The sequence below is a fragment of the Marilutibacter chinensis genome, assembly GCF_021725675.1.
Taxonomy (GTDB): domain Bacteria; phylum Pseudomonadota; class Gammaproteobacteria; order Xanthomonadales; family Xanthomonadaceae; genus Marilutibacter; species Marilutibacter chinensis.
Genome location: NZ_JAKJPO010000003.1, coordinates 510171 through 611630 on the forward strand (window position 1 = coordinate 510171; position 101460 = coordinate 611630).

84 protein-coding genes and 1 tRNA gene (1 of these 85 cut by a window edge) are annotated in these 101460 nt (G+C 70.2%); 44 read left to right on the top strand and 41 right to left on the bottom strand.

Annotation, left to right across the window (positions count from 1 at the left end; translation table 11 throughout):
• From zapE to L3V18_RS07960, 4 genes are all read right to left on the bottom strand, one after another.
• Positions 1-898 carry the 5' portion of a cell division protein ZapE gene (gene zapE, locus L3V18_RS07945; RefSeq protein ID WP_237054132.1) on the bottom strand. Its footprint begins 224 nt before the window's first position, so only the first 898 of its 1122 coding nucleotides appear in the window; its start codon is at positions 896-898; the stop codon falls past the left edge of the window.
• Complete coding sequence (locus L3V18_RS07950) at positions 891-1592, bottom strand: alpha/beta hydrolase (protein WP_237054133.1); 702 nt, start codon at positions 1590-1592, stop codon at positions 891-893. The genes zapE and L3V18_RS07950 overlap by 8 nt, the downstream gene beginning before the upstream one ends.
• 193 nt (positions 1593-1785) lie before the next feature.
• A complete protein-coding gene (locus L3V18_RS07955) occupies positions 1786-2268 on the bottom strand; it encodes a SoxR reducing system RseC family protein (RefSeq protein WP_237054134.1) in 483 nt (160 codons plus the stop codon).
• Positions 2265-2852, bottom strand: coding sequence for an RNA polymerase sigma factor (locus L3V18_RS07960; RefSeq protein ID WP_237054135.1), 588 nt, complete (start codon positions 2850-2852; stop codon positions 2265-2267). The genes L3V18_RS07955 and L3V18_RS07960 overlap by 4 nt, the downstream gene beginning before the upstream one ends.
• 138 nt (positions 2853-2990) lie before the next feature.
• On the opposite strand from L3V18_RS07960, the gene L3V18_RS07965 reads away from it, so the two are divergent.
• Complete coding sequence (locus L3V18_RS07965) at positions 2991-3323, top strand: DUF6249 domain-containing protein (RefSeq protein ID WP_237054136.1); 333 nt, start codon at positions 2991-2993, stop codon at positions 3321-3323.
• A 112-nt stretch (positions 3324-3435) separates the two neighbouring features.
• Entirely contained in the window at positions 3436-4854 is a 1419-nt protein-coding gene (locus L3V18_RS07970; RefSeq protein ID WP_237054137.1) for a serine hydrolase domain-containing protein, read from the top strand.
• 35 nt (positions 4855-4889) lie between these two features.
• Here L3V18_RS07970 and L3V18_RS07975 read toward each other — a convergent pair whose 3' ends face one another.
• From L3V18_RS07975 to L3V18_RS07985, 3 genes are all read right to left on the bottom strand, one after another.
• On the bottom strand, positions 4890-6809 hold the full coding sequence (locus L3V18_RS07975) for an ExeM/NucH family extracellular endonuclease (RefSeq protein WP_237054138.1): 1920 nt from the start codon (positions 6807-6809) through the stop codon (positions 4890-4892).
• A gap of 158 nt (positions 6810-6967) precedes the next feature.
• Complete coding sequence (locus L3V18_RS07980; RefSeq protein ID WP_237054139.1) at positions 6968-7483, bottom strand: c-type cytochrome; 516 nt, start codon at positions 7481-7483, stop codon at positions 6968-6970.
• 122 nt (positions 7484-7605) lie between these two features.
• Positions 7606-7682 (bottom strand) — tRNA-Arg (locus L3V18_RS07985).
• Between the two features lie 355 nt (positions 7683-8037).
• On the opposite strand from L3V18_RS07985, the gene ubiA reads away from it, so the two are divergent.
• A complete protein-coding gene (gene ubiA / locus L3V18_RS07990; RefSeq protein ID WP_237054239.1) occupies positions 8038-8949 on the top strand; it encodes a 4-hydroxybenzoate octaprenyltransferase in 912 nt (303 codons plus the stop codon).
• Positions 8950-9012: 63 nt separating this feature from the next.
• Positions 9013-9549, top strand: a complete 537-nt coding sequence (locus L3V18_RS07995; protein WP_237054140.1) for a Rid family hydrolase — start codon at positions 9013-9015, stop codon at positions 9547-9549.
• Positions 9550-9559: 10 nt separating this feature from the next.
• Here the strand turns inward: L3V18_RS07995 and L3V18_RS08000 are convergent, their stop codons facing one another.
• Positions 9560-10372, bottom strand: coding sequence for a ComFC family protein (locus tag L3V18_RS08000; RefSeq protein ID WP_425493493.1), 813 nt, complete (start codon positions 10370-10372; stop codon positions 9560-9562).
• A 49-nt stretch (positions 10373-10421) separates the two neighbouring features.
• Here L3V18_RS08000 and bioB point away from each other — a divergent pair, with 49 nt between their 5' ends.
• The 6 genes from bioB to L3V18_RS08030 all read left to right on the top strand — a co-directional run bounded on the left by bioB (position 10422) and on the right by L3V18_RS08030 (position 16645).
• Positions 10422-11468, top strand: a complete 1047-nt coding sequence (gene bioB, locus L3V18_RS08005) for a biotin synthase BioB (RefSeq protein ID WP_237054142.1) — start codon at positions 10422-10424, stop codon at positions 11466-11468.
• Between the two features lie 134 nt (positions 11469-11602).
• Positions 11603-12817: an 8-amino-7-oxononanoate synthase gene (bioF, locus tag L3V18_RS08010; RefSeq protein ID WP_237054143.1), complete on the top strand. Its 1215-nt coding sequence runs from the start codon at positions 11603-11605 to the stop codon at positions 12815-12817.
• Between the two features lie 198 nt (positions 12818-13015).
• On the top strand, positions 13016-13780 hold the full coding sequence (gene bioH / locus L3V18_RS08015; RefSeq protein WP_237054240.1) for a pimeloyl-ACP methyl ester esterase BioH: 765 nt from the start codon (positions 13016-13018) through the stop codon (positions 13778-13780).
• Between the two features lie 137 nt (positions 13781-13917).
• Positions 13918-14859, top strand: a complete 942-nt coding sequence (bioC, locus tag L3V18_RS08020; RefSeq protein ID WP_237054144.1) for a malonyl-ACP O-methyltransferase BioC — start codon at positions 13918-13920, stop codon at positions 14857-14859.
• A 49-nt stretch (positions 14860-14908) separates the two neighbouring features.
• On the top strand, positions 14909-15913 hold the full coding sequence (locus L3V18_RS08025) for a multidrug resistance efflux transporter family protein (RefSeq protein WP_237054145.1): 1005 nt from the start codon (positions 14909-14911) through the stop codon (positions 15911-15913).
• Between the two features lie 87 nt (positions 15914-16000).
• Positions 16001-16645, top strand: a complete 645-nt coding sequence (locus L3V18_RS08030; protein ID WP_237054146.1) for a hypothetical protein — start codon at positions 16001-16003, stop codon at positions 16643-16645.
• Positions 16646-16742: 97 nt separating this feature from the next.
• Here the strand turns inward: L3V18_RS08030 and L3V18_RS08035 are convergent, their stop codons facing one another.
• From L3V18_RS08035 to L3V18_RS08055, 5 genes are all read right to left on the bottom strand, one after another.
• A complete protein-coding gene (locus tag L3V18_RS08035) occupies positions 16743-17168 on the bottom strand; it encodes a ketosteroid isomerase-related protein (protein WP_237054147.1) in 426 nt (141 codons plus the stop codon).
• A gap of 100 nt (positions 17169-17268) precedes the next feature.
• Positions 17269-18021, bottom strand: coding sequence for an MHYT domain-containing protein (locus tag L3V18_RS08040; RefSeq protein ID WP_237054148.1), 753 nt, complete (start codon positions 18019-18021; stop codon positions 17269-17271).
• 113 nt (positions 18022-18134) lie between these two features.
• Positions 18135-18899: a 4-vinyl reductase gene (locus L3V18_RS08045; RefSeq protein ID WP_237054149.1), complete on the bottom strand. Its 765-nt coding sequence runs from the start codon at positions 18897-18899 to the stop codon at positions 18135-18137.
• A 488-nt stretch (positions 18900-19387) separates the two neighbouring features.
• Positions 19388-20386, bottom strand: a complete 999-nt coding sequence (locus tag L3V18_RS08050; protein ID WP_237054150.1) for a pyridoxal-phosphate dependent enzyme — start codon at positions 20384-20386, stop codon at positions 19388-19390.
• 58 nt (positions 20387-20444) lie between these two features.
• Positions 20445-21449, bottom strand: coding sequence for a DMT family transporter (locus L3V18_RS08055; RefSeq protein ID WP_237054151.1), 1005 nt, complete (start codon positions 21447-21449; stop codon positions 20445-20447).
• A gap of 225 nt (positions 21450-21674) precedes the next feature.
• On the opposite strand from L3V18_RS08055, the gene L3V18_RS08060 reads away from it, so the two are divergent.
• Positions 21675-22289: a hypothetical protein gene (locus L3V18_RS08060; RefSeq protein ID WP_237054152.1), complete on the top strand. Its 615-nt coding sequence runs from the start codon at positions 21675-21677 to the stop codon at positions 22287-22289.
• Positions 22290-23150: 861 nt separating this feature from the next.
• The gene (gene mnmG, locus L3V18_RS08065) at positions 23151-25040 is read left to right on the top strand and encodes a tRNA uridine-5-carboxymethylaminomethyl(34) synthesis enzyme MnmG (RefSeq protein ID WP_237054153.1); all 1890 of its coding nucleotides are present in this window, start codon (positions 23151-23153) and stop codon (positions 25038-25040) included.
• A 233-nt stretch (positions 25041-25273) separates the two neighbouring features.
• Here mnmG and L3V18_RS08070 read toward each other — a convergent pair whose 3' ends face one another.
• From L3V18_RS08070 to glyQ, 6 genes are all read right to left on the bottom strand, one after another.
• Positions 25274-26338 (bottom strand): winged helix DNA-binding domain-containing protein, encoded by a 1065-nt coding sequence (locus L3V18_RS08070; RefSeq protein ID WP_237054154.1) that lies wholly within the window; start codon positions 26336-26338, stop codon positions 25274-25276.
• A complete protein-coding gene (locus tag L3V18_RS08075; RefSeq protein ID WP_237054155.1) occupies positions 26335-27048 on the bottom strand; it encodes an SIMPL domain-containing protein in 714 nt (237 codons plus the stop codon). The genes L3V18_RS08070 and L3V18_RS08075 overlap by 4 nt, the downstream gene beginning before the upstream one ends.
• A 56-nt stretch (positions 27049-27104) precedes the next feature.
• Positions 27105-30992 (bottom strand): translocation/assembly module TamB domain-containing protein, encoded by a 3888-nt coding sequence (locus L3V18_RS08080; RefSeq protein WP_237054156.1) that lies wholly within the window; start codon positions 30990-30992, stop codon positions 27105-27107.
• 2 nt (positions 30993-30994) lie between these two features.
• Positions 30995-32812, bottom strand: a complete 1818-nt coding sequence (locus tag L3V18_RS08085) for an autotransporter assembly complex protein TamA (protein ID WP_255783883.1) — start codon at positions 32810-32812, stop codon at positions 30995-30997.
• A 371-nt stretch (positions 32813-33183) separates the two neighbouring features.
• On the bottom strand, positions 33184-35412 hold the full coding sequence (gene glyS, locus L3V18_RS08090) for a glycine--tRNA ligase subunit beta (RefSeq protein WP_237054157.1): 2229 nt from the start codon (positions 35410-35412) through the stop codon (positions 33184-33186).
• Complete coding sequence (gene glyQ, locus L3V18_RS08095) at positions 35409-36329, bottom strand: glycine--tRNA ligase subunit alpha (RefSeq protein ID WP_237054158.1); 921 nt, start codon at positions 36327-36329, stop codon at positions 35409-35411. Before glyQ ends, glyS begins: the two co-directional genes overlap by 4 nt.
• Positions 36330-36441: 112 nt before the next feature.
• Here glyQ and L3V18_RS08100 point away from each other — a divergent pair, with 112 nt between their 5' ends.
• The 3 genes from L3V18_RS08100 (at position 36442) to L3V18_RS08110 (ending at position 39971) form a co-directional block, all read left to right on the top strand.
• Complete coding sequence (locus L3V18_RS08100) at positions 36442-38256, top strand: GspE/PulE family protein (RefSeq protein ID WP_425493485.1); 1815 nt, start codon at positions 36442-36444, stop codon at positions 38254-38256.
• The gene (locus L3V18_RS08105) at positions 38253-38987 is read left to right on the top strand and encodes a glutamine amidotransferase (protein WP_237054159.1); all 735 of its coding nucleotides are present in this window, start codon (positions 38253-38255) and stop codon (positions 38985-38987) included. The genes L3V18_RS08100 and L3V18_RS08105 overlap by 4 nt, the downstream gene beginning before the upstream one ends.
• A gap of 81 nt (positions 38988-39068) precedes the next feature.
• Positions 39069-39971, top strand: coding sequence for a hypothetical protein (locus L3V18_RS08110; protein ID WP_237054160.1), 903 nt, complete (start codon positions 39069-39071; stop codon positions 39969-39971).
• A gap of 17 nt (positions 39972-39988) precedes the next feature.
• On the opposite strand, the gene L3V18_RS08115 is transcribed toward L3V18_RS08110, so the two are convergent.
• From L3V18_RS08115 to L3V18_RS08135, 5 genes are all read right to left on the bottom strand, one after another.
• Positions 39989-40678 carry an RDD family protein gene (locus L3V18_RS08115; protein WP_237054161.1) on the bottom strand — a complete coding sequence of 230 codons (690 nt, stop codon included), beginning with the start codon at positions 40676-40678 and terminating at the stop codon, positions 39989-39991.
• Positions 40675-41502, bottom strand: a complete 828-nt coding sequence (gene tatC, locus L3V18_RS08120) for a twin-arginine translocase subunit TatC (RefSeq protein ID WP_255783831.1) — start codon at positions 41500-41502, stop codon at positions 40675-40677. Before tatC ends, L3V18_RS08115 begins: the two co-directional genes overlap by 4 nt.
• A complete protein-coding gene (tatB, locus tag L3V18_RS08125; protein WP_237054162.1) occupies positions 41486-41998 on the bottom strand; it encodes a Sec-independent protein translocase protein TatB in 513 nt (170 codons plus the stop codon). The genes tatC and tatB overlap by 17 nt, the downstream gene beginning before the upstream one ends.
• Positions 41999-42027: 29 nt before the next feature.
• Positions 42028-42261 carry a Sec-independent protein translocase subunit TatA gene (gene tatA, locus L3V18_RS08130; protein WP_237054163.1) on the bottom strand — a complete coding sequence of 78 codons (234 nt, stop codon included), beginning with the start codon at positions 42259-42261 and terminating at the stop codon, positions 42028-42030.
• Between the two features lie 145 nt (positions 42262-42406).
• Positions 42407-43279, bottom strand: a complete 873-nt coding sequence (locus L3V18_RS08135; RefSeq protein WP_425493494.1) for a lipid-binding SYLF domain-containing protein — start codon at positions 43277-43279, stop codon at positions 42407-42409.
• Between the two features lie 250 nt (positions 43280-43529).
• Between L3V18_RS08135 and hemH the strand changes: the two genes are divergently transcribed.
• Together hemH and L3V18_RS08145 are read left to right on the top strand one after the other, a co-directional pair.
• Entirely contained in the window at positions 43530-44555 is a 1026-nt protein-coding gene (gene hemH, locus L3V18_RS08140; protein WP_237054165.1) for a ferrochelatase, read from the top strand.
• Positions 44556-44566: 11 nt separating this feature from the next.
• Positions 44567-45433 carry an alpha/beta fold hydrolase gene (locus tag L3V18_RS08145; RefSeq protein ID WP_237054166.1) on the top strand — a complete coding sequence of 289 codons (867 nt, stop codon included), beginning with the start codon at positions 44567-44569 and terminating at the stop codon, positions 45431-45433.
• A gap of 49 nt (positions 45434-45482) precedes the next feature.
• On the opposite strand, the gene L3V18_RS08150 is transcribed toward L3V18_RS08145, so the two are convergent.
• The 4 genes from L3V18_RS08150 to ttcA all read right to left on the bottom strand — a co-directional run bounded on the left by L3V18_RS08150 (position 45483) and on the right by ttcA (position 49021).
• Positions 45483-46052 (bottom strand): hypothetical protein, encoded by a 570-nt coding sequence (locus tag L3V18_RS08150; RefSeq protein ID WP_237054167.1) that lies wholly within the window; start codon positions 46050-46052, stop codon positions 45483-45485.
• Positions 46053-46183: 131 nt separating this feature from the next.
• Positions 46184-46975, bottom strand: coding sequence for a YgjP family zinc-dependent metalloprotease (locus tag L3V18_RS08155; RefSeq protein WP_237054168.1), 792 nt, complete (start codon positions 46973-46975; stop codon positions 46184-46186).
• A 165-nt stretch (positions 46976-47140) separates the two neighbouring features.
• Entirely contained in the window at positions 47141-48046 is a 906-nt protein-coding gene (locus L3V18_RS08160) for a recombination-associated protein RdgC (protein WP_237054169.1), read from the bottom strand.
• 72 nt (positions 48047-48118) lie between these two features.
• Positions 48119-49021 (bottom strand): tRNA 2-thiocytidine(32) synthetase TtcA, encoded by a 903-nt coding sequence (gene ttcA / locus L3V18_RS08165; protein WP_237054170.1) that lies wholly within the window; start codon positions 49019-49021, stop codon positions 48119-48121.
• Positions 49022-49143: 122 nt separating this feature from the next.
• Between ttcA and L3V18_RS08170 the strand changes: the two genes are divergently transcribed.
• Positions 49144-49362 (top strand): YdcH family protein, encoded by a 219-nt coding sequence (locus L3V18_RS08170; protein WP_237054171.1) that lies wholly within the window; start codon positions 49144-49146, stop codon positions 49360-49362.
• A 59-nt stretch (positions 49363-49421) separates the two neighbouring features.
• Here the strand turns inward: L3V18_RS08170 and L3V18_RS08175 are convergent, their stop codons facing one another.
• The 3 genes from L3V18_RS08175 to L3V18_RS08185 form a co-directional block, all read right to left on the bottom strand.
• A complete protein-coding gene (locus L3V18_RS08175) occupies positions 49422-50303 on the bottom strand; it encodes an acetolactate decarboxylase (protein WP_237054172.1) in 882 nt (293 codons plus the stop codon).
• 94 nt (positions 50304-50397) lie between these two features.
• Positions 50398-53244: a glycerol-3-phosphate 1-O-acyltransferase PlsB gene (plsB, locus tag L3V18_RS08180; protein ID WP_425493486.1), complete on the bottom strand. Its 2847-nt coding sequence runs from the start codon at positions 53242-53244 to the stop codon at positions 50398-50400.
• Between the two features lie 43 nt (positions 53245-53287).
• Entirely contained in the window at positions 53288-54277 is a 990-nt protein-coding gene (locus tag L3V18_RS08185; RefSeq protein ID WP_237054173.1) for a hypothetical protein, read from the bottom strand.
• Between the two features lie 377 nt (positions 54278-54654).
• Between L3V18_RS08185 and L3V18_RS08190 the strand changes: the two genes are divergently transcribed.
• The 5 genes from L3V18_RS08190 to L3V18_RS08210 all read left to right on the top strand — a co-directional run bounded on the left by L3V18_RS08190 (position 54655) and on the right by L3V18_RS08210 (position 59365).
• A complete protein-coding gene (locus tag L3V18_RS08190) occupies positions 54655-55251 on the top strand; it encodes a hypothetical protein (protein ID WP_237054174.1) in 597 nt (198 codons plus the stop codon).
• A 94-nt stretch (positions 55252-55345) separates the two neighbouring features.
• Positions 55346-55975, top strand: a complete 630-nt coding sequence (locus L3V18_RS08195) for a hypothetical protein (protein WP_237054175.1) — start codon at positions 55346-55348, stop codon at positions 55973-55975.
• Positions 55975-56481: a hypothetical protein gene (locus L3V18_RS08200; protein ID WP_237054176.1), complete on the top strand. Its 507-nt coding sequence runs from the start codon at positions 55975-55977 to the stop codon at positions 56479-56481. Before L3V18_RS08195 ends, L3V18_RS08200 begins: the two co-directional genes overlap by 1 nt.
• Complete coding sequence (locus L3V18_RS08205; RefSeq protein WP_237054177.1) at positions 56481-57278, top strand: COG1470 family protein; 798 nt, start codon at positions 56481-56483, stop codon at positions 57276-57278. Before L3V18_RS08200 ends, L3V18_RS08205 begins: the two co-directional genes overlap by 1 nt.
• Entirely contained in the window at positions 57275-59365 is a 2091-nt protein-coding gene (locus L3V18_RS08210; protein ID WP_237054178.1) for a carboxypeptidase-like regulatory domain-containing protein, read from the top strand. Before L3V18_RS08205 ends, L3V18_RS08210 begins: the two co-directional genes overlap by 4 nt.
• Before the next feature lie 193 nt (positions 59366-59558).
• On the opposite strand, the gene L3V18_RS08215 is transcribed toward L3V18_RS08210, so the two are convergent.
• Positions 59559-60476, bottom strand: a complete 918-nt coding sequence (locus tag L3V18_RS08215) for a 5'-nucleotidase, lipoprotein e(P4) family (RefSeq protein ID WP_237054179.1) — start codon at positions 60474-60476, stop codon at positions 59559-59561.
• A 167-nt stretch (positions 60477-60643) separates the two neighbouring features.
• Between L3V18_RS08215 and L3V18_RS08220 the strand changes: the two genes are divergently transcribed.
• Positions 60644-61117: a hypothetical protein gene (locus tag L3V18_RS08220; protein ID WP_237054180.1), complete on the top strand. Its 474-nt coding sequence runs from the start codon at positions 60644-60646 to the stop codon at positions 61115-61117.
• A gap of 116 nt (positions 61118-61233) precedes the next feature.
• On the opposite strand, the gene L3V18_RS08225 is transcribed toward L3V18_RS08220, so the two are convergent.
• Positions 61234-63216 carry a UvrD-helicase domain-containing protein gene (locus L3V18_RS08225; protein ID WP_237054181.1) on the bottom strand — a complete coding sequence of 661 codons (1983 nt, stop codon included), beginning with the start codon at positions 63214-63216 and terminating at the stop codon, positions 61234-61236.
• 182 nt (positions 63217-63398) lie between these two features.
• Here L3V18_RS08225 and L3V18_RS08230 point away from each other — a divergent pair, with 182 nt between their 5' ends.
• From L3V18_RS08230 to L3V18_RS08245, 4 genes are all read left to right on the top strand, one after another.
• Positions 63399-64169 (top strand): SEL1-like repeat protein, encoded by a 771-nt coding sequence (locus L3V18_RS08230; protein WP_237054182.1) that lies wholly within the window; start codon positions 63399-63401, stop codon positions 64167-64169.
• A gap of 99 nt (positions 64170-64268) precedes the next feature.
• Positions 64269-65162, top strand: a complete 894-nt coding sequence (locus L3V18_RS08235; RefSeq protein WP_237054183.1) for a methylglyoxal synthase — start codon at positions 64269-64271, stop codon at positions 65160-65162.
• Between the two features lie 228 nt (positions 65163-65390).
• Complete coding sequence (locus tag L3V18_RS08240) at positions 65391-66014, top strand: thymidine kinase (protein ID WP_237054184.1); 624 nt, start codon at positions 65391-65393, stop codon at positions 66012-66014.
• Positions 66015-66169: 155 nt separating this feature from the next.
• Positions 66170-66976 carry an SEL1-like repeat protein gene (locus L3V18_RS08245; protein ID WP_237054185.1) on the top strand — a complete coding sequence of 269 codons (807 nt, stop codon included), beginning with the start codon at positions 66170-66172 and terminating at the stop codon, positions 66974-66976.
• A gap of 48 nt (positions 66977-67024) precedes the next feature.
• Here L3V18_RS08245 and L3V18_RS08250 read toward each other — a convergent pair whose 3' ends face one another.
• From L3V18_RS08250 to L3V18_RS08265, 4 genes are all read right to left on the bottom strand, one after another.
• Positions 67025-69829 (bottom strand): serine/threonine-protein kinase, encoded by a 2805-nt coding sequence (locus L3V18_RS08250; RefSeq protein ID WP_237054186.1) that lies wholly within the window; start codon positions 69827-69829, stop codon positions 67025-67027.
• A 103-nt stretch (positions 69830-69932) separates the two neighbouring features.
• The gene (locus L3V18_RS08255; RefSeq protein ID WP_237054187.1) at positions 69933-70514 is read right to left on the bottom strand and encodes an ECF-type sigma factor; all 582 of its coding nucleotides are present in this window, start codon (positions 70512-70514) and stop codon (positions 69933-69935) included.
• A 176-nt stretch (positions 70515-70690) separates the two neighbouring features.
• Positions 70691-71518, bottom strand: coding sequence for a bifunctional DNA-formamidopyrimidine glycosylase/DNA-(apurinic or apyrimidinic site) lyase (gene mutM, locus L3V18_RS08260; protein WP_237054188.1), 828 nt, complete (start codon positions 71516-71518; stop codon positions 70691-70693).
• Positions 71519-71603: 85 nt separating this feature from the next.
• Positions 71604-72242 carry an NAD(P)-dependent oxidoreductase gene (locus tag L3V18_RS08265; protein WP_237054189.1) on the bottom strand — a complete coding sequence of 213 codons (639 nt, stop codon included), beginning with the start codon at positions 72240-72242 and terminating at the stop codon, positions 71604-71606.
• A gap of 83 nt (positions 72243-72325) precedes the next feature.
• Between L3V18_RS08265 and L3V18_RS08270 the strand changes: the two genes are divergently transcribed.
• The 4 genes from L3V18_RS08270 (at position 72326) to L3V18_RS08285 (ending at position 76143) form a co-directional block, all read left to right on the top strand.
• Positions 72326-73240, top strand: a complete 915-nt coding sequence (locus L3V18_RS08270) for a LysR family transcriptional regulator (RefSeq protein WP_237054190.1) — start codon at positions 72326-72328, stop codon at positions 73238-73240.
• A 101-nt stretch (positions 73241-73341) separates the two neighbouring features.
• Positions 73342-74217, top strand: a complete 876-nt coding sequence (locus L3V18_RS08275; protein ID WP_237054191.1) for a CHAD domain-containing protein — start codon at positions 73342-73344, stop codon at positions 74215-74217.
• Between the two features lie 223 nt (positions 74218-74440).
• Entirely contained in the window at positions 74441-75649 is a 1209-nt protein-coding gene (locus L3V18_RS08280) for a DesA family fatty acid desaturase (RefSeq protein ID WP_237054192.1), read from the top strand.
• Positions 75650-75765: 116 nt separating this feature from the next.
• On the top strand, positions 75766-76143 hold the full coding sequence (locus L3V18_RS08285; RefSeq protein WP_237054193.1) for a CREC-EF hand family protein: 378 nt from the start codon (positions 75766-75768) through the stop codon (positions 76141-76143).
• 478 nt (positions 76144-76621) lie between these two features.
• On the opposite strand, the gene L3V18_RS08290 is transcribed toward L3V18_RS08285, so the two are convergent.
• The 3 genes from L3V18_RS08290 to L3V18_RS08300 are packed head-to-tail and all read right to left on the bottom strand — an operon-like array spanning position 76622 to position 79992.
• Positions 76622-78337, bottom strand: a complete 1716-nt coding sequence (locus L3V18_RS08290) for a sodium:solute symporter family protein (RefSeq protein ID WP_237054194.1) — start codon at positions 78335-78337, stop codon at positions 76622-76624.
• 12 nt (positions 78338-78349) lie between these two features.
• Positions 78350-78616 (bottom strand): DUF4212 domain-containing protein, encoded by a 267-nt coding sequence (locus L3V18_RS08295; protein ID WP_237054195.1) that lies wholly within the window; start codon positions 78614-78616, stop codon positions 78350-78352.
• Positions 78617-78633: 17 nt separating this feature from the next.
• Positions 78634-79992, bottom strand: a complete 1359-nt coding sequence (locus L3V18_RS08300) for a DcaP family trimeric outer membrane transporter (RefSeq protein WP_237054196.1) — start codon at positions 79990-79992, stop codon at positions 78634-78636.
• A gap of 321 nt (positions 79993-80313) precedes the next feature.
• On the opposite strand from L3V18_RS08300, the gene acs reads away from it, so the two are divergent.
• The 7 genes from acs to L3V18_RS08335 all read left to right on the top strand — a co-directional run bounded on the left by acs (position 80314) and on the right by L3V18_RS08335 (position 88061).
• A complete protein-coding gene (gene acs, locus L3V18_RS08305) occupies positions 80314-82266 on the top strand; it encodes an acetate--CoA ligase (protein ID WP_237054197.1) in 1953 nt (650 codons plus the stop codon).
• A 160-nt stretch (positions 82267-82426) separates the two neighbouring features.
• Positions 82427-83110, top strand: a complete 684-nt coding sequence (locus L3V18_RS08310; RefSeq protein WP_237054198.1) for a response regulator transcription factor — start codon at positions 82427-82429, stop codon at positions 83108-83110.
• A gap of 54 nt (positions 83111-83164) precedes the next feature.
• Positions 83165-84451, top strand: coding sequence for a pepsin-like aspartic protease (locus L3V18_RS08315; RefSeq protein ID WP_237054199.1), 1287 nt, complete (start codon positions 83165-83167; stop codon positions 84449-84451).
• Between the two features lie 7 nt (positions 84452-84458).
• A complete protein-coding gene (locus tag L3V18_RS08320; protein ID WP_237054200.1) occupies positions 84459-85004 on the top strand; it encodes a GNAT family N-acetyltransferase in 546 nt (181 codons plus the stop codon).
• 76 nt (positions 85005-85080) lie between these two features.
• The gene (locus L3V18_RS08325) at positions 85081-85935 is read left to right on the top strand and encodes an SAM-dependent methyltransferase (protein ID WP_255783845.1); all 855 of its coding nucleotides are present in this window, start codon (positions 85081-85083) and stop codon (positions 85933-85935) included.
• Complete coding sequence (locus L3V18_RS08330) at positions 85935-86207, top strand: hypothetical protein (protein ID WP_237054202.1); 273 nt, start codon at positions 85935-85937, stop codon at positions 86205-86207. The genes L3V18_RS08325 and L3V18_RS08330 overlap by 1 nt, the downstream gene beginning before the upstream one ends.
• A 57-nt stretch (positions 86208-86264) precedes the next feature.
• Positions 86265-88061 (top strand): GGDEF domain-containing protein, encoded by a 1797-nt coding sequence (locus L3V18_RS08335; RefSeq protein WP_237054203.1) that lies wholly within the window; start codon positions 86265-86267, stop codon positions 88059-88061.
• Between the two features lie 27 nt (positions 88062-88088).
• Here the strand turns inward: L3V18_RS08335 and L3V18_RS08340 are convergent, their stop codons facing one another.
• A complete protein-coding gene (locus L3V18_RS08340) occupies positions 88089-91592 on the bottom strand; it encodes a PAS domain-containing hybrid sensor histidine kinase/response regulator (RefSeq protein ID WP_237054204.1) in 3504 nt (1167 codons plus the stop codon).
• Between the two features lie 376 nt (positions 91593-91968).
• On the opposite strand from L3V18_RS08340, the gene L3V18_RS08345 reads away from it, so the two are divergent.
• The 5 genes from L3V18_RS08345 to L3V18_RS08370 form a co-directional block, all read left to right on the top strand.
• Entirely contained in the window at positions 91969-93834 is a 1866-nt protein-coding gene (locus L3V18_RS08345) for a DUF294 nucleotidyltransferase-like domain-containing protein (protein WP_237054205.1), read from the top strand.
• A 2-nt stretch (positions 93835-93836) separates the two neighbouring features.
• Positions 93837-94472 (top strand): exonuclease domain-containing protein, encoded by a 636-nt coding sequence (locus L3V18_RS08350; protein WP_237054206.1) that lies wholly within the window; start codon positions 93837-93839, stop codon positions 94470-94472.
• 428 nt (positions 94473-94900) lie between these two features.
• On the top strand, positions 94901-96838 hold the full coding sequence (locus L3V18_RS08355) for a proprotein convertase P-domain-containing protein (RefSeq protein ID WP_237054207.1): 1938 nt from the start codon (positions 94901-94903) through the stop codon (positions 96836-96838).
• A gap of 298 nt (positions 96839-97136) precedes the next feature.
• On the top strand, positions 97137-99380 hold the full coding sequence (locus tag L3V18_RS08360; RefSeq protein WP_305068983.1) for a M4 family metallopeptidase: 2244 nt from the start codon (positions 97137-97139) through the stop codon (positions 99378-99380).
• Positions 99381-99580: 200 nt separating this feature from the next.
• Positions 99581-101460, top strand: a 1880-nt coding sequence (locus tag L3V18_RS08370) for a M20/M25/M40 family metallo-hydrolase (RefSeq protein ID WP_237054208.1), incomplete at its 3' end; no start/stop codon positions are given.

The following is a 101460-nucleotide window of genomic DNA, read 5'->3' on the forward strand; positions in this document are numbered from 1 at the left end:
CGACCAGCACGGTGTGGTGCTCGGTCGCGATCTCGATGTAGTCGCTGGCCGCGCGCGGCCCCTCGCACAGCGCGGCGAAATCGAACCAGGCGTGACCTTCGGCCAGTCCGCGTACCGGGATCTCGCGTCCGTCGATGACGAGATGGCGCTCATCGTGCGGACAGGCATCGGTGAGCGTATGCCAGCGCTCGTCCAGCCAGGCGTCGGAACCGGCGTCCAGCGGCGCGCGATAGACCGGCGACCGGGTCAGCGCGCGCAGCCGGTAGTCGGTCGTGCTGTCCATGTACAGCACGTGGCAATGCGTTTCCAGCAACGCGATCGCCGGCAGGAAGCGCTCCCGCTGCAGGCCGTCCCTGAACAGCCCGGACGGCTCGATGTTGGAGGTCGTCACCAGCGCGACGCCCTCGGCGAACAGGCGCTCGAGCAGGCGCCCCAGCAGCATCGCGTCGCCGATGTCGTTGACGAAGAACTCGTCCAGCACCAGCACCCGCAGATCGTGGCGCCATTCGCGTGCGATCGCCTTCAGCGGATCGGACTCGCCGGCATGCGCGCGCAGCCGTGCATGGATCTCGCGCATGAACCGGTGGAAATGGGTGCGGCGCTTCTCGCGGATCGGAAGTCCGTCGTAGAACAGGTCGATCAGGAAGGTCTTGCCGCGGCCGACACCGCCCCACAGGTAGAGGCCCTGCGGCGCCTGGAGCGGACGGCCGCGCAGGGCGTCGAACAGGCTGCGGCGGGGCGGATCGAGCAGGGCCGCATGCAGGCGGTCGAGCTCGGCCAGCACCGCACGCTGGGCCGGGTCGTCGTTCCATTCGCCGCGCGCGACGCCATCGGCATAGCGCCGCGACGGCAGCAGCGATGCGGAATCCTGCCGGCCCTGCCCGTCCTGCTCAGCCATGCGGCGGGGCGATCTCCGCGGGCAGATAGGGACGGATGCCGTTCTTGATCGCGCCGCGCAGGTCCATCAAGCGGCGATGGAAGAAATGGCCGGTGTCGGGCATGCGCACGAGCTCGGGCGGCGCGCGGCGGCCGTTCAGGCCGTCGAGCCAGGCATAGACCGCCTCCGGGTCGACGATCTCGTCGGCATCGCCCTGGATCACCAGCCACGGGCAGTCCGGCGGCTGGATGGCATCGAAGTCCCAGCCACGCCCGGCCGGCGGCGCGATCGAGATCAGCATCCCCGGCTTCAGTTCGGCGGCCAGCGCCAGCGACACGTAGGCCCCGAAGCTGAAGCCGGCCAGCCACAGCGCATGGCCCGGGCGCTGCTGGCGCACCCACGCGGCGACGGCGCGCAGGTCGTCGCGTTCGCCGCGGCCATCGTCGAACTCGCCCTCGGAGGCGCCGGTGCCGCGGAAATTGAAACGGACCGTGGCGATGCCGGACTCGCGCAGCGCGCGGGCGGCCATCGTCACCACCTTGTTGTGCAGCGTGCCGCCCTCGGTCGGCAGCGGGTGGCAGACGATCGCGACCGCGCGGCGCGACCGGCCCTCGGCCGGCTCGGCGACCGCTTCGAGCGCGCCGGCAGGCCCCGGCAGGACCAGGGAGGTGGTCTCGTCGGTCGGAAACACCGGCATCTCGGGGGACGTGTTCATCCGTGCATGATACGGCTCGCCGTCGCCGGGCGTCGAAACCGTGCGGGCGACCCGCCCCGGAATGCGCGGACGGACGGCTCGCCAGTATCGCGACCGGGACTGCCACAAACCCGCGTCGGCAGCCTGTTCAGGCGCGCGGACGACGGCGCCGAGGCACGGATATCGCGAGATATCGCACGAGCGAGGCGGCCGCCTACCCGCCGAACCGGTGGCCTCCCGTCGGAATCCTCCACCGCTGGCGCAGCATGCGGTCGAGCAGCCACGCCACGCCGATGCCGATGCCGGCCGCGGCCAGCATTGGCCAGGGCGCGCCGCGCCAGTGCGCCAGGCCGGCCTCCAGCCCTTCGATCACCGCGCCGCCGCCCCAGACGGCGATCGCGACGAAGGCCAGCACCGGCAGCAGGTATCCCAGCCAGGCCTCGGTGCCCGCCCGCTCGCGGTGATCGCGGGTCAGCCGCTCCATCTGCAGGGCGAAGGTGGGCAGCGGATCCGGCAGGGGGGCGGTACGGACGGCGTGGTAGACCGCACGGTAGCGATCCTCCACGGGATCGCCCGGGCCCGGCCGCTCGGCCGCGGCCTGACGGCCGGCCTCCGCGGCGAGCGCGTCGCGGGCGGACCCTCCGGGATCCGGAGCGGCATCGGGAACGACATCGGGAATGTTCTGGCGTCGGGTCATGACGGACAGGCCTCCAGGGCTTCCAGGTGCCGGCGCAGGCGCAGGCGGGCGCGGAACAGGTAGTTCTTGACCGTGCCTTCGGGCAGGTCGGTGATACGCGCCACCTCGGCGATGCCCAGCTCCTCCATGTGGTACAGCGTGATCAGGGTGCGCTGCAAGGGCGGCAGCGCGTCGATGGCCTCGTGCATGCGGCGCATCAGGTCGGCGTCGGCCACTGCCTCGGCGAGGTCGAAGCCGTCGTCGACGTGCTCCAGCGGCGACGGGCCCTCGTCGTCCGGCTCCGCCATCGGCAACCGCCGGCGCTGCATGTAGCGGCTGGCGATGCTGAAGGCGATCCGGCCGATCCAGGTCGACAGCGCGCTCTCGAAACGGAACTGCGCCAGCCGGCGATGCACCTGCAAGAACACTTCCTGGGCCAGCTCGCGGGTGTCCTCGGGCTGCTGCACGACCCGGTACACCAGGTGCCACACCAGCTTCTGGTTGCGGCTGACCAGGGTCTCGAACGCGCCGGGGCGACGCGCGAGCACCGCCTCGACCAGGGCACGGTCGCCTGCGCGCGCATCGATGTCGCCACCTTCGCTCATTGGGGATTGGAGACCTCCAGCGTGCGATCGGTTGCAGGAGACCGGATGTTTTTTTATTCGCCGCACGGTGCAACCGATCCGCGGCCACCCGTCTCCATCTGCGATGACCGGGGCATGGTGCCCCGAGGAGTTGCCCCGATGGCCGACATTATTGCCCTCTTCATCCCGATGGTGCTCGCCGCCTGCGTCGTGGTCGCCATCCGCGTGGTGGTGGACGCACGCCTGCGCCGGCGCCTTGCCGAAACCCATGCCAGCGAGGAGCTGGTCCGCTCGATGTTCCTGGCCGACCAGGAAAACAGCCGCCAGGCCTCGCTCAAGTGGGGCATGGTTCTGGTCCTGACCGGCATCGCGTTCGGCATCATCGACATCGCCAACCTGACCTACGAGGACGCCGCCAGCTACGGCGTGATCTTCGCGGCGGTCGGCCTCGGCATGATCGGCTATCACCTGCTGCAGCGTCCCCGCAGCTGACCCCACGGCGGCCGTGGCGCCAGCCCGGCCGCCGTCTTCGCGACGCGGCCCTGCCCGCGCTTGGCGCGGCGACGCCCGGGCCCGCCACACGACCCACCTTGAAGGAACCTCCATGAGACTCAGCCTCGCCCTGACGGGCCTGCTGGTGGTCGGCGATGCCCTGTCGGGCAACGCCCTCGCCACCGACACCTCCACTCACGCGCCCGCCGGCGCTCCGCCCGCAGTCAATGCGACGGTCACCGACTGGATGGCGCGGACCCGCGTACCCGGCGTCGCCATCGCGCGCATCGACGATGGCCGGGTCGCCTGGACCGGCACCTGGGGAAAGCGTTCGCCCGATGCGCCGGTCGATGCCGACACCGTGTTCAACGTCGCCTCGCTGACCAAGCCGGTGTTCGCGATGATGGTGCTGCGACAGGCCGCCGCCGGGGAACTCGACCTGGACGCTCCGCTGTCCACGCACTGGGTGGACCCCGACGTGGCGGACGACCTCCGCCATGAAACCCTGACGGCGCGGATCGCGCTGAGCCACCAGACCGGCCTGCCGAACTGGCGCGGCGACAAGCCGCTGGCGTTCGGCTTCGCGCCGGGCGAGCGGCACGAGTATTCGGGCGAGGGTTTCGAATACCTGCGCCGGGCGATCGAGCGCCAGTCGGGACAGCCGATGCGCGCGCTGATGCAGGCCGCGGTGCTGGATCCGGCCGGCATGGAAGCCACGCATTTCGGCTGGGATGACGGGATCCAGGCGCATCTGGCGACCGGCTTCGGGGCGACGGGCGAACCGTACGCGATGGACTACCTGCGCGAGCGCGGCCCCAACGCCGCGGCCAACATGTTCACGACGATCGGCGACTACGGCCGTTTCGCCGCATGGGTCGTGCGTGGCGCCGGCCTGCCGGCGGAGCTGTTCGCCGACATGCAGCGCCCGCAGGCCCTGCACCCCGACCCGGCGGAGCAGTTCGGCCTCGGCTGGCGGGTGACGTCGATGGGTGCGGAAACGGTGCTGTCGCACGATGGACGCGAGCGGGGCGTGCGGACCCAGGTATTCGTGTTTCCCGCGACCGGCGATGGGCTGGTGATCCTGAGCAACGGCGACAACGGCGAGCTGTTGACCCGCCCACTGGTCGAAGCGGCCCTGCCCCAGGCACCGGCGCTGCTGGAAGCGATCGACCGGGAAATCTGGCGCTACCTGCAGCGGATGCCGAGCAGGCAGGTGGGACAGCTGGCGCAGATGCTGCCGCGTTCGCCGCCGTTCATGGCCCGGCTGCTGTATGCCGCCGACACCGCCCTGGTCGCGGACTCGCCGATGGATGCAGCGGATCGTGCACACGCACACGATGCGATTGCGCCGTTCCTGCAGGCCCTGCAGGACGGCAAGACCGACCCGGCCCGCGCCAGCGCGCTGGTCGAGATGCTGCTGATGCCGGCTCCTGAGCAGACCGGCGACGGCCCGATGCCTTCCCGCTGGCGGGAGCGCTTCAGCCGGGCCGAGGCCGAGGCCTGGCTGCGGTTGCTGACGGACGAGGGCTGATCGTCAACGCGCAACCGTCGATGCCGCCGCGACGGTCAGTCCGCGGCGGCTTCCGCGACCGCTCCGGGATGCTCGACCGGCTCCCAGTCGAAGCCCAGCAACAGCGGATCATGATCGGAACTGCGCCAGGGCCCATCCGTGCGGCCGCGGCTCCAGTAGCTGGCGCTGCGCGGCTCGTCGGCGTTGCTGTGCCATTCGACCGCGCCGCGCAGCCGGCCGGCCAGCGCCGGACTGAGCAGGGCGTGGTCGAGCCGGCCGGCCTCGCCTTCGTAGACATAGCTGTACGGCGCCTCGTTGCCGGCGCCGGAGCTGCCGGCCAGGGCGAACGCATCGCGCCAGCCCGCCCGGGCCAGCACCCGCAGCGGCTCTTCCTGCGCATACGCATTCAGGTCGCCGACGATCATCGCCAGATCACTGCCTGACCGGGTCGGATCCGTGGCCAGCCATTCGCTCAGGCGACGCGCGGACTCGGCCCGCAGCGCGTTCCAGCAGCCCGCGCCGTTGTCGCGATCGTCGCCCTCGGCCTCGTTGCAGCCCTTGGACTTGAAGTGGTTCGCGACCACCACCAGCGGCGGCCCGCCGGCCTGCGGCGCAAACGCCTGCGCCAGCGGCACCCGGCTGCGCGGCCCGAACGGGCCGCCCTCGAGCATCGCCGGCCGGCCCTGCGGCCGCACGCGCCCGGCCCGGTAGATCAGCCCGACCCGGATCGCATCGTCGCCGGGACCACGGCCCTCGCGGCGGCAGTTGCGGTCGCAGCCCTCGACGAAGCGCCAGTCACCGGTGCCGCCGTCGTTGAGGGCGTCGACCAGGGTCGCCACGCTGGAGTCGGGACCGTAGCCGTCGTTCTCCAGCTCCATCAGCGCGGCGATGTCCGGATCCAGCGCGCGGATCGTCGCGACCAGCTTGTCGAGCTGGGCCTGCAGCTGGGCCGGGCTGCGCGCGCCGCGGGGGGTCGGGAAACCGCCGCCGCGGCCATCGCCGTTGAACAGGTTCTCCAGATTGAACGCCGCCACCCGCAGGTCGCCGGGCACGGTCGGCGCGGGCGGGCGCGGTTGCGCGACCAGTGTCGGCGGCACGTCGAGCTGCAGGCGGTAGCGGCCGTGGCGGTGGTCGAGGATGCCCTCGGCGGCTTCGATCGTGCTGCCGCTGCGCAGCTGCGCGGCGCCGTCCGGCCAGATGCTGCCGGCCAGGGGCCGGTTGTCCCCGGCGCGGCCGTCGTCGAGCACGAGCCGGCGGCGCGCATTGTCGGCGGCGATCGCACGGGCGGCATCGCTGTCCGGCGCGGCCCGCTCCGCCGGCTGCCACAGCCGGCCATCGAAGCTGACCAGCATCTCGCCGTAACGCTCCAGGTCGCCGAGGCTGCCGACGGTCAGCGGTGCGACGATCCGGACCCGCATCCCTTCGAAGCGCTCCCAGTCGACCGGCGGCGTGCGCAACTCGGTCACCGCGACCTCGCCGAGCCCCAGTTGCTCGACGGTATCGGCCAGCAATGCGGTCAGACGGACCTGGCCGCCGCCGTCGAGCTCGGCCACGCGCCCCTGCACGCCGACCCGGGCACCGCGACGCAGCAGGTCGCGGAAGGGCGCGTCATGCGCGACCGGAACGAAGATCGCGTCGGAGGTCGCCGGGTTGCCGTCGCCGGCGTCCTGCAGATAGACCCCGCCGAGCCCGTCGTCGGCGGTGAAGTCGGCGGTCACGACACCTTCGACGCGGACCTGTTCGCCCACGTATGGGCTGCGCCCGCGGTCGCCCTGGACCGCGCCGATCGCCAGGGTCGCCGATGCCCGCGCGGCGCTGTTCGTGCCGGTGCCGGGCGCGAGCGAGACTGCACCGTCGCAACCGGCAGCCAGCGCCAGCGCGAGCCCCGCCGCCACCGCAGCCAGACGCCGCGACCGCGCCGGAAACGGGCGTCGGGCGGCGGCAGGCAAGGTCACGCGGCGGTGTCTGGGATACATGCAGAACCTCGGAATCGGGCGGAGCCGGTCGACGGCCGATTATCGGCGGGGACGGCGCCCATAACGACACCGCCGCCCGAAGGCGGCGGCGTGGTGTTCAGGCTGGCGGGGACGGGGCGCCTCTGCCGGCGGCATCGACGAACGCCCGCGCGGGCGCGTCACTGGATGTTCTCGAGCATCCAGTCGACGGTCGCGATGACCTGCTCATCGGTAAGCGCCGGGTTGCCGCCCTTGGGCGGCATGACGCCGGCGGCACCGGTATAGCCCTCGATCGCATGCCGGTGCAGGGTTTCGGTGCCCTGGGCGATGCGCGCGCCCCAGTGGGCGCGGTCGAGGGTCGGGGCGCCACCGACGCCGGAGTTGTGGCAACCCGCGCACAGGTTGTTGTAGATCACCGAGCCGTCGAGGGTGCCGCCATAGGCGACCTGCGAGGCGGCCTTGGCCGCGGCAGCGGCCGCGGCGGCGGCCTGGGCGGCGGCACCGGTACTGCCGGCATAGACCGCGCCGACCGGGGCGATGCGGCGCTCGGTGCGCTGGGCGACGGCCGGGTCGACTTCGGGCGGCAGCCGGTTGTGGATGACGACGGCACCGATGATCAGGCCGAGAGTCACCAGCACCAGGAAGCCGATCACCATCGAGAAATGCTTGAGGAATTCGAGGTCGTAGTTGCGCACGATCCACCTGTGAGACGCACCGCCGGGCGGCGCGCAAAGCCATCGCCAAGGGCCGCCGGTGCGGCCCCAATGCCAGATACGGACGCCAGTATAGGACCGCCCCCACTGCCCGACAGCGGGGATGGCGCGCCCGGAGGGATTCGAACCCCCGACCAATGGCTTCGGAAGCCACTACTCTATCCGGCTGAGCTACGGGCGCCTGGCTGAGATCCCGGCCGCCGGTGCACGAGGCATCCGGCGGCGCGGGGCTGGCATTCTAGCGGTAAATGCGCCGTTACGCGCCTCCCCCCTGCATCGACCTGCGCCGCCGACCGGTCGGGCGCGCATCCGTGCGTGGACAAGGCGGCGCGGATCTACCGGTGTTGACTCCGCACCACGGAGGACGCGGCCGCCGATCAAGCGCGCAAGTGCTTGATTGAGCGTGGACTCGTCCGGACATGTGCCGGACGAGTGATCGCTGAAAAGTCCAGGACGGACTTTTTCAGCGTTGCCATAATCACGAGCCGACCGGCGCCACGATGCGGTCGTCCACCCACCTGCCACTCTCCACCACCATGCCTTACGAACGCTACGAGCCCGCGTACATACCGCCATGGAAGCGCAGGCTGCAGCTGTACTGGCGCCTGGTGCGCGGCGACCGGCCGATCGGCTGGCTGCTGCTGCTGTGGCCGACCTGGTGGGGCCTGTGGCTGGCCGCCGACGGGATCCCGCCGCTGTGGCCGCTGTTCGTGTTCAGTGCCGGCGTGTGGCTGACCCGCTCGGCCGGCTGCGTGATCAACGACTACGCCGACCGCTGGCTCGACCCGCACGTGGAACGCACCCGCGGCCGGCCGCTGGCGACCGGCGCGGTGTCCGGACGCGAGGCGCTGGCGGTGTTCGCGGCGCTGATGCTGGCGGCGTTCGCGCTGGTGCTTACGCTGAACCGGCTGACCGTCTACATGAGCTTCGTCGGCGTGGTGCTGGCCGCCAGCTATCCCTACCTGAAGCGCCATACCCACCTGCCGCAGGTGTACCTGGGGATGGCGTTCGGCTGGGGCATCCCGATGGGCTTCGCCGCGGTCCAGGGCGAGGTACCGGCGCTGGCATGGTTGCTGTACGTGGCCAACATCCTGTGGTCGACCGCTTACGACACCTGGTACGCGATGGTCGACCGCGAGGACGACCTGCGGATGGGCAGCAAGTCGACCGCGATCCTGTTCGGCGAGATGGATCTGGTCGCACAGGGCGTGCTGTACGCGCTGTTCCTGGCGGCGATGGCCCTGGTCGGCCAGCGCGCCGGGCTGGGCCCGATCTACTGGGGCGCGCTGGCCTTGGCTGCGCTGCTGATCGCATGGGAATTCATGATCGCGCGACGACGCGAGCGCGATGCCTGCTTCCGCGCGTTCCTGCACAACCACTGGGTCGGCGCGGTGCTGTTCGCCGGCATAGCGCTGAGCCTGTGGCTGCAGCCGGCCCCGGCGATCTGATCGGAACCGGCACGCGACGGCGGCGACCGCCCCTGGTGCAATCCAGTTCCATCGACCGGAGCCATGACCATGTCTCGCCCGCATCCGTATCTGAGCCTGCTGTGGCTGCTGTGCATCCCTCCCGCGCTCGCCGGCGACGGCACGCATCCCGTCCGCGAACATCTCGCGCCGCCCGGCTGGGAAGGCTCCTATCACGAACTGCACTACACGCCAGTGGTGCGGATCGGCGATCGCGTGATCGTGTCGGGCATCCCGGCGATCGAAGGCGACGACGACGAGTCGCGCGTGCGCTGGGCGTTCCAGCAGTTACAGGCGCACCTGGAAACGGCCGGCGCCAGCCTCGCCGACGTGGTCGAGCTGCAGAGCTTCCACGTCGCCCGCGACCATGCCGAGTTCCGCGCCCGCATCGAACCGGTGCTGAAGGTTCACCGCGAGTTCTTCAGGGATCGCTATCCGGCCTGGACCGCGGTGGCGACCCCGGCGCTGTACTCCGCGGATGCGCCGATGGAGATCCGTGCCGAGGCGATCATCGGCTCCGGAGCGCGGGCGACGTCGTCGGTCGCACCCCCTCGTCCGCCGCCCCCGCCCTCCGAAGAGTAGGCCGCCCCCACTACGGCACCCGCGCACAGACCCAGGCATCGACGCGCGCGACCCCGGCGCGGCGCAACGCCAGCGCGGCCGCATGCAGGGTCGCGCCGGTGGTCATCACATCGTCGACCAGGGCGACGTGCGCCGGGAGGATGGCGGCAGCCTCGACCGCGAACGCCGCGCGCAGGTTGCGGCGGCGGCCGGCGGCGTCCAGCCGGGACTGCGGCCGCGTCGCCCGGACCCGGCGCAGCAGGCCATCGTGCAGCGGCAGGCCGAGCCGGCCGGCGAGCGGCCGCGCCAGCTCCAGCGCCTGGTCGTAGCCGCGACGGCGCAACCGGTCCCGATGCAGCGGCACCGGCACGACCGCGTCGGGCCGCCCGCCGGTCACCAGCGCCGGCGCCAGCGCGGCCGCCATCCAGCCGCCCAGACGATGGCCCGCTGCCAGATCGTCGTGGAACTTCGCACGCGGCAGCAGGCGATCGAGCGGAAACCCGTACACGAACGCGGCATGGCAGGCATCCAGTGGCGGCGGTCGGCGCAGGCAGCGGCCACAGTTGCTCCCGGTCTCGCCGTCCGGCAATGGCAGTGCGCAACGTTCGCACGCCCGCCGGTTCCACGGCAGCGCCCGGGCGCAGGGCGCGCACAGTCCGTCCAGTACCGGCTCCGGCCCACTGCCGCCCGGACCGCGCCGGGGCTGCTCGCAGGCCCCGCCGCAGACCAGGCAGGACGAGGGCCAGACCCGCCCGAACGCCCGCTGCACGTCCGGCCGCTGCCGAAGCCCGGCCAGCCAGTTGTAAACCTTCGACAGACCCGATTGGTTGACAGTCCCCGGCATGCTTTCCAGACTGACGCCCTTGTCCGGCCGCGTCTCTCGGAAAACCTCCATGCCTGATTCCCGCCAAGCGCCCGAGCTGCGCGTCGCCCCGCTCCGCCACGACTGGGCCCGGGCCGAAGTCCGTGCCCTGTTCGAACTGCCGTTCCCGGAGCTGCTGCACCGTGCCGCGACCGTCCACCGCGGGAATTTCGACCCGGCCGAGGTCCAGGTCAGCACCCTGCTGTCGGTCAAGACCGGCGGCTGCCCCGAGGACTGCGGCTACTGCCCGCAGGCGGCGCGCTATCACACCGGGGTCGACGCGACCAAGCTGATGAGCACCGAGGCGGTGGTCGAGAAGGCCCGCCAGGCCAAGGCCGCCGGCGCGTCGCGCTTCTGCATGGGCGCGGCCTGGCGCTCGCCGAAGGACCGCGACATCCCCAAGGTCGCGGCGATGATCCGCGAGGTGAAGGCGCTCGGCCTGGAGACCTGCGCGACGCTGGGCATGCTCAGCGGCGAGCAGGCCACCGCGCTGCGAGAGGCCGGGCTGGACTACTACAACCACAACCTCGACACCGCGCCGGAGTTCTACAACGAGATCATCCACACCCGCGAGTTCCAGGACCGCCTGGACACCCTCGCGCACGTGCGCGACGCCGGCATGAAGACCTGTTGCGGCGGCATCGTCGGCATGGGCGAATCGCGCGCCCAGCGTGCCGGCCTGCTGCAGACCCTGGCCAACCTGCCCGCGCATCCGGACTCGGTGCCGATCAACCGGCTGGTCCAGGTCGAGGGCACACCGCTGGCCGGCACCGCCGAGCTGGACCCGTTCGAATTCGTACGCACGATCGCCGTGGCCCGCATCCTGATGCCGCGTTCGATGGTCCGGCTGTCGGCCGGCCGCGAGGCGATGAGCGACGAATTGCAGGCGCTGTGCTTCCTCGCCGGGGCCAATTCCATCTTCTACGGCGAGAAACTGCTGACGACCGGTAACCCCGACACCGAGCGGGATATGGCATTGTTCCAGCGCCTGGGCCTGCGGCCGATGCAGATCCTGGAGCAGGGGGAGACCGTACATGCCGACATCGTCGAAGCGCCGGCGCGCAGCTGCGCCGCATAGGGCATTTTTCTGCCATGGATCACGCGGATGAACACGGATAGAACCTTTCCGGGACGTGCATCCGCTTCAGCCGCGTTCGTCCGTCCGGATCCACGGCTCCACACAAAGAGGGTGCCTGCGTGGAGGATGTCCGCATGAGCCGGCCGTCCTGGCACGAGCGCATCCGCGCCGCGCGCGCCGAACGCGCCGCCGCCTCGCGGACGCGCGTACGCCGCAGCATCAGCCAGCGCGACGGTGCCCGCTGCGTGGTCGACGGCCGCAACCTGCTGAACTTCTGCGGCAACGACTATCTCGGCCTCTCGCAGCATTTCGCAGTGGTCAACGCGCTGCAGGATGCGGCTGCGCGGGATGGCGCCGGCGGCGTCGCCTCGCACCTGGTCTGTGGTCATCACGCGCTGCACGACGCGCTGGAGAAGGAACTGGCCGACTGGCTCGGTGCGCCGGCCGCATTGCTGTTTGGCAGCGGTTTTCTCGCCAATCTGGCGGTGGTGCAGGCGCTGCTCGACGACGAATCCGTCTGCGTGCAGGACCGCCTCAATCACGCCAGCCTGATCGACGCCGCGCGCCTGGCCGGCTGCCGCCTGCGACGATATCCGCATGCCGACCCGGAGGGTGCGATCCGCCAGTTGCGCAACGTGCCCGACGGTCTGGCGATGCTGGCCACCGACGGCGTGTTCAGCATGGACGGCGACGTCGCCCCGCTGCGCCAGCTGGCCCTGGTCGCGCGATTGCAGAAGGCGTTGCTGTACGTCGACGACGCGCACGGCATCGGTGTGCTCGGTCCGGACGGCCGCGGCAGCGTCGCCGCGGCCAAGCTCGGTACCGCCGAGGTGCCACTGCAGTTGGCCACGCTCGGCAAGGCCCTCGGCGGCTACGGCGCCGCGGTGGTCGGCGACGCCGACCTGATCGGCCATCTGATCGAAACCGCACGCCCCTACATCTACACCACCGCGCTGCCGCCGGCCCAGGCCGCGGCGAGCCTGGCCGCGGTCCGGCTCGCGCGCCAGGAGCACTGGCGCCGCGACAAGCTCGCCGACCTGGTCGCCCGCTTCCGCGAACGCGCCAGCGGCGCAGGCCTGGAGCTGATGGAGTCGCAGACGCCCATCCAGCCGATCGTCGCCGGCACCGACCATCGTGCGCTGGCGATGGCGCAGTCGCTGGAACAGGACGGCTACTGGGTCGCGCCGATCCGCCCGCCGACCGTGCCGGAGGGCCGCGCCCGGCTGCGGGTGACCCTGTCCGCCCTGCATGGCGTCGGCGACATCGACACCCTGGTGGTCGCGCTGCAGCGCGCCCGCGACCGCAGCGAACGCATGCCCGACGGCGCGCGCCCGCTGACCACTTCGTGAGCGCCGGCGGCACCACGCGCGCGCGGGCAGGCAATGACGGCCCCGGCCGCGCCCTGATCCGCGCGCTCCTGTCCCGGCATACGCGACGGCGCATCCACGGCCCCGCCCAACCGCGTACCCACATCCATCGTCCGCGCGACATGGTTTGAGTTCCCCCTCCGTTTCCCGGCCCCTCCCCCCTGCTCCATGGCTGTTCCCCTGCATATCGAAACCCGCGGCCGCGGCCCCGCGCTCGCCCTGATCCACGGCTGGGCGATGCACGGCGGCCTGTTCGCGCCGCTGGCCGACCGCCTCGCCGACCGCTATACGCTGCACCTGGTCGACCTGCCCGGCCATGGCCATGCGCGCGGTTCCGACGCACCGCTCGACCCGGGAGCGCTCGCCGCGGGCCTGGTCGAACGCGTCCCCGACGCGGTCTGGCTGGGCTGGTCGCTCGGCGGCCAGTTCGCGCTGCGCGCGGCGCTCGATCACCCGGATGCGGTCCGCGGCCTGGTGATGCTGGCCGCTTCGCCGCGCTTCGTCGCAGGCGAGGACTGGCCCCACGGGGTCGGCCCGAACCTGTTCCACGACTTCGGCGACGCGCTTCGGCGAGACTTCCGCGGCACGCTGGAAGGCTTCCTCGCACTCGAGGCGCTCGGCTCTACCAGCGCGCAGGAGGAGCTGCGCAGGCTGAAGTCGCACGCGTTCGAGCGCGGCGAGCCGGCCGAGCGCGCGTTGCTGGAAGGGCTGGCCCTGCTCGACCGGCTCGACCTGCGCGAGGAACTCGCGTCGCTGGCCGTGCCCAGCCTGTGGATCAGCGGCCGCCGCGACCGCCTGGTGCCGGCCGGCGCAATGCCTGCCGCCGCTGCGCTGGCGCCGGATGCGCGCAGCGTGGTGCTCGCCGGCGCCGGCCACGCGCCGTTCCTGGGCGCGACCGCCGCGGTCGCCGACGAGATCGACGCCTTCATGCAAGACCTGATTTAAGGCCCTCTTCCTCGGAGAGAGGGTTGGGTGGGCTGGAGCGCCATCCGTCCCAATCGAACTCGCCCGGAACCTCGCCCCAAGCCGATGGAAACCCACTCCACCCCAGCCCTCCCCTTGACGGGGAGGGGGATCACGAAATGACAGAACTGTTCGACCACCGTCAGGTCCGCCGTGCGTTCTCGCGCTCGGCCGACCACTACGACGATGCCGCGGCGCTGCAGCGTGAAGTCGCGGCACGGCTGATGGAATCGCTCGATTACCTGGCCGATCCCGCGGTCGGCCTGGATCCGCAGCGCGTGGTCGACCTCGGTTGCGGCCCCGGCCATGCCGCGGTCGCGATGCAGCGGCGCTGGCCGAAGGCGGAGGTGATCGCACTCGACATCGCCCTGCCGATGCTGTGTGCCGCACGCGCCAACGCCGCGGCGATTCCCGGCGCCGGCCGTCCGCGCTGGCTCGGCGGAGCGCGCACGCCGATGCCGCTGTGCGCCGACGCCCGCGCGCTGCCGCTGGCCGACGCGAGCGTCGACGTGCTGTTCTCCAACCTGTGCCTGCAATGGGTGGAGGACCTCCCGGCGGTGTTCGCCGGCTTCCGCCGTGTGCTCCGGCCCGGCGGCCTGCTGCTGGTGTCGACCTTCGGCCCGGACACGCTGTTCGAACTGCGCGGCGCATTCGCCGAGGCCGACGACACCCCGCACGTGAGCCTGTTCCCGTCGATCGCGCAGTTCGGCGACGCGCTGGTCGCGGCCGGTTTCAAGGATCCGGTGCTGGACCGCGACGAGTTCATCCGCAGCCATCCGGATCTGGCCGGCCTGATGCGCGAACTGCGCACGCTGGGCGCCACCAACGCGATGAGCGCACGCCGCCGCAGCCTGACCGGGCGGGCGCGCTTCGCCCGCGCCGCGCAGGCCTATGAGGCGCTGCGTGGCGGCGCAGGCACGGCGCACGCGCACAAGCTGCCGGCGACCTGGGAGGTGATCTACGCCCACGCATGGGGCCCGCCGCCGGGGGCACCGATCCGCGTCGGAGGCGTCGACGAGGTGCGGCTGCCGGCGGCTGGAATCCCGGTCCGCAGGCGCTGAGAGTTCGTCCACCAGTCCGAAGAAGCGGCCGCAGGCCCAAACTGCCACCATGCCCACGCACGATCGCCGTACCGCCCTGCTCGCCGTCGCAATCGCGTTGGCCTCGGCGCTGTTCTTCACCTGCACCTACGTGCTCAACCGCGCCGCGGCGGTCGAGGGCGGCCACTGGGCCTGGACCGCCGCGCTGCGCTATCTGATCACCCTGCCGCTGCTGTGGCCGTTGATGCGTTGGCAGGGCGGCGCGACACCGGTGCTGCGCGCGATCGTCGCGCACCCGGGGCCGTGGCTGGCGTGGAGCGCGATCGGCTTCGTGCTGTTCTACGCCGGACTGAGCTTCGCCGCCGCGAGCGGGCCCTCGTGGCTGGTCGCAGGCACGTTCCAGCTGACCGTGATCGCCGGGATGCTGTGCGCGCCGTTGCTGTACCGCAGGCACGACCGGCGCGCGCGCATTCCGCTGCCGGCGCTGCTGGCGGGGCTGGTGGTGGTCGCGGGGGTGATGCTGATGCAGTTCGGCCATGGCGGCGGCCGTCTCGATCACGACGGCTGGATCGCCCTGGCCTGCGTCGCGGTCGCCGCGGTCGCCTATCCGCTCGGCAACCGCGGCCTGCTGCTGCACATGGAGCGCAGCGGCGAGACGCTCAACGCAACCCAGCGCGTGTTCGGGATGACCCTGGCCAGCCAGCCCTTCTGGTGGGCACTGGCGGCGTTCGCGTTCGCCCGGTCCGGCGCACCGGGCGGCGACCAGATCTGGCTGGCCGCAGGGGTCGCGATCGGCGCCGGCATCGTTGCCACCGTATTGTTCTTCCAGGCCACCGGCATGGTCCGCAACGAACCGACCGCGTTGGCTGCGGCCGAGGCGATGCAGGCCGCGGAGATCCTGTTCGCGACGCTGTTCGGCGTGCTCTGGCTCGGCGAAGCCTGGCCACAGGGCCGCGCGCTGTGGGGTGCGGTGCTGGTGGTGGCCGGTATCGTCGCCTTCAGCATCGTCGCCGCGCGGGCGGCCGCCGGCGACGTCCGCTCGACCCGGCGGCTGCGCAGCGATCGCGGCGCTTGAACCCCGCCGGGAAGTTCCCGGCGCTCCCACGGCTCCGTTCAGGCGCGTACGACTAGATTCGGCGCAACGCTTCCAATCGCCGCACGCATGCGCCCCCTGATCCGACCGTTCGCCGTCTCCACCCTCTGCACGCTTGGCCTGGCAATCGCCCTGTTCTCGGCCGCCACCCATCCGGCCGCGGCCACGCCGCCGCCCGGCCCCGATACGCGCGCGATGATGGAGGCGTGGGGCGTCGATCCGGCGGTGCTCGCGGGCAACGGCGCGGCGCTGCTGCGCAATGCGCCCGATCCCGCCGTCGACACGCTGTTCCAGGCGGTCCACCACAGCCTGCAGGACGAACGGGAGGCGCGGGCGCTGTGCGCGCTGTTCGACCCCGGTGGCGACCGCAGCCTGGAGGGACTGAACCGCGCCGCGGCCACGCTGGGCGACGACAGCCGCCAGCGGCTGGCCAATGCGGTGGTGCTGGTGCTGATGACGTCCGCCCAGGGCAGCCCGCAGCCCTTCGACATCGAGGTCGCGCGGCAGACACTGAAGGCCGCCGCGGTACGCGCTGCCTTCCTCAACGACGGCTTCACCACGGCGCTCAATAGCGACAGCGCGCGCGCACGTTGCCGTGCGGTCGGCCAGCTGACCGCGGCGCTGGAGGACCGGCCGCAGGCAGAACGCGCGGCGGTGACCCGCCTGCTGCTCAGCGAAGGACTGGCGATGCTGGCCGCCACACCTTCCCCTTAGCCGCACCCGATACTCAAGCGGAAGCAGCCCCCTGAGTCAGGGGCGATTCGCGCTGCAAGCGCGAATGGGGGCGGTTGAGCCCGGGCACGGCCCGGGCTCAACCCACCTGCGCGATCCAGTCCTGCAGGTTGTAGTAGTTGCTGACCCGCGCGATGCGGCCGTCGCGCAGCTCGAAGAACGCACCGCCCGACAGCACGTAGCGCTGGCCCCGGGCGGGCGGCAGGCCCTCGTCGTCGGCGACGTACTCGCCATGGACGACATACTCGGCACCGGCGCGCTGGCCATCCGGCGAGACCATCACCACGATGTCGCGCAACTGCTCGCGATAGCAGCGCGCCATCCGCTGCAGGAACGCCGCGAACGCGGCCTTGCCGGTCTCGCGCGGCCCCTGGTTGAGGTCATGGACCACGCCTTCGTCGAGCAGGGCCAGCATGTCGTCCCAGTCGCCGCGGTTGAATGCGGCGTAATAGCCGAGCACGAGCTCGGTGGCACGGTCGTGGCTGCGGGTTCCGTCGATCTTCATCGGCGTCCGGTCCTTGCGTGGAGGAGCGCTCCATTATGCGCCGGCAGGCCGCGAAAGCCCGCCTCCGCGCGGGCCTCCGCGGTGGTGAAGCGGGACGGACTCAGATCTCGACCAGCTGGCGCTGGCGCTGCCTCACCAGCCCGGTGACCAGCATGCCGGCGAGCACCGCGGTGGTGACCACGAAGATGCTCATGCCCAGGTAGTCGCCGCTCATGCCGCCGGCCAGCACCGTGTCACCGGCCCCATTGGGCACGAAGCTGGCCGCGGCCATCCCGGTGTAGTGCATGCCGCAGACCGCGACGCCCATCACCAGCGCGCTGCCGAACATCTGCATCGCCCCGCGCAGGTTGAACGCGAGCCACAGGGCGACGATCGATGCGACCACCGCGATCGCGCCGGACGCGGCGACCAGCGTCATGTCGTAATGGGTGTCGGCCGGCATCAACATCGCGGCCATGCCGGAGTAGTGCATGCCGGTCACGCCCAGGCCCATGAACACGCCGGCGAAGACCAGTTTGCCCCAGCCGAACACGCCGCTGCCGGCGATCGCCAGCCCGAACATGCACGACACCATCCCGATCACCGCCGACAGCGCGGTCAGGCCGATGTCGTAGGCGACCGGCACGTCCATGTTGCATGCGAGCATCGCGATGAAGTGCATCGCCCAGATCGCGCCACCGCCCATCGCCGCGCCGGCGGCGACGATGGCGCGCATGCGCTGGGCCACACTGGTGGCGGCCGGTATCGCGACCGCCAGCTGCAGGGCGGTGAACGAGCCCAGCACGGAGACCAGATAGGAAAGAACGACCAGATACGGCTCGTGGACACACTGGATGGCGTGATCGTGCGGCATGGCAACCCCCTGTCGGTTGAACGCTGGTGTGACGACGCGTCGACGTGACCGCCTGGCAGTGCAGGGGTGAACGCGGACGATGTACGCAGGCCGGAACGGCGGCCCGGAAGCCTTCAGTGTTCGAATTCGAAACGGCAGACGCCGGCACCTGCGCCGCGGCATTCACGCTCGATGGCGACCAGTCCGTCGGTGCCATGCGGCCCGCCGAGCAGCCCTTCGAGCATCCCGCGCAGGAAGTGGCAACTGGCGCCCTGACCCGCCTGGAAGAACGGGCTGTTGTCGACCACCAGCGCATCGCCCTCCAGTTCGGCATGCACCAGCTGCCGGACCGCGGGCACCGCGATCCGCCGCAGCGCGTCGTGCAGGCTCAAGCGTCCGCCCAGCGCGAAGTCACGTTTGTACACCCAGGTACCGACCCGCTGGCCGACATGGGTCAGGGTCGGCTCGCGCTGCGCGGGCGGCAGCTCCGTGCGCAGGGCCTGGACCAGGATGTTGATGTTCGGATAGCTGCGTGCGATCTGCGGCAGCAGGGTCTCCACGCGCCGGGTCGCGATCGAGGGCTCGGCAGGCGTCGCCGCGCCGGCAGCATCGGCCGGAACGGAAGCCGCCGGCTGCAGCGGCGGTGGCGCAGCGGCCTCGGCCTCGGCGGCCGGACCGGACTCGAAGCTCTTGACCAGGTGGTGGGTCCCCAGACGCTCTTCGAGCATCAGCAGGTTGGCTTCCGGGCCGCGCACCAGCAGGGTCAACAGCACCCCTTCCGCGCAACCGGCCATGCGCTGCCGCAACAACGTGAACCCGTTGGCGATGACCGTCTGGCCGAGCGCGAGCAACAATCCCTCGCGCCGGTCGGAGACCACGCGGAACTCCACATCCACCATCCGCCACCCCCTTGGCTTCCAGCAGTTGTCAGAAGAGCGCTATCGATTGATCACGGTCCATCGCCGCACACCGTGTCCGCCCGCACGGTTTTCCTGTGAAACCGGAGCCTGCCAGCCCCGCTCGGGAAAAAATCCGATCGATGTCACAAATAGATCGAACACCGCGACGCGCGACCGCATACGCTTCAACTCCGGTCGCAGGAGTCGCTCGCCCGGTCGCCGATCACCAAGCCTGGCAACCGTTTCCACGCCTCCGGCGCGCCATACGCGCAGGCTCCACGGAGACCATCAATGAGGTCCGGGAATGAGCGGGGCGGCCCGGTATCGATGGACAGCGTCGATGGTCCGGCCGGCTCGCGACGAGGGCCACGCGCTACTCGGACCCCAACCCCAGGCCGATGGTCCGGGAGACCCGGCGGCAGCAGCTGCCGACATCGCCGGACCGCTCGCCTGGAGCCTGCCGGAGACGAAGGGGCGCGACCGGGCGCTTATTCGGACCGGCCCGTGGCGAACAGCGCCGGCAGCCCATCCAGATCGATGTTGCCCCCCGACAGCACCAGCCCGACCCGGCGCCCGGCGAAACGCTCGCGATGCGCGAGCACCACCGCCAGTGCGATCGCCGCCGACGGCTCGACCACCAGTTTCATGCGTTCCCAGATCAGCCGCAGTGCGGCGACGACGGCGGCGTCGTCGACCAGCAGGATCTCGCGCAGATGCTCGCGCAGGATCGGATAGGTCAGGGTACCCAGCTCGGAGCGCAGTCCGTCGCATACGGTATCGGCGACGCGGCCGGTGATGCGCGTGCCGGAGTGCAGCGAGTCGTGGGCATCGCGCGCGCCTTCGGGTTCGGCACCGAACAGCTCGATCGCCGGGTCGATGCCGTGCGCGGCCAGGCAGGTGCCCGACAGCAGGCCGCCGCCGCTGACCGGCGTCACCAGTGCGTCCAGTCCCGGCGCCGAGGCCAGCAGCTCCAGCGCCGCCGTGCCCTGGCCGGCGATCACCCGCGGATCGTTGAACGGATGCACCAGCACGCCGCCGGTCTCGGCAAGCACCTGCGCGGTGACTTCGTCGCGCGAAGCCTGCCGGTGCTCGCACGGCACGATGCGGGCACCGTAACCGGCGATCGCGGCGAGCTTGACCTTCGGCGTGCTGCGCGGCGCGACGACCGTCGCGGTGGTGCCGCGCAGGCGCGCGGCGAGCGCGACCGCGGCACCGTGATTGCCGGAGCTCTGGGTCACGATGCCGCGCGCGACCTCGGCGTCCGACAACGAGAAGATCGCATTGCAGGCGCCGCGGAACTTGAACGCGCCGACCCGCTGCAGGTTCTCGCACTTGAAGTGCAGCTCGCAGCCGGCGATCGCATCCAGTGCGCGCGAACGCATCACCGGGGTGACGTGCGCATGCGGCGCGATCCGGGCCGCGGCGGCCAGGACGTCCGCATGGGATGGCGTCGCGTTCGCCGGAGCCTTCTCGAAATCTTCAGGCACGGATCGCCTCGGGACGCCGGCCTTCGCTTGGATACTGTCTGCGTTCATGCGGCGCAGCTTAGCGCGCCGACTCGCCGGCAACAGCACCCACGTTGGTCGACCCCTCCGGCGGCGGCCGCGACGGCGGAACCGTCAGCGTCGCCCGCGCGCGGCGGCCCATCAGGCTGACCGCGGCCGAGCCGGCCACCGCCAGCGCCGCCCCCAGCCAGCCCAGCCATGCGATCCGTTCCGGCGCCAGCCAGCCCGGCCACAGCGCCGCGACCGCCGCCGAGGCGGCGATGCACAGCAACGGCGTGGTCGCCAGTACCGCCGACACCCGCGAGGCCTCCCAGTGCGCGAGCGCCTCGGCGAACGCGCCGTATGCGCCGATCGTGTTCAACGCGCAGTAGCCCAATAGCAGCCAATGGGCCAGATCCAGGTCGAGCAGCATCGAAGGATGCGCGAAAGGCCATAGCACCAGCGTCGCCAGCGCGTAGATGCACAGCAGGATCTGCATCGAACCCAGCTTCAGCAGCAGCTGCTTCTGCAGCAGCGCATAGATCGCCCAGACCACCGCCGCGATCACCACCAGCAGCGACCCGAACAGGTAGCCCGCCCCCTGCGCCCCCTGCCACTGGTCCCAGGAGAACAGCAGCAGCCCGGCCACCAGCATCGCCAGCCCGAGCCATTGCGCGGCGCGGAAGTGCTCGCCGAAGACCCAGATGCCGCCCAGCGCCATCAACAGCGGCGCCAGCTGGATCAGCAACTGGGTGTTCGCAGGCGAGGTGTGCTGTACGCCAAGCAGGTAGAACACATAGTTGCCCAGCAGCATCAGGCCGGCGATCGTCAGCATCACCCAGCCGCTGCGGCCGAGTGCGCGATACCCGCCGAGCCGCCCGCGCAGCCCCAGCCAGGCGCCGGTGAACACGGTCGCGACCAGGAAACGGAACCAGGTCAGGGTGATCGCGTCGACCTCCTGCAGCACGATCTTCAGCGCGATCGGCAGGGTCGCCCAGCACAGCGCGGTGAACAGCGACAGGGACAAGCCCAGACGCCACTGGCCGGAGGCGCGGTGGAGGTTCATGGTGGGTAGCCGGCGTGGGAGGCCGGCATGCTCGCATTCGCCATGATGGCGGGCAAGCGATCGCGCGCGCCCCTCTCCGGCGCCCGGGGCGCCGTTACTCGGGGAGAACAACGATGCACACCGCCACGGCACCTGCATGGACATATGGATGACCGGGCACGGATTAAGCCCGAGTTCAAAGCCCCCGGCCCATGGTGGAGTCCTACTGGACCGGGGGGTTCCGACATGGCCCACACACTGCTGTCCCGCGTTCTCGCTCCGGCGCTCGCCGTCGCCCTGCTGGGCGGCTGCGTCAGCGATTATGCCTACCGCTCCGACGGCGGCGGCTACTACTACGGCCGTCCCTCGGTCGAATACCGCTACTACGGTGGCTACGGATACCCCTACGGCTACGGTGGCTACGGATACGGCTACCGCCCCTACGGTTATCCGTACGGCTATCACTACCGGCCGTACTACCCGGGGTATCCGTACTACCCGTACCGGCCGCCCTACCACCGGCCGCCGTACAAGCCACCGCACCGGCACGACGACGACCGAGGCAAGCCGCCGTGGAGGGATCTGGACCGGATCAGCCGCGAGCACCGCGACCGCAACGAGCCCAGGCCGCGGATCGTGCCGCGGGGGGATCTGACCCGCCCGGCGCCGCCCATGAGCCGTCCGCTGCCGCCCAACCGCAGCAGCGGCCCGCGGCCGGTGCCGCAGCGGGTCGCTCCGCCGTCGGTCAACCAGCCGCCACGGGTGCATGCGCCCCGACCTGCACCGCCGGTCAGCCGTCCGGCGCCCTCGCGCAGCAGCGGTCCACGGGTGCAGCGGATCGGGACCGAACGGGAACTTTGACCGGAAGGCGGAATACCGTGCGTCTGGCCGTGACGGGCGTCGCTTGACGTAGTCACAGGAGCGGGAGCAAGCTAGCCCCCACCTGACCCGGAGCGTCGCATTGCGACGCAACATTGGTCAGGTCCCGCCGGCAGAAGCCGGTGGAACGTGCAAGCGCCGATGTCGGCGTCCGGCGAGGAATCACGGATCCCCCCTGTTCCGTCCCCGTCGGACGTCGGCGCCTTGCGCCGGAGCGCAAAGGCGTCCCCCAAGATCCGTGTTGATGTGTCGTGCTGCCGCACGACACATCCCCAAGATTCGCTGCGCGAATACCTGGGCCCCGGCTAGCACCCTCCAATCCCCGCGCCTTCGGCGCGCCCCTTTACCAAGGGGGCTATGAGTCCCGTCACTTCCCATCGCCGCGCCCAGGCAGCGCCTTCGACCTGTCTGGAGGAAAGCCCCCCCTTGGCAAGGGGGGATTGGAGGTAAACGGCTTGGGGCCCAAGGTTTTGCTACGCAGAACGTTTGAGTTTTCTGTCTGGCGACGCCAGACAAAAAAAGGGCCGAACGTCCCCCGACATCCGGCCCTTTGCTTCCCCGGCGGGCACGTGGCCAGCCCCTGTTCCAATTCCGGCCGGCGCCTTGCGCCTGCCCCGTCGGGTGCAGGGAGGGTGATGCAGGATGCGTGCCAATCGCCGGCGGCACGACCCCGGTGGCGGGCAGGCGGGGCTCCGCTGCCCTAGAATCCGTCCCGGAGCGGAGCCCGCGGGTCCCCGGGTCATGCGGCACCGGGTGACCGGTACGAGGCCGTGACCGGCAAAGCTGGCGAGGCCCGACGATCGACCTTCGTGCGCCCGCTTCCGGAACAGCCCGAGAACCGACATGAGCAGCAGCTTCTACCAATATGACGTGATCGTGGTCGGTGGCGGCCACGCCGGCACCGAGGCCGCCCTGGCCGCGGCGCGGTCGGGTGCGCGCACGCTTCTGCTGACCCACAGCGTCGAGACGGTCGGCGCGATGAGCTGCAACCCCGCAATCGGCGGGATCGGCAAGGGCCACCTGGTCAAGGAGATCGATGCGCTGGGCGGAATCATGGCGCGCGCCGCCGACGCCGCCGGCATCCAGTGGCGACGGCTCAACGCCAGCAAGGGGCCCGCCGTGCGCGCGACCCGCTGCCAGGCCGACCGCAATCTCTATCGCGCCTTCATCCGCCGTGCGGTCGAGAACCAGCCGAACCTGACCCTGTTCCAGGCCGCCGTCGACGATATCGAGTTCGCCGGCGATGCGGTCCGCGCGGTGGTCACCCAGACCGGCCTGCGCTTCGAAGCCCCCGCCGTGGTCCTCACCGCCGGCACCTTCCTCGCCGGCAAGGTCCACGTCGGCCAGACCACCTATGCCGCCGGTCGCGCCGGCGATCCGCCCGCTGTCGCGCTGGCCGCGCGCCTGCGCGAGGGCCCGTTCGTCGTCGACCGCCTGAAGACCGGCACGCCGCCGCGGATCGATGGCCGCACGCTCGATTACGCGGTGATGGAAGAACAGCCCGGCGACGACCCGCGTCCGGTGATGTCGTTCGTCGGCTCGACCGCCGATCATCCGCGCCAGGTGTCGTGCTGGATCACCCACACCCGCGAGCGTACCCACGAGATCATCCGCGACGCGCTCGACCGCAGTCCGCTGTACACCGGCCAGATCGAAGGCGCCGGCCCGCGCTACTGCCCGTCGATCGAGGACAAGGTGGTGCGTTTCGCCGACAAGGCCAGCCACCAGATCTTCGTCGAGCCAGAAGGCCTCGACATCGCCGAGATCTACCCGAACGGCATCTCGACCTCGCTGCCGTTCGACGTGCAGCTGGAACTGGTGCGCAGCATCCGCGGCTTCGAACACGCGCACATCACCCGCCCCGGCTACGCGATCGAGTACGACTATTTCGATCCGCGCGGACTGAAGACCACGCTGGAAACCCGGGCAATCGCCGGGCTGTTCTTCGCCGGCCAGATCAACGGCACCACCGGCTACGAGGAGGCCGCCGCGCAGGGTCTGCTGGCGGGCATCAATGCGGCGCGCTTCGTCCGCGGCGAGGGCGGCTGGTCGCCGCGCCGCGACCAGGCCTATCTGGGCGTGCTGGTCGACGACCTGACCACCCACGGCACCAGCGAGCCCTACCGCATGTTCACCTCGCGCGCCGAGTACCGCCTGCAGCTGCGCGAGGACAACGCCGACCTGCGGCTGACTCCGCTCGGTCGCGAGCTCGGCCTGGTCGACGATGCGCGCTGGATCCGCTTCGAGGCCAAGCGCGAGGCGATCGCACGCGAGAACGAACGCCTGGGTGCGCTGTGGGCGGCGCCGAACAATCCGCTCGGACGTGCGCTGGCCGAGACGCTCGGCGTCGAAGTCAGCCGCGAGAGCTGCGCCCGCGACCTGCTCAAGCGGCCGGAGCTCGACTACGCGAGGCTGGCGACGGTGCCGGGCATCGGTCCGGGCATCGACGACGCCGCGGTGGCCGAGCAGGTCGAGATCGACGTGAAGTATTCGGGCTACCTCGAGCGCCAGCGCGAGGACATCGAACGCGCGCGCCGCCACGAGGACACCGCGATTCCGGAAGGTTTCGACTTTGCCGGGGTGCGCGGGCTGTCGGCGGAAGTGCGGCAGAAGCTCGAGCGGGTACGCCCGCAGACGGTCGGCCAGGCCCAGCGCATACCGGGGATGACTCCGGCGGCGATCTCGCTGCTGCTGGTCCACCTGACCCGCCAGCGCCGCAGCCAGGTGGCCTGAGCGGCGATCTCCGGGCTACGCCCTGGAATCCCCGAAGTTTGCTGCGCAAAACCTGGGCCCCGCCGTTGCGCTTCCACACACCTTTTCATGCCTGCGGAACGAATTGCCCCCTGACCCAGGGAGCCGGGGCTCCAGTCGTTGTGTCATAGCAGCAGCGTGAGCCGCGATGCGCTTTCATGGGAAGGCCCGATCGTGGCTTGCGCCCGCTCCTGCGGGTGCGTCTGCGACGCGACTCAGGACACGCTCCAGAAGCCGGCATGGCGCTTCGCCGCAGCCCGCAGGCCGCGCGTTTCCGCTTCGCCAAGCGGGCGGAACAGGGCCGGCTCGAAATCCCCTGCGACCGTGCGCGGCCAGGTGCCGGCGACGCGGCTGCCGGCGATGACGCAGGGCTGGATGATGCCGTTGATCGTGAACACCTTGCGGTGATGGTCGGCGTCCAGCACCGGCGTGCGGTCCTTGTAGCCGAGCAGATACTCGTCGAACGCGGGCAGCAGCAACACGTCGCGCCTCGTCGGCGAGCTTCCATCCGGCCCATCCTCCAGCCGCCAGTAGCGCGCGCCCCCGGCGTCGAATTCGACCGGTACGGCATCCGCCGCCTGCAATGCCGCCTGCGAGTCCTTCAGCGTCAACCCCGACCACCAGGCCAGGTCGTGGGCGGTCGCCGGGCCGTGGCCGAGCAAGTAACGGCGCCCGAGCTCGGCCAGCGCCGCGTCGCGCGGCATTGCGGACGCCGCCGCCAGCCAGGCCTCCTGCCAGACGAAGCCGGGCTGACGCCCGAGCCGCGGCCCCTGGCAGATCAGGCCTTCGGTCGCGAGCCGGTACAGGATGTGCAGGCCGCGACTGTTGCCGGTCGCGATACCCGCCGTTTCCAGCGCTTCGTAGAGCGCCGGCCTCGACACCGGTCCGCCATCGCGCAGTGCGCGCTCGAGCACGCGTCGGCAGGTCGCCAGGACCTTCGCATCCAGGCCGTACTCGCGTTCATGGCGTGCGCTGTCGCGGGCGAGCGCACGCGGCGCCAGCAGCGACTGCAACCAGCGCACGTCCTCGGCTGCGACGAAATGCAGGGTGCCGCGCATCGGCCAGGTGCGCACGATGCGGCCGGCCGCGATCGCCGATTCGACCGTGGCCGCGTCCGCCGCGCGCGTGCGCAGCCCGACGGCCCACAGCGCGGCGCCGTAGTCCTGCGCCTGCACCGCCAGCAGGCGCCGCACCGCCGCATGCGGATCGTCCGCCTGCGCGCCGACCAGGTGCTGGGCGCTGCGACGCGCGTGCAGCAGTTTCGCAAGCGCCGGACTCAACGCTGCAGCTCGAACACGGCGCTGACCGAGGCGCTGTACTCGACGCTCGGCTGGATGTAGCGCGCCCGCCGCATCCGCGACCCGGTGACCTCGATCCGGTCCAGCGCGTAGCCGCTGGCCTGCCGCGAACCGACGCTGTCGATGCTGTAGACCGGACCCAGACGGGTACCGAACGACCGTGCGACCTCGTCGGCCTCGCGGCGCGCGTCCTCGACCGCCCGCGCCTTGGCTTCGCGGCGCAGTGCATCGGCGCGCGAGGATTCGAACGCGACGTTGCCGATGCGGTCGGCACCGGCTTCCAGGCCGGCGTCGAGGAACTCGCCGAAGCGCCCGACGTCGCGCAGGGTCACGGTGACGCTGCGGTTCGCGTAATAGCCGTTGCTGACACGGAGGCCATCGTCGCCGAAGCTCACGTCCTCGCCGGCGTCGAGTCCGGACGCCTTCACGTCCTCGTCGGCGACATCGAAATCGCCGAGACGGTCGAGCAGCCGGTTCACCGCCGCGTCGACCGCCTGCTTGGCCGGCAACGGTTGCGCGGCGCGATCGGAAAACTCGAACTGCACCTCGACCCGGTCGGGCTTCGCGCTGACCTCGCCCTTGCCGGTGACGACGACATGCGGGGCATCCGGCAGCGGAGTACCGGCGACGGCGACGTTCAACGGGAACGGGGCGAGGACGGCGAGCAGAACGTACAGGCGGAACGGACGCATCGGCATGCTCCTTGTTGGACGATACGTCCGTGAACGGCCGCGAAGGCGGGTCGGGGTCATTTCTCCAGACGCCAGTTCAACGACGCCCGGTTCTCCTCGGAACTGCTTTCGATCTCGACGTCGAAGCCCAGGCCGAGCAGGTACTTGAGGGTCAGCACGGTACCGCTGCCGACCAGCGAGACGCCATAGCCGACGTACAGCCGCGGCGACAGCCGCTTTCCGAAGCCGAACACGCTGCCGAGCGTGCGGCTCTCCATCGCACCGGCATCGTCGAGGCCGATCTTGCTGCCCAGTTGCGAGGCCAGCACGCTGCCGCCGGCGGCGAGCGCGGCGTTGGCGGCGGTCAGCTGTTCGCTTTCGGCCGAACTGGTGCTCGACAGCGGCCGGCCGAGGGTCAGGTAGGCAAGTGCGTCGGACTGGGTGGTGGCCGGTTCCGACCAGACGTCCACGGTCGGCGCGCTGACCCGGCCGCCGATGTCGACGCCGGCAGTGACGTCGCCGATCTCGCGCACCGCGCGGATGTCGAGCAGCGGGTCCGAAACCGGACTGTTCGACCACCCCAGCGTGCCGCGCCTGATCGTCAGATCCTGGCCGTAGGCCTTGTAACGCCCGCTCACGTTGAGGGTGCCGGTGGCGAGCATCTCGCGACCGGGCCGCGCGCGCACCTGCATCCTGCCCCCGAGCTTGCCCTTGAGGCCGAAGCCGTTGAGGCGCACGTCGTCGCCGAGCACGATGCCGACGTCCAGATCGAGCGGCGATGCACCGCCGTCCTCGGGATCGGCCGGGTCCAGCACGACCACATCGTCGGAGGTCGATACGCCACCTTCCAGATGCTCGAGCTCGACCCGCGCGCTCGGCACGGTGACGGTGCCAGTGACCGTGATCGGCTCGCCGGCGGCGACCCGCACCCGCACGTCGGGGCTGGCGACCGCGTGGAGGTCGCGGGTGTCGGAGACCAGCACATCTTCCCCGTGCAGGTGCAGCTCCAGCGGGGGCCCGCCTTCGGTCCAGCCGAGCACGCCGTCGACGTGCAGCGGGCCGTTCTCGCCGTTGCCGCTGCTGACCTGGCCCTCGATACGTGCACTGCCGTCGCCCTGGGCGATCAATCGCACGTCGCCGTCGTGCAGCAGCAGACCGAGCGCGGGCAGCTCGGTACTGAACCCGCTCAACCGTGCCTGTCCGCCCATGCGCGGGTCGCCGCGCGTGCCGGTCAGCGAGATGCGGCCTTCGAGCAGCCCCTTGGGTTCGACGATGTCCGGCGAGAACAGCTCCAGCCAGACCAGTTCGTCGATGTTGAAGCTCAGTTCGCCGTCCAGTGGCGCGTAGTCGTCCCAGCCGGTGCTCAGGCGCGCGTCGAGGCGGCCGTCCTCGTTGATCACCGAAGCCAGTGTCGCTTCGATCCGGCGCGGATCGAAGCGGGCGTCCAGCCGCAAGTCCCGATAGTTCAGCGGTTCGTTCCCGCCGCGTCGGCGGAAGCGCGCGCCGCCGCTGGCCGAGGTGACCCGCAGCTCGCCCTGCCATGCATTGCCGGCCGGCCGCAGCTGCGCATCGATCGCGATCTCGCCGCGCAGGAACCACGGCCGGCCGTCGGCACGCTCGGGCAGATAGGTTTCGATCAGGCTCAGCGGCAGGCCGTCGCCGTCGACGCTGACACCGCGGCGCGGCCAGTCGGCCTGCATGCACAGCGCGCCGCCGGCGCTGGAAGCGAAGCAGCCGTGTTCGAGCTGCCCGTTGCGCCCGTCCCAGCCGAATGCGACCGGCTGCTGCAACTGCCACGAGGCGCCGCGTGTCGGCGCCAGCCGCAGGGAATCCAGGCGCCCCCGCCAGGCCGCACCGCGTTTGTCCATTTCGCCGGACAACGCCAGCGTGCCGATTTCGCCCTGCACATCGGCGTCCAGCGCCAGCGCCTCGACCGCGCCGCGCGCATCCACCCGCACGCTGTCGAGCACGACGCCCAGCTGCAGTCCGCCGGCACGCAACGCGAGTTCGCCGTTGCCGCCGCGCCAGGGCAGCCGGCCCCGCACGCTCAGGCTGTCGGCGCGGTAGTCGCCCCAGGAAAGGCCGCTGCCGTCGAGATCGGTGCTGATGTCCGGCGCATCGCGGGGCCCCTGCAGCGCCAGCGTACCCTGCAGAGTGCCGGCGGCGTCGGGCAGCAGATCGGACAGGCGCAGCGGTGCAAAACGTGCGTCGACGTCGAGATCGTCGGCAAGCCGCCCCTCCGCCTCGATCCGGCTGCCGCCGAGCGACAGCGCCAGCTCGCCTTCGTAGGCTTCGCCGTCGATCCGCAGCCGACCCCGCCCGTCCAGCGGGCGGTCGCGCAGGCGGCCGCCGAGGTCTTCGATGTCGATGGTCGCCTGCACGCCCCGGTCGCCGACCGAACCGGTGCTGGCGAGACGGCCGTCGACCGCGCCGCGCCAGTCGGTGAGGAAGTAGCCCGGGTCGAAGCCGGCCAGCGTCGCCTGCAGATCCCACCCCGGCTCGGGCACCCATGCCACTTCGCCGCCGACGTCGAGCCGGCCGGTCGGCATCGCGACCTCGAACGTTTCCAGGCGCATGCGTCCGGCGTCGCCACGGCCGTCCAGGCGCACCTGCGCCCGTTCCCCGTCGCGGGTGAACGTGGCCGTACCGATCGCGGCCCAGTCCTCCACGGTGCCGGCGATACCGAGGTCGGCGTCGGCGGCGATCGCCGGTGCATCCGGATCGCCGGTGGTCGCGCCGCCCCAGCTCAGGCCGCGTGCGTTCACCGCGAAGCGGATGCGGCCGCGCTCGCTGCCGGCCTGCGGATCGTTGAAGTCCGCCTTGCCGCGCGCGCTGATGCGGCCGCCGAAAGCCTCCAGCAGCAGCGGTTCGGCCTCGATGACCTGGTTCTCCACGCGCAGTTTCGACGACAGGATGCGCAGCGCCAGATCGCCGCGCTGGAAATCGCCCTCGACCGCCATCGCGCCGCCGACGCCGTCGACCTCCAGGGCCGCCGCCAGCGGCGTGTCCGACGGCGCATCGCCGGCCAGCAGTGCCGGGTCGAGCGCGCGCGCATCGGCCCGCAACCGCCACCGCGGCGTGTCGCGCCCCTGCAGCGTCAGCGTCGCCCGCAGCGGACCGGGCACCGCGCCGGCGACACCGACGTGCATCTTCGCCAGGTCGCCGCGGGCGACCAGGCCGATCCGCGCCGGCGTGCGCCCGGCCGGCGCCGGCAGCACCGCGGTGGCGACCAGGTCGGTGCGGTAGTAGTCGCGGGGCAGGTAGTCGCCGTGCACGCCGAAGCGGCCACGATCGCTGTCGACGTCGAGCCGCTCGATGTGGAGCCGTCCCTCGTCCGCGTCGAGGCCGCCACGCACGCTGTGCACGTCGATCAGCGGCTCGCCGTTGCGACTCACCTTCAAACCGTCGATGCGGATGTCGTCCGCACGCAGTGCGAGCGGCGGCGCGATCTGCGGCAGCAGGTCGGGCCAGCTCGGCAGTTCGAACGGCTCGTCCGAATCGGGCAGATCGAGGCTGGCGTCGCTCAGCTCCATCGCATCCAGCTGCACGCGCTTGCCCAGCAGCGGCTGCAGCGCAGGATCGATCACGATGCGGCCGGCGCTGAACGTGGTCGTGCGCGGGTGCTCGCAGTCCGGATAACGCACCGGCTGTCCGTCCTCGGAGGGACAGCCGCGGCTGACGAAGCGCACGTCGTGCAGCACCATCGGTCCGCGTACCGGTCCCTCGGCCCTCGACCACGTCAGTTCGGTGCCCTCGGGCAGTCGCGCCTGGATCTGTCCGAGCAACAGCTCGCGACCGCCGATCGTGGTCAGCAGCCAATACAACGCTGCCAGCAGCGCCACCGCCAGCCCGCCGATCACCAACGCGCCGCGGATGGCGAGCCAGCGCACCCGCGCGCGCCGCCGCGCACGCAGCTCGGCGATTCGGGCCTCGTGCGGATCGGTGCGGTCGGCGCTCTGGTTCATGCTCACAGGTCCGCGCCGATGTTGAGGTAGAACTCGTAGGACGAGTCCGGATCGTCCAGGCCGGTGGCGATGTCCAGCCGCAGCGGCCCGACCGGCGAGATCCAGCGCAGGCCGATGCCGACGCCCGTGCGCCAGTCGGGGGTGTCGTCGAACGCGCTGCCGCTGTCGACGAACACCGCGGCGCCCCAGCTGTCGTTGAAGTAGTGCTCGTACTCGACGCTGCCGGTGATCAGGTTCTTGCCACCGGTGTAGTAGCGACCGTGGTCGGTCTCGACGCTGGGTCCGACCTCGTTGGTCGCGTAGCCGCGGATGCTGCGGTCGCCGCCGGCGTAATAGCGCAGACTCGGCGGCATGTTGACCAGGTCGTCGGTGAAGGTGTGGCCGGCCTCGGCGCGGGCGATCAGCCGGTCCCGTTCGCCGATGCCGCGGTACCAGCGCAACGAGCCGTAGGCCTGGGCGAAGTTGGCGTCCGAGCCCAGCGCCTCGGCGCCGGCCTTCAACTCGACCACCGCGGACACCGCGTCGCGGGGAAACAGTGTGTTGTCGGCATCGACATAGGCCGCGCGCAGCGCCGGATAGGCGAAGGTCGCGTACTGGTACGCCGGCATCGTCAGCGCGCCGTCGCCATCATCGGCGGTGAAGTAGCGCCAGCGCTCGCGCAGCAGGTGCATCGACGCGGTCGCGGTCCAGTAGCGGTTGATCTGGCCGGTACGGCTGCCGATGAACTCGACCCGGCGCGAATCGATGTAGTCGCTCTGCTCGTCGGCCAGCCGGCCGCTGACGATGTACCAGCCGTCGCGCCAGGCGAACGCGGGGATCCGGTACTGCACGGTCACCGCCTTCTTGTACTGGGCCCAGTCGATCTGGGTGTTGAGCTTGTGGCCGCGGTCGTTGAGGTAGCGGCGCTCCAGGCCGAGCCGGATGCCGGCGCCATCGAGCGTGCTGTAGCTGACGCCGGCGGTGTAGACGCTGCGCTTGGCCGGGGTCAGGGTGACCTGGACCGGTACCCGTCCGTCGACCGCCTTGTCCGGCTGCGGCACGATGTCGATCCCGGAGAAGTAGTCCAACCGCGACAGCGATTGGCGGAAGCGGTCGAGCTTGCCCTGGTGGTAATAGCTGCCCTCTTCCCAGTAGACCATCTGCTCGAGCAGCGAGTCGCGGATGATCCGTTCCGGCTCCTGCGAGAAGGTGATCGGCCCCATGTCGTAGCGGCGCCCGCTCTCCCAGACCAGGTCGATGTCGGCGGCCTGCTCGGCACGGGTGACCTCGACCCGGCGCGACAGGAACTCGGCGTCGAAGTAGCCGCGCTCCGCGAGACGGCGGGTGATCCGGACCTTGCTCGCCTCGTAGGTCGGGTGCACGAAGGTCTCGCCGATCGCCGGCTTGAACGCGGCCAGGTCCTCCTTCAGGTAGCGGTCGCGCGCGCCCTCGCCGATGATCGCGATGTCCGAGCGGCGCACCTTGACCGTCTCGCCGGGATCGACCGTGATCGTCACCGACACGGTGCCGTTGTCGCGCCGGCGCTCGACGGTGATCTGCGGATCGTAGTAGCCGAACGGCTCCAGCGCCTTGCGGGTCTCGTCCTCGGCCTGGCGGACCATGTAGCCGAGTCGCCGTCCGCTCAGCTCCTCGCCCTTCGCGTCGACCAGCGACAGTCCCAGTTCGACGTTCTCGGTCATCGTCTCGTCGAGGCCGACGATGGTGACCGTACCGACCCTGGCCGCAAACGCGGCACCACAGAAGCCGGATGCGGCGAGCGCGATGGCAATGGCGAACGTCCGGCCCTGGCGTGGACGCGGGCTCGGCGCGGACCGGGCCATCGCGGCCGGAGAAAGTGAACGGGCAGGCATGCGGCGAGCATACCGGGCGGCCATCAAGCCTCCGTTAACGGATGCTGGCGGCAACGTTCCCGGACTCCGACAACCACGATCGCGGGCGCCCATTTCTTAGCAGCGGCGTCAGCCGCGATTCCCGGGCCGCGCCCGGGAATCCCCAAAGTTTGCTGCGCAAACCATGGGCCCCGCCGGTGCGCTTCCATACCCCCATTCGCGCTGCGCGCGAATCGCCCCCTGACCCGGGCGGGAGCGGCGTGAGCCGCGATGAGGCCTTCCCGCAAGAACCGATCGCGGCTTACGCCGCTCCTACGAAGTACGAAGAAGCGGGTCCGGGGCGGTGCGCCCGCCCCCGGGGTTCAGATCGACAGGTGCTCGATCGCGGCGACGCTGCCCAGGCGCTCGCCCAGCCGGCGCAGCAGGGCCAGGCGGTTGGCGCGCAGCCGCGCGTCCTCGACATTGACCATCACCGCGTCGAAGAACGCATCGACCTGCGGCCGCACCCGCGCCATGTGGGCGAGCACCGTCATGTAGTCGCCCTTGCGCAAGGCCTCGGCGGTCTCGCCGTACAGCGCTTCGACCGCTTCGGCCAGCGCGCGCTCGGCCGGCTCGGCCAGCAGCGCCGGATCCTCCATCCGCGGCACCTCGACATCGGCCTTCTTCAGGATGTTGCCGATGCGCTTGTTCGCCGCCGCCAGCGCCGCCGCCTCCGGCAGCGCGGCGAAGGTGCCGATCGCGTCGATGCGACGGTCGAAGTCGTACAGCGACTTCGGCTTCAGTTCCGCGACCGCATTGAAGTGCTGCACCGGCACGCCCTTGTCGGCGTAGTAGCCGCGCAGGCGGTCGAGGATGAAGTCGTAGAGGTCGCGAAGACTTTCCATCCCTGGCTTGGAAACAGTAATTGTATCGCTGCCTAGATCAACTGCTATCCGCTCTTCCTTCAGAGAAGCCAGTCGGGCATAGAAGTGCATTCGCAAGCTGAACTCAGCACGAGCCTTTTCTAGCTCAATGGCCGCGCGAGTTTGGAACAAAGCCTGCTGAAGGAACTTGAAGAGGTCCAAATCAAACCCGCTTTCAATGACCGTCCGCGCCAGCCCCAGCGCGTTGCGGCGCAGCGCGAACGGATCCTTGTTGCCGGTCGGCCTGAGCCCGGCGGCGAAACCGCCGGCCAGGGTGTCCAGGCGCTCGGCGATCGCCAGCACCTTGCCGGCCGGGGACAGCGCGATGTCGTCGCCGCCGAAGCGCGGACGGTAGGCCTCGTCGATCGCGTCGGCGACGGCGACCCGGTCGTCGTGCGGCAGGTCGTCCAGCGCGGCGTCCTGCATCGCGTAGTAGCGGCCGGCGATGCCCTGAAGTTCCGGGAACTCGTTGACCATCCGCGACTGCAGGTCGTTCTTCGACAGTTCGGCGGCACGACGCACCAGCGCCGCGTCGGCTCCGACCTGCGGCGCGATCGCCTCCGCCAGCGCGACCACGCGCGCGACCTTGTCGGCGACGCTGCCGAGCTTCGCCTGGTAGGTGACCTGCTTCAGGCCCTCGCCCATCGCGGCCAGGCCCTGCTTCATGTCCTCGACGAAGAAGAACTTGGCATCGGCGAAGCGCGGCCGGATCACCCGCTCGTAGCCCTTGCGGACCTCGGTCTCGTCCTTCGATTCGATGTTGGCGATGCCGACGAAGTGCTCGCTCAGCCGGCCGTCCGGATCCAGCAGCGGGAAGAACTTCTGGTTGGCCTCCATCGTCGCGACCAGCGCCTCGGCCGGCACCGCGAGAAACTCGGGCTCGAAACCGCAGCGCACCGCGACCGGCCATTCGACCAGGCCGTTGACCTCCTCCAGGTTGCCGGCGTCGATGCGGGCGCTGCCGCCGACCGCCTTGGCCGCAGCCTGGACCTCGGCGACGATGCGCGCGCGGCGCTCGTCCGGATCGGCCAGCACCTTCGCGCCGCGCAGGAACTCGACGTAGTCGTCGGGCGTGCTGAACCAGACCGGCTTGTCGTGCATGAACCGATGGCCGCGGCTCATGCGGTCGCTGCGCACGCCCAGCAGTTCGGCGTCGACCACGTCCTTGCCGTGCAGCACGACCAGCCAGTGCACCGGGCGGGCGAACCCGTAGTCGTGGCCGCCCCAGCGCATCGGCTTGGGGATCGGCATCGCGGCGACGGCCTCGCGCAGGATCTCCGGCAGCAGCGCGGCAGTGCGCAGGCCCGGCGTCACCGAGCGGTGGACGAAGCGCTCGCCCTTGTTGTCGGTGGTGCGCTCGAGCTGTTTCCAGTCGACCCCGGCCTTGGCCGCGAAACCCTGCAGCGCGCGGGTCGGCAGGCCGTCGGCATCCAGCGCGATGTTGAGGTAGGGACCGGGCACCTCGTTGTTCTGCTGCGGCTGCTCGCCGGCCACGCCGGGCAACAGCACCGCCAACCGGCGCGGGGTGTACAGCGGCTTCGCGCCATCGGCGTCGACCTCGATGCCGCGCTTGCGCAGGCCCTCGACGACACCATCGAAGAACGCCCGTGCCAGCCCCGGCAGCGCCTTGACCGGCAGTTCCTCGGTGCCGAGTTCGATCAGCAGCGGTTGCAGACCGGTCGCGCTCATGCCGCCACCTCCTGGCCCGACGGCTGTTTCAGCCCGGGAAAGCCGAGCTTCTCGCGCTGCGCGTGGTAGGCCTCGGCGACGCCCTGGGCGATCCTGCGCACCCGCAGGATGTAGCGCTGGCGCTCGGTCACGCTGATCGCACGGCGCGCGTCGAGCAGGTTGAAGCTGTGGCTGGCCTTGCAGACCTGGTCGTAGGCCGGCAGCGGCAGCTGCAGTTCGATCAGCCGCTGCGCCTCGGCCTCGCAGGCGTCGAAGCGGCGGAACAGTTCGGCGACGTCGGCGTGCTCGAAGTTGTAGGCGCTCTGCTCGACCTCGTTCTGGTGGTAGACGTCGCGGTAGGTCACCGGCGTGCCGTCGGGGCCGTGGGTCCAGACCAGGTCGAACACGTTGTCGACGTTCTGCAGGTACATGCACAGGCGCTCGAGGCCGTAGGTGATCTCGCCGAGCACCGGCCGGCATTCCAGGCCGCCGGCCTGCTGGAAGTAGGTGAACTGGGTCACCTCCATGCCGTTGAGCCAGACCTCCCAGCCCAGTCCCCAGGCGCCGAGCGTCGGCGACTCCCAGTTGTCCTCGACCAGGCGCAGGTCGTGCACCAGCGGATCGATGCCCAGCGCCTTGAGCGATTCGAAGTACAGCTCGACGATGTTGTCGGGCGACGGCTTCATCACCACCTGGTACTGGTAGTAACGCTGCAGGCGGTTCGGGTTCTCTCCGTAGCGGCCGTCGGTCGGACGGCGGCAGGGCTGCACGTAGGCGGCGTTCCACGGCTCCGGCCCGAGCGCGCGCAGGAAGGTCGCCGGATGGAAGGTGCCGGCGCCGACCTCGAGGTCGAGCGGCTGGATCAGCACGCAGCCCTGGCCGGCCCAGTACGCGTTGAGGCGCTGGATGAGTTCCTGGAAGGTCGGGGCGTCGGACATGCAGACAGGAGCCTGGCAGGAGGGCGCGCTAGTATAACGACCCCACCCGCGCGCAGCCGGCGTTCGCGAACCCGCGGCCGCGGCGCGCATGCGTTCGAGGAACGAACCGCGAATGACCCGCATGCAGCCCCCCACGTCAGGCACCCCGCACCCGCAGCACGGTTCGCGGTTGCCGCCCGGCCGCCTGACCCTGGAGCGGGTCGCCGCGGCGCTGGTCGAGGACGGCCTGGTCGGCGCCGGCGACGTCGAGCGCGTGCAGCTGCCTGCGGGCGCCCGCCATGCCAGCGAGGTGCATCCGCTGGTGCTGTTGGCCGGCATGAAGCTCGAATCCGGGCTCGCGCCAGGGACCGAGCTCAACCTCGAGCGGTTGACCCAGTGGCTGGCCGACATCACCGGGCACCGCTACCTGCGGATCGATCCGACCCGGGTCGACGTCGCCGCGGCGACCGCGGTGGTCTCGCACGCGTATGCGCGCCGCCACCGGATCCTGCCGCTGGCGGTGACGCCCGAACGCGTGCTGGTCGCGACCAGCGAGCCCAATGCGACCGCCTGGCTGGAGGACGTCCGCCACCTGACCCGGCGCGAGGTCGAGCTGGCGGTGGCCAACCCGCTCGACCTGCACCGCTACACGATGGAGTTCTTCGGCGTCAGCCGCTCGGTGCGCGGCGCCGACGACGGCCAACAGGCGTCGAAGGGCCTGCCCAGCTTCGAGCAGCTGGTCGAGCTCGGCCGGGTCGGCGAGGTCGGCGCCGACGACCAGCACATCGTCCATATCGTCGACTGGCTGCTGCAGTACGCGCACGAACAGCGCGCGTCCGACATCCACATGGAGCCGCGGCGCACGGTCGGCCGGGTGCGCTTCCGCATTGACGGGGTGATGCACAAGGTGTTCGAGATGCCGCCGCCGGTGATGACCGCCGCGATCAGCCGGATCAAGGTGCTCGGGCGGATGGACCTGGGAGAGCGCCGGCGTCCGCAGGACGGCCGCATCAAGACGCGCTCTCCCGGCGGCCGCGAGGTCGAGATGCGGCTGTCGACGATGCCGACCGCGTTCGGCGAGAAATGCGTGATGCGCCTGTTCGATCCGGACACCGCGCTCAAGAGCGTCGACCAGCTCGGCTTCAGCGCCGCCGAGGCTGCCGGCTGGAACGCGCTGGTGCAGCGGCCGCATGGCATCGTGCTGGTCACCGGCCCGACCGGTTCGGGCAAGACCACCACGCTGTACGCGACGCTCAAGCAACTGGCGACCGACGACGTCAACGTCTGCAGCGTCGAGGACCCGATCGAGATGATCGCGCCCGAGCTGAACCAGATGCAGGTGCAGCCGGCGATCGACCTGGACTTCGCCAGCGGCGTGCGCACCCTGCTGCGGCAGGACCCGGACATCATCATGATCGGCGAGATCCGCGACCTGGAGACCGCCCAGATGGCGGTGCAGGCGGCGCTGACCGGCCACCTGGTGCTGTCGACCCTGCACACCAACGATGCGCCATCGGCGGTGACCCGCCTGCTCGACCTCGGCGTGCCGCACTACCTGATCGCCTCGACCCTCAACGGCGTGCTCGCGCAGCGGCTGGTGCGCACCCTGTGTCCGCATTGCAGGCACGCTGGCGCACTGGCAGCGGACGACTGGACCCCGCTGCTCGGCGCCGATGCCGAGCCGCCGGCCGATGCCACCCCGCACGCCGCCGAAGGCTGCCTGGAATGCCGCAACACCGGCTATCTCGGCCGGGTCGGCCTGTACGAACTGCTGACCCTGACACCGGCGCTGCGCGCGATGGTGCGTCCGGGCATGGACCTGGATGCGTTCACCGCCGCCGCGGTCGCCGACGGCCTGCGTCCGCTGCGGGTCGCCGGCGCGGAGAAGGTCGCGCGCGGTCTGACTACAATTGCCGAAGTCGTCTCCGTCCTGCCTCCCACCGAATGACCACCCCGTTCCTGATCGTCGAGACCGGCCAGCCGGTCGCATCGCTGCGCCGCCACCGCGGCTTCCCGCACTGGATCCGCGTCGCCGCCGGCCTGCATCCGGACGACGCGATGGTGGTCAACGTCGAGGCCGGCGAGGTGTTGCCGCCGCACGATGCCGGTCCCGGCTTCAGCGGGGTGATCGTGACCGGCTCTGCGGCGATGGTCAGCGACCGCGCCGACTGGAGCGAGCGCACCGCGGCCTGGCTCGCCGATGCCGCGCAGGCGCGGGTGCCGGTGTTCGGTATCTGCTACGGCCATCAGCTGCTGGCGCACGCGCTCGGCGGCGAGGTCGGCGACCACCCCCGCGGACGCGAGATGGGCACGGTCGAGATCCACAAGGCCTCCGCTGCCGACGGCGACCCGCTGTTCGGGACGCTGCCGGATGCGTTCCCGGCCCAGGCCACGCATCTGCAGAGCGTGCTGCGGGCGCCCGACGGCGCCACCGTGCTGGCCCACAACGGTCACGAACCCTGCCACGCGTTCCGCTGGGGCGACCGCGCCTGGGGCGTGCAGTTCCATCCCGAGTTCAGCGTCACCCACATGCGCGGCTACATCCGCGCGCGCCACGTCACGCTCGCCCGCGAAGGCCGGGACCCCGCGGCGCTGCTCGGCGCGGTCGGCGCCACCCCGCACGCGCGCCGCGTGCTGCGCCGCTTCGTCCACCACGCGCGGGGTCTGCACCGGGCCTGATCCCCGCCAGCGGTCGAGGAACGCGGCGGCAAGATCGGCTAGCATCCGCCTGCACCGCACGCCCCATCGAACCCCACAGCAATGACCACACACGCAACAGGACCGCTGGCCGGTCTGTCCTGGCTCGTCCGCGGCGTCAATCTCGGATACCGCAACGCCCGCGCGATCTTCGGCGCAGCGGCCATCTTCATGATGCTCAGCCTGGTGCCGAACCTGCTGCAGCTGGTGCTGCAGTCGGTGTTCAAGCCGGACCTGTCGGGCAGCACGATCATCGCCGCACTGGTCACCGTGCTGTCGATCGCGATCATGTCGCCGGCGATCGGCGGCTACCTGCGCCTGATCGACGCCAGCGAGCACGGCCGGCCGGCGCACGCGGGCGACATCCTGCAGCCGTTCGCCCGCGGTGGCGGTGCGCTGCAGCTGATCGGCTTCGGCATGTTGATGACGCTGGCCTGCGTCGCGATCGCGGCCGTGGTGATCAGCCAGTTCGGCGAGGGATTCCCGGACTGGTACGCGCAGATCGTCAGCCTGTCCCGGAAGGGCGGCGAGATCGACCCTTCACAGATTCCGCAGCTGCCGGACGGGATCGGCCAGCTGATCGGCATCGGCTCGGTGATCGGTGTGGTGCTGAGCGGGATCTACGCGATCGGCTTCGGTCAGGTCGCGCTGGGCCGGCGCAGCGTCGGCGCGGCGATCCGCGACGGCATCGTCGGAACGCTGAAGAATCTGCTGCCGATGGCGGTGCTGGCGATCGTGATCTTCTTCGGCTCGATGCTGCTGCTTCTGGCGCTGACCGTGATGATCGGCCTGGTCGCGGCGGTCGCCGCGCTGGTCCATCCCACCCTGGTGCTGGTCCTGGTGGTGCCGCTGTACCTGGCGCTGCTGCTGGCGATGCACGTGGTGATGTTCGGGGTGATGTACTACTTCTGGCGCGACGTCTGCACCGACGGACCGGCGCCACGCGACGATCAGGTCGCGATGTAACGCCCGGCGGCGCCGGATCAACCCAGCGCCGTTTCCAGCGCCTGCCATGCCAGGCGGCTGAATCCGATCGTCATCGCGACGCACGCGGCGGTGGCGGCGAGCGCCTGCAGGCCCAGCCAGCCCCAGGCCCATACCGGCAGCGGCCGCGACGGCGGCGCTGCCAGCACCCGGGTACCGCTGATCCGGTCGTGCAGGGCGAGCCGGTGCGGCGGCACCATCGCCGTCACGTGTCCGAGGTTCAGGGTCAGCCACGACAGTGCGCTGGCCGCGTAGCGGGCGGTCACGCGGCCCGGCCCGGGCCGCCGGCCATCCCGGTCGACGACCACCAGCCCAAGCGCCCGCTTGCCGATGGTCGCCTGCCAGCGCGAGGACTCGGCCAGCACGTGATAGACGAGCCCGACCACGACGTAGCCGGCCAGCGCCGGCGCGGCCATCCGCATCAGGTCCGAGCCCAGTGCCGCGATCGCCCCACGGACACCCGGGTCATCGAGCAGGCGCGGAACGACCGCCAGCGCCGGGAGACCCTCCTGCACCCCACGGTCGAGCTGCGCATAGCAGTCGATCAGCAGTTGCAGCAGATCGTCGCCGAATGCCGAAGCCGCCGCCAGCACGCTTCCGGCGACGAACGGTACGACCGCCGCCAGCACCAGGGCGGCATCCAGCGACCAGGCCACGTAGCGCGGCCAGAACCCGGCCGGCCGGGTCACGAATCCCGCGCGCGGTCGCGCGAGGGCACCAGCCAGCGCGAGGCGAGGATGCCGAGCTCGTACAGCAGCATCATCGGGATCGCCAGCATCAGCTGCGAGATCACGTCGGGCGGGGTGACGATCGCGGCGACGATGAACACGCCGACGATCGCGTAGCCGCGGGCCTCCTTCATCTGCTCGGGCGTGACCCAGCCCAGCAGCGACAGGATCACCAGCGCGACCGGCAGCTCGAAGCTCAGGCCGAAAGCCAGGAAGATCACCAGCACGAAGTCGAGGTAGGCGTTGATGTCGGTCATCATCGCCACGCCCTCCGGCGTGACCCCGGTCAGGAAGCCGAACACGGTCGGCAGCACCAGGAAGTACGCGAATGCGCAGCCGGCATAGAACAGCGTCACCGCCGACACCAGCAGTGGCATCGCCAGCCGCTTCTCGCGCTGGTACAGGCCCGGCGCGACGAACGCCCAGGCCTGGTAGAGCAGCCACGGCATCGCCAGCACCAGGGCGACGAAGAAGGCGAGCTTGAGCGGCGCGAAGAACGGCGAGGCGACCTCGACCGCGATCATGTGCGCGCCCTCGGGCAGCTTGGCCACCAGCGGCGCCGCCAGCCACGCGTACAGCCGGTGCGAGAACGGCAAGGTGACCAGCACCGCGGCCAGCAGGCCGAGCACGCCACGCATCAACCGGCTGCGCAGCTCGATCAGGTGATCGAGCAGGCGCGGCTCCTCCGCCGGCTGCCCCTCGGCGGGCTGCCCATCGGCCGCCGACGTGCGCGGCGATGCCGAGGCGTCGTCGCCCGCGGCGCGCGGATCAGGTCCGCGGTGCATGCCCGTCACCGGCTGCAGGGGTGGAGGTGCCCGAGTTGCCGGCATCGCGCGGCCCGGCATCGGGCTCGCCGGCATCGTCGCGGATGTCGTGGCCTGCGGTCGATGGCCGCTCCCCCGCCGGGGCCGGGTCCACGTCGCGCTCCTCCTCGCCGCGGCGACTGCGGTCGGACGCGTCGACGAGATTTTCGGCCGGATCGGCGGCGGCCGCGCGGCGCGCCGGATCGAGCGATTCGAGTTCGCGCTTCAGCGTGGAGCCGCTGTCGTGCAGACGCTGGCCGGCCTCGCGCAGGTCGTCACGGGCGTCGAGCAGGCTGCGCTTGAGTTCCTCGTCGGCCATCTCGCGCTCGAACTCGGACTTCACCGAGTACCACTGCGCGCGCGCGCGCCGCACCCACAGACCAGCGAAGCGCGCGGCCCTGGGCAGGCGCTCGGGACCGAGCACGAGCAGGGCCACGACCGCGATCACGAAGATCTCGGAAAAACCGATGTCGAACATGGCCGGCCGGTACGGGTGCGTGCCGACGGTCAGCGCGGGGTGCGCTCGTCCTCGGACGTCTGCTCGCTGCGGGCCTGCTCGGACCCGGCGGCATCGTCCTTCGGCAGCTGGGCCTTCGGCTTGTCGTCGGCGCTGACGCCGTCCTTGAAGCCCTTCACGGCTTCACCCAGATCCTTGCCGACGTTCTTCAGCCGCTTGGTGCCGAATACCAGCACCACGATCAGGAGGACGACCAGCCAGTGCCAGATGCTGAAACTTCCCATGGGGGATGCCTGTTGCGTGTGGAGTGACAGGATACCGCAGCACCGATGACAACCCATCGCCGCCGACACCCCGGTTGCGGCCCGGGTTCACGGATCGGGGAAGGCGCGCCCACCCGCGACCGGACGGGCACGCCGGCGGCGCGCGTCAGGGCAGGGGTTCGGCCTGGACCGGCTCCTCGACGGTCTCGAACGGCGGCGGCTGCGGGGTGGTCGCGGCCGGGTCGGCCGGCACGGCGGTCATCGGCGCCGTCGTGGCCGGTGGCGGCACCGTGGTGGCCGGCAGCGTCGATGCCGCCGGACGCGCGGCCGGTGCCCCGTCGTCGCGGCGGGCGCGGGCGAGCGCGGTTGCTTCCTCGAGCTGGTCGCGGAAATCGACCACCGCGTTCGCTGGCTGGCCCTGGGCGCGACCCTCGAAGATCATCCTCGGCGTGGTGCCGGGGCCGTAGACCGCCTGGTTGGCATCGTCATCGATGCTCAGCACCGCGCCGTCCAGGGCGATGCCGGCGAACAGCCCGCGGGCGCGCGACCACGACCAGATCTCGGCCTTGAGCTGGCCGTCGGTGGCGGTGGCGGCATTGCGCCCGACCGGGCCCGCGGCGACGCCGGCATCGGCGCCGAGGGTGACCTTGCCGTTGACGATCGAGTCCAGGCCGCGCTCGCTGCGGAACACCAGCACCACGTCCGCCGACTGCACGCCGGCCTGGAAACCGACGCTGCCGCCGGTCAGCTTGACGAAGCTCGGCTGCGACCAGGTGCCGTCGGGATTCTTCACCGACATCAGGCCGTGGCCGCGGCGACCGCCGATGACCAGACCGATCTTCAGCGTATCGGGGACGACCACTATTCCCCGCGCCTCGTCGAGCAGCTTGTCGGGAATCGCCGATTCGGGGATCGCCTGGATGTCGCCCAGCACACGCACCGCGTTGCGGGCGCGCTCTTCCTCGGTGGGACCGGCCACCGCGGTGGCGGCCGCGCACAGCAGGACGGCGGCGGCGACAGCGCGGGCGGCACGGGGCAGGGCGCGTTGCATCGGCTTGAAGGGCATTGCGGGACTCCGGTCGTGGGCGCACGACGGCAACGCGCGCCGCAATTGGGTTCGAAGTGATTGTGGTGCAGCCTGCGCGGGCGCGAATGAATCGGTGCGAAACCGTCGCGCCATCCGCCACGGAGAGCCGCGATGGCGGCCCGAAGCCCGCGTTCCTGCTGGACCGGGCCTGCGCACCTGTCATCCTATACCGGTACCGGAAGCCAGCCCCCTGCCCGCCCCGATGTCCACACCCGCTCCTCCGACCGCGTCCCCGTCCCACGCCGCGCCCGCAACGGCGGCGGGCGGCGCTGCACTCGTCCTCGTCAATCTCGGCACCCCGGACGCGCCCACGCCGGCCGCTGTCCGCCGCTACCTGTCGGAATTCCTGCACGATCGCCGCGTGGTCGACCTGACACGCTGGCTCTGGTGTCCGCTGCTGCATTTCGCGATCCTGCCGCTGCGCTCGCCGGTGGTCGCCCGCAAGTACGCCAGCATCTGGATGTCCGCCGACGGCGCGCCCGGCGGCTCGCCGCTGGCGGTGCACACGCGGGAGCTGGCCCAGGCCGTGCAGTCCGAGCTGCCGCAGCTGCAGGTCGTCGATGCGATGCGCTACGGACAGCCGGCGCTGGCGGCGGTGCTGGAATGGCTGCGTGGCCGGGGCGCCGGCCGGATCGTGGTGCTGCCGTTGTATCCGCAGTACTCGACCTCGACCACCGCCTCGGTCGCCGACGTGCTCGCGCGCTTCGGCGCCGCTGCGCCGGAGATCGAGCTGCGGATGATCGAGGACTATCACCTCGACGCCGGCTGGATCGCCGCGGTGGCGGAATCGATCCGCCGCCATCGCGCGACCCGCGGCTCCGGCGGACATCTGCTGTTCTCGTTCCACGGCCTGCCGCGCCGCTTCATCGAACGCGGCGACCCGTACCAGCGCCAGTGCGAAGCCAGCGCCGCGGCGATCGCGGCCACGCTGGGCCTGGCCGACGACGCCTGGAGCCTGGGCTACCAGTCGCGCTTCGGACGCGAGGAATGGCTGGCGCCGTCGACCGCGGACACACTGGCATCGCTGGCGGGGCGTGGCATCCACGACGTGGACGTGGTCGCACCGGGTTTCGCGGTCGACTGCATCGAAACCCTGGAGGAGATCGCGATGATGCTCGCGGAAGATTTTGCCGGGCGCGGCGGCACGCTGCGCTACATCCCATGCCTGAACGCGGAACCGGACCACGCCCGCGCGCTCGCCGGCCTCGTCCGGCCGCTGCTCGGATGACGGCGCCGGGAATGCTGCGCGAACTCGTGCTCGACACGCCGCTGGGCCGCATCGCCGGGCTGCGCGGCGGCCATCCCGGCGCAGCGCGCGTACTCGCGCTGCATGGCTGGCTCGACAACGCGGCCAGTTTCGCGCCGATCGCACCGCTGCTGGACGGTATCGAGCTGGTCGCGATCGACCTGCCGGGCCACGGCCGCAGCGCGCATCTTCCACCCGGGGCGGACTATTCGTTCCCAGGCGCGGTGAACTCGGTGCTCGACGTCGCCGACGCACTGGGCTGGGACCGCTTCGCCCTGCTCGGCCATTCGATGGGCGCCGGCATCGCCAGCCTGGTCGCCGCCTCGTGCCCGGAGCGGGTCGGGCGGCTGGTCGCGATCGAGGCACTGGGCGCGCTGGCCGATGCGCCGGAAAACACGGCCGCGCGGATGCGCCAGGCAATCGCCGCAAGCCGCGCATTGCGCGGCAAGTCGTTGCGGGTGTTTCCCGACCTGGCACTGGCGGTGCGCGCGCGGATGGCCGCCGGCACCCAGGTCGGCAGCCGTCTCGCCGAGCCGGCCGCACGGTTGCTGGTCGAGCGCGGCACGGTGCCGGTGGATGGCGGTTTCGTCTGGTCGAGCGACCCGCGCCTGACCCTGCCGACCTTCCAGCGCCCGACCGAGGCACAGGTGAACGACCTGGTCGCCGGGATCGACTGCCCGACCCTGACGATCTTCGCCGAACCCGCCCAGCCCTACCTGCCCGATCCGCTGCGGCGTGCGCGCGCGGCGCTGCTGCCGGACGGCCGGCTGGTGGTGATGGAAGGCGGTCATCACCTGCACATGGAGGACCCGGCCACGGTCGCCGCGGCCATCGGCGACTTCTTCCTGCGCCAGGCCTGAGCGCCGGGCCTGGCGCGCCGCACGACCGCCCGGTCGCGGCACGGCTCCGTTACTGTCGTTCGCGCAGCTGCAGGCCGATCTGGACCTGGCCTTTGCCGTCGCCGTTGATCGACACCACCGTGTTGCGTGCGTCCTTCTCGAACGCGAGCATCGCGTTCTCGGCGTCGTGCTGCATCGCCATCGTCTGTTTCCAGCCGCTGGCCTGCATCGCGTCGCGCGCCTCGGCGAACAACTCCGTCGTCCTGCCCTCGGTGCTCAGGCTCAACACCCGCGTGCCGGAAACCTCGAGCATGCTGCGGACCTGGTAGTCGCGCGGCAGGTAGACGTCGTCGGGGAAGTCGTCCGGCAGCCGCAGCGATTCGCCGCCGGCGATCTTCATCTCGCCTTCCTCGGTCTTCAGGGTGACCTGCTCGCCGTCGCGCTCGACCTCGACCTTCTTGCCCGAAGCCGCCGAGATCGCGGTTTCCGCGATCCGCTCCTCGGCCGACTTGCCGCAGGCGGCCAGCACGGCGACGGCGGCCAGCACGGCCAGATCGCGCAGCAACGCCGCACGGGGCCGGTCGACAGGGCGGCCGTGGCCGGCGGAGGCGATCCTGGTAGGGCATGCATGACGGGTCATGGGCATCTCGACGGATTGGAAGGGGTCGGATCGCGACGGCCGGTCCGGGATGGACGGCCATCGCCACGACTTCAAACGCATTCGGCAGCCGGAAGCGGACACCACCCCCAATCCTCGCCTGTCGTCGCCATTCAGTCCGACAGCAGCGCCCGCGTCATCGCCTTCAGCCGGCGGCCCTCGGCGTGGAAATAGTCGCGCTCGGCCCGCCATTGCGGGAATCGCGCCTCGACCTCGGCCCAGAACGCCCGCGAATGATCGGCCCGGACCAGGTGGCAGAGCTCGTGCACCAGAACGTATTCGAACGCCGACGGCCGCGCCAGCACCAGCCCCAGATCGAGCGCCATCGTGCCGTCCGGGGCCAGCGAGCCCCATTGCGACGACATCACCTTCAGCCGCACCCGCCGCGGCGCCCGCGGCAGCGTCGACAGATAGCGCGGCAGCCAGCGGCCGACGTCGGCCCGTGCCTGCGCCTCGTAGAAGTCGCGCAGCGCACGCCGCAGGGCGGCTTCGCCGGCGCGGACGCCGGTGGTGAACACCAGCGCGCCCGCCGGATCGCGATCCAGCCGGGTGAAACGGCCCGGCTGCCAGCTCAACGGCACCATCGCGCCGCGCAACGGCAACGCACGGCTTTCCTCGCACACCAGCGTCGGCAGCGCATCGATCGTGTAGCGGGTGATCTGTTCGGCCAGCCAGTCCCCGTGTTCGTGCAGGAAGCGTTCGGCGGCGACCAGCGATGAGCGGGGCGGCAGGGTCAGGCGCGCGCCGCGCTCGTCGACCGATAGGCGCAACCGGCGCGCGCGCGGATCGCGCACGCGCATGAGCTCGATCAGGCGCCCGTCGGGCAGAGAGAATTCGACGGCTTCGCGTTCGACCCGGCCAGCGGTGCCGGGCCTGGGCGCAAGCAGGCGGAAAGGTGGTGTCATCGACGGATGGGCTGCACTACGACCGGGGGATGCATGCGACGCCGCCCATCCGTGGACACGCGCATGATACCCCCGGCAAAGGCCGCCGACGTTTCAGCGCGGCGACGGAAGACTCTGCGGACGTTTTCCGGCGACGCCGGGAACACAGCCTCCCGGCGGCACGGATCAGGCTTCGGCCCGGCTCAGCTTCAGCGCCGACTCCAGCACCGAGAACAGGCGCCGGGTCTCGCCGGCCATCAGGGTGAAACGGGCATCGAGCTCGGCGCGCATGTCCTCGGCCTCGGTGTTCTCCAGTTCGTCGACGGCGCCGTCGAGCAGCTTGAACTTGCGTATCACCAGGTCCTCGCCGAGCACGAAGCTGACGTGATCGTCGAGATTGAGCGCGAGCCGGGTGACCTGCTTGCCGGACTCCAGGTGCTTGTTGATCTCGTCCGACTGCAGCTCCATCCGCTGCACCTTGACCACCGCACCCTGGTCGACCGGATCGCGCAGCTCGCACTCGTCGCCGAGCGACAGCCCGTCAGGCAACGGCTCGCCGGCGACCCAGCCGGTCAGCACCGCGCGCGGCGCGACCTCGGCGTTCAGCGGCAGGGCCGGGAAACTGCCCAGCGCGCGGCGGATCTCGCTGACCACGGTCTCGGCATTCTTGCGGCTGGAGGTGTCGACGACGACGATGCCGTGGCCGCGATCGATCAGCGCGTCGGTGCGACCGGGCTTGATGAACGCGCGCGGCAGCAGGTCGGTGATCAATTCGTCCTTGATCCGCTTGCGGGTGCGGCCGCCGGGCTTGCGGCCCTCCTTGCGCTCGATCTCCGCCAGCTTCTTCGCCAGCATGTCGTTGACCACGCTGCCCGGCAGCAGGCGGTCCTCGCCGCCGACGGTCAACCACATCGCGTCGCCGACCGAGTGCGACAGCGCATCGGCATCGCGTCCGAAAGGTGAGATGAAGCCGCGGCTGGACAGCTCCAGCGGGCCGACCGGCTTGAGCCGGCACTCGTCGAGACCGGCATCGAGGTCGTCGAATTTCTGGGTGGTCGGGAAGCGGAACAGGGTCAGGTTGCGGAAGAACATCGAGTATCCGGAAACGGGTGGGAATGTCTTTGCTCGTCATCCCGGCAGAAGCCGGGATGACGGTACGGGGCATCAGGCGTCATCGTCCGCCGTGGCGTGCGGTTCGCCGGCAAGCCAGGCGTGCGCATCCGGCACCGCTTCGCCGCGGCGCCCCAGGGCGAGGAAATCGAACAGCCTGCCGTCGCTCAGCTGCGACGGGCGGATGTCGCCAAGCGCACGCGAGATCGTCTCGATGCGGCCGGGCGACTCGCGCTCCCATTCGTCCATCATCCGCTTGACCTGCTTGCGCTGCAGGTTCTCCTGCGAACCGCACAGGTTGCACGGGATGATCGGGAACTGCCTGAGCCCCGCGTAGCGGGCGATGTCGTCCTCGCGCACGTACGCCAGCGGCCGGATCACCACGTGCCTGCCGTTGTCGGACAGCAGCTTCGGCGGCATGCCCGACAGCTTGGCGTGGAAGAACAGATTGAGGAAGAACGTCGCCACCAGATCGTCGCGATGGTGGCCCAGCGCGATCTTGTTGAAGCCGTTCTCCTCGGCCCAGGTGTAGAGCGCGCCGCGCCGCAGCCGCGAGCACAACGAACACATCGTCTTGCCCTCGGGCACGACGCGGGTCACGACCGAATAGGTGTCCTGCTCGATGATGTGGTGATCCACGCCGATCGAGCGCAGATATTCCGGTAGCACGTGTTCGGGAAAGCCTGGCTGCTTCTGGTCGAGGTTGACCGCGGTGACCGAGAAGTCGACCGGCGCCTTCTTCCGCAACTGCAGCAGCACGTCGAGCATGGTGTAGCTGTCCTTGCCGCCGGACAGGCAGACCATCACCCGGTCGCCGTCCTCGATCATGCCGAAGTCGGCGATCGCACGGCCGACCTGGTGGCGCAGGCGCTTGCCAAGCTTGTTGGCCTCGTGCGCGGCACGGCGCGGGTCACTGGCGCGCGGCAGGGGTTCGGCGAGGGGCAGGATCGTGCTCATGGACCGCCCATTCTACTGGACGACCGGCCTGCCGAACGGCACCGGCGAAGGGCTGCCCGAGCGCCACGGCATACCCCATCGCGCGTCATGACGCCGCGGCGACGGCGCGCTAAGCTCGGCGCATGCTCGAAACCGACGATCCCGCCGTCATCGCCCGCCGCTTGGCCGAACTGCGGATCGAGCACCGCGACCTGGACGCGGCGATCGAGCGCCTCGCCTCGCTGCGCGACGGCGACCCCCATGACGATCTGGCGCTGAAACGGATGAAGAAGCGCAAGCTGTGGCTGAAGGACTGCATCGCCCGGCTGGAGAGCGCACTGATCCCCGACGAGCCGGCCTGACGCCACGACCGTCCGGGCAGCCGCTCCACGAGCCGGCAGGCATGGGGCTTCGCGTTCGCCTATTCCACCCTTTCCGGAAGGGCCCGGATGGCACGCCGGAACGCATCCTCTTCTCCGTCATCCGCGGGCAGCAGCCCGGCCCGATCGAAGGCCGCCTCCCCGGGCAGGCGCAGGCGCAACTCGCGGCTGCTGTCGAGCCGCACGTCCAGCGGTCCGCCGTCCAGCTCCAGCAGATGCCCACCGATGCGACGCCGGTCGTCGACGAAGTGGAAATGCCATCCCGGTGCGTTCACACCCCCCAGATAGTCCGGCATGCGGAAGCCGACCACGCTGCCCTCCACGTCGCGCAGGTCGATCACATGTTGGCTGGCGATCACCTCGCCCAGCGACCGGTATGGCGGACGCTGGCGTTCGACGCTGCGTATCCGCACGTGCGCGAACCGTCCGTCGATACGCGCCAGGTGGAACAGGTTGGGCGAGACGATCCGCGTGTCGAGCGACCGCGCCAGCGCCCCGAAATCCTCCACCGGCGGCAGCTCGAACCGCTGGTCCGGCCGCAGCCGCTTGACCATGGCGAAAGGGGTCGTCGCGGTGGGCGGGAGCGCGCGCACGCGACCATGTGCATCGGCATGGTAGGCCACCCCGTCGAGGACGATCACCTCGCCCTCCAGCGGACTCACCGCGCCCAGGCCGGTGTCGCCGTGGCACAGCAGTTGCGCATAGGAGGTGCCGCCCTCGTACAACCGTCCCTGGCCCAGCGCAGCGGCCGGCGCGAACTGGTGGACCGCGTCGGCGTCGGCATCGGCGCATCCTGTGCCGGCGGTCGATTGACCCGCGAATGCCGACCACGGCGCCAGCCACGACAGCAGTGCACCGGCGAACAGGTGCCGCGAGCGGCGGGCGGGATGGCGCATGCGTTCCGGAGCAGGGGGCGTGGTCATGCCCGCAGTCTGGACGGACCGCGGCAGTGGACCATCCCCCGGGAGCGAAGTTGTCTGTTTCACAAGACGAAGCAATGTCGCTCCGTCGGCATCGTCAGGTATCCGCGGGTTTCGCCCCCGCGCGTTCCGCGGCATCCGCCCGCGCCATCTCCGGGCTGACCTTCTCGATCGTGTGGCGCAGCTCGCGGCCGAGGATGAACTTGGCGTCGCGGGCCCAGCTGTCGAGCCGGTCGTCGAACGCCAGCTTGCCGTCGTCGTCGCTCCAGACCAGCCCCAGCTCGCGCAGCTTCTGGATGAAGCCGCGGAACAGGGTCTTGTCGAAGAACTCCGGCGCCGCTGGCGCATACAGCAGGCTCAGCCGTTGCGCGGCGAGCTGGCACAGGCTCTCCAGCTGGCCGGCGCTGAGCGTACCTGCGCCGTTCTTGGCCAGCACCGAGATGGTGATGTAGTAGCGCTCGAACGCCTGCTGCAGCGAGTGGCCGATCGCGCGCAGCCGGAATACCTCGTCGGTCTGGCCGGCATTGCGGGCCAGGATGCCGCCATCGTCCTCGCTGACCTGCAGCAGCAGGCCCTCACGGATGAACACGCCGATGGTCGCATCGATGCGGGCGGCGAATTCGTCCTCGGTCCACGGCAGGAACAGCTCGGCCTGCAGGAACGGATAGACGCTGCGGCCGAGCCGCAGCAGGCCGGCATGGCTCATCCGCCGGTTGTTCTGGAAACAGCAGGCCACCCACGACGCGGCGGTGAACAGGTGCAGCACGTTGTTGCGGAAGTAGCTCAGCAGCACCGCGTTGTCGCCGCTGACGCCGAGGATGTCGCCCAGCGGATGCGCGGTTCGGTTCAGTACGCCGATCTCCTCGCCGTGGGCGATGATCTGCGCGGGTTCATGCGGCGTGACCGTGACGCGTTCGCCGTACGGCACCTCGGCAAGGAGGGTGCGCGACAGCGCGATCTGCGCGAGCAGGTCGCCCTCGCCCATCGCGTGCTTGGGCGTCGACAGCAGCGCCATCGCCAGCAGGTTGATCGGATTGACGTCGGCGGCACGATTGACGTTGATCTGGATCCGCTGGGCGAGGGCGTCGACGGTGGCCGGCATCCACTCGGGCCTGGCGTCTTCCGGGACCGGCTGGCGATCCCACTCGGGCGCATGCTCGGCGAGCACGTCGTCGAGCCGGATCGCCTCGCCGAAATTCACCACCACCTGCCCGTAGTTGCTCCCCAGCACCCTGGGGATGCCGGTCAGCAACTGCCAGATCGACTCCTTCTCCTTGGGCTTGCCGGACAACTCGTCGAGGTAGCTGTTGCCTTCCATCAGCTTCTCGTAACCGATGTAGACCGGCTGGAACAGCACCGGCCGGGTCGGCTGGCGCAGGAACGCGCGCACCGTCATCGAGATCATTCCGCCCTTCGGCGGCAGCAGCCGGCCGGTGCGCGAGCGGCCGCCCTCGATGAAGTACTCGATCGAGTAGCCGCCGGCCATCAGCTGGGCGAGGTATTCGGAGAACACCGCCGAGTACAGCGCGCTGCCCTTGATGCTGCGACGCAGGAAGAACGCGCCGCCCTTGCGCAGGATCGTGCCGACCACCGGCAGGTTGAGATTGACGCCGGCGGCGATGTGCGGCGGCACGATTCCGCGCGTGTACAGCAGGTAGCTCAGGAGCAGGTAGTCCATGTGGCTGCGGTGGCAGGGCACGTAGACCACCTCGTGTCCGGGTGCGTCCTGCTTGAGCTTGTCGAGATGGTGCACCAGCACGCCGCGGTAGATGCGGTTCCAGATCGGGGCGAGGATGAAGCTGGCCGAGCGCACGACCGGATGCGAGTAATCGGCCGCGATCTCGTAGGCGTACGCGTGCGCCTTCTTCCAGGCCTCCGCCAGTGACGACTTGTCGCGCCGCGACTGGTCGGCGATCGCGTCCTTCACCGACGGCGCCGACAGCACACGGTCGACCAGCAGGCGCCGGGTCGACAGGTCCGGACCGATGATCGCCGCGCGGATGCGGCGGAAATGCGCGCGCAGCACCCGCGACAGCTTGCGCACCGTGCGCTCCGGCGGCAGCCCCTCGTCGGTGACGCCGCGCAGCGACACCGGCGGCGCGAACCGGACGAGGGTGTCGCGCCCGTTGAGCAGGATCGCCAGCAGGCGGCGGAAACGGCCGACCAGCGCCCAGTTCTCCGAGAACAGCACCGAGAACCAGCCGCTGTTCTTGTCCGGCGCGCGGCCGACGAAGATCGACACCGGCACCAGCTGGACATCGAGGTCGGGCTGCTCGCGGTGCGCCGCCAGCAGCCGCGCGAGCGACTCGGAATGGCTCTTGCCCGACGGCGCCGCGGTGCCCAGCGGCGATCGCGCGGCATTGCGTCGCGACAGCGCCACGTAGGCGCGCTTGCGGCCCAGCGGATCGCCCGGCAGCGGTTGCAACGGCGACGGCAGGCCGGCTTCCCGGCAGGCGCGGTCCAGGACCAGCGCGTTGGACAGGCCGTAGTCCTCGAGCACGTAGCAGATCGGGCGTCCGCGGCCGTCGTCGTGCGCGGCCGGATCGGCCGGTTCGATCGTCAGCGAGACCCACGGCTCCAGCATCCAGCCGAGCAGCCGCGCCCAAAGCGGACGGCGTGCGCGGGGCTGACGCGCGACGGGCGGGACCGGCTCGGGCGCCAGCATCGGCAGGACGGCCTGCCTGGGGTCGCGTTCCGGCTCCCCGACGATCCCGGCGAGCGGGTCGGCAGACGCCTGCGCGGAGGCCGTGTCCGTGTCGGCGTGACCGGCCGGCCCCGCTTCGATGGCCGCCGGCGTGGCCCCGTCGGGGTCGGCGGCGCCGTCCTGCGTGTCCGACGGGGTCTGGCCGGCCGCCGCGGGCAGCTCGAGATGCAGGTCCGGCGGCGACGGCGCGTCGGCGGAGTTCGGGAAAGGCAGGGGCGTCTGTCTGGGCATCCGCGCCATTATGCCGGTTGCGCAGTAGCGGGGGCCGGCAAGCAGATACCGTTCAGCGCGCGGCGGCGGCGCGCTCGCCTTCGCCGGCCGCATCTTCCTCCGGCGGCGTTCCGGCAGGCTCGGCCGGGCCCGTCGCTGGCGGCGCCGGACCTGCCGCGGCCTCGGCATTGCGCAGCAGATCGCTCAGGTACCAGTGGCCGTCGCGCCGTTCCAGCCGCAGCATGGTGTCGACCGGCTGGTCCGCCAGGCGGTACTGCAGCCGCACCCGCGCGCGATCGCCGGTCTGCTCGACGAGGGTCAGCTCGACGCTGTCCAGGGCCGCGTCCAGGTCGAGACCGTAGCCGAGCAGGACCTGCTTGGTGCGGTCGAGGAACGGAGCGATCCGGACCAGGCCGTGCTCCATCCCGGCCTCGGCGAAAGCGCCCTCGCCCGCCAGTCCGGTCAGCCGTGCGGCCGCGGCCAGGCGCGCCAGCGCCGAGCGGGCGCGCTTGCGGTCGCCCAGCGGCGCCTGCTGGCCCCACCGGCTGAGCGCCGCGGCCAGCTGCACGTAATGTTCGCGTTCATCGTCGCTGTAGGTGGGCTCGTTGCTGATGAACTGGGTCGCGAACAGGCCCAGCGCCGATGCGGCCGAGCGCAGCTCGCGCTCCGCGCCGGCGAACTGGCGGTCGTAGCTGGCCATCAGCCGTTTCTCCGCATCCGGCGCGGCGAGGGCGGTGATCATCGCCGGCAACTGTTCGTCGAGCGGCAGCTCGGTGAGCGGCCAGATCGTGCGCCCTTCCGTCCAGGCGGCCTCCAGCCGGACGTGCAGCTCCGGTGGCACGGCGTGGCGGGCATAGGCGGACAGGTCGTTGCGGCGCAGGTCGTCGACCAGCTGCGCAACCGCCTCGGTCGGCCGCACCGGGACGGCTTCGTTGTCCGCCGGGGCCGATCCCGGGCGGCAGCCGGCGAGCATCGCCAGGGCCGGGATCGCGAAAACCGCCGCGAAGACGGTCAGCCAGCGGCGTCGATGGGCCGTCCACGCGACGGCGCGAGTTCCAGACATGGCGCAGCGCTCCCCCGGGTCGCCGGCAATCGCTGGCCGCATCTTGGCGTCCGGGAGCTGGCCATACAAGGCAGGCAGCGCGACCGCCGTCACAACCCATTCCACCGCCCCGGTTCCGACCTGAACAGGCCAAGACGCTGGACCTGATGCGACCTCGAGCGTCACAAAGTGACGCAATCAACGGAATGTCGGCCACGCATTCAGTGTATTTCACGTGAATTTCTGCGATACATCAAACTTTAAATGCGGCATGAATCCAGCATAAAACGTGAACTGAATCCCAACTTGGCATGAATCCTGCAAATTCCATCACGCAACTTTCACACCGCGACGGAACGCGTTCCGACACCTCCGACAACACAGCGAGCCCATCATCCATGAACCTGAAGCATTGTGCCCTTGCCATCGCCCTGGCCACGACCGCCACCCCGTTTGCCGCCCTGGCCGAGTCGAGCGTCGCCTCCGGCTCCGGCGACGCGACCGCCCGCGTCGACTTCCGGATCACCATCCCGCGCATCCTGCTGCTGCAGGTCGGTGGCGCGGGCTCGGGCAGCCCGATCGAGCTGATCTCGTTCACCGCCGATGCGAACGACCTGCAGAACCTCGGCACCCCGGTGGCCGCCGATGCGGGTTCGGGCGACCTGGGCAACGGCACCGTCAGCGCCCGCGTGCTCGGCAACAACGGCCAGGTCTCGCTGTCGGCGACCACCACCGGCGCGCTGACCAACCCGACCGGCGACACGATCTCGTACGCGGAGATCACCACCGCCAGCAGCTCGGCCAACCTGCCGGCGCCGGCGCTGGCCGACAACACCACCACCTCGGTTCCGGTGCCGGTAACCGCCGGCAAGATCACCGACGCCAACGCCGAGTGGACCTACACCTACGACAACACCGCGATGGCGGCCCCCGGCCAGTACGGCGGCGTCAACATCAACAACGGCCGCGTGATCTACACCGCGTCGATGCCCTGACCGGAAGCAACGAACCGGCGCAACCGCGGCGATGCCGCCGCGGTTGCGGTTCCGTCGTGAGTGACGCCAGACGAATCCCGCCAGGACACCTCGCATGAACATCAGATTCCTCGCAGCCACGTCGATCCTGCTGCTGGCGACGCTGTGGTCGGCGCAGGCGGAGGCCTTCACGGTCAACATTTCCTCGGGGTCCCGTCAGCTCTACCTGCGTGTCGGCGATGGCGTGTTCACCAACGCGAACTACACCGCCGGCGGCAGTCCGGGCAGCGGCGGACCGATCAACCTGGTCTCGGTCAGCGTGCCCGCGGCCGCGGTCGGCAACGGCATTGCGCAGGCGATGACCGGCAACGCCAGCCAGTACAACAGCAACTACGACGGCTACGCGTTCTGCAACGCCGGCCAGATCTATGTCGGCGGCTACTACCGCGGCAGCTTCTTCGGTGGGGGTACGGCGACGCTCACCGTCAGCACCCCGGCCAACCTGACCAACGCGGCCGGCGACACCCTCCCATTCAACCGGATCAGCTGGACCAGCAGCGGCAACGGCGACAGCGGCGCGCAGCCGGTGCCGTCGGGCACCTTCTCCGGCGGCCAACAGGCGCTGGCGACGTTCAACCGCAACACGTGGAACGAGAGCTGCCTGAGCTTCCGCTACGCCAACACCAACTTCGTCGCCGCCGGCCAGTACAACGGCCGCGCGACCTACACCCTCTCGGCCCCCTGATGCTGCGACGTCTGCCCATCACCGCCCGGCTGGCCGCCGCCACGCTGCTGGCCACCGTCATCTATGTCGCCTGCGCCGCCCATGCGGCACAGGCGCAGGTGCGCGCGTACAAGGTCGACGACAGCGCCAGCCAGGTCCTCGACCGGCTGGTACCGATGCATTGGGACAGCCCGGTACCCGGCCCCGACCCCGCTTCGCACACGGTCAGCGGCATGGTGACCGTGCGGGTCCGGCTCGACGTCGCTCCCTGGCGCGGCCGCCAGGGCCGCATCTACATGACCCTGCCGCCGCAGCCCAGCGGCCCGATCACCGCCACCTGGACCACCCGCGGCCCGCTGCTGCCCGGCAGCCTGCGCGCCGGCGAGCGCCAGATGGTCTACGCGGGCCCGATCGACGCGGCGCTGATCGAGGACACGATGCGCCTGCAGCTGCACGCCGACGGTCGCCGCCTGGGTCGCAACGAACAACTGGACTTCTCGTTCGAAATCGAACCCGGGACCCCGTGATGATCCGAGCACTGCCCCGCCTGGCCGTGGCCCTGGCCGCCCTGCTGCTGTCCGTCGATGCGCTCGCCCAGGGTTTCGCGGTGCTGGCGTCGCCGCCGCGCATCGAAGCTTCGGCCAGGCCCGGCCAGACCTACCGCGACGTCGTCGAGCTGACCAACACCTCCAGTGGCGCCACCGCGCTGACCGTCCGCAGTGCCGACTGGACCCTCGACCCGGCCGGTTCGGCGGCGTTCGACCCGGCGCTCGCCGAGGGCAGCTGCCGGCCATGGGTCGGGATCGAGGCCCACCGCTTCGAGCTGGCACCGGGCGGCAAGCGCCGGTACCGCTTCGAGGTCGCGGTACCGGCGGACGCGCCGCAGGGCGAATGCCGGTTCGCGCTGATGTTCGAGGGCGCGCCGGAAACCGCCCCCGGCGCGATGCCGGTCCCGGTCTCGGGCCGGCTCGGGATCATCGTCTACCTCGCGATCGGCGATGCCGCGTCGCGGCTCTCGCTGACCGGCAGCCACGTCTCCAGCGTGCAGGGGCAAACGCTGCCGGTACTGGAGATCCGCAACGACGGCGATGCCCACGGCCGCCTCGATGGCTATCTCGACGGCGTCGACGCCGACGGCAGGCGCATGACCTTCGCGCCGGCGACGCTGCCGATCCTGCCGGGCGAGACCCGTGCGATCGCGCTCGCTCCGGTTCTCGACGACAGCGGCACGCCGGCGCCGGCGATCCGCTATCCGCTGGTCCTGAAGGGGCACCTGGACGCGGCCGGGCAGCGCATCGGGATCGACGCCACGGTCGCGCCATGACCGCGCGCTGGCGGCCGTCCGCGCCGGGCCCCCTGTCGGCGATGAAGCGCAGCGCGATCACCACCGCCATCGCCCTGTTGCTGGCCTCCGCGCCGGCGCTGGCGAACGGCGGGCAGACCGTCGCCGATGCCGGGAGGATGCCCGGCGCCGCAGCGGCATCCCCCCCGGCCGTCCCGGGCCGATCCGACGAGGCCGGGGCCTACCAGGACCGCCTGATCGATCCCGACGCGTTGCCTGACACCCTGGACGACGACCCGGACGATTACGACGACAGCGGCCTGCCGCGCAGCTTCCATGCCGAGCTGGCCTACAGCCATGGCGAGTTCGGCGGCGACACCTTCCGGGAGTACGGCATCTCCGCCGGCGGCTTCCGCGAGACCGCCCATCACGGCACGCTCTCGCTGCAGGCCAGCCTGTCCCGGCGCGACGACGAGCGTCGTTCCGCCGCGGACGATGACGACTGGCGCGGCGCGGCAACGCTGTGGCAGCGCAACCTGGCGATGCCTGGGCAGTGGCTTGGCGACAACGGCCTGGGCGTGCTGAACACCCCGACCCTGCCGCTGCAACGCAGCCAGTACCGGTTCTTCCTGCCCAGCGTCGCCTTCGCCGGCGCCAGCAGCGAGTGGCGCAATGACGCCTCCGGGCTGCGCCTGATCGCCGGCGGCGGCCGCATCGGCCACTACAGCGGCACCCGCCTGCAGGGCTTCGAGCTCGACGAGGGCCATGTCGGCACCCTCGGCACCGAATGGCGCTGGGCACCGGGATGGACCGGCTCGGCGACCTTGCTCAGCAGCGACGGTCGGCTGGTGCCCGGCAACGATGCCGACGACCAAGGCCAGGCAGTAATAGAACCGGTCACCTCGCACGCGTTCCATGCGGCCACGGCCTGGAGCGGTGCGCGCGACCGGCTCCAGCTGAACCTGCTCGCCAGCGGTGGCGACGCCGGCGCCGCGACCGGCGCCTGGCTGGATGCCAGCGCGGCCCGGGGCGGCTACAGCCACCACTACGGCGTCTTCCATCTCGGCGAGGATCTCGCCTGGGGCAGCTACCCGATCAACAACGACGCCCGCGGCGGCTACTACCGGATCGCCTACCAGTTCGCACGCTGGAGCTGGAACGCCGGCATCGACCGGATCGACTCGATCTCCGGCGACAGTTTCGAAGGCAGCTACGCCAACGCCTACCTCCGCTACCAGGCCAGCCGCCAGCTCGGCTACGGCGCCAGCCTGAGCCTGCGCGACGGCAGCGACGATGCGGTCGGTGCCCAGCTGTTCCTCGATCGCAACAGCGACTGGGGCAGCAGCCGACTGCAACTGGACGTCGCCAACACCGACGGCGCCGGCAGCGACAGCTGGCAGCTGAGCTTCGACCAGGCGTTCCCGGTCAAGCTCGGCCGCCGCCTGTCCGCGGCGCTCTCGCACGGCGAGCTGTCCTACGATGGCCGGCCGGCCACCCGCAGCAGCAGCCTGTCGTTCTACGGCGGCCTGGACCTGACCGACCGGCTGTCGATCGACGGCCAGACCCGCTGGGTCCGTGGCGATGGCCCGGATGCGCTGCGCGGCTTCAATGCCAACCTAGGCGTGAACTGGCGGCTGGACACGCACTGGACGCTGTCGGCGACGCTGTACCAGAACCAGGGCACCCGGCGTTCGCCGTTCCAGCTCGACCCGCTCGCCAACGACCCGCTGTTCATCGCCCTTCCGCGCGAGCGCTCCGCGTTCCTTGTCCTGCGTTACGAGCGCGGAGCCGGGCGACCTCGCAGCGTGCTCGGCGGCGCGCCCGGCACGGCGAGCGGGCGGGTCGCAGGTAGCGTGTTCCTCGACGACAACGGCGACCGCGTGCGCAACGCGGCCGAAGATCCGGCGGCGAACCTGACCGTGATCCTCGACGGACGTTACGCGGTGCGCACCGACAGCGCCGGCCGCTTCGAATTCCCGGACGTCGCGGTCGGCAGCCACACCCTGACCGTGCTGCCGGACAACCTGCCGCTGCCGTGGTATTTCGACGACGGCGAGGCCCTGCGCACGATCGAGGTCGACGTGCGCGACGACCTGCAGGTCGACATTCCCGCCGCACGGCCGCGTTGAAGGCCGCCCTGCCTGCGCGCAGGCAAAGAAAAAGGAGGCCGCGGCCTCCTTCAAGTCCGGCGTGCACCGGAGGACTAGCGGGTTGTGGCATGGCTCCGGCAGCGCCGGACGGGGCTTAGCCTACCGATCCGGCAATGCTGATGCAATACTTTAAAATTCCAAGCGGATCTTGTTGATATAAAAAGATTATCTATCAAGGCGCCATGTCGAGCGCGGCACGCTTGCCGGCGCGGCGCACCTCGATCGGCTGGCTCCAGTCGTTGTTGAACGCGGCCGGCTCCCACGATCCGTAGGTCGGGTTGGGCAGCATCCACCAGCGCTCGCCGAACCAGTCGCCGTATTCCTCCATCAGCGCATCGCGACCGGCAGCGGTGTTGTCGACGACCTCGACGAAATCGCCCAGCTGGTCACCGAACTGCATCAGCACCCGGTAACGGCGACCGGCCAGCTGGCGACGGCAGGCCTTTTCGCTGCCGTTCTGCTCGCACCCTTCGACGAAGGTGCCCAGGCCGAGAAACACCTCGTCGTCGGCCACCGGCATGCCGACCGCACGCAGGTTGGCCAGGGTCGCCTCCTGCAGGTGCTCGGCGCGGTTGGACAGGTACAGGATGGTCACGCCCTTGGCGGCGGCCGCCTTCGCGAAGTCGACGACGCCCGGCACCGCCGTGGCCTTCTTCTCGGCAACCCACGCCGCCCAGCTGACCTCGTCGTAGCCCTCGCCGTCGCGGATCAGGCGCGCCTGGTAGGGCGAGTTGTCGAGCACGGTCTCGTCGACGTCCATGATCACCGCCGGCTTGAGCGAGCCGTCGAGGCCGGCGGTGGCGGCGCGCTCGTCCGGAACCAGCGCATCCCAGTTCGCCTCGGCCAGCGCCACGTCCAGATGATCGGCGGCGGCCCTGTAGGTCTGGAAGGTCAGCGCGCGGTATTCCGACGAGGTCTGCACCCACAACACCGCGTTGAGATTGTCGTCGGCGGGCACGTCGGCGGCGGCCGGCGTGGCGGAGGTCCCGGATGCCGGCGCGGAAGCGGCGGCTGGCGGCTCTGCACGCTGGCAGCCGGCGAGGACGAGGGAGCTGACGATGAGGCACGCGGCCAGGGAGCGGTAGCGCATGGCGGATCCGGAATCTTGGGAACCGCCGAGTGTAGCCGCCGCGGCCGCATCGGTCGTGACAGCCGGTGGCAGCGCTGACCTGCCATCGGTCACCCTGACCGGTCGGACAGGCATCGGCGGGCCCACGATGCGACAGTCGGCCCGCCCGCAACCAAGGAAGACCCGCCATGCCCGCGACATCCCGCCCGAGCCCATCGCTGTTCGCCCTGTCGTTCATCGCCTGCACGGCCTGTGCGCTCTTCCCCGCGCAGGCGACGCCTCCGGCGGCGGCGCAGTGCAGCCGCATCGCCGACGTCGATCTCGACTACGAGGTCGCCCACGACGGCGCGCGGCTGCTGTTCACCCGCCGCGGCGAACGCATCGAGGTCGCAGCGGGCGCCGTCGCCAATGCCGACGGCCGCTGGACGACCGCCACGGCGGCCGGCTACCACGCCGACCTGCAGCGCTTCCTCGACACCTCGACCGCGGTCGCCGAGCAGGCGCGGCCGCTGACGAAGCTGCTGCGCGGGCCGACCCCGGAACTGGCACGCGCCGCGCTCGACGTCTGCGGCGCGGTGCTGGCATTGGCGGAAAGCACACAGGCGATCGAAGCCGCCGCACCCGGGTTCCGCTCACCGGTGCGGATCCGGCTGGACGAGTAGTCGCACCGGAACCGCGACGGCCGCACGGGGGCAAGCCGCGATCGGGCCTTCCCATGCAGGCTCCATCGCGGCTTGCGTCGTTCCTGCGACCGCTCCCACAGGGCCATGTGCGCCGCTCAGCCTTCCTCCAGCAGCGCGCGGATCGCGGCCAGGCCGGCCTGGGCGCGCTCCTGCTTGCGCGCCGCGTCGGCCTGGGGGTCGGCACCGTCGCGCTGGATCTCCGCCGCCGGCAGCTCGTCGAAGAAGCGGCTCGGCTGCAGGCGGATGCGGTCGCCCCAGCGCTGGGTCTCGCGGCAGTGCGACAGCCACAGCTGTTCCTTGGCGCGGGTGATGCCGACGTACAGCAGCCGGCGCTCCTCCTCCAGGCTGCCTTCCTCGACCGCGACCTCGTGCGGCAGGGTGCCGTCGTCCATCCCGACGATGAACACGTAACGGAACTCGAGCCCCTTGGCCGCGTGCAGGCTCATCAGCCTGACCTGGTTGCCGGCCTCGCCCTTGTCGGCATGCGACAGCAGCGCAAGCTGCGCGGCGAGCTCGCCGGGACCGCTGCCTTTGCCGCCGTCGAACCAGTCGGCGAGCTCCTCCAGGTTGGCCTTGCGGCGCTGGAACGAGGCCTCGTCCTTGCACTGCGCGCGGATCGACGCCAGCAGACCGCTCTTCTCGGCCAGTACCCGCACCAGCTCGGCCGGCGCCATCCGCTGCGCGTCGGCGCGCAGCCCGCGGACGATGCCGACGAAGCCGTCCAGCGCGTTGCCGGCACGCGGCGCCAGTTGCTTGAGCACACCGACCGACTCCGCCGCTCGCGACATCGGCATCTGCGCCTTCTGGGCCATTTCGGCCAGCTTCGCCAGCGTGGTCGCGCCGACCTCGCGCTTCGGCGCCTGCACCGCGCGCAGGAACGCCGCGTCGTCGTCGGGGTTGGCGACCAGCCGCAGCCACGCCAGCGCGTCCTTGACCTCGCCGCGCTCCAGGAACGCGGTGCCGCCGGTCAGGTGGTAGGGCACTTTCAGCAGCTGCAGCGCCTTCTCCAGCGCGCGGCTCTGGTGGTTGCTGCGGAACAGGATGCAGAACTCGCCCCATTCCGCCCGCCTGGCGGTGGCGATGAAGTGGATCTCGGCGGCGACCTTCTCCGCCTCGTGGGCGCCGTCCCTGCATTCCCAGATGCGGATGCGCTCGCCGTCGGCGTTGTCGCTCCACAATGTTTTCAAATGCTCGTGCGGGTTGTGCGCGATCAGCGCGTTGGCCGCGCGCAGCACCCGGTTCGAGCAGCGGTAGTTCTGCTCGAGCTTGATCACCTTCAGTTCCGGGTAGTCGCTGCCGAGGGTCAGCAGGTTGTCCGGGTTGGCGCCGCGCCAGGCGTAGATCGACTGATCGTCGTCGCCCACGCAGGTGAACAGGCCGCGCGGGCCGGCGATCGCCTTCAGCAGGCGGTACTGGGCGTCGTTGGTGTCCTGGCACTCGTCGACCAGCAGGTAGCCGATCCGTTCGCGCCAGCCCAGGCGCGCATCCTCGTCGTTCTCCAGCAGCTCGACCGGCAGCCGGATCAGGTCGTCGAAATCGACCGCGTTGAAGGTGCCCAGCCGCGCCTGGTAGCGCGCGTAGAGCCGTGCGGCCTCGATCTCGCGCTGGCTGCGCGCGACCGCCAGCGCCTGCTCCGGCGACAGGCCGGCGTTCTTGGCCCGCGAGATCAGGTTGCGCGCGTTGTCGAGTACGTCAGGCTTGCTGCCGGCCGGCAGCAGATCCTTGATCTGGGCGGCGCTGTCGTCGGCGTCGAACACCGAGAAGCCGCGCCGCAGGCCAAGCTTGGCGTGGTCGATCTGCAGCATCTTCAGGCCAAGCGCGTGGAACGTGCAGACGGTCAGGCCCTCGGCCGCGTCGCCGCGGATGCGCTTGCCGACCCGCTCCTTCATCTCCTTCGCCGACTTGTTGGTGAAGGTGATCGCGGCGATGCGTCGCGCCGGCATGCGGCCGGACGCGATCAGGTGGGCGATCTTCTCGACGATCACGCGGGTCTTGCCGCTGCCGGCGCCGGCGAGCACGAGCAGGGGGCCGTCGGTGTGCAGGACGGCGGCGCGCTGGGGGGGGTTGAGGCCGTGCATGCAGTGATCTTTGAAGCGGGCGATCCTCGAAGCGGGCGACAGTGTAGCGGAGCCGTCCCGGGCAGGCCGCGGATGCGGAGCGTTCCGGATTGGCCCCGACCGGCTGTCGACAACCGGTGCGACGCCCGCGGCTGGCGCGACGTATCGTGGAGAAGGTCCCCCACCGAACGGAGGAGCAGGCCATGGAACGTACCCGCAGGATCACATCCGGGCTCGTGCCGGCACTGCTAGCCGGCCTGCTCGCAGGGCTTCCGGCCTTGGCGGGCGAGCCGTCCACGCGGCAACTGCCGCTGACCGACGCCAGTTTCATGGAAATCGATGCGATGCTGGTCTCCGTGCGCGGCCGGCCCAACGAGGAGGCGCGGCTGCGCGGTCTCAAGCATTACGTCGACGATCGCCCGGGGCAGGCGCTGGAGCAGTTCGAACGTGCCGCAGGCTACGCCGACAAGTTCTCCCAGCACTACCTGAGCCTGATGCACTGGCATGGCGTCGGCACACCCGTCGATCGCGTCCGCGCCTACATCTGGAGCGACCTGGCCGCCGAGCGCGGCAATCCCAGACTGCTGGCGATCCGGGAGAAGATGTGGGCGGGCCTTTCGGAGGCCGAGCAGGCGCAGGTACTGACGCACGGCCCGGACTTCTACGCCCGCTATGGCGACGACGTCGCGATGCGGCGCGCGGAGGACGAGATGCGCCGGTTCGCCCGCAACATGACCGGCAGCCGGGTCGGCTACCGCAATCAGAGGATGGAAGCCGGCGGCGGTCCGGCGAACGGCTCGTTCGCCGTCGACACCGGCAACAACGCGGCCGCCTACATGATCTCGGTGGCCGGCTCGCCCGACGAGCTCTATGGCCGCGAGGGCGGCCTGGCGCGGTTGAACGACTATTGGCGGGAACAGGACCGCCTGCTGGAGGGCGACGTCCGCGTCGGACCGGTTTCCAGGTCCGACTGACCGCCCCGCGGTCATCGCGGTCATCGCGCCGGCCCGCCAGCCGGCATAGACTGGCGTCTCCTACCGCACCGCAACATTCCGTTGCCGGAGGGGACGCCGATGCGCATCGGGCTGGCCGCCAACCGCCTGCACCACGCCAGCGAGGACGCGGCGCTGTTCCGCTGGCTGCGCGCCTGCGAGTCGGGCATACGCGAGCTGCAGCTGGAACTCCACGCGGTCGGCCGTACCCACGACGCGATCGCCGCGGCGGGGATGCTGGGTGGCCATCGCGGCCTGCGCCGGTATCCCTACGGCCGCGACGGCGGGCTGATGAAGCTGGTCGCCGAGGTGGTCGGGCTCGACGACGGCGACGGCAACCGCAACCGCACCCTCGACGGCGCGATCTACCTGATCGACCCGGTCGATCCCTCCTCGACCTTTCCCGAGGCGGTCGCGCTCAAACGCCAGTGCGTGATCCACGGCAAGCCGTTCGTGTCGACGGTGGCATCGGCCTGCGCCTGGATCGAGCAGGAGCGGGTACTGGCCGGCTTCGCGCCCGACCCCGGCGCCGACCGCCACTTCGACTATTCCAGCCAGACCCTCGCCCTGATCGCGCACGATGCGATGAAGCCGACGATGCTCGAGTTCGCCGCGACCCACTTCGACCAGCTGTCGTGCTTCGCCCAGCGCATCGGTACCGGCACCACCGGCGAACGCTTGAACGAGCTGGCCTGGAGCCGCGGCTGGCCCGCCGGCTCACCGTGGGTCCATCGTTACCAGAGCGGCCCGCTCGGCGGCGACGCCCAGATCGCCGACCGGGTACTGGAACGGCGCTGCCAGCGGGTGGTGTTCTTCGAGGACCCGCACGTCGCCCGCCAGCACGAGGCCGACATCCAGCTGCTCGAACGCGCGGTCACCACCGTCACCGACGACGCGGTCTGCGCGACCTCGCCGGCGATGGCCACGCGCTGGATGCAGGCGGTGACGAAGCGACGGGCACTACGGGCGTTGTGAGGCTGCGCCGATCGAATCCTTGGCCGCGGATCTGCGCGGATACACGCGGATAGAGCGAGAACCGAAGCGGTCTCCCAAGCGCGGCGAAGAATGGTGATCGAAAAGGCTTTGTCCGCGTTCCTCGGCGCAAATCCGCGGCAAGAAACCCATCCCGGCCGCGACGCGTCAAGAGCGTGACGGCAGATCGCGACCCGCTCCAAGAGCGTGGACAGGCTCTAAACTGCCGCGATGGCCAAGCTCTACTTCTACTACTCGGCGATGAACGCCGGGAAGACCACCACGCTGCTGCAGTCGGCGCACAACTACCGCGAGCGCGGGATGCGGGTGGCGATCCTGACTCCGCGCCTGGACGACCGCGCCGGCACCGGTCAGGTCGCATCGCGGATCGGCCTGCAGGCGACCGCGACCGCGTTCACGCAGGACGACGACCTGCAGCGGCTGGTCGAACGCGACATCGCGGCGCACGGCCCGCTGCACTGCGTCCTGGTCGACGAGGCCCAGTTCCTGGGCAAGTCGCAGGTCTGGCAACTGAGCGAGGTCGTCGATGCGCTCGGCATCCCGGTGCTGTGCTATGGCCTGCGTACCGATTTCCGCGGCGAACTGTTCCAGGGCAGCCAGCACCTGCTGGCCTGGGCCGACGAGCTGACCGAGATCAAGACCATCTGCCATACCGGCCGCAAGGCGACGATGGTGGTGCGGGTCGACGCGCAGGGCCGTGCCGTGCACGAAGGCCCGCAGGTCGAGATCGGCGGCAACGACCGCTACGTTTCGGTGTCGCGCGCCGAGTACAAGCGGGTGATGCGCGGCGAGGGCCTGATAGAGCCGGCGCAACCCTCGCTGCCGCTGGGCTGATCGCCCCCGGCGCGACCTCATCTGCCGGCGTGGGCCGGCACCGCCATCGGCGGCGCTGCGACGCTCCCGCCCACGACGCCGTATTCCCGATCGGTGGCCGCGACGACCGGCAGGTCCGTCGCCGTCGCATCTTCGAACCTGGCCGGGAGAACACGATGGACCACATGATCAGGCGTGCAACGAAACATGCGCTGCTGGCTGTGGCGCTGTGCGCGACGACGGGCATCGCCGTCGCCCAGCCGCTTCTGCCGCGGCACCCGGAGTACGAACGGGTGATCAACCTCGACACCTACGAGGCCGGGCTGCTGGAGGCCTCCGGCCACCCCAACGAGGTCGAGCGCTGGCACGGGATCTGGGCCTACGACAACGGCCGGATGGACGAGGCCCGGCGCCACTTCGAGCGGGCGGCGTACTACGGCGACAAGCTGTCGCAGCACGTCCTGTCGCTGATGTGCTGGAACGGCGACGGCGGCGCGCGCGATCCGGTGCAGGCCTACATCTGGGCCGACCTCGCCGCCGAGCGCGGCAACATTGCCGACCTGCTGCAGGTCCGCGAGCGGATCTGGTCGCAGCTGACGCCATCGCAGCAGGAGCAGGCGCTGGACGACGGGCTCGCGTTCTACAGACGCTACGGCGACGCTGCCGCAATGCCGCGCACCAACCGCGAGCTGCGCCGCTTCCTGCGCAACCGGACCGGCAGCCGGGTCGGGCTGGTGACGTCCCGGGTCAGCATCTCGCTGGGGCGCCCCGATGTGTTCCAGGCCGCCGGAGGGGGCGCCAGGCTGACGCCCGGTCCGCATGGCGCGTCCGGCGACCGGTTCTACGCCGATGCCCGCACCCGCCCGGGCGCGTACTGGGCGGCCGAGGATCTCAGCGTGCGCACGCTGCTGCGGCAGATCGAGCAGGGCCAGGTCGATGTCGGCCCGGTCACGCCGGCCAAGGACTCCCGGCCCGCTGAATGAGCCCTTCCCGCCCGGCCGGCGAGGAAGCGCGGGCCGGATCGGAAATGCCTAGCGTCCGCGGCAGTGCACCCCGATCGCGGCGACCTCTCGCCGCAGTGCGCTGCCGTCCGGCTGCTCGGTGGCCAGCGTCTGCGACAGCCGCTCGAGCGCATCCGCTCCGGCGGCGGCCTGGCCATTGTCGCAGCGGGCCCGGGCGGCGGCGGCCGCCGCCTGCCATGCGATCGCGCGCAGGGAATGGCGGCGGGCCGGATCGCCGTCGAGCGCCAGTTCGTCGAGTCGCGCCAGCGCCTGCGCGTCGCCGGCCAGCGCCCGCGGCCGCAGCGTCGCCAGTTCGCTCCGCACTGTCTCCGCATGGCCGTCGCCTAGGCGACGACGCGCCAGGACCAACCCCTGGTGCAGGCGCGCCTGGCCGGTGACCATGTCGCCGAGGGCGATCTCGACCTCGCCCAGACTGCGCTCGATCGCATCGCCATGCCCGTCGGGCAGCGACTCCCGCAACTGCAACGCCTCGATCAGCAGTGGCCGCGCTTCGCGGTCGCGCCCGGCCTGGTGCAGGACCTCGGCGAGCGCATGCAGGGCATCGGCTGTCAGTGCCGGATCGCGCACGGCGCGGGCGATCCGCAGCGCCTCGTGCAGCCGGCCCAGGGCAGTGGCCAGATCGTTGCGTTCCCACGCGACCTTGCCGAGCCGGATGTGGTCGGCAACCAGGTCGGGATGATCGGGCCCGAGCCGGCCCAGGCGCAGCCGGTGGACCTCGCGCAGCTGTTCGTCGGCGTCGGCGAAACGGCTGGTGTCCAGATCGAGCCGGGCCAGCTGTCCACGGACGGCGAGGGTCGCTTCGTGGCCGGGGCCGTGCACCTCGAGTGCGATCTGCAGCGCCTGCTGCAGGATGCCGCGGGCGTCGTCGAAGCGGCCCTGCGACGCCTCCAGCGCTGCACGCTCGCGTCCGATGTCGATGTTCAGCGCATGCCGCGCGCCGACCCGCTCCCGCAACTGGCGGGCGGCGTCTTCATAGGCGGCCAGCGCGCCGGCGCTGTCGCCTTCCTCGGCGAGCAGGCCGGCGAGGTCCATCTGACTCTCGATCACGCCGACCCGGTCGCCCTCGATGCCGCGCCGCAACGCCAGCGCGCGCTCGAACAGCTGGCGCGCACCGTGGCGCTCGCCCACCGCGCGCCGGCAGCGCCCGAGCTGGGTATAGAAATCGGCCGCCTGGGGCGGCAGCCGCGACTGCTCGCGGCGCGCCAGCGTCTGCGCCGGCTGCAACAATGCGATGCAGTCCGCCGGCTTCCCGAGCAGGCGCAGCACCCGGCCGCGCTGGTTCAGCGACTCCAGCTGCAGGCTGTTGGGAATGCCGGGCGTCACCTCGATGATCGCCGCCTGCTGCTCCAGCAGGGTCCGCGCCTGTTCGAGGTCGCCGAGGCTGGCACGCAGGCGCGCGATCACGCCGAGCAGCTCGGCCCGCGCGCGTGGCTCGCGCGCCAGCTGCAGGTTGCCACGTTCGACCGCATCGTCGAGCAGCTGGTCCAGGTTCATCGGCTCGCCGCGGCGCCGGCCGCCGACGTTCTCGAACAGGCCGACCATGAAATCCTGCATTGCCTGCGCACGTGCCGCCTCGGCGACCGCCTGGCGGGCCTGCCAGGCGATCATCGCCAGCGCGGTGGTCAGCACCGCCACGACCAGCGCCGCCGAACCCAGCGCCCAGCGATGACGGGCGACGAACTTGCGCAGCCGGTAGCCGAGGCCCTGCGGCCGCGCCTGCACCGGTCGACCGGCCTGGAAGCGGGCGACGTCCTGCGACAGCGCTTCGACCGACGGATAGCGCTGCTCCGGCCGCTTGGCCATCGTCCTGAGCGTGATGTTGTCCAGATCGCCGGCCAGCAACCGGCTGCGCCGTCGCTGCATCCGGCGGTCGGCCTGCCCTGCGGTGTCGCGCAATACGCTGGCCGATGGCCGCACCGGGTCGGCGCTGAGGATCGCCTCCTCCCACTCGGCGTCGCTGTGGCGCTTGAGCCGGTACGGCTTGTGGTCGGTCAGCAGCTCGTACAGCACCACGCCCAGCGAATAGACGTCGGTCATCGTGGTGACCGGTTCGCCGCGGATCTGTTCCGGCGCCGCATAGTGCAGGGTGAACGCGCGCATCCCGGTGCCGGTCTGCTCGGGGGCCTGGGCCTGGCTGTCGAGCAGCTTGGCGATGCCGAAGTCGAGCAGGCGCACCTCGCCGGCGGGAGTGACCAGGATGTTCGACGGTTTCAGGTCGCGGTGGACGATCAGGTTGGCGTGCGCGTGGCTGACCGCGTCGCAGACCTGGCGGAACATCCGCAGCCGGCGGTCGAGCGGCATCCGGTTCTCGCGGCAATAGTCGGTGATCGGGGTGCCGTCGACGTACTCCAGCGCGAGGTAGGGCAGGCCATCGGCGCTGATCCCGGCATCGAGCAGGCGCGCGATGTTCGGGTGCGCGAGCCGGGCGAGGATCTCGCGCTCGCGGGTGAAGCGCAGGCGCAGGTCATGGCTGGTCAGGCCGGGTCGCAGCAGCTTCAGCGCGACCCGCCGCTGGTACAGGCCGTCCGCGCGCGAGGCCAGCCAGACCTGGCCCATGCCGCCCTCGCCGAGCAGGCTCTCCAGCCGATAGGGACCGACCTCGCTGCCGACGTCCACGCCGCTGGGCGGCGGCACCAGCGGCTCGGACAGGAAGTCGCCATGCGCTTCTTCCAGCGCGATCAGCGCCTCAAGCTCGGCAGCCAGCGACGCGTCCTGTTCGCGCAGCTCCAGCAGCCGGCGATCGCGCGCATCCCGCTCCAGCTCGAGCAGGGCATCGAGCAGCGGAGACAGGCGTTGCCAGCGTTCGGCATCCATTGCAACGGTGCACCGTAGGAGCGGCGTCAGCCGCGATCGGGTCTTCGGGACAGCTTCATCGCGGCTTGCGCCGCTCCTACAACAACAGCAACACGGCGAGGAACTAGTCCTCTTTCAGCGATGCCAGCAGGAACAGCCGTGCCTTCTGCCAGTCGCGACGGATGCTGCGTTCGGAACGATCGAGCAGGCCGGCGATCTCCAGCTCGGACAAGCCGCCGAAATAGCGCAGTTCGACAACCTGGGCCAGACGCTTGTCGACGTCGGCGAGACGGGTCAACGCGGCATCCAGGCCGAGGGTGTCCTCGTCCAGGCGCAGTCCGCCCTCCAGGTCCTCAGGCAGGTCGGTGACCCGGTGCAGGTCGCCGCCGCGTTTCTGCGCGAGCCGCTGGCGGGCATAGTCGACGACCACGCTGCGCATCGCCGAGGCGGCGTAGGCGAAGAAATGCGCACGGTCGTCGAACTGGGCCTCGCGGCGGCCGACCAGCTTCAGGTAGGCCTCGTGCACCAGCGCGGTGGCGTCGAGCGTGTGCCCGTGCTGACCGGCGAGCTGGCGACGGGCCATCGTGTGGAGTTCCCGGTACAGCGTCGCCAGCACCGAATCCAGCGCACGGCGGTCGCCATCGCGCGCGGCCCCCAGCAGCTGCGTGATGTCGGCGGTCTGCACCGATGCGTCCCCGGTCTCCATGGGCGCGACTATAGCGCGTTCATTCCGCTTCGCACGCCCGAAGAGAGTCCTGCCGGCACGGACCGCCCTCGCGGCCGCAGGAGCGTGTGGACGCACAGGAACGGCCTCGGCCGCGCTTCGGGCCTTCCCATGGAAGCTTCATCGGCGCTGACGCCGCTCCTGCGGACGGGAGGAGGCTAGCGCTGGCAGTGACCGCACCAGACGGTCGCGCGCTGGCCGATGCTGGCCTGCTTCAGCGCGCGGCCGCAGCGCGGGCAGGGTTCGCCACCGCGGCCGTAGGCCGACAGTTCCTGCTCGAAGTAGCCGGGCGCGCCGTCGGGACTGATGAAGTCGCGCAGGGTGGTCCCGCCACGCGCGATCGCGTGGCCGAGGATCGCCTTCACCGCATCGGCCAGCGCCGTGTAGCGCTCGCGCGAGACCCTGCCCGCCGCGCGCAGTGGCGAGATACGGGCGGCGAACAGCGCCTCGGCGGCGTAGATGTTGCCGACCCCGACCACCACCGCCTGGTCCATCAGGAAGGTCTTGACCGGCGCCTTGCGGCCGCGGCTGAGCTCGAACAGGTAATCGCCGTCGAAGCCGTCCGACAGCGGTTCCGGCCCGAGCCCGCGCAGCAGCGCGTGGACCTCGCCGTGCGGCTGCCACAACAGGCAGCCGAACCGTCGCGGATCGTTGAAGCGCAGCACCTGCCGCGGCGAACGGGCATCTTCTTCGAGGATCAGGTCGACGTGGTCGTGCGTGCGCGGCGGCAGTTGCGCCGGCAGCACCCTCAGACTGCCGGACATGCCCAGGTGCAGCAGCGCGCTGCCGGCCGCGGTGTCGATCAGCAGATACTTGGCGCGGCGCCGGACCGCTTCGATCCGTTGCCCCGGCAACACCCGCTCGATGGCGTCGGGAATCGGCCAGCGCAGGTCCGGGCGACGCAGCACCGCGCCGGCGACGCGACGGCCTTCCAGGTGCGGCGCAAGGCCGGCGCGGGTGGTTTCGACTTCGGGCAGTTCGGGCATGCGCGTAGCTTAGGCCCTGCCCGTCCGGTCCGCGCGCACCGCGTCCGGGCGGTCCGATGCGACCGCCCCGGACTGGACAGGACCGTCAGTAGGCCACGCAGAAACGCTGCCGCGCGTGGGCCGGATGCTCCAGCTCGTCGATCATCGCGACCGCATAGTCCTGCAGCGAGATGCGGCTGTTGCCTTCGGCATCGACCAGCAGGTCGTCGCCACCGACGCGGAAGCGGCCGGTGCGCTCGCCCGGTTCGATCAGCGCCGCCGGGCTGAGCATCGTCCAGTCCAGCGCCGGTTCGCCGCGCAGGCGCTCCAGCGCATCGCGCGCGCCCAGCGCCGAACCCTTCCACTGCTCCGGGAAGTCCGGGGTGTCGACCAGTTGCACGCCGGGGGCGACGTTCAGGCTGCCGGCGCCGCCGACCATCAGCAGGCGCGGCACGCCGGCCTGCGCGACCGCGGCGATGATCGCGTCGACACCACGCATGTAATAGCCGCGCACGTCCTGCTGCGCGTGGCCGCTGAACGCGCTGATCACCGCATCGTGGCCGGCCAGCTGCGCGGCCAGGCGGCCGCTGTCGAGGACGTCGGCGGCGAGCACGGTCAGGCCATCGCCGGGTGCCAGCTTCCCGGGATTCGCGACCAGGGCGGTGACCTGGTGTCCACGCGAACGCAGTTCGGCCAGCAGACCGGAGCCGATGAAGCCGGAAGCGCCAAGGAGTGCGACTTTCATGGGAAATCCTCACAATGCGTGTTGGGGTATACAGTATTTCTGCTTGCATAACTCCCGATAAGACCGGCATTTCTGCAATTAAAATGAAGCCTGACTTCACAATCAACCGACTCAAGCGGATGGCCGTCTACGCCCGCGTGGTCGAGTTGGGGTCGATGAGCGCGGCCGCCCGCGAACTGCAGATGACCGCATCGGCGGTCAGCCAGCAGATCCGCCAGCTCGAGGCCGAGACCGGGGTGACCCTGCTGCTGCGTTCCACCCGCAGGCTCGGCCTGACCGAAGCCGGCCAGGCGTACTACGAAGACTGCGCGCGGATGCTGCACGCCGCGCAGGCCGCCGAGCGGCGCCTGTCGGACCTGCGCGACGAGCCGCGCGGCGAGCTGCGGATCGCGTTTCCGGTCGGCTTCAGCGCGACGCTGGCGGCGGCACTGGCGCCACTGCTGCGCACGTATCCAAAGCTGGCGCTGCGGCTGTTCGCCGAGGATCGCAGGATCGACCTGATCGGCGAGCGCATCGACCTGGCGATCCGGATCGGTTCGCTGGCCGACTCCTCGCTGGTCGCGCGGCGGTTGGCCGAATGGCGACACCTGCTGGTCGCCGCGCCTGCGTACGCGCAGGCGCACGGGCTGCCGCGGAACCCGGAAGAACTGACCGCCCACGCGGTGCTGAACCTGAGCGTGCTCGACCAGCCGGAATTCATCGAACTGCATCGCCCCGGTGAGCCGGCGCGGCGCATCCGGGTCTCCGGACCGGTCGCCGGCAACAGCGCCGAGGCGCTGCGACAGACGATGCTGCAGGGGCTGGGCATCATGCGCCTGCCCGGTCCCGACGCGGCGCCGCTGATCGCCGCCGGCCATGCCGTGGCGGTGCTGCCGGACTGGTCGATGGCCCCGATCGGCGTCTACGCGCTGACCGCGCAACGCGACTCCCAGCCGGCGAAGGTACGCGCGGCGATCGCCGCGCTGCGCGACCATCTGGAAGCCGGCGCCGGGGCCTGAACGGCGAGGCCGGACCGCGCCATGCCGGCGCCGCGGCGGTGACCGCCGGTTGAAAGACGGCGGCGCTATGCTTGAGCCTCCCGACGCCGCCGAGCATCGCGATGACGGATCCGGAAGGTGCGCAACCCGGTCCACGGACGACGCGGCCATTCGGCCTCGCGCTGCACCACTACGCCCGTGTCCAGCTCGATGCCGCCCTGGACTGGCTGGACGCCGGCGCGAAGCCGTCCAAGCGGCTGCACAAGGGCATCCACCAGGGCCGCAAAGCGTTGCGTCGGGTGCGTGCGACCCTGGCGCTGGGCGTGCCCGCACTGGGCCCGGGCTCGGAACTGATCGACCGCGAACTGCGCCGGATCATCCGCGGCCTCGGCGATATCCGCGACGGCCAGGCGCTGCTGGAAACGCTCGACCGCCTGCATGCGAACGGCCCCACCCCCGCGGTCGCCGCTCACCTCGAGCACGCGCGGCGGGCAGTCGTGCGCCGTCGCCGTGCCCTGGCCGACGCGACCCTGGCCGCCGATCCCGGACTGGCCCGGCGCCGCGCACTGCTCACGGCGCTGGCCGGCACCCTCGACGCGCTGCCGTGGGCCACGGTCGATGCGGAGACGGTGGACGCGGCGCTGCAGGCCAGTGCGCAGGCGGTCGACAAGGCGCGCGAACGGGTCGTCGCCGGCGGTCGCGACCGCGACTGGCACCGCTGGCGCCGGCGCATGCGACGCCGGTCGCAGCAGCGCACCGCACTGGACGCGTGTCGGCTCGTCTCCGGCGACGGACCTCCCTCCGCCGACCCGCCCGCGCCGCCAGTCGCGCTCGACAAGGATCTTGCCGTGCTGCTCGGCGTCGCCCAGGACCTGAGCCTGCTGCTCGAACACTGCGGGCGCGACGGTGGCCTCGGCAAGGCCGACCGCACCGCGCTGGCCGCGTTCGCCCGGACCGAACTGTCGACGCTGCGCGACCACATCCGCCGCTGTGCGTGATCGCCGTCACCCGGCATCCGCGCAGCAGGTGAACGTATCCCATCCCGTGAGGCCTCGAACCCGGCCATACCCGCGCGAACGGTAAGGCACAGGTGGCATGATGGCCGTCGGGGCGCGTTGCCGTCGCAGACCCGGCTTCGTGGGGTGCCGGCTCCGTGCTCCATCTGCCTGTCCGCATCGCGGGCAGGGCCGTTTTCCATGGACCCTGGCCCACGGAGTTCCAATGCCCCTCGCTTCGATCCCGACACCGCTGCTCGACTTCCTTGCCGGTGGCCTGCTGCAGGCCGGCTTCGGCGCCCTGCTGATCTGGTTCCTGGTCGCGACCCAGCTGACGATCTTCTCGGTGACGCTGTACCTGCACCGTTCGATGGCGCATCGTGCGGTCGACTTCCATCCGCTGCTCGCCCACTTCTTCCGCTTCTGGAGCTGGCTGACCACCTCGATGATCACCCGCGAGTGGGCCGCCATCCACCGCAAGCACCACGCGAAGTGCGAGACCGAGGAAGACCCGCACAGCCCGCAGATCAAGGGCATCAAGACGGTGTTCTGGCGTGGCGTGGAGCTGTACCGCGAGGCGCGCAGCGACCGCGAGTCGATCGAGAAGTACGGCAAGGGCTGCCCCGACGACTGGATCGAACGCCATCTCTATACCCCCCACGCGACGCTCGGCCCGACCCTGCTGCTGCTGATCGAGTTCGCCCTGTTCGGCTTCGCCGGCGTGGCGATCTGGGCGCTGCAGATGGCGTGGATTCCGTTCTGGGCCGCCGGTGTCGTCAATGGCCTGGGCCACTGGTGGGGCTACCGCAATTTCGAGAGCGCCGACACCTCGACCAACCTGACCCCGTGGGGCGTGTGGATCGGCGGCGAGGAGCTGCACAACAACCACCATGCGTTCCCCAGCTCGGCCAAGTTCGCGCTGCGCAGGTGGGAGTTCGACATCGGCTGGGCCGCGATCCGCGTGTTCGAGAAGCTGCGCCTGGCCCGCGTGCTGCGGGTCGCGCCAGCGCTCGACGTGCGCCCGAACATCGCGATGCCGGATGGCGAGACGCTGCGCGCCCTGCTCGCGATCCGCTTCCAGGCAATGACCGATTACTACCGCAACGTCACCCTGCCGGCATTGCGCGACCTGCGCGACCGCCGCGACCGGCTGCCGCGCGCACTGCGCAAGGGCCTGGCCGACGACGGCCGCTGGCTCGACGACGCCAAGCGCGCACGCCTGCATGCGTGGCTGGCCGAACGGCCGAAGATGGCGACGCTGGCCGAGCACCGCCAGCGCCTGGCGCAGGTGCTCGATGACCGTTCGCACGATGCGCAGGCGACCCTGCAGCGGCTGCAGGCCTGGTGCGCCGAGGCAGAGGCCAGCGGCATCGCTGCCCTGCAGGCATTCTCCAGCCGACTGAAGGGCTACGCGCTGGCGCCGGCGCGCGGCTGACGTCCAGGCCATTGGCCCGTCGGACCTGATGAAGCCCGCGCCCGCCGCGGGCTTTTTTCATGATGCGGCCCCACGCGGGCCTCTCCGCCCCGTCGGATTCGGGTAGCCTGCCCGCCATGCGCTCGAACTCGTCCCTCGCCCCGCCGTCTACCGGCATCCGCTGCGCGAGCGTCATCCTCGCCGTCGCACTGCTGACGGCGACGGCGAACGCGACCGCCCAGGTCCAGGCCACAGGCGACTACCTCTCGCGGATGGACGGCGATCAGGACGGCCTGGTTTCGCTGGCCGAATACCAGGACTGGATGAGTTACGCGTTCGTACGCATGGACCGCAATGGCGATGGCATCCTGACCGCCGACGAGCTGCCGGGCGGCCGCGGCGATCCGGTCAGCCTGATCGAGCACCGTGCGAAGCTCGCGCGCACCTTCCTGCGCCAGGACCAGAACCGGGACGGTTTCCTCGACGCCCGCGAACTCGCCGCACCGCCGCTGTAGCCGCGGCCAGGGCGGCAACCCGTCCGTCATTGGCCTTGGCCCAGTCCTCCGGCTCTTGGTTTTGGCTTTGATCTTGATCCTTGGCGACTTAAAGCCCGCCGCGCACCGGAGCCGGAAGGCGCCGTAGAGGTGCCCTTGTCTGAGCGCCGCTGGCGGCGCGGGTCTGGGCGCCGTGCGTCTTCCGGCGAGGAGCACAGGGAACCGGGGTGGCTCGCCACCACGACGGGTGTCAGGAACCGGCGGTTTTGGTTCCTTTTGACAAGACAAAAGGAACCCGCCCAGAGGGCGGAAGCCTTTGACTTCCGAAAGCAAGCCAATGCGCCTGCTGGCAACCCAACGCCCAAGGCAAGCTGTCGACGGGCTTCCACTGCAGGAAGAATCAGACTCCGACGGCAGCACGAGCCCCAAAGAAAAAGGCACGCCATCGGGGGAGATGGCGTGCCGTGGAGAGAGCACGAGGCTCCAATTGCGGGGGAGATCAGTGGGCGGAGGCCTCGCCGGCGCCACGCGGCACGCGGATCTCGTCGACCAGGTCCTGCACGTGCTGCGGTGGCGGCGCGGTGACCCGCGAGACCACGAATGCCACCACGAAGTTCAGCAACATGCCGACCACGCCGATGCCTTCCGGCGAGATGCCGAACAGCCAGTTGGCCGGCACGTTCTCCGCCATCGGCGTCATGAACACGCCCTTGAACCAGACGATGTAGCCGACCGTGAACACCAGGCCGACCAGCATGCCGGCCACCGCGCCCTGCATGTTGGTTCTCTTGTCGAAGATGCCGAGCACGATCGCCGGGAAGAACGAGGCCGCGGCCAGTCCGAATGCGAACGCCACCACCTCGGCGACGAAGCCCGGCGGGAAGATGCCGAGCAGGCCCGCCACCACGATTGCCAGTGCTGCCGCGATGCGTGCGTACATCAACTCCTGTTTCTCCGTGATGTTGGGCATCACCACCTTCTTCAGCAGGTCGTGCGATATCGCCGAGGAGATCACCAGCAACAATCCGGCCGCTGTGCTGAGCGCGGCGGCGAGGCCGCCGGCGGCAACCAACGCGATCACCCACGCCGGCAGGCGCGCGATCTCGGGATTGGCCAGCACCATGATGTCGCGATCGATGGTCATCTCATTGCGGTCGTCCTTGGCGTAGAACATCCGGCCATCGCCGTTCTTGTCCTCCCAGGCGATGAGTCCGGTCTTCTCCCAGTTCTTGACCCACGTCGGCGCGGTCGCATACTCGGTGCCCTGCATGTCGGCACCGTTGATGGTCTGGATCATGTTGACGCGGGCGAAGCTCGCCACCGCAGGCGCGGTCGTGTAGAGCAGGGCGATGAACAGCAGCGCCCAGCCGGCCGAACGACGCGCGTCACGCACCTTCGGCACGGTGAAGAAGCGCACGATCACGTGCGGCAGGCCCGCGGTGCCGACCATCAGCGCCAAAGTGATGCAGAACACATCGATCGTCGATTTGCTTCCATCCGTGTATGGCGCAAAGCCGAGTTCGGTACTGAGTCCATCGAGCTTGTCGAGCAGGTACACGCCGCTGCCGTCGGCGAGCTGGCTGCCGAAGCCGATCTGCGGGATCACGTTGCCGGTCAGCAGCATCGAGATGAAGATCGCCGGCACCAGATAGGCGAAGATCAGCACGCAGTACTGCGCGACCTGGGTGTAGGTAATGCCCTTCATGCCGCCGAGCACGGCGTAGAAGAACACGATCGCCATGCCGATGATCACACCGGTGGTGATGTCGACCTCCAGGAAGCGGCTGAACACGATGCCGACGCCACGCATCTGTCCGGCGACGTAGGTGAACGAGACGAAGATCGCGCATACCACCGCCACCAGACGCGCGGTGTCGGAGTAGTAGCGGTCGCCCACGAAGTCCGGCACGGTGAACTTGCCGAACTTGCGCAGGTACGGCGCCAGCAGCAGCGCCAGCAGCACGTAGCCGCCGGTCCAGCCCATCAGGTACACGGCGCCGTCGTAACCCATGAACGAGATCAGGCCGGCCATCGAGATGAACGACGCCGCGCTCATCCAGTCGGCCGCTGTCGCCATGCCGTTCATGACCGGGTGGACGCCGCCGCCGGCGACGTAGAACTCGCGCGTGCTCGCCACCCGCGACCAGAACGCGATGCCGATGTAGAGCGCGAAGGTGAGACCGACCAGCAGGTAGGTCCAGGCTTGTACGGACATGATCGGCCCCCGTCAGTCGTGTTCGTGCAGGTCGAGCGCGCGCTCGAGCCGGTTCATCCGCCATGCGTAGTAGAAGATCAGCACGACGAAAACGTATATCGATCCCTGCTGGGCGAAGAAGAAGCCCAGCTTGAAGCCGCCGATGCGGATCGCGTTGAGCGCGTCCGCGAACAGGATTCCCGCGCCGAACGAGACCGCGGCCCAGATCACGAGCAGGATCGTCATCAGCCTCAGGTTCGCCCGCCAGTACTGCGCGGCATTGATGTGCTTGCCGGACATGGTGCTGCCCTCCTCGCTCAGAAGCTGTACTTGACTGTGGTGTGGAAGCGCTTGAGATCGCCCTCGCGATCGTCCTCGAGCGAGCGCTGTCCGTAGCTGACCTCGGCGCCGATGTCGAGCTTCGGGAACGGCGAGTAGATCAGGTTCGCGCGCAGCGACTGCGAGCGCTCGGTCACCCCGTAGCCGGTCAGGGACGGATCGTTGTCGTAGTGCGCGGCCGAGTAGATCAGGTTGCCGCGCAGCTTCGGACCGAACACGTGCCGCCAGCCGGCGAACATGCCGTAGCCGGTGATCGCGTCGATGTCGCCGTCGGCGTCCGCGACCACGTCCGTGCCCATGCCGAAGGCCATGTAGCGGCCCAGGCCGCTGCCGGCGTTGACCATGTAGCGGATGTCGTCGTTGTCGCCGATGTTGAACCTGCCGGCCACGCTCAGCGCGCCGCCGGTGGCGGTCTCGTCGCCGTCCTTGAACTGGCGCAGCATGCCGGCGACGCTGAAGTGACCCCAGTCGCCCTTGGTCGTCCAGCGTCCGGTGACATCCGGCATCACGTTGTCGCCGGAGGTGTGGCGTCCGGTGCCCTGGTAGTCGGTGACCAGGGTCTGCGGGTTCTCGAGAGAGAACGACCACGGACCGCTGGTGTAGCGGACCTGGGCCTGACGCACGAAGATCGTGCCGTCGGTGACGCCGAGGAAGTCGACGGTGTCGGGCAGCGAGCCCAGGTCCTGGAAGTTGGTCCAGGTCTGGCCGGCCAGCCAGTTGTTCCAGGTCACGTATGCGTGGCGGATGGTGATGCCGTGGGTGTTGGTCGACAGTTCGTTGCCGAGATTGTTGCTGCCACCGCCGAACAGGTCGGCCTCGATGTAGCCGCGGAACTTGTCGCCGTCGTCGCTGGTGTAGTCGGCCGCGAACCAGAAGCGCGAGAACTGCGCGCCGAAGTCGGTATACGGGTCGACATCGGGCTCGGCGCCGTCGGCGGCCACCGGGATCGTGCTGGGCACGTAGAACATGCGACCCGCCGATCCTTCCGCGATCTGGCCGTCGCTGGTGTCGGTGACCATCGCGTCGAGCTTGATGAAGCCGCCGTAGGAGAAGGCGCCGCCGGGCGTACCGGTCAGGATCGGCGTCGACTGCGCTTTGGGCGCGGCCGCCGTTTGCGCGACCTGTTGCGCGGCCTGCTGTTGTGCGGCCTGTTCCTGGATTGCCTGCTGTTGTACACCCTGTTGCTGAACTAGCTGCTGGACCATCTTCTCGAGCTCGGCGACGCGGGCTTCGAGTTCGATCTCTTTCGCGGTCTGGGCGTGGGCGAAGCCGGGCAGCGCCAGCGCCAACGTCAACGCCGCCACCAGGGGCCGCTTGCGCGCAATGCGTGTGGACATGATTCCCTCCCAAGGAATGCCGTGGCCATGCACGGTCAGCCGGAGCCTGCGCGCAGTCCTTCTCGGGGAACCATTCGCCATTGGTCGATAGCGGGCGTCGTCGCGCGGCCGCCCGGTCCGGTTTGCGACCATGGTCTAAGCCGGCCGATACCGGATGCACGGGCCGTTGGGGCAAACTGGACGTCCGACGAGGCCCGTTCGTTGCGCTGCAGCACGCCGTTGCGATTCGCATTGCGACCGAGGTCCGCGCCTGCCATCGCCGCGGCACCGGCGCCGCGACCCAGGAAACCGCCATCAGGCCCTTTACGAGTGGAGCGCCCCATGAGCCATCCCAACGCCCTCTATCCCGTACCCGGACAGTTCGCTGCCGGGGCACGGATCGACCGTGACGCCTACGAACGCGCGTACGCCGAATCGGTATCCGGTCCGGAGGCGTTCTGGCGCCGGGTCGCCGAGCGCCTGGAGTGGTTCACCGCTCCCACGCAGATCAAGGACGTCAGCTACGGGCTCGACGACTTCCACATCCGCTGGTACGGCGACGGCGAGCTCAACGCCAGCATCAACTGCCTGGATCGCCATCTGGAAACGCGTGGCGACAAGACCGCGCTGATCTTCGAGCCCGACAACCCGGACAGTCCCGCACGCCACGTCAGCTACCGCGAACTGCACGCGCAGGTCTGCCGGCTGGCCAACGCGCTGCGCAGCCTGGGCGTGCGCAAGGGCGACCGGGTCACGATCTACCTGCCGATGATCGTCGAGGCGGTGGTCGCGATGCTGGCCTGCGCACGCATCGGCGCGATCCACTCGGTGGTGTTCGGAGGTTTCGCGCCGAACTCGATCGCCGATCGCGTCTCCGACTGCGGCAGCAAGCTGATCATCACCGCCGACGAGGGCCTGCGCGGCGGCAGGAAGGTTCCGCTGAAGGCGAACGTCGATGCCGCGCTGAAGCTGCCGGGCACGAACTCGGTCGAGACGGTGCTGGTGGTCCGCCACACCCACGGCGCGGTCGACATGCAGATGCCGCGCGACCGCTGGTACGACGCCGTCGTCGACGGCCAGCCCGACACCTGCGCGCCGGAGCGCATGAACGCCGAGGATCCGCTGTTCATCCTCTACACCTCCGGCAGCACCGGAAAGCCGAAAGGCGTGCTGCATACCACCGGCGGCTACCTCGCCTATGCCAGCTTCACCCACGAGTGCGTGTTCGACCTGCGCGAGGACGACATCTACTGGTGCACCGCCGACGTCGGCTGGGTCACCGGGCACAGCTACATCGTCTACGGCCCGCTCGCCAACGGCGCGACCGCGCTGGTGTTCGAGGGCGTGCCCAACTACCCGACCGTGTCGCGCTTCTGGGAGGTGATCGACAAGCACAAGGTCACGCTCTTCTACACCGCGCCGACCGCGATCCGCGCGCTGATGCGCGACGGCGACGAGCCGGTGGAGAAGACCTCGCGCGCGTCGCTGCGCCTGCTCGGCACGGTCGGCGAGCCGATCAACCCGGAGGCCTGGCGCTGGTACCACGAAGTGGTCGGCGACAGCCGCTGCCCGATCGTCGACACCTGGTGGCAGACCGAAACCGGCGGCATCCTGATCACCCCGCTGCCCGGCGCGACGGACCTCAAGCCCGGCTCGGCGACCAAACCGTTCTTCGGCGTGCAACCGGCCCTGGTCGATGCCGGCGGCGCCCTGCTCGAAGGCGAGGCCGAGGGCAACCTGGTCCTGCTCGACTCCTGGCCGGGACAGATGCGCACGGTCTATGGCGACCACCAGCGCTTCATCGATACCTACTTCAAGACCTACCCGGGCATGTACTTCACCGGCGACGGCTGCCGTCGCGACGCCGATGGCTATTACTGGATCACCGGCCGCGTCGACGACGTGATCAACGTCAGCGGCCACCGCATCGGCACCGCCGAGGTCGAGAGCGCGCTGGTCAGCCATCCGAAGGTCGCCGAGGCGGCGGTGGTCGGCTTCCCGCACGACGTCAAGGGCCAGGGCATCTATGCCTACGTGACCCTGATCGCCGGCGAGGCCAGCAGCGAAGAGCTGCGCAAGGAACTGATCGCGCACGTGCGCAAGGAGATCGGCCCGATCGCGACCCCGGACCACCTGCAGTGGGCGCCGGGCCTGCCGAAGACGCGTTCGGGCAAGATCATGCGACGGATCCTGCGCAAGATCGCCGAGAACGCTCCGGACCAGTTGGGCGACACCTCGACCCTCGCCGACCCGACCGTTGTCGACTCGCTGGTCAAGGAGCGGCGGGTGCCGTGAACTTCGCGGCGCGCCCTTCCCGAGGGCGGGGAGCTCGACGCCGGATGCATGCCGCCTGCTGTAGGCTCGTCGCGCAAGACGCCAACCTGTAGTACCTCTCCTCCGCCGCCCCTGTTCCGCGCAGGGCGGCGGCCCCCAAGGAATCCTTCCCGGAACCCGGATGCCACCCGCCCCCACCCATACCGTCATCGTCGCCGACGACCACCCGCTGTTCCGAGAAGCGCTGCGCGGCGCGGTCGCGCGCGTGCTCCCCGAGGCGCGACTGCGCGAGGCCGACGGCGTCGAATCACTGTACGCCCTGGTCGAAGGCGAGCCCGACGCCGACCTGCTGCTGCTCGACCTCAACATGCCCGGCGCGCAGGGCTTCAGCGCGCTGGTGCACCTGCGTGCGCTGCATCCGCAGCTGCCGATCGTCGTGGTCTCCGCACGCGAGGAACCGGCGGTGATGCGGCGCGCGCTCGACCACGGTGCGGTCGGTTTCATTCCGAAGTCCGCCGACGCCACGACCCTGGGCGAGGCGATCACCGCGGTGCTCGACGGCGACCGCTGGGCGCCGGCCGCGGCGTTGTCGGCACCGGCCGCCGACGACGCCGAGTACGACGCGGCACAGCGCGTGCGCGACCTTACCCCGCAGCAGTTCCGGGTCCTGCAGATGCTCGGCGCCGGTCTGCTCAACAAGCAGATCGCCTACGACCTCGGCGTGTCGGAGGCGACGATCAAGGCCCACGTGACCGCGATCCTGCGCAAGCTCGGCGCCAACAACCGCACCCAGGCGGTGCTGATTGCCGGCCGGCTGGCGGTCGATCCAGGCGCGATCGTGCCGCCGCCCGAGGAGCAGGACTAGCGGCAGCACGCGCGCCCCTTCCGCGACGCCCCCGCGATCTGCTCCAATCGGCGCATGAGCGCCCTTCCGGACCGCAACGACGTCCAGTACCCGGGCGGCATCCATCTGGCGATCTCGCTGGCCTGGGCCAAGGGCGCCTACACGGTGCCGATCGCATTCGGCAGCGGCCGGCGAACCGCGAACCTCGTCCTCGACACCGGCAGCAGCACCCTGGTCGTGCTGCCGCACGCCTATCTGCCCGAAGACGACGAAGCCCTGAGTGCCACCGCCTGGGCGCAGGAGGTCCGCTACGGCCAGGGCACCTGGGCCGGCCCGGTGGTGCGGACCCGGCTCGCGTTCGGCCACGGCGCACACGCATGCGGCATCGACGACGCCGAGGTCTCGGTGATCGAGGCCGCCGCGCAGGATTTCAGGGATGCCGACGGCATCTTCGGCCTGGCCTACTCCGGGCTCGACATCGCCCACGACATGGGCGGCGTGCTGAGCGCCCGCGGTGCCGATCCGGCGCTGACCTGGCCGTGGCCGTTCGAAGCGGACGACGACGACCTGGACGCCTTCGGCACCCTGTTGCGCCAACAGCCGCGGGTTGCGCTGCAGCCGTTGTTCTCGCAGCTGGCCGGGCAGGGCCGGATCCAGGACCGCTTCGGCATGCTGGTGCGACGCGCGCTGGTGCACGTGCTCGACGACGCGGTCGACGACGATGTGCTGGACGCCGATCCGCTCAACCGTGGGGTAATGGTCCTCGGCGGTGGCGAGGATGCGCCGGCACTGCACACCGGCCGGTTCCAGGACGTGCGCATCGTCCACGACCTCTACTACAACGCCAACCTGCTCGCGGTGCAGGTGGGCGACCGGCCACGCATCGCGGTGCCGCCACTGGACCCGCAGTACGCCCGGCGCGCCGCCAGCAACGCGATCCTCGACACCGGCAGCAGTTTCCTGGTGCTCGAGGCGGGCACCCACGATGCGATCATGGCCGGGCTGACCGCGATCGACCCGCGTCTGCCGGCGCTCTGCGGGAAGTTCCGGGACACCTTCAACGCCAGCGGGCACGGCGTCGCCAACGCCGAAGTCGACGCACTGGACTGGCCGGTGCTGACCTTCCACCTGGAAGGCGAGGGCGGCAGCGAGACCGCCTTGGCCTGTCCGCCGGAGCACTACTGGCCGCGCAACGCGATGTATGCCGGCGAGTCGTTCTTCCTGCTGATGCCGCAGCTGCCCGGCTGGCCGAACGAGTCGATCCTCGGCCTGCCGCTGATGGCCGGCCACTACTGCCTGTTCGACCGCTGCGCGGACGGCGGCGTCGGCCGCGTCCGGATCGCACCGGCGCATCCGTTGTAGGAACGACATGACGGATGCAGACATCCTCGACACCGGACGTTTCCGCCTGCGGCCGCTGCGCGAGGATTCGGACAAGGACAGGACGCTCTATTGCGCGCTCTACACAAGCCCGGGGGTCATGGCACGGATCATGCCGCCGCTGTCGATGGCGGCGGCCGGCCGCCTGTACGAGCGGGCGCTGCAGTGGGCGCGCAGCGACCGGCCCGGCCATCGCTTCTGGATGATCGACAGCCGCATCGACGGCGCGGCGATCGGGGTCGCGGGCTACGTCCGCAGGGGCGCCGAGGCCGAGATCGGCGTGCTGCTGGTCGAACCATGGTGGCAGCGCGGCGTGTCGAGCGAGGTGTTCGTCCCGTTGATCGCCCATGGCTTCGAGCGGATGGGTCTGACGCTGGTGACCGCCGAGCGCCCCGACGACGATCACGCCAGGGTGATCGACCGCCTGTTGGGACGGTTCGGCTTCGTCCGCACGCCAGATCGCGCCAGCGCCCCGGGGCAATGCCGCTGGGAGCTGCCCTGTTCAGCCTGGAAGGCCCGTCAACCGGCCGTCTGAATCATTTTGCAAAGTCTGGCGGTACGGGTATTGTCCTCCTGCTGCAAGGGGAACGCTGCAAGGGGAACCAGGGGAAATGACGGGACCGGTCGCGAAGCCGCCGGGCAGGCTTGCCTGTGTCGGACTGGGGATGATGCTCGGGGCCCATGTCGGCCCACGGGCGCGCAGCCATGTCGAACAGGCCGACGTCGTGTTCGCCGCCGTCTCCGATCCGCTGGTCGAGGAATGGCTGCGGCAGATGAACCCCGATGTGCGCAGCCTGCAGCCGTTCTATGCCGAGGGCAAACCGCGCCACGACACCTACCGGCAGATGGTCGAGGCGATGCTCGTCGAGGTCCGCGCAGGCAAGCATGTCTGCGGCGCGTTCTACGGCCACCCCGGCGTATTCGCCAAGGCGCCGCACGACGCCGTCGCCCTGGCACGCGCGGAAGGTTTCCATGCGCACATGGAACCGGGCATATCCGCCGAGGACTGCCTGTACGCCGATCTTGGCATCGACCCGGGACGCATCGGCTGCCAGCACTACGAAGCCAGCCAGCTGCTGTTCTACCGTCGCCGACTGGATCCCAGCGCCTACCTGGTGCTGTGGCAGGTCGGGATCGTCGGCGACCGCAGCTACCGCCGCTTCGCCACCGGCCCGGCGCATCGCCGGTTGCTGGTCGAACGCCTGCTCCAGGACTACCCCGCCGACCACGGAGTCATCGCCTACGAGGCGGCGACCCTGCCGATCGCCCGACCCCGGATCGAGCGCGCGAAGCTGCACGAGCTGCCCGGCCTGCCGCTGCAGATGCACACCACCCTCGTCGTGCCGCCCGCGTGCCCGATGGAACCCGATGTCGTCATGCAGGCGCGCATCGCCGCGCTTGAACGCTCGGGGCAGGTCGAACCGCCGCCGTCGTACACACCACCACTGGAAGAAGGAGTCGCCTGATGTCGAATGTCGTGAAGTTCCTGGAAACCCTGGGACAGAACCTGGAGATCGTCAGCGATGCCGATTTCATGGATGCGGTGGCTGCGGCGCCGGTGGACGGTGACGTCCGGCAGGCGCTCGCGACCCGCGATCCGGCTCGACTGAACATGGCCGTTGGCCACACCTGCACGGTGCTCTCCCTGCTGGTTCCGGCCGAGGAAGAGCCGCAGCAGGAAGAGGAGACCGAACGGGACGCTCCGGACGAGGGCGAAACCGAAGCGCGCGCCGCCTGACGCGAACGCGGCGGCAGGGTGCTCGCACGCCCTGCCGCCCTTGCTCCTTCCGGAACGATGAAGCCCGCACTTCACAAGCTTGCCCTGGCCGTCGTGCTCGCCGCGGCGGCCGCCGCGTCTGCGCAAGCGCAGGATTCCGTGGATGCGGATCGTCTGCTGGAGCAGGCCGACGCCGTCCGCAGCACCGATCCGATCCGGTTCGGTGCCGTGCTGGACGAGGTGAACGAGCGGGCGTCCGAACTCAGCGGACCGCAGCTGCAGCACCTGCGCCTGCTCCAGGCCTATCGGCTCGGCTACGGTGGCCAGTACCAGGGTGCGATCGAACTCGCCCGGGACGTATTCGATAGCGCATCCGCAGGGGCCATCAAGTTCCGCGCCGGCCTGCTGCTCGCCAACAGCGCGGCCACCACCCGCGACTTCTCGCTGGCGCTGAAATCACTCGAGGAAACCATCGCGCTTCCCGACGACGGCATACCGTCGGAACTGGTCGAACAGGCGCAATTGGTCGCCGGCGTCATCTACAACCAGCTGGGACAGCACGAGAAGACCCTGCAGTTCGCCTCCTCGGTACAGCAGATGGAAGCCGCGTCGGAGCGCAGCCGCTGCTTTGCCAGCCAGCTCCGGCATGAGGCGCTGGCCAACCTGCAGCCGGAGAGGTCCGGCGAACGCATCCCGCAGATCCGCGAGGCGATCGCGGCTTGCGACGGCATCGGCGAGGCGGTCGCCTCCAACCTGATGCGCATCAACCTCGCCCGCAGCATGGCCGCGCAAGGCGACAGAACCGGCGCGATCGCCATGCTGCAGGCACATGCCGACGAGGTCGGAAGGACCCGCTATCCGCGCCTGGTGGCCGAGTTCCATTCGACGCTGGCGGACTACCTGCTGATCGAGAGCAGGCTCGACGCGGCATCGATGCATGCGCACGCGGCGCTGGAGGCCAGTCACAACAATGCGCACTCGCTGCCCCGTGTCACCGCGTACCGGGTCCTGTACGAGATCGCGCTGGTCCGCAACGACATCCTGCAGGCGCTCGACAACTACCGGCGCCATGCCGAGGCCGACAAGGCCTATCTCGACGACGTCAAGATCCGCGAGCTGGCCGTGCAACAGATCCGCAACGAAGTCCAGCAGAAGGACCAGGCGATCGCGCTGCTGAGCAAGCAGAACGAGGTGCTCAAGCTCGAGCAGCAGGTCGCGAAGGCTTCGGCGCAGAACACCCGGCTGCTGTTGCTGCTGTTCGCCGTGGTGCTCGCCGGCATCGGCTACTGGGCCTACAAGATCAAGCGCGTGCAGATGGCGTTCCGGCGCCAGGCGCAGACCGACGGCCTGACCGGCATCAGCAACCGCCGCCACTTCCGCGACGAGGCCGACGCACTGCTCAAGCGCTGCAGCGCATCCGGCAAGGATGCCGCGCTGGTGCTGCTGGACCTGGACAACTTCAAGCACGTCAACGACCGCCACGGCCACGCCGCCGGCGACTGGGTGCTCATGCAGGTCGCGGAGGCCTGCACGGCCGCCTGCCGCGACGGCGACCTGTGCGGCCGTCTCGGTGGCGAGGAGTTCGGCATCCTGTCCTGCGGCGGCGACATCGACGCCGCCCGGCGGATCGCCGAGCGCTGCCGTACGCTGCTGGCGGCGATCGACACCGCGACGATCGGTCACGCCCACCGGGTCACCGCCAGCTTCGGCTGCACCACCGCATCGCGCTCGGGCAACGCGTTCGAGTCGATGTTCACCGACGCCGACACCGCGATGTACCGCGCCAAGGGCAGTGGCCGCGATCGCATCGTGGTGCACGGCGACGTGGCGACGCCGGCCAGCCCGGTAGCGCCGTTCGAACCCAGCCACGGCTGAGCCCCGCGCGGCGATCCGGACGCGCTGTCAGGCGCGGTGCGGCTGCCGCTGCGCGGCCAGGAACGCGCGCATCGACGCCGGCCGGACCGGTTTTGTCAGCACCCGGCAGCCGTGCTCGCGCGCGGCATGCTTGAGCGCATCGGACCCGTCGCCGGTCAACAGCGCGGCGGGAAAGCCGACGCCAAGGCGCTCGCGCAGCGCATCGATCACGCCCAGGCCGTCGAGGCGATCGTGCAGGTGGTAGTCGACCAGGGCGACATCCGGCGGCAGCTCGCCCTCGGCGGCGGCCAGCGCTTCCTCGGTGTCGGTGGCGGTCAGCACGACCGCGCCCCAGCGCTGCAGCAGGGTCCGCATGCCGTCGAGGATCTCGCGGTCGTTGTCCACGCACAGCACGCGAAGGCCGGCGAGGGTATCGGTATCGGTGATCGACAGCGGCGCGACGCTCGCCGCCGAGGCCTCCAGTTCGCGTGCGACGGACGCCGAGGCACCGGCGTCGGCGCCGAACGGCACGGTGATCGAGAACACGCTGCCGGCACCCACCCGGGAGCGCACCCGCAACGGATGATTGAGCGTGCGTGCGATACGCTGGCAGATCGACAGACCGAGACCGAGACCTCGCTCGCCGCCGGTGGTCGGGCCCTCGAAGCGACGGAATTCGTCGAAGATCTGCGTGAGGTGATGGTCCGAGATGCCGGGCCCGGTGTCCCAGACCTGCAGCTCCACCGCGCCGTCGCGCAGCCGCGCGGCGATCAGCACGCCACCATTGCGGGTGTAGCGCAACGCGTTGGCGAGGAAGTTCTGCAGCGCGCGCCGCAACAGGCGGCGATCGCTGCGCACCCGGCGCGGACGCTCCGGTGCGCGCACGCGCAGCTGCAGGCGACGCTCGGCCGCGATCGGCGCGTACTGTGCGACCAGTTCGCGCAGCAGCTCGTTGACGTCGAAATCGACGATCTCCGGCCGCAACGCGCCGGCGTCCAGCCGCGAGATGTCGAGCAGGCCGTCGAGCAGATCCTCGGCCGCACGCAGCGCGGCGTCGACGCGTTCGGCCAGGCGGGTCTGCTCGCCGCTGTCGCGGCTGTCCCGCAGCGCGGTGGTGAACAGACGCGCGGCATTCAGCGGCTGCAGCACGTCGTGGCTGACCGCGGCGAGGAACCGCGTCCGCGACTGCTGCGCGGCCTCGGCCTCGCGGGTGCGCTGCTCGACGCGCTGCTCGAGCGTCTCGTTGACCTCGCGCAGCGCCTGCTCGGCGCGCTTGTAGTCGGTGACGTCGCTGTAGCTGGTGACGTAGCCGCCGCCGGGCAGCGGACGGCCGCGCATCTCGACGACCTGGCCGCTGGCGCGTACCCGCTCGAACACGTACGGCGTGCCGGCGCGCAGATGGGCGATGCGGCGGCGGACCTGGTCGTTGACGTCGCCCGGCCCCATCTCGCCGCGCTCCGCGTTCCATCGGATCAGGTCGCTGACCGGCCGGCCGACGTAGAGCATGCCGTCGGGGTAGTCGAACAGCTCCTGGTAGCGGCGGTTCCATGCGACCAGGCGCAGGTCGGCATCGACCACGCTGACGCCCTGGCTGATGTTCTCCAGCGTGGTCGACAGGATCTGGCGATTGAAGCGCAGTTCCTGGTTGGCCTCGTCGAGCAGGGCCACCACCTCGCCCAGTTCCATGCCCGAACCGCGCAGCGCGCTGGTCAGGGTCAGGCGCGCGGAAGCGGCACCGATCGCCGAAGCGAGCAGGCGTTCGGTGAACTGGGCCAGCGCGCGGTCGGCAGGCTGCGCCGGCTGCCACGGCTGTCCATGCTGCGCGGCATGCGCTTCGAACGCGCGCCGCGCGTGACGCTCGCCGACGATGCGCTCGGCCAGGGTCAGCAGCTCGCCGGCGCGGACGTTGCCGGCCCAGCCGCCCGGCCCCAGCGCCGGACGCTGGGCATAGGGATCCAGGAACGGCGTCGCCAGCAGCTGTTCCTGCAGCCGCGGACGCTGCCGCATCGACATGAACACGAACACGCCGACGTTGAACAGCAGCGACCAGAACACCCCGTGGGTCAGCGAATCCCAGCCCTGCAGCCCGAACAGTTGTTGCGGACGCAGCCAGCCCAGTCCGAGCAGACCGTGCTCGACCCAGCGATCGTCGAACCAGCCTCCGCCGGCCAGCGCCGGCAACAACAGCGTGTAGGTCCAGACCAGCGCGCCGGCGACCAGCCCGCTGAACGCGCCCATCCGGCTCGCACCGCGCCAGTAGAGTCCGCCGATCAGCGCCGGCGCGAACTGCGCGACCGCGGCGAACGCGAGCAGGCCGTGCTGGGCTAGGCCGCCATCGCCCTCGCCGCGCAGCAGGTCGCCGCGATGGTAGGCGTAGGCGAGCATCGCCAGCAGCACGATGGTGATGCGGCGCACCCAGACCACCTGGCGGTCGATCGCCGGCGTCTGCTGCAGGGTGCCCGCACGCAGCAGCAGCGGCATCACGAGGTCGTTGCTGACCATCGTCGCCAGCGCGACGCTGGTGACGATCACCATGCCGGTCGCGGCGGAGAATCCACCGACATAGACCATCAGCGCGAGCATGTCCTGGTCCAGCGCCAGCGGCAACGCCAGCACGTAGCTGTCCGGCGATACCGCGTCGCCGGCGAGCACCGCCTGCCCGGCCAGGGTGATCGGCACCACCAGCACGCTGATCAGCATCAGGTAACCGCCGAACATCCAGCGTGCGGTGCGCACGTCGGCCGGGTTCTGGCACTCGACCACCGCGACGTGGAACTGCCGCGGCAGGCACAGGATCGCGGTGAACGCGAGCAGGGTCTGGGCGATGAAACCGGTCGGCAGCCCCGGCGCGAGCACGATGTCGGCCGCCTGCACCATGCGCTGGCCGAGGTGGCCGCTGCCCGGCAGGTGGGCAAGCGCGAACACGCCGATCGCGACGAACGCGACGAGCTTGACCACCGACTCCAGCGCGACCGCCAGCACCATGCCGCGGTGATGCTCGGTCGCGTCGATCTGGCGGGTGCCGAACAGGATCGCGAACACAGCCAGCAACAGCGCGGTATAGAACGCCGGGTCCGACAGCGGTGGCGCATTGGCCGGCAGCCCGGCGAGCACGTCCACGCTCATCGCGACCGCCTTGAACTGCAGCGCCACGTACGGCACCGCCGCGATCAGCGCCAGCAGCGCGACCAGTGCCGCCAGCCCCGGCGCGCGGCCGTAGCGCGAGGACAGGAAGTCGGCGATCGAGACGATCCGGTTCTCGCCGGAGATCAGCACCAGCCGTTCGAGGATGCGCCAGCCGAAGAACAGCAGCAGCAGCGGTCCCAGGTAGATCGGCAGGAACCCCATGCCGGTGCGCGCCGCGGTGCCGACCGCACCGTAGAACGTCCACGACGAGCAGTACACCGCCAGCGCCAGCGAATAGACCGCCGGCCGCAGCCAGCGGTGGCGCGACATCATCGCGTCGCTGCGCTGGTCGCCGGCGTAGGCGACGGCGAACAGCAGGGCCACGTAGCCCAGCGAAACCAGCAGCAGCACCCAGCCCGGGATCACGCCTGCGTTGTTCTCCTACACGACAGCAGGGGGAGTGTAGCCGGGCCGGGGGCAGGAGGTCGTTCGTAGCGGCCCAAGCCGCGATGAAGCTTTCATGGGAAGGCCCATCGCGGCTCACGCCGCTCCTACGACATGGAGGCATGCTCCAGCCCCCTGAGTCAGGGGGGCGATTCGTGCCGCAGGCACGAATGGGGGTGTGGCAGCGCAACGGCGGGGCCCAAGGTTTGCGCAGCAACCTTTGGGGATTCCCGGGCGCAGCCCGGGAATCGCGGCTTACGCCACTCCTACGAGGGCGGTAGGCGGGCGCCTGCCGGTTCCAGCCCCCTCAGCCCAAAGTCTCATGCGTCCGCGGCGACGGCGTGGCAGGCTGCACGGCATGGAACCGGTGCCCGGCCTCGACCTCGACGCTCCGCCCTTCGATCTGCTCGGCGCGGCCGAGAAGGCGCGCGTGCAGCGCGCGGTCGACCTTGGCTTCCATCCGGCCGGACGCGTGTTGTTGGCTGCCGGCGCGGCCTCCGAGCACGTGCACGTGATCCTCAAGGGCGTGGTACGCGCCTGGGACGAGCCGGCCGACGGCAACGACGCCGAGGGCCATCGCCTGTTCGCCGACTTCGGGCCCGGCGACGTGTTCGGCGCCTGGGCGGTGATCGCCGGCCGCGCACGGCATCGCTACGAGGCGGCCGAGGACGTGCTGAGTTTCCTGATTCCGGCCGCACTGTTCCGCGAACTGCTGGCGGCCAATCCGGCCTTTGCCGCCTGGTTCCACGAGGGGCTGTCGCTGAAGCGGCGGCTGGCCGCCAGCGTGCAGCAGCCGTCGGAGCTGTCGGAGCTGATGCTGACCCGGGTCGGCGACGCGCAGCTCGCGCCCGCGATACGGATACCTGCGTCCACCAGTATCTCGGCGGCCGCGCGCAGGCTGCGCGAGGCGCGGGTCGATTGCCTGCTGGTCGACGAGGGCGACGCCGTGTCCGGCGACGGCCACCGCGGCCTCGGCATGCTGACCCGTACCGACCTGCTCGAGGCGGTCACCCTCGACGGATTGTCGAACGACGCCCCGGTCGGCCCGCTCGCGCAGCGGCCGGTTATCGGCGTGCGCGATCACGACGTGCTGTTCCAGGCGCTGGTCACGATGACCGAACACCACATCGAGCGCGTGCTGGTCAGCGAGGGCGACGCCTCGGCGCACGGCCGCGTGCTTGGCACCCTCGGCATGGCCGAGGTGCTCGCCCACTACTCCAGCCACTCGCACCTGATCAGTCTGCGCCTGGAGCGCGCCGCGGACCTGTCCGGAATCGCCGACGCCGCCCGCAGCATGACCGCGCTGGTCCGCCAGCTGCATGCGCAGGGCGCGCGCATGAGCTACCTGATGGAACTGGTATCGGCGCTCAACAGCCGCATCCTCGGCCGCGTGTTCGCCGAGGTCGTGCCGCCGGAGCACCGCGCGCGGATGTGCCTGCTGGTGCTCGGCAGCGAGGGTCGGCGCGAGCAGATCCTCAAGACCGACCAGGACAATGCGCTGGTGCTGGAGGATGGCCTGGAGTGGGACGGGCTCGATGCGGCGATGAGCCGCTTTGGCGAGGCGCTCGCCGACATCGGCTATCCGCCGTGCCCGGGTGGGGTGATGGTGCGCAATCCGCATTGGCGGATGAGCGTGGACGGCTGGTGCGAGCGTATCGAGCACTGGCGTCGCGAACGCGACGGGACCAGCGCACTGGATCTGGCGATCACGCTGGATGCCCGGCCGGTGGCCGGCAACGCCGCGTTGTTCGAGCCCGTCGCCGAGGCGCTCGCCGCGCTCGGCCGCGATGAGCTGCTGATGCGCGAGCTGGCCCGCGCCTCGCTGGAATTCTCCACGCCGCTGAACCTGTTCGGACGCGTGCGTGGCGACGCCGGAGGCGTCGACATCAAGAAGGGCGGCGTGTTTCCGCTTGTCAACGGCATCCGGGTGCTGGCGCAGCGTCATGGCATCCGCCGCCAGAACAGCTTCGACCGCTGCGCCGCATTGATGGACGCCGGCGTGCTCTCGCAGGAGCTCGGCCGCGACGTGCCGCAGGCGCTTGCCGTGTTCATGCGCCTGCGGCTGGGCGCGCAGCTGCAGGCGCTGGCGGACGGACGCAGCGCCGACAACCGGCTCGACACCGCGTCGCTGCGCCGCCTGGACCGCGAACTGCTGCGCGACGCGCTGCGGGTCGTCAACGCGTTCAAGGATCACCTGCGCCTCGTCTTCCACCTGCGCGACTGACGATGCCGCGACCGACGATACCGCTGCCGCTGCGCCGCTGGCTGGACCGTCGCCGCCATCGCGATGGCCCATGGAGCGGCTTGCTGGCGCCCGCACCGACCGGCGAATGGGTGTCGCTGGACCTGGAGACCAGCGGCCTGGATCCTGCCCGCGACCGCATCCTGACCATCGCTGCGGTACCGGTCGCGGACGGCCGCGTCCACCTCGCCCGGCGCTTCGAAGCCACAGTGCGACCGCCATCCGACAGCGAACCGCCGCCGGACATCGACGCGATCCGCCACCACCGCCTGCGACCGCAGGACCTCGCGCACGGGCTGGAGGAACACGAAGCGGTCGCGAGCCTGCTCGACTGGCTGGGATCGCGGGCCCTGATCGGCTACCGGATCGGCTTCGATGTGGCGATGCTCGATCGCGTGGTGCCGGAGGTCACCGGCTTCCGCCTGCCGAACCCGCGCACCGACCTCGCCGCACGCTTTCGTGCCCGGCTGCATCGGCGCAATCCGCATGCGGTGGCCGGGGACGCGGACTTCGAGGCCATCGCCGGTGCGCTCGGCATCCCCATGCTCGGCCGCCACAGCGCGCTGGGCGATGCGACCACCGCTGCGGCCTGCTGGCTGGCGCTGCAGGAGCTGGACTAGACGTTCACCGACCACGCTGTCGCCATGGCAGGCGCACTGCAATGCAACACGCCGCGGTCGCCGCCCCGCGAACCGCCGCCTCCGGTCGGGCATTTAAGCGAATGCGGTCACGCTTGCAGACATGCCGGTTTCGCATATTCGCGCTTAGTGAAATATTTGATTTGACCGCCTCCGGCCCGCGTGGGTAACTCGGAGCGCGGTCGCGCCGCAATCCGCGTCCGCGGCGCATCGCCGGCACCACACGGCCTGCGCACGACCCTGTTGCCTGGTCGCCGGCAAGGACATGCGGCGGCACGGCTGCTCCGCGTCACCAGGGTCGCCCCAGGGGGAGGTCTTCGACAGCGGCGGTCCGGCATCCCGGCTCCGACGCGGAGACGGCCTGGCGCCGTGGTGCCACTGCACTTTCATTATGAATATGGAGAGCCATGATGAAGTCCGTCGTTTTCCGGTCCCATCCGCTTGCCTTCGCCCTGATCGTCTCGCTGGGCCTCGCCTCGCCCGGCTTCGCCGCCGAGCCCGCCGCAGGCAAGCCCGTTCCGGTCCGCATCGCCGCGCAACGTGACGCTCAGATCAGCCTGCATGGCCGCATCGGCGCGGCGGCGGCGGGCACGCAGCGCGCAACTGTCATCCGTACCCCGGATGCCGCCTTCATCAAGGTGCACTTCGATCACTTCTCGCTGCCCGACGGCGTCACCCTCGAGGTCGCCAGTCCCGACGGCAGCGAGGTCTATCGCTACAGCGCCGATCACCGCGACGCCCACACCGTCGACGAGACGCTCGGCCAGAATGGAGTGAACAGCTTCTCGGCGATGTCGATCGGCGGACCTGTGGCGGTGCTGCGCCTGGTCGGCAGCGCGAACGAGCCATGGACCGCACGGCACGGCGTGGTGGTTTCCCGCTATCTGGAAGGCTATCCGGAGGAAATGCTTCCCGAGCTGCAGGACAGCGGTCTGCTCACGCCGTCGACCGACGTTGGCACGACCTCGATCTGCGGCAGCGACGACAAGCGCCCGGTCGCCTGCTACGTCAGCAGCGACCCGGACGCCTACGATCGTTCGCGCCCGGTCGGCCGCATGCTCAGCAGCAGCGGCAGCCTGTGCACGGTATGGCGCGTCGGACCCGACAATCGCCTGTTCACCAACAATCACTGCATATCGACCAGTTCCGGCGTGTCCGGCGCCGAGTTCTGGTTCAACTACCAGCAGGCCAGCTGCAGCGGCAGCACCGGTGCGCCGGTCACCAAGGTCACCGGCAGCCAGATGCTGAAGACCGACGCCGCGCTCGACTACACGCTGTTCACCGTCAACAACTTCGCCACGCTGGAGCCGTTCGGCTATCTCGGCCTCGACATCGATCCGGTCTCCGTCGGCGACGGGATGTACATCGCCCAGCATCCGGGCGGCCGCATGAAGGAGCTGGGCGTGATGGACGGCAGCGCCGCCTGTGCGGTCAAGTCGACCACCGCCGACGGCACCAGCGGCGACCCCGGCAGCGACATCGGCTACACCTGCGACACCGAAGGCGGCAGCTCGGGATCGCCGGTGATCTCGCGCGACAGCCACAAGGTGATCGCGTTGCATCATCTGGGCGGCTGCAACAACGAAGGCGCGAAGATCTCGCGGATATGGCCGCAGGTCGCGACCTATTTCAACAACCAGGTGCCCGACGGCGACGACGGCGGCACGACCCCTCCACCGCCCGACGACGAACTGACGCCGGGCGTCCCGGTGACCGGGCTGGCCGCCAGCACCGGCAACGACATCACCTACACGATGGAAGTGCCGGCCGGCGCCTCCAATCTCGCCTTCGACATCTCCGGCGGCACGGGTGATGCCGACCTCTATGTCCGGTTCGGCAGCGCACCGACCGACGGCAGCTACGATTGCCGGCCCTACCTCAACGGCAACATCGAGACCTGCAGCTTCGCCAGCCCGCAGGCCGGCACATGGCATGTCCGGATCAAGGCCTACTCCAGCTTCTCCGGCGTCAGCCTGGTCGGCGACTACGGCACCGGCGGCGGCGGTACCCAGACCTACAGCAACACCAGCGACTACACGATCAGCGACAACGCCACCGTCGAGAGCCCGATCACGGTGTCCGGCCGCAGCGGCAACGCGCCCGGCAACGCCTCGGTCGACGTCGACATCCGCCACACCTACAAGGGTGACCTGCGGGTCGACGTGGTCGCGCCGGACGGCAGCGTCTACAACCTCCACAACCGCAGCGGCGGCAGCACCGACAACGTGATCGGCACCTACACGCTGGACTTGTCCAGCGAACCGCTCAACGGCACCTGGAAGCTGCGGGTCAACGACAACGCCAACCAGGACACCGGCTACATCAACAGCTGGAGCCTGACCTTCTGAGCACGACGCTCGGGGCACGACGTTCCGGGCATGCAGCTGCGGACGTCGCGTCTCGAGCGTGACTTCATGACGCGCGCAATGCGCGTTCCCCGCTGGCTCCGGAAGGCCGTGGCCGGCGGGATTGGGACGGGCGCCCGGCCGGCCGTTCATCAGGGAATCTTTTCGCGAGCGGGGGGACAGGGTCCGGGAGTCATCGGACCCGCCACCGGCGCGATTGCAACGCGTGCAGCAGTTCGCCGGACTAGGAAGTCGCGCAGATGCGCGATCCGATCTTTCACACTTGAAGGGAAACAAGCACATGAAAGACGCAAATCATCGGCACGGCCAGTGGGTCGCGGTCTCGGCCCTCGCACTCGGGCTTTCGATGGCCAGCGCGGACGCGGCCGAGAAGGTCGACCTCCAACGCCTCGATACGGTGCAGCTGAACCGGCAGTACCAGTCCGCGAGCGCAACGATCGGCACGCCCGCTCGCGCCATCGACCGCCATGCGGAGATGATCGGACTGGAGTCCGAGTCCGGTCTCGAGCTGATCAGGTCCTATCAGGACCGTGACGGAACCCGACACTATCGTTACCGTCAGACCCACCGCGGCGTGCCGGTGTTCGGCGAGCATGTGGTGGTCAGCGAGCGCAGCGACGGCAGCGTGCACCGGCTGTTCGGCCAATCGGTGACAGGCCTGGCCAGCGAGTTGCCCGCAGTCCCGCCGAAGCTGGGCAAGGCCCGCGCGGCGGCGCTGGGCAAACGTGCCGCACTCGGCGCCGATCTCAGCCGCCGGATCATAGAGAACGAGACCTCGCAGCAGATGGTCTACGTCGACGACAACGGACGCGCGCACATGGTTTTCGTGGTGTCGTTCTTCGCCGATGCCCCGACCGGCGGCGAGCCGACCCGCCCGGTCGTGATCCTGGACGCCGACAGCGGCCGGGTCATCAAGCAGTGGGATGCGCTTGCGCACGCCGACGGCACCGGACCCGGCGGCAACAGCAAGACCGGCCAGTACGAGTACGGCACCGACTTCGGCTACATGGACGTCAGCCAGAGCGGCAGCACCTGCACGATGAGCAATTCCGTCGTGAAGACGGTCAACCTGAATCACGGCACCAGCGGCAGCACCGCGTTCTCCTACACCTGTCCGCGCAACACCGTGAAGACGATCAACGGCGCGTACTCGCCGCTCAACGACGCGCACTACTTCGGCAAGGTCGTCTACGACATGTACGACGACTACGTCGGCGCACCGCCTCTGACCTTCCAGCTGACCATGCGCGTGCACTACAGCAGCAACTACGAGAACGCGTTCTGGAACGGCTCGTCGATGACCTTCGGCGACGGCGCCTCGACCTTCTACCCGCTGGTCAGCCTGGACGTGTCCGCGCACGAGGTCTCGCACGGCTTCACCGAGCAGAACTCGGGACTCATCTATTCCGGACAGTCCGGCGGTATCAATGAGGCCTATTCGGACATCGCCGGCGAGGCCGCCGAGTACTTCATGCGCGGCAGCAACGACTTCCTGGTCGGCGCGGACATCTTCAAGAGCAGCGGCGCGCTGCGCTACATGGACGATCCGACCCGCGACGGCAGGTCGATCGGCCATGCCGACGACTATTACAGTGGCATGGACGTGCACTATTCGTCCGGCGTCTACAACAAGGCGTTCTACCTGCTGGCGAACAAGACCGGCTGGGATACCCGCAATGCGTTCCGGGTGTTCGCCCGCGCCAACCAGCTGTACTGGACCTCCAGCACCGACTTCGATCAGGGTGCCTGCGGCGTCGAGTCGGCCGCCTCCGATCTTGGATTGACGGTCGCCGACGTGACCGCGGCCTTCGCGTCCGTGGGCGTGAGCTGCGACGGCGGCGGCGATCCGCCGGGTGGCGGCGAGCTGGAGAAGGGCGTGCCGGAGACCGGGCTGGCGGCAAGCCAGGGCAACTGGATCCACTACACGATGGAAGTGCCCTCCGGCGCGTCGAACCTGAGCTTCACGATCTCCGGCGGCACCGGCGATGCCGACCTGTACGTGAAGCACGGCAGCCAGCCGACCACGTCCAGCTACGACTGCCGACCCTACCTCGGCGGCAACAGCGAGACCTGCAGCTTCGCCTCGCCGGCGGCCGGGACCTGGCACGTGTCGCTGCGCGCGTACAGCAGCTTCTCCGGCGTCAGCCTGGTCGGCGATTACAGCACCGGCGGCGGTGGCGGCGCACAGACCTACAGCAACACCACCGACTACACGATCAACGACAACGCCACCGTCGAGAGCCCGATCAGCGTGTCAGGTCGCAGCGGCAACGCGCCGAGCAGCGCTTCGGTCGACGTCGATATCCGCCACACCTACAAGGGTGATCTGAAGGTCGATCTGGTCGCACCGGACGGCAGCACCTACAACATCCACAACCGCAGCGGCGGCAGCGCCGACAACGTGATCGGCACCTACACGCTGAACCTGTCCAGCGAACCGCTCAACGGCACCTGGAAGCTGCGCGTGAACGACAACGCCAACTACGACACCGGCTACATCAACAGCTGGAGCATCACGTTCTAAGCGTGGCGTCATGACCTGATCGGAACAGCGAAACCGCCGCCACGACAGCTATCGGCGGCGGGTTGCACCGGGGCCCGGCTTCGGCCGGGCTCCACTACTCCGGATCGCACAGGGAGATCCGACCCGGGCCATCGCGCCCGTCCCTTCCCGGATGCGGGGCACACCAGAAGACCCCGCATCCGCATCCCAGGAGCTCCGCAATGCAAGGACATATTTCATCGCTTGCCCTGGTGGCCGCACTGGCCGCCAGCGGCGCCGGCCACGCGCGGACCACCGACGCCCACCACGACCACATCAGTCCGGCGCTGGCCGAACGCATCGACAGCGACCCGTTCGCACCGGTCTATGTCGTCACCTCGCAGGACAGCTACCGCACCAGCCTGGCGGCGATCGCCCGCGACCCGGCCGGACGCCGCGACAGCACCGGCAATCCGCTGGTGATATCGCGCATCCAGGCCCATCAGCTGGGCGACGCCAGCCATCGCATCCACGCCGACGAGCATCGCTGCGGCGGCTTCTTTGCGTTCGCCAGCCAGGCCGAGGCGGAAGCCTTCCTCGCCAACGAGCGCAGCGCGCAGGCGCAGCAGACCGTGTTCGCGAGCTATACCATCGACAATCAGGACACCGTCGGCCCGTGGCTGCCGCAGGTCAGCGAGAGCCACATCCGCGCCACCATCGATCATCTTTCCACCGGCTATCCGAACCGCTACTACGCCAGCAGCCACGGCAAGGCGGCTGCCGAATGGATCCACGACACCTGGCTCTCGTACGGAGGCGGCCGGTCCGACGTCAGCGCCGAGCTGTTCTCCTGTTCCAGCTGCTCGACCCAGCCCTCGGTGATCCTGACCATCGAAGGCAGCGACCTCGCCAACGAAGTCGTCGTGCTCGGCGGGCACCTGGATTCGATCTCCAACAGCGGAAGCGGCGAGAACATGGCCGCGCCGGGCGCCGACGACGATGCCTCCGGCATCGCGACCCTGACCGAAGTACTGCGCGTCGCCCTTGCCGACGGATGGAAGCCGCGACGCACGGTCAAGTTCATGGGCTACGCCGCCGAGGAAGTCGGCCTGCGCGGTTCCAACGCGATCGCGCAGTCGTTCTCGAGCCAGGGCGTGAACGTGGTCGGCGTACTGCAGTTGGACATGACCAACTATGCCAGCGGTTCCGGCGTCGACATGCAGTTGATCACCGACTACAGCAACAGCGCGCTGCAGCAGTTCGTACGCGACGTGTTCGACGAGTACCTGGCACCGCTCGGGCTGACCCGCGGCACTTATACCTGCGGATATGGCTGCTCCGATCATGCGTCCTGGACCAGCGCCGGCTATCCGGCGGCAATGATGTTCGAGGCAAGCTTCAACAACCGCCTCCACACCACCTCCGACACCCTTCCCGGCATGGGCGGCACGGCCCAGCCAAGCGTACCGCTGGCGAAGCTGGCGCTGGGCTTTCTCGGCGAGCTGGCCAAGACCGACGGCGATACCGAACCGCCCCCGACCGGCAACACCCTGACCAAGGGCGTGCCGGTGACCGGGCTGGCGGCAAGCCAGGGCAACTGGGTCCATTACACGATGGAAGTGCCCTCCGGCGCGTCGAACCTGAGCTTCACGATCTCCGGCGGCACCGGCGATGCCGACCTGTACGTGAAGCACGGCAGCCAGCCGACCACGTCGAGCTACGACTGCCGTCCGTACAAGAGCGGCAACAGCGAGACCTGCAGCTTCGCCTCGCCGGCGGCCGGGACCTGGCACGTGTCGCTGCGCGCGTACAGCAGCTTCTCCGGCGTCAGCCTGGTCGGCGATTACAGCACCGGCGGCGGTGGCGGCGCACAGACCTACAGCAACACCACCGACTACACGATCAACGACAACGCCACCGTCGAGAGCCCGATCAGCGTGTCAGGTCGCAGCGGCAACGCGCCGAGCAGCGCTTCGGTCGACGTCGATATCCGCCACACCTACAAGGGTGATCTGAAGGTCGATCTGGTCGCACCGGACGGCAGCACCTACAACATCCACAACCGCAGCGGCGGCAGCGCCGACAACGTGATCGGCACCTACACGCTGAACCTGTCCAGCGA

Bases quoted from the DNA above. Each gene is read 5' to 3' on its own strand.
- L3V18_RS07950 (WP_237054133.1), bottom strand. From the start codon at position 1,592: ATGAACACGTCCCCCGAGATGCCGGTGTTTCCGACCGACGAGACCACC.
- L3V18_RS07955 (WP_237054134.1), bottom strand. From the start codon at position 2,268: ATGACCCGACGCCAGAACATTCCCGATGTCGTTCCCGATGCCGCTCCG.
- L3V18_RS07960 (WP_237054135.1), bottom strand. From the start codon at position 2,852: ATGAGCGAAGGTGGCGACATCGATGCGCGCGCAGGCGACCGTGCCCTG.
- L3V18_RS07965 (WP_237054136.1), top strand. From the start codon at position 2,991: ATGGCCGACATTATTGCCCTCTTCATCCCGATGGTGCTCGCCGCCTGC.
- L3V18_RS07970 (WP_237054137.1), top strand. From the start codon at position 3,436: ATGAGACTCAGCCTCGCCCTGACGGGCCTGCTGGTGGTCGGCGATGCC.
- L3V18_RS07975 (WP_237054138.1), bottom strand. From the start codon at position 6,809: ATGTATCCCAGACACCGCCGCGTGACCTTGCCTGCCGCCGCCCGACGC.
- ubiA (WP_237054239.1), top strand. From the start codon at position 8,038: ATGCCTTACGAACGCTACGAGCCCGCGTACATACCGCCATGGAAGCGC.
- L3V18_RS07995 (WP_237054140.1), top strand. From the start codon at position 9,013: ATGACCATGTCTCGCCCGCATCCGTATCTGAGCCTGCTGTGGCTGCTG.
- L3V18_RS08000 (WP_425493493.1), bottom strand. From the start codon at position 10,372: ATGCCGGGGACTGTCAACCAATCGGGTCTGTCGAAGGTTTACAACTGG.
- bioB (WP_237054142.1), top strand. From the start codon at position 10,422: ATGCCTGATTCCCGCCAAGCGCCCGAGCTGCGCGTCGCCCCGCTCCGC.
- bioF (WP_237054143.1), top strand. From the start codon at position 11,603: ATGAGCCGGCCGTCCTGGCACGAGCGCATCCGCGCCGCGCGCGCCGAA.
- bioC (WP_237054144.1), top strand. From the start codon at position 13,918: ATGACAGAACTGTTCGACCACCGTCAGGTCCGCCGTGCGTTCTCGCGC.
- L3V18_RS08025 (WP_237054145.1), top strand. From the start codon at position 14,909: ATGCCCACGCACGATCGCCGTACCGCCCTGCTCGCCGTCGCAATCGCG.
- L3V18_RS08030 (WP_237054146.1), top strand. From the start codon at position 16,001: ATGCGCCCCCTGATCCGACCGTTCGCCGTCTCCACCCTCTGCACGCTT.
- L3V18_RS08035 (WP_237054147.1), bottom strand. From the start codon at position 17,168: ATGAAGATCGACGGAACCCGCAGCCACGACCGTGCCACCGAGCTCGTG.
- L3V18_RS08040 (WP_237054148.1), bottom strand. From the start codon at position 18,021: ATGCCGCACGATCACGCCATCCAGTGTGTCCACGAGCCGTATCTGGTC.
- L3V18_RS08045 (WP_237054149.1), bottom strand. From the start codon at position 18,899: ATGGTGGATGTGGAGTTCCGCGTGGTCTCCGACCGGCGCGAGGGATTG.
- L3V18_RS08055 (WP_237054151.1), bottom strand. From the start codon at position 21,449: ATGAACCTCCACCGCGCCTCCGGCCAGTGGCGTCTGGGCTTGTCCCTG.
- L3V18_RS08060 (WP_237054152.1), top strand. From the start codon at position 21,675: ATGGCCCACACACTGCTGTCCCGCGTTCTCGCTCCGGCGCTCGCCGTC.
- mnmG (WP_237054153.1), top strand. From the start codon at position 23,151: ATGAGCAGCAGCTTCTACCAATATGACGTGATCGTGGTCGGTGGCGGC.
- L3V18_RS08075 (WP_237054155.1), bottom strand. From the start codon at position 27,048: ATGCGTCCGTTCCGCCTGTACGTTCTGCTCGCCGTCCTCGCCCCGTTC.
- L3V18_RS08080 (WP_237054156.1), bottom strand. From the start codon at position 30,992: ATGAACCAGAGCGCCGACCGCACCGATCCGCACGAGGCCCGAATCGCC.
- L3V18_RS08085 (WP_255783883.1), bottom strand. From the start codon at position 32,812: ATGGCCCGGTCCGCGCCGAGCCCGCGTCCACGCCAGGGCCGGACGTTC.
- glyS (WP_237054157.1), bottom strand. From the start codon at position 35,412: ATGAGCGCGACCGGTCTGCAACCGCTGCTGATCGAACTCGGCACCGAG.
- glyQ (WP_237054158.1), bottom strand. From the start codon at position 36,329: ATGTCCGACGCCCCGACCTTCCAGGAACTCATCCAGCGCCTCAACGCG.
- L3V18_RS08100 (WP_425493485.1), top strand. From the start codon at position 36,442: ATGACCCGCATGCAGCCCCCCACGTCAGGCACCCCGCACCCGCAGCAC.
- L3V18_RS08105 (WP_237054159.1), top strand. From the start codon at position 38,253: ATGACCACCCCGTTCCTGATCGTCGAGACCGGCCAGCCGGTCGCATCG.
- L3V18_RS08110 (WP_237054160.1), top strand. From the start codon at position 39,069: ATGACCACACACGCAACAGGACCGCTGGCCGGTCTGTCCTGGCTCGTC.
- tatC (WP_255783831.1), bottom strand. From the start codon at position 41,502: ATGCACCGCGGACCTGATCCGCGCGCCGCGGGCGACGACGCCTCGGCA.
- tatB (WP_237054162.1), bottom strand. From the start codon at position 41,998: ATGTTCGACATCGGTTTTTCCGAGATCTTCGTGATCGCGGTCGTGGCC.
- tatA (WP_237054163.1), bottom strand. From the start codon at position 42,261: ATGGGAAGTTTCAGCATCTGGCACTGGCTGGTCGTCCTCCTGATCGTG.
- hemH (WP_237054165.1), top strand. From the start codon at position 43,530: ATGTCCACACCCGCTCCTCCGACCGCGTCCCCGTCCCACGCCGCGCCC.
- L3V18_RS08145 (WP_237054166.1), top strand. From the start codon at position 44,567: ATGCTGCGCGAACTCGTGCTCGACACGCCGCTGGGCCGCATCGCCGGG.
- L3V18_RS08150 (WP_237054167.1), bottom strand. From the start codon at position 46,052: ATGACCCGTCATGCATGCCCTACCAGGATCGCCTCCGCCGGCCACGGC.
- L3V18_RS08155 (WP_237054168.1), bottom strand. From the start codon at position 46,975: ATGACACCACCTTTCCGCCTGCTTGCGCCCAGGCCCGGCACCGCTGGC.
- L3V18_RS08160 (WP_237054169.1), bottom strand. From the start codon at position 48,046: ATGTTCTTCCGCAACCTGACCCTGTTCCGCTTCCCGACCACCCAGAAA.
- ttcA (WP_237054170.1), bottom strand. From the start codon at position 49,021: ATGAGCACGATCCTGCCCCTCGCCGAACCCCTGCCGCGCGCCAGTGAC.
- L3V18_RS08170 (WP_237054171.1), top strand. From the start codon at position 49,144: ATGCTCGAAACCGACGATCCCGCCGTCATCGCCCGCCGCTTGGCCGAA.
- L3V18_RS08175 (WP_237054172.1), bottom strand. From the start codon at position 50,303: ATGACCACGCCCCCTGCTCCGGAACGCATGCGCCATCCCGCCCGCCGC.
- plsB (WP_425493486.1), bottom strand. From the start codon at position 53,244: ATGGCGCGGATGCCCAGACAGACGCCCCTGCCTTTCCCGAACTCCGCC.
- L3V18_RS08185 (WP_237054173.1), bottom strand. From the start codon at position 54,277: ATGTCTGGAACTCGCGCCGTCGCGTGGACGGCCCATCGACGCCGCTGG.
- L3V18_RS08190 (WP_237054174.1), top strand. From the start codon at position 54,655: ATGAACCTGAAGCATTGTGCCCTTGCCATCGCCCTGGCCACGACCGCC.
- L3V18_RS08195 (WP_237054175.1), top strand. From the start codon at position 55,346: ATGAACATCAGATTCCTCGCAGCCACGTCGATCCTGCTGCTGGCGACG.
- L3V18_RS08200 (WP_237054176.1), top strand. From the start codon at position 55,975: ATGCTGCGACGTCTGCCCATCACCGCCCGGCTGGCCGCCGCCACGCTG.
- L3V18_RS08205 (WP_237054177.1), top strand. From the start codon at position 56,481: ATGATCCGAGCACTGCCCCGCCTGGCCGTGGCCCTGGCCGCCCTGCTG.
- L3V18_RS08210 (WP_237054178.1), top strand. From the start codon at position 57,275: ATGACCGCGCGCTGGCGGCCGTCCGCGCCGGGCCCCCTGTCGGCGATG.
- L3V18_RS08215 (WP_237054179.1), bottom strand. From the start codon at position 60,476: ATGCGCTACCGCTCCCTGGCCGCGTGCCTCATCGTCAGCTCCCTCGTC.
- L3V18_RS08220 (WP_237054180.1), top strand. From the start codon at position 60,644: ATGCCCGCGACATCCCGCCCGAGCCCATCGCTGTTCGCCCTGTCGTTC.
- L3V18_RS08225 (WP_237054181.1), bottom strand. From the start codon at position 63,216: ATGCACGGCCTCAACCCCCCCCAGCGCGCCGCCGTCCTGCACACCGAC.
- L3V18_RS08230 (WP_237054182.1), top strand. From the start codon at position 63,399: ATGGAACGTACCCGCAGGATCACATCCGGGCTCGTGCCGGCACTGCTA.
- L3V18_RS08235 (WP_237054183.1), top strand. From the start codon at position 64,269: ATGCGCATCGGGCTGGCCGCCAACCGCCTGCACCACGCCAGCGAGGAC.
- L3V18_RS08240 (WP_237054184.1), top strand. From the start codon at position 65,391: ATGGCCAAGCTCTACTTCTACTACTCGGCGATGAACGCCGGGAAGACC.
- L3V18_RS08245 (WP_237054185.1), top strand. From the start codon at position 66,170: ATGGACCACATGATCAGGCGTGCAACGAAACATGCGCTGCTGGCTGTG.
- L3V18_RS08250 (WP_237054186.1), bottom strand. From the start codon at position 69,829: ATGGATGCCGAACGCTGGCAACGCCTGTCTCCGCTGCTCGATGCCCTG.
- L3V18_RS08255 (WP_237054187.1), bottom strand. From the start codon at position 70,514: ATGGAGACCGGGGACGCATCGGTGCAGACCGCCGACATCACGCAGCTG.
- mutM (WP_237054188.1), bottom strand. From the start codon at position 71,518: ATGCCCGAACTGCCCGAAGTCGAAACCACCCGCGCCGGCCTTGCGCCG.
- L3V18_RS08265 (WP_237054189.1), bottom strand. From the start codon at position 72,242: ATGAAAGTCGCACTCCTTGGCGCTTCCGGCTTCATCGGCTCCGGTCTG.
- L3V18_RS08270 (WP_237054190.1), top strand. From the start codon at position 72,326: ATGAAGCCTGACTTCACAATCAACCGACTCAAGCGGATGGCCGTCTAC.
- L3V18_RS08275 (WP_237054191.1), top strand. From the start codon at position 73,342: ATGACGGATCCGGAAGGTGCGCAACCCGGTCCACGGACGACGCGGCCA.
- L3V18_RS08280 (WP_237054192.1), top strand. From the start codon at position 74,441: ATGCCCCTCGCTTCGATCCCGACACCGCTGCTCGACTTCCTTGCCGGT.
- L3V18_RS08285 (WP_237054193.1), top strand. From the start codon at position 75,766: ATGCGCTCGAACTCGTCCCTCGCCCCGCCGTCTACCGGCATCCGCTGC.
- L3V18_RS08290 (WP_237054194.1), bottom strand. From the start codon at position 78,337: ATGTCCGTACAAGCCTGGACCTACCTGCTGGTCGGTCTCACCTTCGCG.
- L3V18_RS08295 (WP_237054195.1), bottom strand. From the start codon at position 78,616: ATGTCCGGCAAGCACATCAATGCCGCGCAGTACTGGCGGGCGAACCTG.
- L3V18_RS08300 (WP_237054196.1), bottom strand. From the start codon at position 79,992: ATGTCCACACGCATTGCGCGCAAGCGGCCCCTGGTGGCGGCGTTGACG.
- acs (WP_237054197.1), top strand. From the start codon at position 80,314: ATGAGCCATCCCAACGCCCTCTATCCCGTACCCGGACAGTTCGCTGCC.
- L3V18_RS08310 (WP_237054198.1), top strand. From the start codon at position 82,427: ATGCCACCCGCCCCCACCCATACCGTCATCGTCGCCGACGACCACCCG.
- L3V18_RS08315 (WP_237054199.1), top strand. From the start codon at position 83,165: ATGAGCGCCCTTCCGGACCGCAACGACGTCCAGTACCCGGGCGGCATC.
- L3V18_RS08320 (WP_237054200.1), top strand. From the start codon at position 84,459: ATGACGGATGCAGACATCCTCGACACCGGACGTTTCCGCCTGCGGCCG.
- L3V18_RS08325 (WP_255783845.1), top strand. From the start codon at position 85,081: ATGACGGGACCGGTCGCGAAGCCGCCGGGCAGGCTTGCCTGTGTCGGA.
- L3V18_RS08330 (WP_237054202.1), top strand. From the start codon at position 85,935: ATGTCGAATGTCGTGAAGTTCCTGGAAACCCTGGGACAGAACCTGGAG.
- L3V18_RS08335 (WP_237054203.1), top strand. From the start codon at position 86,265: ATGAAGCCCGCACTTCACAAGCTTGCCCTGGCCGTCGTGCTCGCCGCG.
- L3V18_RS08345 (WP_237054205.1), top strand. From the start codon at position 91,969: ATGGAACCGGTGCCCGGCCTCGACCTCGACGCTCCGCCCTTCGATCTG.
- L3V18_RS08350 (WP_237054206.1), top strand. From the start codon at position 93,837: ATGCCGCGACCGACGATACCGCTGCCGCTGCGCCGCTGGCTGGACCGT.
- L3V18_RS08355 (WP_237054207.1), top strand. From the start codon at position 94,901: ATGAAGTCCGTCGTTTTCCGGTCCCATCCGCTTGCCTTCGCCCTGATC.
- L3V18_RS08360 (WP_305068983.1), top strand. From the start codon at position 97,137: ATGAAAGACGCAAATCATCGGCACGGCCAGTGGGTCGCGGTCTCGGCC.